The following is a 115,343-nucleotide window of genomic DNA, read 5'->3' as shown; positions in this document are numbered from 1 at the left end:
AAACACCCATTTTCCATCTGGAGAAAGTGAAGCAGAAGCAAGATTTTCCCACGATTCTTCTAACTGCGACCAAGAACATGTTTTTGTAGAAAAGTCACGAATAAAATAGTTAAAGCGTTCATCGCCTTGAGTGTCGACACCGTACAGCATTCGCAAACCGTCGGTGCTCAAATCCATTCCACCGACTCTAAAGAACTTGCCACCAGAGTGCTCAGATTCAAAGTTTGCATCAAATAAAATCTCTTCACCATCAGTTGTGCCAGGCTTTGCAGAATTGTCGATAGTTGGCGGATTCCAATCGTCACTATTTTCGACTTTCATACGGCATTGCACAGCGTATTGTTTGCCTTTTTCAGTGCGCACGTAATACCAGTAATTATTCATGCGCACAGGAACAGACATGTCTGTTTCTTGAACTCTTGAGCGCAACTCGTCAAATAATGTAGAACGCAAGTTTGCTAAGTGCTTTACACGCTGTTCAGTATAAGCATTTTGACTATTGACGTATTCCATAAGCTTAGGATTATTGCGATCTTTCATCCAAGCATATTCGTCTATATAAGTGTCGCCATGGAATTCACGTGCCGACGGTATGCGTTCTGCCGCTTTTGGCTTTGCAAAATCTTGATTATTCATAGCTACACCTCTTTTAATTTTCATTAAGTATTTTCTTCAGCTCTTATATATTAGTAACGAAATATTTTCTGCAATTCTTTAATATTACAAAATTATTTTGCAATTATTTTATACTATTTCGCAATCGCTTCCTCTATAAACGGAAGCATTACTTTAGCTAAATCTTTGCCTTGAGGAGCTGCAAAAATGGCACGCCTTGCAAAGTACCAGCAGCACCTTCTGCCTCAATTATGCGCATTTGAGCATCATCAAAATCATCAATATCACCAGAAAACTCGTTAGCATTATGTAATTTTTCGATCGCCATAGTAGGAATTTCTTGCGCATCTTCACACGTAGTATCAAGAGCATCCGAAAAAACATACGCACGCTTAGATGCACTTAAAGCAACAGCAAAATCACGAGATAATTTACGACGAAAATCCTCAACAGTAGCGCGCTTACGCAATTGCCTAATACCTACTGCAAGCACACGACCTGGATGCTTACGAATAATATTCGCATACGTTAAAGGATCCTTTTGACCATCATCGCCAATAAGCACAAAACGCATGCCAGGAAAATCATCCATAAGTTGAGTTGCAAATTCTAATTTATGCTGCGGTCCGTTTGGAATAAAAGTTTTAGGACGCGGATCCAAATCACGAAGAAGAAGAGGACCCTCAGGAAACTTTTCGCGATCAATAAAGTGACGAATTGAAGCCTCAACATTCCACGGAGAAGTAGAAAGATAGAAAAATGGAATATCGTCACGCAAACGCTCTAAAGACTGGAAAAACTCAGACATTCCAGCAACTGGCGAACGATGAGCAGGATTCATAATAAGCAAATTATAAGCAGCGCGAATTGGCGAAGGCGCTTGAGTAACCATAATAGTGTCGTCAACGTCCGAAATAACACCAACAGGAACATTTGCATCAATAGCAAATAAACTCGCTTTTACAGGCTCACGGTCACTAACAGAATACGAAACAACGTGACGACCAGGCTCTAAAGCGCGTTCGGTAATTAAATCTAAATACCCTGCACGGTCAGAAATACAGTACTCTGCACTACCATCGCGTGAACCTTCAGGCTTATCGTATATTTCAGAATCGCCAATTTGAGCTGTTTCTACAGGAATACCGTCAATAGACAAAGCCACGCGCACACGCACAGCAGGAACAACAAGCATCGCATAAATTCCGCGTTTTAGAGCAGAATGATGACCAAGCTTTGGAGCATACACAGTTCTGCAAATCAAGCGAGCATATCTATGCGTTCCATACCCAATATATGGCTCAACACTTGGAAACCAGCTAAAACGACGAGCAACACGACCAGCAAGACGCATCCACATGCCGACAATAGACGTAATGAGCCTGCGACCAAAACGCACAAGCAATGGCTTATTGTCAATACGCTCAGCTTTAGAAGGAGCGTCAAACAATGTTGCCGTCACATGCACAGGAATTGGCGCACTGCTAATCCGTCTAGACGCCACTAATTGCGGAGTAGATTGTGGGCTTTGCACATACTCAAGATTAGAACGCGCAGAAAGCGAAAGTCCTTCGGCGCGTTCATCTTTGTTAAGTGAGTTACCCACAGATTCGCTCATTCGCGTACCGGACCATCCGGAGTCGTGCCAACAATTTGCACAATAGTGCCACGTGGGCAATTTTCAAAAATCCAGCGAGCATCCTGCTCATACATGTTTATGCAACCATGAGAGCCGTGATTTGCAGCATCGCCAGTTGCAATACCCTTATAATTCCAAGAAGCAGTGTGGAAACCTTCTCCACCATGGTAATAGCTAACCCAACGCACTCCAGGAGAGAAGTAAGGAGATCCATCGCCATTCCTACCGCGCATATCTTGTGAAGCATAACGCAAGTAAATAAAGAATGTACCAGAAGCTGAATCATCGGCACCGCGCTTACCTGTGCAAACAGGGAATGTTTTTACAAGTTCATCATTCCTATAAACAGAAGCCGTTTGGGTTGTTTTGTCAACAACAATGCGCATTTCAACAAGCTTCTTTTCAACGGTAAACTTAGTGATTTTTGAAGGAACAGACATCTTGAAATCATTGCCATTGCGCAAAGATTCTACAGCCTTTTTCGCAATACTATCGGAATAGCTAATTTCAACACCATTAGAACCTTTAAGTGTTGTGAAAATAAACTTGCCTTCTTTATTGACTGCATCTTCCTGATTAATCTTTTGCTGATTAAGCTCTTTTGGAAGAACTTGAGACAAATAATAATCTGCTTTATCTGCATCAATTGTGTAAGAAAGCTTACGGCGAGTCGTATCTGCTTTTATACTGATCCAAGACGCAATCGCTTCTTTTGGAACCGTAAAATCTTTACCGTCACCGTTATTAAACGTGATTTTTTTCTCAAGAAGTTTATTTAAATCATCTACAAGTTTCTGCGCTGCATCAAGCTTAATAGGAGCGTCAGTGCGTCGAGATGTAACAGAAACTTTTACTGTTTTACCAGGGTGAGCAATTAACTTTTTTACTGCTTCACGAACAGACATAGTTTCTATAGTGCGACCAGGTATACCATCCTCTACCTTGTAAGATTCAGAATCCTTGTCGAAAACTGCACTATAAGGTACAGCGCGATCCTTCTCACGAATAAACTTATGCAATAAGTACGAATCCAAAGCAGAATCATCACGTACAGCTTTCAAGCTCACGGTTTGATGAACCCAAGGCATAATACGAGTAAATAAATTATCTCGCTTAGCATTCATAATAGCTTTTACAGTTGCGTTCTTATCAATCTTGACACCAAGTTGACTCAAATCTGCATCAACACTATTGCCTTGATCGTCACTAATTACTAATTCGCTATGATCCACAGCATTCTGAACAGTCTTGCTTACAGAATCTTCCTGATAGCCAGTGAGATTGCGCGTAATAGAAGCATCACCAAAATCAACACCTGGAGCAACTCGATTGTTGAAATACAAATGAAGTGCAAAAAATGCTGCAGCTAACAAAATAACAAAAATAAGAAGCGAATACATCAACGCCAATGCGGAACGGTTCGCACGATGTTTCTTTGCTTTCGGCTCTACTACTCTAAATGAATCGGTTGCAGTTGAATCGGCAGGAGTTGCATTTGCATACATGCCATAAGATGTAGCATTATTGCCAAACACATTCTTCTTATTACCGGCAATATCTTCAACGATATCGTCAACAATGTCTCCAGAAGTATCTTCTTCATCGGCGACTTCGCCTAAATTATCAGCAAGAGTTCCCTCATAATTAACAGAATTATCAGCCATTTGATCTTCTACATGACTTTGAGGAACCTGCATAAAAGCAACAGTATCGTCACTAGCATCATCAGGCATATTACTAGATGTAATATTGAAGGATTCATCTCCCTCAAAATTTTGCTGTAATTCAGCCATATTCAAAACCTCTGCTCAATAATTGTATGCGACAGACACGCTTGCACAGTTTACCACTAGCGACGCACGAAATTAGTATTAGCGAAACATGAGAGCATAACTGGTTACATAACTAGCTATATAACTAGCTAAATATTTAGTACAGAATTAATGCGAATAATACACGTTAAAAAACGAGCAAAGAACAAGCAAAAGCAGCAAAATGCACAATTAACTAGCAACTAGCCGACACCTAATGAGTAACTAATAAACATCTAATACAAGCAATAAACGATATTTATAAAAACAATAAATACTACACAAATGTGTAAAAAACGTAAATATTCGCAATATGCCGCAAAATTTAGTATTGTAGGAAAAATAATGTGCAAGAATAGGAGGTATGCCAACTATGCCTATTCAAGCGACTATTGCTCTTATGATGATTGTATTCGCGCTTGTACTCGCACCATTCGTCATCATGATTGTTTCGCGCGCTTTAAAACGTCATCATTTGGCAGAAAAACTTGCTCAACGACACGGCGACTCAGTGCATTACGCATTCATACTTAATCCTTCAAAACCACAAGCGGAATCATATCGCGAAAGTATTAAAAATTATTGCAAAGAACGCAATTTAACCTACGAAATTATTGATACACAGTTAGATAAAGATGGGCGCGAATGCGCTTTAGAAGCGCTTTCAAACGGAGCTAACGTAGTAGTAGCGGTCGGCGGAGATGGCACGGTTCGTACTGTTGCGAGCGCAGTAAGCGGTAAAGGTCATGCGATGGGAATTATTCCTATTGGAACCGGCAATCTTTTTGCTAGAAATATGGGAATTCCAGTAAACGACGTGGATGCTGCGCTGCGTGTTGCAACTTCTCACGGCTCTAGGCAGGTTGACGTTGGGCGCGTAACGATTCTCGACAATCCAGAAGAAGATCATGGACACGCATTCTTAATTATTGCAGGCATTGGTTTTGACGCGTTAATGATTGACGACACTGATCCAAACTTAAAAAAGAATATTAGTTGGCTTGCTTATTTTGTCTCTGGTGTAAAGCATTTGTTTATGCCAAAATATCGCGCAACCGTTACCTTACAGCGTTCAAATGGCGACGAAAGTGTGCTAAAAGGATTGACTTTCCGCACACTTATGGCTGGAAATTGCGGTCAAATTCCTATGTTTTCGCTTATGCCAGAAGCAGCGTACGACGATGGCGTGCTTGATTTTGAGATTATTGACACTTCGGGCGGTTTAATTGGTTGGGCTAATTTGTTCCGAGGAGTAATACACCAGACGCTAACAGGGCGCGCGCTACAGCAGGATTCGCTTTCTGCAGGCTCAAGAATTGACCAAACGCAAGGTTTTAGCGCAGAAGTGCAATTAGAAAAATCTGCTCCAGTGCAAGTAGACGGCGACATTTTGGGCTATACGAAACATTTGCGCTTCACTGTTGACAAGCAAGCATTATGCGTAAGAGTGCCAGAAAATAAATAAAATACAAGCGCTGTGGCAAAATAAAAAATTATGGTAGCAAAAAATGCGGGAATGCCCGCCACCCCAGAAGATCTAGTCAACGTCGACGCTTTGGTTGGCGCTTACTATGATGAAGTTCCAAATTCCAACATTCCAGAACAGCGCGTGATTTTCGGTACGTCCGGTCACCGTGGTTCTGCTTTGAAAACTTCGTTTAACGAAGCTCATATTGTGGCAATTACGCAAGCTATTGCTGAATATCGTAAGAAAGCTGGCGTAACTGGTCCTCTTTATATTGGTCGCGATACGCACGCTCTTTCTGAGCCTGCTCAAAAAACCGCTATCGAGGTTTTGGTTGCTAACGGAGTTCACGTTCGCGTGGATTCTCGCGGCGACTTCGTGCCAACTCCTGTTGTTTCTCAGGCTATTTTGACTCATAATCGCGCAGCCGACGGCACTCAGCGTTTTAGCGGCGACGGCTTGGCTGACGGCATTGTCGTCACTCCTTCACACAACCCACCAACTGACGGTGGTTTTAAGTACGATCCTGTAACAGGCGGCCCTGCACCTGCGGAAGTAACTAACGCAATTGCAGCTCGTGCAAACGAATTGCTCGACAATTACAAGTCCGTAAAGCGCATACCTTTCGAGGAAGCAATCAAGTCTGATTTGGTTGAAGGCTTCGATTACCGCGAACACTACGTTAGCGATTTGGCAAACGTTATTGATTTCGATGTGATTCGCTCTAGCGGCGTGCGTTTGGGAATTGACCCACTCGGCGGCGCAAGCGTAAACTACTGGCCACTTATGAACGAAAAGTACGGTTTGAACATCGGCGTTGTGCGTCCAGAAGTTGATCCAACTTGGCGATTCATGACTATTGACCACGATGGCAAGATTCGTATGGATCCAAGCTCCCCTTACGCAATGAAGGGCTTAGTTGATCAGCTTAACGCTGGCGCTTGGGATAAGTACGATTTGGTTGGCGGCACCGATCCAGATGCTGACCGCCACGGTATTGTGTGCCCTAACTGGGGCGTTATGAACCCGAACCATTACATTGCGGTATGCGTGGAGTATTTGTTCGGCGGTGCTCGTCCGGATTGGCCAAAGAATACTGCTATCGGCAAGACGCTTGTGTCTTCTTCCTTGATCGACCGCGTGGCTGCTTCTATTAACGCAAAGCTTGTGGAAGTTCCAGTTGGATTCAAGTGGTTCGTTGACCCACTCTTTAGCGGCGAAGTTGCTTTCGGCGGAGAGGAAAGCTCCGGCATGAGCTTCTTGCGCAAAGATGGTCGCGTGTGGACCACCGATAAGGATGGTTTGATTCCTGATTTACTCGCTGCGGAAATTACTGCAAAGACTGGCAAGAACCCAGCTCAGCTTCACCAGGATCAGGTTGCTCGCTTTGGCGAAAGCTGGTATAAGCGCGTCGATACGCCGACAACTCTTGAGCAAAAGCAGAAGTTCGCAGCTTTGAGCGGCAGCGACGTTGAAGCAACTAAGCTTGCTGGCGAAGATATTACCGCAAAGCTTACGGAAGCTCCTGGAAACGGCGCAAAGATTGGCGGCTTGAAGGTGACGACTAAGAACAACTGGTTCGCTGCTCGCCCATCTGGTACCGAGAATATTTACAAGGTTTACGCAGAATCCTTCGTTTCTCCAGAAGCACTTGACAAGGTGCTTGAGGAAGCTACTGCTGTAGTCGACAAGGCTTTAGCGTAACGTAATAATCTTGCGTAAATAAAGAATCTACTAATTGCGCTGGTTGCAATCTGCAGCCGGCGCATTTTTGAAAGGTTTTGTCATGATTGTTGTTTCAACAGACGGTTCCGCGCTCGGAAACCCAAACGGTTCAATGGGTTGGGCGTGGGCAGATCACATTGACGAGTCTGGTAGCTCTAACGAACACCATCACACAGGCAATGCAGATGCTGGAGGCGCAACTAATGGCACAAATCAAATTGGCGAATTATGCGCAGTTTTGGAAGCTTTACGAGCACATCCTGGAAGTGAGCCGCTCACAATCGAAAGTGATTCACAATACGCTATAAACTGCGCAACTACGTGGATTCACGGATGGAAAAAGAACGGTTGGAAAAACTCTAAAAATGAACCTGTTAAAAATGCCGAGCTGATTCGAGCAATCGACGCGGAAATTACTAAGCGCGAAGGCGCCGTAAAATTCGTGTGGGTTAAGGGTCACGCAGGAAACGAAGGAAACGAAAAAGTTGATACACTAGCGCGCGGATATGCGGAAGATTGCCGAAATGGTTTGAAGGACGGATACTTGCCTTTAGAAGGCTGGAAGTCGCTTCTTGCTTCTGAATATGCAAAAGGTACGAATGTGCCAAGTGATGCGAAAATGCTTTTAGATGGCAAAATTTCCAATGCAGAATATCATCTTGAACGCACAGTTGGCGAAGATATTAATCCTGATTTTTCTGCACAAAATAGTAAAAATGCTAGTGATCTAACTGAATCTGTAAATGAATCAGCACGCAAACAAGCGCAAGAAGCAGCATGTGAAACGAAGCCTGAACAAATGCGTGAAACAAAGCGTGAAACGTTAGAAAATAGCGAAAAAGATGCACTATCAATAGAAAATAAACAAGATATGCACCAGCAAGACGCTATAACTATTGTTCAAGAAGTTCCAAAAACAGAGCAAAATGTTACGCAAACTACATCTAAACCAGTTCAAGGATTAAGTGTTTCTGGCGTGCTGCAGTTTACTCCCCCGCCAAACACAAGCCCAAGCTTTAACGGCGAGGCGCGTTTTATTTCCGGCACAATCAACGTAAGCGGCTACGTAGAGCCCGACGGCACCTTGCATTTATCTCCAACTGCCTTCTACCTTTCATAGCTATTTTTGCAATTCGTTTAGTGTCGCGCTCCAAACGAGGGCGCGACGACCTGCTTTCGCGCAGCATTGCGCGCGCGAAAGCAACTCGGAGCGTGAGCTTGCTCAAGTTGAAAGCACAGTGTGCTTTCAGCGCAAGCTCAGTAGCGAGCGCGTTAACCGCGCGAGCGTCCTTCGTTCAGTGCGAAAAATCTCAAATCTCTACCACACGAATATCCCGTGAATGAATGACGACGCAACTAAGATGCACATAGCCCTAAAAATCTTGGCAAAGGTTAATATGGAAATGTACGAAAATGAGGCACGCATAAAAACACAAAGCCTCTCCCGCAAATAGCGATGGAAGTTCATCGGCGAACTCGGGAATAACAAAAACAAGAAAGCAGGGATAATGGATAAAGCACAACAAGATGCGCTTAAAAAAGCAGCAGGCATTGAAGCCGCAAAGATTGTAAAGAATGGAATGATGGTTGGTCTTGGCACCGGCTCTACAGTGCGCTTCTTGGTTGACGAGCTTGGCCGCAGAGTTAAGGAAGAAGGCTTAAGCTTCACAGGAGTCACCACTTCTCGTCGCACACAAGAGCAAGCAGAAGGCTACGGCATTAAGATTCTCGACATTAACGAAGTGGATCACATTGACGTTACAATCGATGGTTCTGACGAAGTTGACAAGAATTTCAACGGAATTAAAGGCGGCGGCGCAGCTCTTCTTTGGGAAAAGATTGTAGCTATTAATTCCGACCGCATCGTGTGGATTGTTGACGCAAGTAAGGTAGTCGACACGATTGGCAAGTTCCCACTTCCTGTTGAGGTGATTCCGTTTGGCTCCGCGCAGGTGATTCGTAAGTTCGAAAAGCGCGGATATAAGCCAGTTTTGCGTCTTGATGCTGACGGCAAGGAAGTGCGCACCGACGAGAACAACTTCGTGGTTGATTTGCATATGGAGCGCATTGAGCATCCGCAGGAGTTGGCGAAAGATTTGATTGAAACTGTTGGCGTTGTGGAACACGGCTTGTTCTTGAACATGGTTGACACGGTGATTGTCGGCGATCCAAACGGTCCTCGCACGCTTACAAACCCAAATAAGTAGCGAAACTAATCGAAAAGTAGAGTCCGCAAACGCGGGCTCTACTTTTTTGTATATAAAAAGCGCCGGAAAAACCGACGCTTCAAAAAAGTCTTACGTGCCTAAACGTTCAGACACGCATCAACGCATAGTAAGAAAATTACTTGCGCTGGTGACGAGTCTTACGCAGCAGTTTGCGGTGCTTCTTCTTGCTCATCCGCTTGCGGCGCTTCTTGATGACAGAACCCATCTGAAGCCTCCATTCCTATGTAAAGTGTGCAACTTGCCTAATGTTACACCGTTTTAACGACTTTGTGGAGTGATATTACAAAGAACATCATTTTTTACAACATTTACATTGGGAATCTGTGATAAAAACGCTCTACTGCTTGCTTTGCGCCGTTCACTTCAAAAACAGCGGTATCGTTCTGCCACAATGCACTAGCCTGTGATTTATCATTTTCATCATTTCGCAACACATAGCTACCGGAAGTCTTACCAGAAACTTGAATTTTTCCACTTGCGATATCAGAACCCTTAAGTCCATCAACTAACGCTTCATACTGCTTGTTCGCAGAATCGCGATTCGACCATTGAGCAACAGTTACAGACACTTCCCCATCTGGCTGACCAGTTGAGTACTTAACAGAATATTCCTCCAAAGGCGACGATTCAGTCCAAGTTGCACTAGGTATAGCGTCAACACGAGCGAAATCAAGTACGCTATCAGGCATAGCCTTAAGCAATGCCGTAGAAGATGCTGGCAAAGGTTTCGATGGTATAGAAGGCGTTTTAGGCATTACCATATGATTTTTGCTCGCAACATTTTCGTGATTCAATGCCCAACCTGGCCACATAAATGCTGAAATTAGAGCCAAAACCACAATTACTGCAGCTGAAGTCAACACAACTAATAACTTGCTGTGTGATGAATTATTGACACTTGAGGAATTCATATTCAACGCACCCATCTTTGAAGCATTCATACTTGAAGCATTCGATTTCGACATACTTGCATTATGTCACATCGCGATGACGCTTTTAGTACGCAAAAGCGCTTTACAATCAAAAACAAATACAAAATATGATTGTCTAATAAAGCGTATAGCGTCGAGATATGGCTAGTAAATCTACTCTTCACTATTTATGCTCCGAATGCGGTTGGAGTGGCTCAAAATGGTACGGTCGCTGCCCTGAATGTGGCGAATGGGGCACAGTGAACGAGTTTAGAGAAGCGCGAGTTAGCGGATTATCTCGTACAACACGTGCATCACGCGCAACAACAGCATCGCGCGCATGTTCACCAGATAACATAACTACTTCTAATCGCAATATCGCACATTCAACTCTCGATTCAGCAACATCCGCGCAACCAATTAGCGAAATTCAAGCAGACGACGCAATGCGCATCCACACTGGTTTTAGCGAATTCGATCGAGTATTAGGCGGAGGACTTGTGCCAGGCTCCGTAACTCTTATAGCAGGAGAGCCAGGTATCGGAAAATCAACACTACTTCTAAAAACTGCAGCTTACGTATCTAAACAATCAAAAGAAAGCAACACTCCCCCTGTATTGTATATTTCCGGCGAGGAATCAGCAGCACAAGTTAAATTGCGCGCGTCTAGAATTAACGCTGTAAACGATTATTTATTACTTGCAACAACAGGCGATCTTGACACTGTACTAGATCTTATTGAAACACATCACCCTACGCTTGCTATTGTCGATTCTGCACAAACGATTTCCGCACAAGAAGTAGATGGTATTACAGGCGGTTCTACACAAGTTAGAGAAGTTGCGAGCGCACTTATCGACGTTGCTAAAGCTAACAATATTCCGATACTTTTAGTTGGGCACGTTACAAAAGATGGTTCAATAGCAGGGCCGCGTACGCTTGAACATTTAGTAGACACAGTATGTCAATTTGAGGGCGATACACAAACAGCGCTACGCATGCTAAGAGCTGTAAAGAATCGCTTTGGACCTACAGACGAAGTTGGCTGCTTCGATATGAGCGGTGAAGGAATTGAGGAAGTGCCGGATCCTTCCGGACTGTTTTTGTCTTCTACAGAAAACAATAATCAAGGTAAAAATGCGCAAGATGGCACAAACGACGGAACTTGCGTCACTTTTACACTTGAAGGACACAGAAGCCTGCCGATTGAAATACAAGCACTTGTAACACAATCGGCTCTGCCCACTCCTCGCCGTGCAGTTTCTGGTGTTGATTCTAACCGTCTTGCAATGCTTACAGCAGTTTTGTATCGTCACGGACGCGTTAATTTGCTTGCAAAAGATTTGTACGTATCTACTATTGCAGGAGCGTTGGCAAAGGAGCCGTCTTGCGACTTGGCAATCGTAGCAGCTTTAGCTAGCGCTGCTGCCGGGAAAGCAGTAACTCCTAAAACTTGCGCAATTGGCGAGATGAGCTTAACCGGTCAAGTTCGCCCAGTGCCAAGAATAGAGCCGCGATTGCGCGAGGCTGCGCGAATAGGATATAGGCGCGCAATAGTTTGCCATATGCGGAAAAGCGTTAGTATTCCAGGATTAGAAATTATTGAAGTTAGCACAGTGCGAGAAGCGTTAAAAGCACTTGGGCTATGAGCTAAACGCAGCTAGCAAAAATAATCGCAACTAAAAACCACTAAGCGCAAATATCAAAATCAGACTTCAGCTTCAGCATCTGTAATCTCGCGCACTTGCTCAACATTAGCTTTGAGCATATCTTTTAGCGCGTCAACTGAATCAAAAGCCTGTTGCGGACGCAAGAAACTAGCAAACTCAATGCAAACGCGATGCCCGTACAAGTCTTTCCAATCGTCGAACAATCCGTAAGCTTCAACAGTGCGCTCTGCATCTTCTTCGCCATCTTTATTAAATGTTGGCTTAGTTCCAATAGAAATCGCAGCAGGCCAACGCCACGGAGAATGAACGCCTAAATGAAGCTCATCACGACGCAAAACACTCACATCTGGAACAGCATTTTTCGATGGTCTGACATCGTTCTTATTGTCAGCATCTAAATCAACAACCCAACCTGCATACACGCCATCAACTGGCACATAGCCTTCAATTTTTTCGCCAAGATTTACTGTTGGGAATCCAATCTCGCGCCCACGCTCGTCTCCATGAACTACTGTTCCTTCAACGCGATGCGGCTGATCCAAAATTTCACGCGCTTCTTTGACTCGACCAGTAGCCAACATCCAGCGCACATTTGTAGAACTCCAAGCACGCACTTTCTTATTTGGCATGCTCTTACTCCAAGCACGATATTCAGCTTTATTCATGCCCTCAGAAGGATCTTTAGGATCTCCAGGCTCCTGTGGAACTTCACGAACAATAGGATCAGGCACGCGAACGTCATCTGGACCCAAATCCTCTACTTCAATAAGCTCAAAAACTCCAGTTGCTTGAGACAACTCACGAATTGCTTTGATATCACCAGCACGACGAGCACCAAGCGCAGCATCAGAGCCAAGAACTAATGCTCGCATACCAAGCTTTCCAACGAGCTGACCTAAGAAGAAACGGTACGATTTTGCAGCAAAAGCAAGGCTGTAGCGCACAATCACAACATGATCAACATCCAACTGTGACATCACGCGCAAACGTTGACGCACGCTTGTAAGAGCATCCGGATCGTCCGGAAGTTTAGAATTAACGTCGCCAAAATCATCGTATAAATCAGGATTAGCATGCACTACGCTTGGACGCGGATCAAACATAATCACTACTGAAAACGCTCCATGACGATGCGCAAGATCCACAGTACGACGAATAACCTCGCGATGACCTTTGTGCATACCGTCGAATACGCCAATGGTAACAACCGCTTTACGCTCTGCACTTAGCGTTGGCCAATTAATCATGCCGTTGGCATCTGGTCGAATGTCGATGACCTTCATGATATCCTTACTATCCGCGTTCAAGCATTACTCAAGCAAACTACGCAAAATACGCAATTCGTTATTTTAAATACTTATCTAGTTTACCAGTCTTCTCGCTTGCCGGAAATACCACAATTGGTTTGATTTGATTACTTTTTATATTTTTTGTCAATTCAACTACTGCAACAACGTCACATTCCTCAGTATTTGCGTTTGAAACGTACGCTATTGCAGGATAATTTTCGTAATTTATGCCAGATTTAAGCTCAATCCAGCGCCCAAAACGTAAGTCTTTAGCTTGATTCTCATCAATGCTTAAAGTTGGAAGCGAATGCGAAGCTGCATCCATCATATTTAAGCAAATTTTAGGAAGCATATTATTTGCGTCAAAATCGTCACTAGGAACTGCTTTTGAGCGATGCTGCAATACTCCATTGCGATCAGTAAATTCTCGCATTTGCGAGCGAAGTTTAAGAACTCGCGAATCAGTAACCGAAAAATCACCAACGCTAGTGCGACGAAGCTGAGTAAGATGTCCACCAACTCCTAGTAAGCGACCTAAATCACGAGCTAAAGCGCGAATATATGTTCCACTACTGCAAGAAACTTTTGCAGATATATCGCATACGAGTTTCCCACTCACTCCCCTAGTAATTCGAGGATTGCTCACTGAAAAATCACTAACAAATATCTCTCTAGGAGCAATCTCTACTGATTTTCCTTCGCGCGCTAAATCATAAGCGCGTTGACCATTAATTTTAATAGCAGAAAAAGCAGTAGGAGCTTGCATAATTTTGCCTACTAAATTTTCGCTAACAACTTGCTTAATTCGCTCAAAAGACAGTGACTTTTCAAAAGACATGTCTTTATTAGCAACGTGAACCCCCGGACCTATATTTAATGCGTCATTCGGAAGAATTTCACCTTCTGCATCATCAGTAGTAGTTGCTTCTCCTAAGCGGATTACTGCTTCATAGGTTTTATTGTGCCCCAACATGTAATTTAAAAGTCGCGTTGCATTGCCAAAACCTATGATTAGCAATCCTGTTGCCATAGGATCAAGCGTTCCTGCGTGCCCAACTCGCTTTGTATGCAACAAATGACGAGCGCATGCAACAATATCGTGACTTGTAACACCTTGCGGCTTATCTACAAGCAGTAATCCTGAATCTGGTATGCACATAAGTTAAATCTAGCTACTATACGATTCACATTGAGTTTGCTTTGAGATTTAATTGTTGTCAGACGATTCAGACATGTCTTCAAAGTCGCCCTCTTCAAAGTCATCGTCGTCGTCAAAATCGTCGTCGTCATCGAAATCATCGTCAGATTCTTCAACTTCGCGCGGCTTCTTATACGGATCGACATCGCCAGCATACTTAGCATTTTCACGCAACTTAGCTAATTCTTCATCACGATGACGAGCTGCAACAAGAATATCCTCAATTTCGTGCGCTTCAGACGGCACTTCGTCATAAATGAATTGCAATTGAGGAGTCAAACGCAATCCAGCTTTTGCACCGACCAAAGAGCGCAGTCGACCGTGAGCCTGCTGCAAAGCTTGTGCTGCACGCTGACGCTCGCCCTGCTCTTTGCCTTCGTGACCAAGTTGAGTCCAGTAAACCTTTGCAATTTGCAAATCGTTCGTAACACGCACTTCCGTAATAGTCACACTCGCCAAACGCTTATCATGCAAATGCGATTCCATATTGGAAGCGATTACGCGCTGAATTAATGCTGCAATACGTGCAGCTCTAGGATTCGTTCCTGCCATAATTACTTGCGCTCAATCTGCTTCATTTCAAAGGTTTCGATTATATCGCCAAGCTCAATGTCATTAAAGCTGCCGAGATTAATACCAGCTTCGTAACCTTCGCTAACGGATTGCACGTCATCCTTAAACCTACGCAAGCTGGAAATCTCCAAGTCGTTGACTGTAGCAACGCCGTCGCGCAAAATACGGCACTTCGTACCGCGCTTGACTTCGCCATCTTGAACCATAACACCAGCAATATTGCCGAACTTGGAAGAACGGAAGATTTCGCGAATCTCAGAGTGAGAAGTGACAACCTCTTCAAATTCTGGCTTAAGCATACCCTTCAAAGCAGCTTCGATATCTTCGATTGCCTTGTAAATAACCGAGTAGTACTTAACTTCCACGCCTTCGCGTTCAGCCAAATCAGCAACTTGACGGTTTGGACGCACGTTGAAGCCAATAATCACAGCCTTATCGACAGTTGCCAAGTTCACATCATTCTGAGTAATTGCACCAACACCGCGGTGAATAACCTGGATGCCAACTTCCTCAGAGACCTCAATCTTCATCAAGGAATCTTCCAAAGCTTCAACAGAACCAGAAGAATCGCCCTTAATAACGATGTTCAGCATGTCAACTTCAGACTTAGCGAACTGTTCCTTAAGGCTTTCAAGAGACACAACCTTGCGGCGCTTAGCAAGCTGAGCTGCACGCTCTGTAGCTGCGCGCTTTTCAGCAATTTGACGAGCAGAACGATCGTCCGAAGTAACCAAGAACAAGTCGCCAGCGGTTGGAACAGAAGTCAAACCAAGCACCTGAACAGGAGTGGAAGGAGCCGCATCCTGCAAATGCTTGCCGTTCTCGTCGAGCATAGCGCGCACACGACCATAAGAAGTGCCAGCAACGATAGAATCACCGACGTGAAGAGTACCTTGCTGCACAAGAACAGTAGCAACAGCACCACGACCCTTATCGAGTCGAGCTTCGATAGTTGCACCGCGAGCATCCATATTTGGATTTGCTTTAGGATCAAGCTCAGCGTCAGCAGTCAACAACACAGCTTCAAGAAGCTTATCGACGTTCGTGCCCTGCTTTGCAGAAATATCCACGAACATGGTGTCTCCACCGTAATCTTCAGCAACTAAACCGTATTCTGTAAGCTGACCGCGAACCTTATCTGGGTTAGCACCTTCAACATCAATCTTGTTCACAGCCACAACAATTGGCACATGAGCAGCTTGAGCGTGGTTAATAGCTTCAACAGTCTGAGGCATCACGCCGTCGTCTGCTGCAACAACAAGAATTGCAACGTCTGTAAGCTCAGCACCGCGAGCACGCATAGCAGTAAACGCTTCGTGGCCTGGAGTATCGAGGAACGTAATCTTACGAGGCTTTCCTTCAAGATTTACAGTTACTTGATAAGCACCGATGCGCTGAGTAATGCCACCTGCTTCGCGATCGATAACATTCGACTTACGAATGGTATCAAGCAAGCGAGTTTTACCGTGATCGACGTGACCCATAACTGTTACTACAGGCGGACGAGACTGCAAATCGTCATCTTCTTGCAGCTCTTCTTCGTCCAAATCGATGTCAAACTGCTGCAAAAGCTCTTTATCTTCTTCTTCAGCAGAAACAATGCTGATATTCCAGCCGATTTCTTCACCCAAAATTTGGAATGTCGACTCATCCAAAGATTGTGTAGCTGTTGCCATCTCACCCAAGTGGAAGAGAACAGTTACCAAAGCTGCTGGATTTACATCGATCTTTTCTGCCAAATCAGAAAGAGTTGCGCCTTGACGCAAGCGAATCGTAGCGCCGTTACCAGAAGGAATACGCACACCGCCAATCACTGGTGCTTTAAGCTCTTCGTATTCACGACGTTTCGCCAAGCGATTCTTACGAGCCTTAGAAGATTTACCACCTTGACGACCGAATGCACCTGCAGCTCCTGCACGACCGCGACCGCCACCACGCGATGGACCACCATTAGGTGCGCCCGCTGCAGCAGCCTGGAAGCTAGCTCCTTGAGACGCAAAACGAGATTCTGCAGATGGGCGAGAAGATGCAGCAGAGCCTGCACCTGCGCCACCTTGACCGCGACGCTGACCCGACCACTGCGATGAGCGTGCGCCACCTTGACCAGAGCGACCGCCACGTGAGCGACCACCGCGTTCTGCACGTTCACCACGCGAACCTTGAGCTCCAGAGCCACCTTGACCCGGACGACCACCGCGGCCATTTTCAGCGCCAGGACGAGACATCGGATGAGGACGTGGAATATCTCCAGGTGTAGGAGCACGCATACCTTGCTTACGGCTAAACGGATTATTACCAGGACGTGGAGCAGATGCGCCTGCACCTTGTGCATTCTGGTGCGGACGAGGGCGAGGAGGCATCTGTGAACGATCTGAGTGAGATTGACCTTGAGCTTGCTGTCGCGATTCGCCGCGATTATCATTGCGGCGATCATTTTTTCTATTTTCGCCGGCAGACGCATTAGAACGCGAAGTATTGTTTGAACGAGTATGATTTGCACCCGGCTTTGGAGCAAAATGAGAAGCTGTGTTATGCACAGGCTGGTTAGCAGAAGAGCCAGCTACAGAATCACTGTGTGACGAATCTTTAGCTTGAGGTTTAACCTGCGGCTTAGCTTGAGGCTTAGCTTTTGGCGCAGCAGGCTTACTTGCACTAGATGCCTTTTCGGACTTATTTCCGTCAGATGCTAACGCTGTTTGCAAACGACGGACTACTGGAGCCTCAACTGTTGAAGAAGCAGACTTAACAAATTCGCCCATGCTCTTCAAACGCTCCAACACGGTTTTACTGTCTACACCAAATTCTTTGGCCAGTTCATACACGCGCTTTTTAACCACTCAGTGTTCTCCTCTGTCTGTGGCAGCGCTAGTACACGCGACCACTTTACATTATTGCGAGCTTATTATTTATTATCGTGCGATATATCATCGTGCGACCATGATCTTATACCTCGTCTCCCGCCGGACGATGGCGATTGCCTTTCGCCCAGATTCCAGCTTTTAGCATACTCGAAACGTTGGATTGGCTCGAGTGTCGCTAAATGCCACGCGAGAGACTACTTTATTTGCACACCACTAGCAAAATAAACAATCAAGAAGTGCTAAACATTGCGGAAATATCAACCTAAAAAATATTTAGCACTTCTCAATTAACAATCTATTCAGCAGCAGATGCGTTATTATTCAAATCAACTGAAGCAGGCTGAGCATTTTGTGCTTGAGCTGCAGCAACCTTCTTAGCATGCTCTTCCGCAGACTCAATACCAATCTTCCAACCAGTCAACTTTGCAGCCAAACGAGCGTTCTGACCTTCTTTACCAATAGCAAGAGAAAGCTGAGCATCATGAATAAAAGCAACTGCAGTTTGATTCTTTTCACTCACTACTTGCACTTGTGTAGCAGTAGCAGGCGAAAGAGCAGCAGCAACAAACTTTGCTGGATCAGACGACCAATCCACAATATCAATCTTCTCTTGACCCAAGTTTTCCATTACAGCACGCACGCGTGAACCGCCAGGACCAATTAAAGCACCCTTTGGATTCACACCTTCAGTATTAGCTCTAACAGCAATCTTTGTGCGAGCACCGGCTTCGCGCGCAATCGACATAATAGAAACTGCTCCAGAAACAAGTTCCGGCACTTCTCGCTCAAAAAGACGACGAACTAATTCAGGATGTGAACGTGAAACAACAATTTCTGGACCACGCAGACCGCGAGCAACATTTACAACATATACGCGAATACGCTCGCCATGGCGGTAACGTTCACCTGGAACCTGCTCGCGACGCGGCAAAATAGCTTCAACGTCTCCAACAGCAACGTGGATGTTAGTGTTATCTTTTGCGTCTTGTTGAATGATGCCGTTAATAAGCTTGCCTTTTTGACCAGAAAACGCACCAAATACGCGGTCATCTTCAGCTTTACGGAAAATTTGACTAATAACTTGACGAGCCGTCGCAGCAGCTAAACGACCAAAATCACGCGGAGTATCGTCATACTCCTCTCCCAGCGTTGGGGCTGGATACGGGTTATCTTCAGTAGGTTTACCAGGAATTTCATCCCTAGCCCACACAGTGAACGAACCTGCACGTTCGTCCAATTCAACTCGCACATGCTTTGCAGGATGAGCGGTTTTCATATACGCAAGACGCAAGGCCTCGGCGAGCGCCTCGTCCAGCTCCTCGGCATTAATCCCCTGCTGTGCCGCAAGCTGATGCATTCCCGCCAAATCCAATTCCATCGCGCACGTCCTCTCGTTATAACGCATTAATTTATGATTATTAATTGTAACTATTAGAGCACACTTATTTTTTTCTTCTAACAACAGTTAGCTTTAATTGTTACAGACTTAGAACAAATACCAAATTAATAAATCGATATTGGTCACAGTCAGTGGCTATTTTAGTAGATTATGCAGACACTTTATGTTTTGTTAAATGATATGCACAAACAAGTAAAACGCAGTATTGCCAGAGCACTCGTGCTTCTTATATGCGTTTTAATATCTCCACTTCTAACAGCTTGCGGAACATTGCAAAACATTCATGTCGAGCATACAGTTCACACAGCAGCTCCAGAAAATGCATGTGCTAAAGCATACAGGCTTGCGCAAAAAAGGCAGCGCGAAATCAAGAAGAACCAGAATAACACATCCCTTAAGGATTTTGAAACTGCAGCGAAATATTGGAAAACTGTCGCTCAGCAATGCCCAGGAAGATTAAGCGAAAGTATTGTATACAGCACGCAAGCTCAATGGGAAATGCTTTCAAAGAAAAATAGTGACGAAAATTCAAATAATGTAAGCAATAAAAGCGGAAACGAAAGCTCAGAAAATACAAAAACTACAACAGCGCAACAAATGGAGCATGATTCATACGCGAATCTTATAGAAGTAATAAATCATTACAAAAACTTCAAATGGACACATCAGCCCTTGGCTCAAGCTGCAGAAGCTGAAGACAAACTTGCTTTTATTTTACAGACACTAGCAGCGCGAAAAGAGCAAAATATTGCATTGGAATACAGCGATATGGCGTCGACAAATGCTCAAACTCTTATGCGAGCTGCAGGAGAAGGAACAGACTTGCGCAAAAAAGTTTACGATATTCCTCAAGAGACGTTAGAAAGCGGAAAAACACATGATTCAGTAAACGGAAAAGATCTGCCGATTACCGCTATAGCTTACATGGATTGCGCTAGAGAAGAACTAGCTGCTTTTAATCAAATAATAACGATTACGTCAAAAAATAATAATGCATCCGAGAATAACGTTACTGCAAAAAGCGATGATAACGATTCTGTAATGCGCGCCCAACAAACTCTTAAAAATGCAATTGTGCAATTAATCACATCTAGACTGTTAAGAGCTTATGAGCTTGGGTATCCTACTGATGCAAAACTTATTTTGAAGTAAAACTTAAACTTAGTGCTTTTAGCCTATACGGCATTCCCCTTTACACACAAAACAGGACTTGACTTCAAACGCGAGATAAGTTGCGCATGTTTGGAGCAATTTCCAAAACAAAACGCTCCAAACGCGAGAGAAAGTTCGCGCGGATTACGCGCTTGCTGCTGAGCTTGCGCGGAAATACACTAGTCTGCCCTGCTTGCGTCTTTATTGACGCAAGCTCGGCGAATTAAAAAAGCCTAAAGCAATTTACAGCTTTAGGCTTGGTTAATTCGCGGATGAAGCGAGATTCGAACTCGCGGAGGAGTTTACCCTCACACGCTTTCGAGGCGTGCTCCTTAGACCGCTCGGACATTCATCCACTTGCGATTTGTCGCACTGCAAGCGCGCACAAACGCAACTTTTCAATTGTAAACCATGCCGCGAATATAAAATCCATGGTGCGTTGAAACGTTATAACTCAGACGAATCACGGCGAGCGCGAATTTTTTCAGCGCGAGAAGCAAGCTCCTCATCAGGAGGATAAGCTACATATTCCAATGTCAATCCATGAGGATCAATTGGACCCGTCGAGCCTTCACGAAGAGGAACATTAATCTTTTCCTCAAACCAATCAACAGAACGTTTTCCGCAACCAATTTGCACACAAGCTTGCACAAGAGAACGCACCATATTGTGCGCAAAAGCATCAGCGACAATAGTAAATTCAAGCAAACTTTGTTCAATAGGAAGAACAAATCCAGTACTATTCTGCGCATCCTTTGACCCAACTCTGTGCCATCGAGCCTGCTTAACTTTGCGAATAGTAGTTCCGCCAGGATTCGGCTTAGCAAATGAGCCAAAATCATGCAAACCAACCATAAGACGCGCAGCCTGATTCATAGCATCAATATCAAGCTCTGAATCAAAACGCAAAACAAAGCCGCGCATACGAGGATCATATTTAGCTTTGCAATACCCATCAGCAATACGATACACATATGTGCGCTCTAGCGCAGAAAATCTAGCATCAAAGCCATAAGGCGCAACACTAACCTTGTGTATAACAATATCCTGCGCAAGAACGTGCCTCAGCCTATACTCCAACGCACTAACACCATCTAAACCAGTATGCCCTATGCAACGTTGCAATGTTTCATCTGAAATATCTAAATGACACACTTGATGAGATGCGTGAACGCCAGTATCCGTACGACCAGCAACAGTAAGACGCAACGATTCAGTAGGATCATTTTCCGGGACACGCAAAACCATATGCAATGCTGCTTCAATATCACCTTGAACAGTGCGCAAAGTAGGCTGCTTAGCCCAACCATAAAATCCGCCGCCGTCATAAGCCAAATCCAAGCGAAGTCGCATTTAAAAACCTTTCCAAACAGACTTTACACTAGCTTTTCTTATCCGAACCGCCCACAAGCGCAAAAGCGCTCATAACACTACGAATCAGCTCATGAGTCTTTGAATCCATATGCATCGCAACCTTCAATAATTTAGGAACAACTTCCGACCAATGCAAAGACATTTCATCAAAAGTTGGGTAACCCAAATTACTAAAAATCTTATAAACAGCGTCAATCCTGCGCTTGCGCTCTTCAAACGGCAAATTCATCATCCACTCGTTCGCTGCCTTAGAAACTGCCAGCGCGCGCGGCGTTACGCAATCGCAGTAATCAAAATCGCCATTCTTAACTTGCCAATACATGCCAAAATGTTGCATTAAGCCAATAGAATCGGCAGTCGTGACTTTATACGGCACCCCAGTATCCATAATCAGTCCAATAAAAGCAGACTGCGGAACTACTTTTTCAATACGACTTGAAACATTCGCAAAAACGCTTGTATCCACTACATCAGACGCAAAACCAGGGCCGTCCATAGAATAAATTTTTGATACAAGGTCACCTAGTTTTTGACTTGTAGCATCTAAGCGCATAGCCGCATAAGCAGCCATGTTCCCACCTTTTGAATGACCGACAACAATAATATTTGAATTATTATTTTGCAAGTCTACGGAAGATTTTGAAAAGCGGGCAAAAAGTTTGTTCGCAAAAAGTTTATTAAAGAAGTTTTTATTAGAATAACGTTTGCTATATCTTTGCGCTACAGAAGTCAAATATTCAGCAGCAGATTCTTGAGCTGGCACTGGGCAGCGGAAAGCCATGTTGAAATCTTCTTTCCACCCAACAAGCGTATTATCAGTGCCACGATACGCAACAACAAGAGTATGAGGATTATCAATCCCCTCGCAATTGCTAAGATCAAAAGTAACTCCAGCAAACTGCTGTTCTAATGATTCGTCAATATTTGATTCATCAAACCTCTCAAGATACTCCCCTACGCGAATTCCCCTATACCTAGGGCTGGAAGCGACAGCAAGAAGCAGCTTCCTACGGAATTTATCTACTTTAGGAGCCCCAGAAGCAAACATTGACGAATAGTCTTCTATTCTAAGCAATTCGTTAATAGATACAGTCGAAATATTCTTTGGATTATCGCAATATTTTGGCACGGAAGTTGGCATATTTATATAAGATAGCTCGCACAAAATCAGCGCATCCACGGCATTAAACTTGCGCTGAGCGAAGGTAGAGAAATCGTTGCGCAACAAATCAATAATATTCGGCATAACTTAATAATAATACAAATAAAAAACGAGCCGAGGAACTAACCTCGACTCGTCTTAGCAATTCTTTAAGAAGCGATTAAACGCTTGCTTTAAGATTCACTTTACCGATGCGTAAAGCTGGAATATAAACTACTCGGCAGCTTCTTCTTTAGCTGCAACCTTAGTAGCTGCTTCAGCTTCCTTCACAACAGCCTTCTTTGGGCTTACTGGCTCAGTCACGAGCTCAATAATTGCCTGAGGAGCGGTATCACCACGACGTGGAGCAATCTTCACGATGCGGGTGTAACCACCTTCACGCTGCTTCATCTGCTCAGCAATCTGAGTGAAAAGCACGTGAACCACGGACTTGTTGCGAATTACACGCAACACACGACGACGCGAATGTAAATCGCCACGCTTAGCGAATGAAATCAAACGCTCAGCAAGCGGACGAAGACGCTTTGCCTTTGGCAACGTCGTTACGATACGACCGTGCTGGAAGAGGCTGGTCGCCATATTGGCCAGCATCAGGCGCTCATGAGCCGGGCTAGAAGCCAGACGAGGGCCTTGTTTCGGTGTAGGCATTATTACTCCTTATTGTCGCATCGCTCAGGTGGGCATCAACCCGAACATCCGAACGTTACGACGCTTGCAGGCGGAACTTACTCGTCTTCAGGCGAGAAGAAAGTGCCACCTTCGAGATTATTGGCGTCGAAGCCAATCGGTGAAGCCTTCAAAGACAGACCCATTGCCTGCAACTTCTCTTTAACTTCATCGATGGATTTCATGCCGAAATTACGAATATCGAGCAAATCCTGCTCAGTGTGAACTACCAGTTCGCCGACTGTATGAATACCCTCACGCTTCAAGCAATTATAGCTACGCTGAGTAAAATTCATATCTTCAATCGGTATAGCCAACTGAGAATCAGCTTCATCATGAGTTGGCGCTGGACCAACTTCAACACCTTCAGCATCAACGTTAAGCTCACGGCAAAGGCCGAAAAGCTCAACTAAAGTCGAGCCTGCAGATGCAACTGCATCACGCGGTGTAATAGCTGGCTTGGTTTCCACATCCAGGATGAGCTTATCGAAGTCCGTGCGCTGTTCCACGCGGGTAGCTTCGACCTTATAGCTCACCTTCAAAACTGGTGAGTAGATCGAATCCACAGGAATGCGGCCGATTTCGCTGTTCTCCTGCTTGTTCATCTGAGCTGGCACGTAGCCGCGACCGCGTTCAACAGTAAACTCAATTTCAAGTTCACCATCTTCTGCGAGTGTAGCAATATGCAAGTCAGGGTTAGCAATAGTAACACCGGCTGGAGGAGTAATATCTCCAGCAGTGGCTTCACCTTTACCATTCTTGCGCAAATACATCACTACAGGCTCGTCGTACTCACTCGTGAGCACGATGCCCTTGATGTTCAGCAGAATTTCAGTGACATCTTCTTCAACACCTGGCAGAGTCGTAAACTCATGCAGAGCTCCAGAGATGCGAACCGAAGTAACGGCAGCACCTGGAATAGAGCTTAACAAGGTACGACGCAGCGAATTGCCGAGAGTGTAGCCAAAACCTGGTTCCAGCGGCTCAATAGTAAAGCGAGAACGCTGGGGATTCAGTGATTCCTCGGTAAGTGTCGGACGCTGTGCGATAAGCACTTTGGTATCCTTTCAGCTTCTGGTCGGTGGTGCACTCGCCGCCCATAAGCGGGTTGGATGGATGGATTCGTAAGAGTGCTCAGACGCGGCGACGCTTTGGTGGGCGTACGCCGTTATGCGCTTGCGGGGTAACGTCGGTAATAGAACCAACTTCGAGACCCGCGGACTGGAGGGAACGGATAGCGGTTTCACGACCGGAACCTGGACCCTTAACAAACACGTCGACCTTCTTGAGGCCATGCTCCATTGCCTTGCGTGCGGCAGACTCAGCAGCCATACCTGCAGCGTAAGGAGTCGACTTACGGGAACCCTTAAAGCCGACATCACCGCCGGAAGCCCAAGAAAGGACTGCACCGGATGGATCGGTAATGGAGATAATCGTGTTATTGAATGTTGATTTAATATGCGCCTGCCCAACCGGCACCGACTTGCGGTCCCGGCGACGCGGCTTGCGCGAGGCTTGCTTTGCAGCTGCCATTGACCCTCGTTTCCTAATGACGAATGAGTTGGTATGTCTAGACGATGGAAATATATCCGTGGCCTAGAGCCGACCACCGACTACTATCGGGTGGCCTTCTTCTTCCCGGCGACAGTACGCTTCGGACCCTTGCGAGTACGAGCATTAGTCTTGGTACGCTGACCACGCACAGGAAGACCCTTGCGATGACGCTGGCCTTGATAGCAGTTGATCTGAATCTTACGACGGATGTCAGCGTCGATCTCACGACGCAAATCGCCTTCAATCTTGTAATTGGCCTCAAGATAATCACGCAAGGTGATCAGCTGTTCATCCGTAAGATCCTTGACGCGAGTGTCCGGATTAACACCGGTCGCGGCAAGCGTTTCCTTAGCGCGAGTACGACCAACACCAAAAATGTAGGTGAGGGCAATCTCAATGCGCTTCTCATTGGGAATATCTACTCCGGCAAGACGTGCCATTGTAATTCCTTTACTGTTACGCAGGTCGTGCACCAAGTCTTCCGCATTAATATAAATTAAATGCGGCCTGGGCCTGCGCACCCAGGGTTCAGCTTCTGCTGTGACTTAGCGCCTTATTCTTTGTATTCCGCGATGGAAATCTGCTCAGCCCTGACGCTGCTTATGACGTGGGTTAATGCAGATCACCATGACGCGGCCGTGACGGCGGATCACGCGACAGTTTTCGCAGATCCTCTTCACGCTAGGGCTGACCTTCATGGTTTTCCTTTGCTTGTACCTTACTTATAACGGTACGTAATACGCCCACGATTCAGATCGTAAGGGCTCATCTCTAGCACTACACGATCTTGAGGAAGAATGCGAATATAATTTTTACGCATCTTACCAGAGATCGTAGCTAAAACAATGTGCTCATTCTCAAGCTGAACGCGAAACATCGCATTTGGTAGTGCTTCTACTACCGTGCCTTCGACTTCAATCACACCGTCTTTTGCCATGAGCCTCGTTCCGTTCCTTGGGCATACTACTTTGCGCATCCGAAGACACGCCAATCTTCTATAATACAGTAAATGCGTCCCATTCAACACTCGGCGTGTCGAATAGAACGCATCTTACTTTTTAAATTTAAAAACGCACTACTTAATTAAGTGATTCAACAATGCGATTATTGATTTCCTTAATATCTCCAACGCCATCTACTTCAACCAACTGACCGCGGCTATCATAAATATCAAGCAATGGAGCTGTTTCTTTCTCATACGTTTCCAAACGCTTAGCAATTACTTCTGGAGTATCGTCAGAACGGCCTTGCTCCACTGCACGCTTTTGCATGCGTTCGAGCAAAACATCGCGCTCAGCCTCGAGAGCCACAACGTGATCAAGAGGAGTGCCAAGCTCTTCCAACATACGATCTAAAGCTTGAACCTGAGAAGCGTTGCGAGGATAACCGTCGAGAATCCAACCACTCTTTGCATCATCTTGAGCAAGACGATCCTTAACAATGTTGTTAGTCAGCTCATCTGGAACCAACTCGCCCTTGTCAAGATATCCCTGAACCTGTTTTCCAAGCTCAGTATGATTCTTAAGGTTATAGCGGAAAATATCACCAGTAGAAATCGCTGGAATGCCATAATGTTCACTTAACAAAGCGGCCTGAGTGCCTTTTCCAACGCCCTGTGGACCCATAATTAGTAATCGCATATTCATCTCCTTGGCTCGCTAACTGTAGTTACTTAGATACTTGCTTTTGCTCATCATGCTTGAACAAGAAACCAGCATACTGGAATTGTTCAGTCTGAGCCTTTGCTTGACGCAACGTATCCAAACCAACGCCAGCAATAATCAAAATTGTTGTACCACCGAATGGCAATTTTGTATTCAAATGCAAAGCCATAATCAAAACGGTAGGAATCAATGCAACAAAGAGCAAATAAATAGCACCGACAGTATTCAACCTGTTCATAACATAGCTAAGATAATGACTTGTAGCACTACCAGCGCGAATACCTGGTATGAAGCCACCATACTCTTTCATGTTATCTGCAGTCTCATCAGGATTAAAAGTAATCTCTGTGTAGAAGAAGCAGAAGAACACAATCATTACTGTGTAAAACGCAATATACCAAGCAGAAGTGGAATTAGCCAAATTAGCTTCAATCCAATTCACCCAAGCCTTGCTCTTATCTCCAAACTGGGCAATAAGAGTAGGAACAGCAAGAATTGACGAAGCAAAGATTGGTGGGATAACACCACTCATATTCACCTTTAATGGCAAATAAGTCGAAGAGCCACCATACATTTTTCGGCCAATCATGCGGCGCGTATACTGCACAGGAATACGACGTTGAGCAAGCTCAACAAAGTCAACAAATATGAGGATAACAATCAAAACGCCACCAACAATAGCGAACTTATTCCAATCGCCATTAGAACCGTTGGTGCCCCAACCAATTTCCCAAAGCTTTGGCAAGAAGCCAGAGCAAATAGACATAAAGATTAAGACAGACATGCCTTGACCGATACCCTTATCGGTGATGAGTTCTGCCATCCACATAATAAGACCAGTACCGCCAGTCATGATCAAAACCATGACAATAAGGCTCCACATGCTTCCGTCTGGAATAATATTATTTCCGCACTGATAATTAAACAAAGCACCCGTACGTGCTGTTACCAAAATCGTAGTAGATTGCAAAATTGCCAATCCAATAGTTAGATAACGCGTGTACTGCGTAAGCTTTGTTTCTCCAGACTGACCTTCCTTATGAAGAGCTTCAAAGCGAGGAATAACCACGCGCAAAAGCTGAATCACAATGGAAGCAGTGATGTAAGGCATAACACCCAAAGCAAAAATAGAAAGCTGCAACAGCGAGCCACCTGAGAACAAGTTAACTAACCCAATAAAGTTCTCGCTCGATGAAGCTAATTTAACAGTGCAAGCATGCACAACTTTATAGTCCACACCCGGAATCGGAATAAATGAACCAATACGATAAATAATTATCATAGCGAAGACGAAGAGGATCTTGTTCCTCAACTCCTTCGTCCTGAAGGCCTGGATTAACGTTTTCACCTGGGTCTTCCTCCCTTTTTTCGCGCACTCCTAGGCGCAACAGTGCAAAAAACAAACTCTGAGGCAATAGTTTAACCCACGGTACCTACTGAAATAGGTTATTGGTGAGTTTTGGTGATAAAAATAGTCCCTCTAGACAATGCTAGAGGGACTATCACAGATTTATAACTGCATCAAGCTTTAAGTAGCCTTTAACTACTCTTCGCTGATGGAGCCGCCGGCAGCCTCAACCTTTGCCTTAGCAGAAGCAGAAGCTTTCATACCCTTAAGAGTCAAGGCAACAGTCAATTCACCATCACCAAGAACCTTTACAGGATAGCCATCACGTACAGCGCCCTTAGTAATAAGGTCAGCTACAGTAACCTCGCCACCCTTTGGGAAAAGTTCAGCAAGATCTGCAACGTTGACGACTTGGAATTCCTTCTTGAAAGGACTCTTGAAGCCACGCAACTTAGGCAAGCGCATGTACAGTGGGAGCTGGCCACCTTCGAAGCCAGGACGAACCTGATAACGCTTCTTTGTGCCCTTATCACCACGACCTGAGGTCTTACCCTTAGAGCCTTCACCACGACCTACACGGATGCGATCCTTCTTAGCTCCTGGAGCTGGACGCAACGTGTGCATATGCAGCATTGGTTCTTCGTTAGCCATAATCAGTCGACCTCCTCGACGCTCACCAAGTGGCGAACGGCCATAACCAAGCCACGATTGACGGGGGTGTCCTCGCGAACTACGCTGTGACCAATCTTATGAAGGCCGAGCGTATGAACATTCGCGCGCTGGCGCTCAGTTGTATGAACTAAACCATGCACCAGAGTGATCTTCAAATTTGACATCACTCACCATCCTTTGCTTCAGATGCCTTGGCGGCCTGAACTTCTTCGCGAGCCTTGCGAGCTTCGGCAATGCCGGCAGCACGCTCACGGAGCAAAGCATCAGGAGCGACTTCCTCAAGAGAAAGACCACGACGAGCAGAAATCTCTTCTGGCTCTTCGAGCTTCTTCAAAGCGTCCACAGTAGCACGCACTACGTTTACAGCAGTTGCAGAGCCCATGGACTTGGTGAGGATGTCCGTAATGCCGGCGCATTCCATAACAGCGCGCACAGCACCACCAGCAATTACACCAGTACCTGGAGCAGCTGGACGGAGCAACACAGTACCAGCAGCATCGTGACCGAGCACTGGATGAGTGACGGTACCACGAATGCGTGGAACAGTGAACATATGCTTCTTAGCGTCAAGCTGACCCTTAGCAATAGCAGCTGGAACTTCGCGAGACTTGCCGTAACCAACACCAACAGTGCCCTTACCGTCGCCAACAACAACAAGTGCTGCAAAGCTAAAGGTACGACCACCCTTGTGGGTCTTGGAAACACGGTTAATAGTAACCACGCGATCCAGAAGCTCTTCGCCACGGTTTTCTTCACGACGATTACGACGTTCGCCGCGCTTACCCTCGCCCTTGTTACGGCGAGAACGACGATCATCGTTACGCTCCTCAGCGGATGCCTGAGTGTTCTGAGTTTCTTCAGCCACTTGGGTTTCCTTTTCGTTGTCGCTCACAGTGCCAGACCTCCCTGACGGGCGCCTTCAGCCACTGCTGCGACGCGACCATGATATTTGTTACCGCCACGGTCGAAGACTACAGCGGTGATACCCGCTTCCTTCGCCTTAGCCGCTACTAATTCGCCAACCTTGGTTGCAGCTTCAGTCTTCGTGCCAGTGAAACCAGCGAAGTCAGCAGTCAAAGTGGAAGCGCTTACCAAAGTAATTCCCTTGGTATCATCCACAATCTGAGCAACCATATGACGGTTAGAACGGGAAACAACTAAACGAGGACGTTCAGATGTGCCGGCAATGTGCTTACGAAGACGGGCGTGACGACGCAAACGTGCGACTTTGGTACCCTTACCGAAAATCTTAACGCTCATATCACTTACCAGCCTTTCCAGCCTTGCGCAGGATACGTTCATCGGTGTACTTAATACCCTTACCCTTGTAAGGTTCTGGAGCACGAAGCTTACGAATGTTAGCAGCAACCTGACCAACAGTCTGCTTATCGGTGCCCTTTACGATTACCTGGTTAGGATTTGGCAACTCGAACTCAATACCTGCCGGTGGTTGAACGGTAATAGTGTGAGAATAACCGAGCGAGAACTCAATGCCCTTGCCCTTCATCACTGCACGATAACCGGTACCGACAATATCCAAAGTCTTGGTGTAGCCGTCATGCACACCCTTCACCATAGAAGCAACAATTGCGCGAGCCAAACCATGCTTTGCACGAGTTGGGCGCAAATCGTCAACTGGAGTCAGAACAATCTGATTGTCAGCGACTGCTGCGGTGATTCCCTCTGGAATTTCATAAGAATCAGAACCCTTAGCGCCTTTGACGCTGAAGGACTGACCTTCAATCTTTACTTCCACGCCTGCAGGAATGTCGACGGGGAGCTTACCAATATGCGATGCCATCTTCAGCTCTCCTTTCTCACCATACGTAGGCGACGATTTCGCCGCCAATGCCTCGATCGAGGCATTCCTTCTGAGTCAACAATCCCGAGCTGGTCGAGATAATAGCAATACCGAGGCCACCAAGAGGCATTGGCAAAGCATCAGACTTTGCGTAACGACGCAAGCCTGGCTTAGAAATGCGCTTGATGCCTTGGATAGAACGCTGGCCATTGGAGCCATACTTCAACGTAATTTCCAACGTCTGTCCAACCTTAGCTTCCTTAGCAGCGAAGTCCTTAATATAGCCTTCGTGCTTCAGAATCTCGGCGATATTCGCCTTGAATTTGGAGTACGGCATTTCCACGGTATCGTGCTTTGCCGCGCTCGCATTACGCAGACGTGTCAACATGTCTGCGATTGGATCTGTCATTGTCATGTGGGCTAACGCCCTTTCTCGCCGTGGTTTCCACCGCCTCTATATGAGAACTTTGTCTTCAAGCAGTGGACCTTCAGCGTCGATATTTACCAACTGGACTTCGTAACACCCGGCAACTCACCGCGATGAGCCTTCTCACGAAGGCAGATGCGGCACAGACCGAACTTGCGATACACGGAGTGAGGACGACCACAAACCTGGCAACGCGTATAAGCGCGTACCTTGAACTTCGGCTTGGCGGCCGCCTTGTTTTTCAGAGCGGTTTTTGCCATTTCAGTTCTCCTTGAATGGGAAACCGAGGTGCTTAAGCAAAGACTTGGCCTCCACATCGTCCTTGGTGGTAGTCACCACGGTGATGTCCATACCACGCTGATGATCAATCGAGTCAGGATCGATCTCATGGAACATAGACTGTTCCGTAAGACCAAAGTTGTAATTACCCTGACCGTCAAACTGGTTGCCATTGATACCACGGAAATCGCGGATACGAGGCAAAGCCAGAGTGAGCAAACGATCCAAGAATTCCCACATACGATCGCCACGAAGAGTTACGTAAGCACCGATAGCCTGACCTTCGCGCAAATGGAACTGAGCGACAGACTTCTTTGCCTTAGTTACCTTTGGCTTCTGGCCGGCAATCAAAGTGAGATCCTTAATCGCACCTTCGATGAGCTTAGAATCACGAGCTGCAGCGCCGACGCCCATAGAGACGACAACCTTCTGCACGCGAGCCACCTGCATAGGATTAGTGTGGCCGAATTCTTTCTCCAAGGCTGGTACGATTTCATCCTTGTATTGTTGCTTTAAGCGCGGAGTTGCCGGCAACTCAACTGTAGTATCGGTCATGCCAGCTCCTTTCCGGACTTCTTGGCGACACGCACGCGCACGGTCTTAACCTTGCCGTCACGAGCCTCTTGCTTAACAATCACGCCAACGCGTGTAGGCTGCTTGGTCTCTGGATCAATAACCATCACATTAGAGCGATGGATTGGAGCCTCAACCGAAACAATGCCCGCCTGCTGACCCTGCTGGGTGGCGCGAACGTGCTTCTTAACGACCTGAACGCCTTCTACGATCAAACGGTCATCGGCTAGTACACGAACTACTTTGCCTTCCTTACCGCGATCCTTGCCGCGAATGACCTTCACCTGGTCGCCGGACTTAATCTTGGCTACCATATCAGATCACCTCCGGAGCAAGGGACACAATCTTCATGAAGCGCTGATCGCGCAATTCACGACCGACTGGTCCGAAGATACGAGTGCCTTTTGGTTCACGACCGGAGCCGAGAATTACGGCGGCGTTCTCATCGAACTTAATATAGGAACCATCGACACGGCGATGTTCCTTGACAGTACGGACGACGACAGCCTTAACTACGTCGCCTTTCTTGACCGACCCGCCAGGGATCGCGTCCTTGACGGAGGCGACGATGATGTCGCCGATGCCGGCATAGCGTCGCTTCGATCCACCGAGCACGCGGATGGCAAGTAACTCCTTAGCACCCGTGTTGTCGGCGACATGAAGCCGCGTTTCCTGCTGAATCATTGATTCTCCTTAGCCGAGCTGGTTCTCCCCACTCACCTGTGTCTACCACAGTAGCAGACACAGGTGAAGCGCGGAGCCTTGCCGAACTTGTTTACTTGGCGCGCTCGATAATCGAGTCGAGACGCCAACGCTTGGTCTTGCTCAGTGGCCGAGTTTCCATAATACTCACGAGGTCGCCAATATGTGCCTCATTGTGTTCATCATGGGCTTTGACCTTGCGGGTGGAGCGAACGACTTTACCGTAAAGCGGGTGTGTCGAACGCTGCTCCAGCTCAACGGCGATTGTCTTGTCCATGGCCTCGGACACGACGTAGCCGCGACGAACCTTGCGGAAGTTGCGCTCTTGGTTCTCAGCCATGCTTACTTCTCCTTGACCTCAGTGGCGCCAGGCTCTTGGCTGATGCCGAGTTCACGCTCACGCAGGATAGTATACATCCTGGCAATGTCGTGCTTGACCGCCTTGAGGCGAGCGCTGTTTTCGAGTTGACCAGTTGCTGCCTGGAAGCGCAAGTTAAATAGCTCTTCCTTAGACTTCTTCAAGAAGCCTTCGATCTCAGCATTTGTCTTCTCGTTCAAATTCTTGATGGTGTAGTCTGCAGTTCCGACTGGCATCAGATGTCACCGCCTTCACGCGCAATAACACGGCATTTCATTGGGAGCTTATCGATAGCGCGGCGCAAGGCCTCGCGAGCGATGTCCTCAGAAACACCACCGATCTCGAACATTACGCGTCCTGGGTGGATGTTGGCAATCCAGAATTCTGGAGCACCCTTACCGGAACCCATTCGCGCACCAAGCGGGTGCTTGGTTAATGGACGATCTGGGAAGATCGTAATCCACACACGACCGCCACGCTTAATGTAGCGAGTCATTGCGATACGAGCTGCCTCGATCTGTCGGTTAGTGATGTAAGCCGGAGCCAGCGCCTGAATACCAAAATCGCCGAAAGCGATCTCGGTGCCACCCTTAGACATGCCGCTACGGGTAGGACGGTGCTGCTTACGATATTTAGTCCTCTTTGGGATAAGCATCTGCTCACTCCTTCGTTTCCGTTGCGGCAGGAGCTTCAGCAGCTGCAGCTTCAGCTGGCTTTTCAGCCTGTGCTTCAGCAGCCTTCTGCTGGTTAGCAGGACGTGCGCCACGACGTGGACGACGATCGCCACCACGACGACCTTCACGCTTACCCTGCTGAGCCTGCTGCTCTTCGAACTCACGCTCGGTCATATCACCCTTGTAGATCCAGACCTTTACGCCGATACGGCCGTATGTGGTCTTAGCTTCAAAGAAGCCGTAATCAATCAAGGCACGAAGAGTCTGCAGTGGAACGCGACCCTCGCGATAGAACTCAGAGCGGCTCATTTCGGCGCCACCAAGGCGACCGGAGAGCTTGATACGGATACCCTTGGCACCTGCACGCATTGCATCTTGCTGTGCCTTACGCATAGCACGACGGAATGTAACACGGTTTGTCAACTGCTCCGCAATTCCCTGAGCAACCAACTGAGCGTCAAGTGCAGCATTCTTCACTTCGAAGATGTTGAGCTGTACTTGCTTGCCTGTGAGCTTCTCGAGCTTTGCGCGAACGCGCTCAGCTTCAGCGCCACGACGACCGATGATAATACCCGGACGAGCAGTGTGAATATCTACACGAACGCGATCACGAGTGCGCTCGATAACGATACGAGATACGCCAGCACGCTCGAGGTCATGGCTCATTTCCTTGCGAATCTTGTCATCCTCAAGGACGAAGTCACGATAACGCTCGCCAGCTTTGTTGGAGTCAGAGAACCACTTAGAGCGATGATTCTCGGTGATGCCCAGGCGATAGCCGAAAGGATTGATCTTCTGACCCATCTTTAGCGGGCTCCTTCCTTAAGCGAGACGATAACAGTGATATGGCTTGTGCGCTTGTTAATGCGCGCAGCGCGACCCTGTGCACGAGCACGGAAACGCTTAAGCGTTACACCCTCGTCCACATAGGTTTCCTTGATGACCAAGTCCTGCTCACGGAATGGTTCACCGGCTTTTTCAGCCTTAACGCGAGCGTTAGCGATCGCGCTTTCAAGAACCTTGCGCACCGGCAATGATGCGTCCTGAGGAGCAAACTTCAAAATGGTAATAGCTTCGCTTGCACGCTTGCCTCGGATGAGGTCGACCATGCGGCGAGCCTTGCGCGGCGTCACGCGAACGTGACGAGCGATTGCTTTAGCTTCCATGTGTCCTAACTCTCCTTTAGCGGCGTGCCTTTTTGTCGTCCTTCACGTGACCCTTAAAGGTCTTGGTCGGGGCGAACTCACCGAGCTTATGACCAACCATGGCTTCGGTAACGAATACCGGCACATGCTTGCGGCCATCATGTACGGCAAAGGTGTGTCCAATGAAATCAGGAGTGATCATCGAACGACGCGACCAAGTCTTAATGACATTGTGCGTACCCTTGTCGTTTTGCTCGTCGACTTTCTTCTGCAAGTGGGCGTCGACGAAAGGGCCCTTCTTGATGCTACGAGTCATCTATTCGACACTCCCTTACTTGCGGTTCTTACCATTCGGGCGACGACGAACAATCATCTTGTTCGAAGCCTTCTTTGGACGACGTGTACGAACCTCGCCCTTGCCCCATGGAGAAACTGGTGGCTTACCACCACGGGTGCGACCACCATGTGGATGGTCCACAGGGTTCATGGATTCGCCTCGGGTGATTGGTCTACGACCAAGCCAACGTGCGCGACCTGCCTTACCAAGCTCGATATTGGCGTGATCGGAGTTACCTACTTCGCCAACAGTAGCGCGGCAACGAGCGTCCACGTTACGAATTTCGCCAGACGGCATACGCAACTGCGCATAAGCACCATCCTTAGCGACGAGCTGAACAGCGGCACCAGCGGAACGAGCAATCTTCGCACCACCAAGTGGACGAAGTTCAATTGCGTGAACCACGGTACCGGTTGGGATATTCTTCAGAGGCAGGTTGTTGCCTGGCTTAATATCAGCCTGAGCGCCGGTCTCAATAACATCACCCTGGGCAACGCCTTCAGGAGCGATAATGTAACGCTTCTCACCGTCTGCGTAATGCAACAAAGCGATGCGAGCGGAACGATTAGGGTCATACTCAATATGAGCGACCTTTGCTGGCACGCCATCCTTGTCCCAACGCTTGAAGTCGATGAGACGATACTGACGCTTGTGACCGCCGCCGCGATGGCGAGAAGTCATGCGGCCGTAAGAGTTACGACCACCAGTCTTGCTGAGTTTGCGTACCAGCGACTTTTCAGGCGTAGAACGCGTGATCTCGGCAAAATCCGAAACCGAAGCGTTACGACGGCCTGCAGTCGTCGGCTTATAAACGCGGATAGCCATAATATAGTATTCCTTTACTTTTCTCGGCTAGCCTTCAGTTACCAAAGATGTCAATCGTTTGACCTTCAGCCACGGTGACAATAGCACGCTTCTGGTTCACACGACGGCCGAAACCGGTGCGAGAGCGCTTCAACTTGCCAGCGCGGTTCAAAGTGTTAACGTTTGTCACCTTGACCTTGAAGATTTCTTCGATAGCCTGCTTGATCTGAACCTTGTTAGCATCTGGAGCCACTACGAAAGTGTACTGACCACGATCAGAAGCTGCGTAACTTTTTTCAGAAACAACTGGCTTAAGAATTACGTCATGTGCTGGGTTATGGACTGCGACCATTTAAATCAGGCCTCCTTAACGACAGGCTCGGTCTTAGCAGCAACGAAGGCTTCGAAGCCTTCCTTGGAGAAGACGACGTACTGAGCTGTAACAACATCGTAAGTGTTGAGCTGATCAGCGAAGATCACGTGAACAGTTGGAATGTTGCGTACAGACATCCACTCATTGATGTTCTCACGAGAAAGAACAACAGTAGTGAATTGGTTATTGGTCACAGGAGTAAGTGCTGCAACAGCTGTCTTGGTGGATGGAACATCCTTAATACCAAAGTCAACTACAGCAATACGTCCAGCATTTGCACGATCCGAAAGAACGTAGCGAAGAGCAGCTGCCTTCATCTTCTTCGGGGTGCGCTGATCGTACTTACGAGGAACTGGACCGTGAACAACGCCACCATGTACCCACTGAGGAGCACGAATGGAACCCTGGCGAGCACGACCGGTGCCCTTCTGCTTCCATGGCTTCTTACCGCCGCCGGAAACATTAGCACGATTCTTCACAGCATGGGTGCCCTGACGAGCAGCAGCAAGCTGAGCGATTACGACCTGATGAACCAGTGGACCGTGAGCTAAAACGTCTTCGTTGGAGATGCCGAAAATTTCAGCAGGAGCTTCAACGGTTCCGCTTGCATTGCCCTTAGTATCAGTGACGTTCAGAGTTACGTTTGCCATAATTATCAGGCTCCCTTCACTGCCGAACGGACGAGAACGATTGCGCCCTTAGGACCTGGAACAGCGCCCTTAATAGCGAGAATGCCGTTCTCGACATCCGAAGAAACGATTGTGAGGTTAAGCGCGGTGGAAGTCACATGACCCATGCGACCAGCCATACGCTTGCCCTTCAAAATGCGGCTTGGAGTTGCGCAAGCGCCCACAGAACCTGGGCGACGTTCGTTCTTGTGCGAGCCGTGAGTACGGCGATAGGACTTGAAGCCCCAACGCTTGATAGTGCCAGCAAAGCCCTTACCCTTGGTAGTGCCAGTGACATCTACTTCAGAACCCTCAGCGAACAATTCAGCAGTCAATTCCTGACCTGGCTGATAATCTGCTGCGTTCTCGGTGCGCACCTCAGCGAGGTGACGACGAGGAGTTACACCAGCCTTTGCAAAATGACCAGCCAATGGCTTAGTCACCTTGGTAGGATCAATCTGGCCATAACCGAGCTGTACTGCGCAATAACCGTCAGACTCTACAGTCTTTACAGCGGTAACTACGTTAGTAGCAACTTCAACCAGAGTTACGGGGACGAAGAAGCCGTTTTCATCCCAAACCTGCGACATACCCAGCTTGCGGCCGAGCAATGCAGTGCGATTCTTATTCTGCGACATTACTTTCTCCCCCTTCCTACAGCTTGATCTCGATGTTTACATCCGCAGGCAGGTCAATGTGCATCAAAGAATCCACAGCCTTTGGCGTTGGATCTACGATGTCAATGAGGCGCTTATGAGTGCGCATCTCGAAATGCTCGCGAGAATCCTTGTATTTATGAGGAGAACGGATAACAACAAACACGTTCTTCTCGGTCGGCAGAGGAACCGGACCCACTACTGTGGCGCCCGCGTTCGTCACCGTCTCGACGATTTTCTTCGCCGATTGGTCGATGACCTCATGGTCATAGGACTTAAGCCTGATGCGGATTTTCTGTCCCGCCATTGCCGTCCGCCCTTTCTAGCGATTCGTTTACTGTTTACCAACCTGAATTCAAGGGCACCGGCGAGAATAAACCCCTAGGGTAATTCCACATCAGTGCGCGGCATCAAAAACCTATTCATACAAAAAGATTTCGATTCAAAGTTTTTGCTTCCGCGCTCGCTTTTTTTAATTACAATATGCGAGCCTTAAAACAGGCAACTAAGTAATTAAACCATCAACCTTCGATTATTAAAAACCGGGCGTGTCGGCTATTTTCCAACAAAAAATGGCAGAAACTACAATTAGTTGAGCTTCTGCCATTATTAACTAAATACGCAAATAATTACGCCGCTTCACGCTCCAAACGCATACGATGGCCTTCTTCTTGAGAAACACCATAATATGCAGCAATAGCAATATCCTTCATATCCTCAATTTGCGGAATACGAGGATTTGCAGGCGCACACTGATCTTCGTAAGCACGCATGCCAATATTGTCAAGTATCGACCAGTAGTACGCTTCGTCTACGCCACAAGCCTTAAACGAAGCGTCCATTCCAAGCTTTTCATTTCGATACTCTTCAACAGCACGAGCAAGATTTTCAACGCCTTCTTCAGGGGTTTTACCAGGATCTACACCGAGATTCTTAGCGATCTCCTGATATCTCTCAAGAGCAATATAGCGGTTGTACTTTGGCCAGCTAGTTGGCTCTTGCGGAATTTGACCGTTATAGCGAATAACGTAAGGCAGCAAAATTGCGTTTGTATGACCGTGTACAACGTGGCACAAAGCACCAATAGTATGAGCCATAGCGTGGCACATTCCTAAGAATGCAGAACCAAACGCCATTCCAGCCATAGTAGCTGCATTATGCATTTTTTCTTGCGCTTCAACCTTGCGCTGAGAATCTTCGCAATTCACAGAATCGTTGAGATTTTCCCAAATAAGTTTCGAAGCATGCAAAGCCATAGCATCCGTAAAATCATTTGCGTAAACAGAAACATAAGCTTCCATAGCATGAGTTAAGGCATCAAAACCAGAATCACATGCCAATCGACGCGGCTGCGTACGAGCCAAAACAGGATCGACTATTGCGACCGTTGGAGTCAAAGCGTAGTCCGTAATAGGATACTTGTATCCAGTCTTGTGATCTGTAATAACAGCGTAAGGCGTAACTTCAGAACCAGTTCCGGAAGAAGTTGGTATGCAAACAAGCTTAGCTTTGCTGCCAAGAGGCGGAATCTTAAATGCGCGCTTACGAATATCGAAGAACTTTTCTCGCAAATCAGCGAAAGAAATCTCCGGATGCTCATACATAAGCCACATAATCTTAGAAGCATCCATTGGCGAACCACCACCAACAGCAATAATTGTGTCTGGCTGGAATTCGTCACGCATCATTGCAGCCCCTCGCTCAACTGTTTCAACGCTTGGCTCAGGCTCAACGTAATCAATAATACGGAAGCTAACGCGATTATCTCGAGCACGAAGCTGATCAACAATCTTATCGACTACGCCAAGTTGCTCCATAACCTTATCGCACACAATAACTGCGCGCTCAACGCCGTACATATCCCTCAAATAACGAATAGCATTCGGCTCAAAATAAGTTTTAGCCGGAATCTTGAACCATTGCATATTATTATTCCTTCGTGCAATACGCTTAATATTAAGAAGATTTATAGCTTGTACGTTGCCGGAAACGGAATTTCCACCATAAGATCCGCATCCAAGAGTAAGTGAAGGAGCAATCGCGTTGTAAATGTCTCCAACACCACCAAGAGATCCAGGAGAATTCCAAACAATTCTGCAAGCATGCATGCGGACACCATATTCGCGCACAAGATCTTGATTATTTGTGTGAATTACAGCAGTGTGACCAGCTCCATGTACAAGCATCTGCTCGCACATCTTGAAGCCTTGTTCCTTATTTTCTGCACGAAGCATTGCGTGTACAGGAGCTAGCTTTTCCATAGTAAGCGGCTCCATTTCGCCAACTTCTTTGCACTCTGCAACCAAAATCACAGCATCTTCTGGAATTTCAAATCCAGCTTCGTGTGCAATATATTGCGGAGACTTACCAGGAACAACGGAATTAAGTTTTGGTGTATTTCCAGAATATGCAGTGCATCCAAACATATATTGTTCAAGCTTAGCTTTTTCGTCAGCATTAACAAAATATGCTTTCCTGCGCTTCAATTCGCGAAGTAATGGCTCATACACATCCTTATGCGCAATAATTGCTTGCTCTGTTGCACAAATCATTCCGTAATCAAAATGCTTTGAAAGAATCAAATCGTTTGCAGCGCGCACAATATCAACGTCACTATCGACATATGCAGGAGCATTTCCTGCACCCACACCAAGAGCAGGTTTTCCTGAAGAATACGCTGCCTTAACCATTCCAGGACCGCCTGTTGCAAGAATAGTTGCGATCTTTGGATGTTTCATCAATGCACCGGTAGCTTCAATTGAAGGATGCTCAATCCACTGAATGCAATCTTTTGGCGCACCAGCAGCCACAGCAGCATCGCGAACAATTCGAGCTGCTTCAGAAGAGCACTTTTGCGCAAAAGGATGGAATCCAAAAATAATTGGACAACGAGTCTTAAGTGCAATAAGCGACTTAAAAATAGCTGTAGAAGTTGGGTTAGTAACTGGAGTTACGCCTGCAACAATACCAACCGGTTCAGCTATTTCGTCAATTCCGAGAACATCGTCCTCGCGAATAATACCAACTGTTTTTTGACCTGCTAGATAATGCGTAATATGTTCGCATGCAAAGATATTTTTTGTAGCTTTGTCTTCTACTAAGCCACGGCCTGTTTCATCGACAGCCATCTTTGCAAGAACCAAATGTTTATTCAACGCTGCCACTGAAGCTTTAGCAACAATATGATCGATTTGCTGCTGATTAAGCTTCTCAAACTCATTCAAAGCGACAGTTGCTTTTTCAACAAGTTGATCAACTTCATTTTGAGCAGCTAACGCAACGTCATCAGCACTAGCAGTTTTGCCAGTCTCGGCTTGGTGTTGTGCCTCAACCATGAGTATCCTCCTCGATAGTTCCACCAGCGGTACCAATAGACTTATGAGCAGACTAATTTAGTATTCACCGCTAAATATGTGATACAAGTCACAATTTAGCCTCTTTGCTGTACTTTCGCATCTTTGGAGCGAGTTGCGCTATTTATGAGCGAGCTTTATCCTCTATTGTTCGTTATTTGTTCTTATTTGTAATAATTTATGTTCGATTAATAGATAAATTTTTCTAGAATGTCAATTTTAACGGCTAGTTGCACACTATTTATAACATTTACTCAACAAATTTAATTTAATTTAATAAATAATAAAAAATACAAAAAATGGCTCCCAGCAAAACCAGGAGCCATTTGCAAATATAAATTCGCGAAACTTAACGCTTCGAGAACTGAGGTGCACGACGTGCCTTGTGCAAACCAGCCTTCTTGCGTTCCACAACGCGAGCGTCGCGGGTCAAGAAGCCAGCCTTCTTCAAAGCAACACGGTTTGCATCGCGATCGATAGCATTCAATGCACGAGCAACACCCAAACGAATAGCACCAGCTTGACCAGTGGTACCACCACCGTCAACGAGGACTACAACATCAAACTTGCCTTCAAGCTTGAGCAACACGATTGGTGAATTCACTTCGCGCTGCAACAAACGAGATGGGAAGTACTCCTCCAAAGTGCGACCATTGATAGTCCACTTGCCGGAGCCAGGAACCAAGCGCACGCGAGCAACAGCTTCCTTACGACGACCAGTGCCATAGCCTGGCTCGATGGCGGAAGTACCAGTGCCTGCACCAGCATTGGTTTCAGTGGTGTAGCTAGTCAGTTCTTCTTCGTTCTCAAGAACCGCGGAGTTGTTATTTTCTGCCATATCTATTCTCCTTGATCTCACTTAGCCTGCTGAGAGACCTGAGCGATCTCGAAGACCTGTGGCTTCTGCGAAGTGTGCGGATGCTCAGCGCCGGTGAACACACGAAGACGGTCAAGCTGCACCTTAGCAAGACGATTCTTTGGAAGCATGCCCTTAACGGCAGTCATGATAATACGCTTTGGATTCCTCTCCAAAAGCTCTGCATAGCTATCACGACGAAGGCCGCCTGGACGACCAGAGTGGGAATACAGTTCCTTGCTCAACTTATTGCCAGTCAAAGCAATCTTTTCAGCGTTAATAATAATAACGTGATTGCCAGAATCAGCATGAGGAGCAAACGTTGGCTTATTCTTACCACGCAGCAAGATTGCTACCTGAGAGGCCAAACGACCAAGTACCACGTCAGTGGCATCGATGATGTACCAGTCATGAGTTAAATCTGCTGGTTTCGGTGTGAAAGTCTTCACAATCGTACCTTTTCTCTATTGTGTTTCGAGCGTATATTTTCTTGGTTTATAGAAAATATTTTACTCATAATCCGTGGGCTCCCTGAAAGTCCTCGATGGCGAGTGGGAAAAGCGCTTTGAAGGACCCCTTAGGGAAACACAACAATCTGCAAGTATATCGCCAAGTGGCGACTACTTGCAAATGTATATTTTATATAAGGCTGCGACGAATTACAAAACGAATTACAAAACGAATCGCAAAACGAATCGCAAAACGAATCGCAAAACGTCACGCGTTCATAATTGCTGAAAGCGACCGCACTCTAGGCAAATCAAACATATTGTCCAAAGACACAGGATTGCCTTCACCATCAGCTAACGGAATACGCCAATTTGGATACTCGTCATTCGTTCCAGGCTGATTTTGCGTACGATACTCTCCAACTGCATCAACCAAAGAAGCAGCAAGCAAACGCGAAGGAGCATCCTTCAAAGCGCGATACAATGCCTCAATAATCTCCTGAGTATGAGCATCCTCATCTTCAAGCAACTGAGCATCCAAATAACCACCTTTGACCAACATTCGCATCATAGCGCGATGCTCTGCCTCAGCGCCAGCGCGGAATTCTTCAACAGAACCAGTAAGCAAGTGCAAACGCTCACGAATATTAACCTGTTCATAGCGCAAATAGCCGGCAGCAGGAGGCAAATCATGCGTATTTACAGATGCAAGCGTCATTTCGCGCCACTTGTCTGGAGTGCGGAATTCGCCGTCACGCTCTTCGAACCATTCAACCGTGCAACCAAGCACAGCCTTCTTGCGCAACACTTCCAAAGCATTTGCAGGCAAAACACCCAAATCTTCGCCAACAACTACACCGTGAGCGCGAGCGGCTTCAATTGCCAAAATGCCAAGCATAATATCAGCATCGTAGTAAACATAAGCACCGCCACTTGGAGCTGAACCTTCTGGAATCCACCATAAGCGGAAAAGTCCAAGAATATGGTCGATGCGAACAGCGCCTGCTGAAGCAAACATTCCATGAACCATATCTCGGTATGTTTTAAAACCAGTACGCTCAAGCTCAAATGGATGCAAAGGTGGCTGAGACCAATCTTGACCTTGCTGATTGAAGTAATCAGGCGGAGCACCAACAGTAGCTCCGTTAGCAAATCGCTCTGGATTCCACCAAACTTCAGATCCTGCAGGATGCACGCCAACAGCCATATCAGACATAATGCCGATTTTCATACCAGCGTTACGAGCAGCAACTTGAGCATCATGCAATTGCGTAAAAGCAACCCACTCAAGCCAACGATAAAACTCAAGAGTATCTGGGAAACGATTAGCTAATTCGCGAACTTGATCAGAATCCTTAGTAAGAGTCCTCTCCCAGCAATCGTCACCCTTTGGAGCACCCCACTTGTCATAGCACAAGCACCAAGTAGCATAAGATTCAAGCCTGTCACCCATCTCCTGCTTAAACTCATTAAAAACGCGAGCGCGAGTTTCAGACATACCAGCCTTGAAAATCAGCCACAATGCACGCATTTTTACACGCCACATGGAATCACGGTCTATTATTTGCGCGTCATTGTTAAGCGGCTCAACCTGTCCATGAAGCTTTTCAATTTCTTTGCGAGTTTTATCGTTTAACGTTTCGTACTCAGGAATACTTTCTGGGCGAATATACGTTACATTTACCATTCCTCGAGCAACCGGCAGGTATGGAGATGGAGTAAGCGGAGTTATAGGCTCACCTGCATGCATTGGGTTTATTAGCACAAAGTCAGCACCAGTTTTTTGCTTAGCTTCAGTAAGAAGAGTCGCCAAATCAGCAAAATCACCAACGCCCCAAGACTTTGAAGAACGGATTGAGTAAAGTTGTGCCATCCATCCCCAAAGCTGTTCTCCATTTGGTTCCAAGGAATTAAGCGTATCAATGCTTTCTGGAGCACTAATAAGTGTTGCCTCTTCTTGACGCTCACCAACCGTCACACGCAATGTGTGATAACCCATTGGCACATCTTCAGGAATTTTTATAAGAGATGTTGCAACAAATTTTCCATTTACAGGGTATGCAACATCATTTTCGTTAGGAACAATAGTTAAATCGCCTTTATATTGTTCACCATTTTCCAATGTCAATGTTGCAACTGGGTATTCTAATATTCCCGTATTAACTGTAACTTCATCACATTTGCCAACAGTGTGCAAAATAGTTGGCGCAATAATGCGTCCATGTCGATACGCTAAAACGTCGTTTGTAGATTTTTCTATTGCCTCATTGGTCGAAGCGTCCACGCCTAATGCGCCTAAAACCGAAACTAATACGTTATCTTGAATCTCGTGTTTTTGATTATCTGAACCAATAAAACTCACGCCAACGCCCATTAATTCAGCAAGACGGTGTAATGGCTTCATTGCTACTTCTTCATCTGTTGTATTATCCATACGCTCCATTATTCGCGTTAGCAACGACTGCGCGCCGCTGATGATACATCTTCAGATTTATCGTTACATAATTCTTGCAGCACATTTTGTGGAACACCAGGATTTAACGCAACAGCTCTTCGTACCATGGAAGCTAATACAGTTGGAGCGTTTTCTTCTGCACTAACACCAAGGGAGGCCAAATATTTCAATGTTTCAGCACTTATGCCATCCGATTGCGCACCCTCTAAACGCATTTTCCAAGAAGCTTTTGGATTGCATAATGCAGCATTTCGAACTGCATTACATGAATCTTTAGTAAGTCTTCCAACTAACCAATTTTTAGCATTTTTATTTTCAGCAACAGCCAAACGCACTTTATCAGCAGAATCTTCAGAAAGTTTCACTAATATGTTTGGAAAAGGCATTTCTGTAGCTAAATAAATACGGTCTTCTTCTGGAGTATTGATATTACCTGCAACTGCTTCAAGCAAGGAAGTGGCTCTAGAAAATGCCGCTTGATCTGATCGATCCGGTAATTCTCTCCTAGCAAATTCATGAAGCTCAGCTGAATCTTCGCTATGTCGTAAATGCTCATATACAGCAGTTAAAGGTTCATAAGATGAATCGTCAGTAGTGTTTGTTTTTTCATTAGTCTTTTCCATGAAATCACCTTTAACGCTTAGTATCTATCAGCTTATTACTTAGAGTACCATCTGCTTCCGGCACAACGCTTCCAGAAAAAGCATTCTGAACCATATCAAGAAATTCTTGTGATTTTAAAGTTGGAATAGCAATATTAAGAGAAATTTCAGCACCATAAATTTCGTTGTCAATTATGCCTTCCATTTGCCTTACAATATGCTGCAACATTCGCAATTGTTGATATTGCAACTTGCAAGTAAAACGAGTGCACGTAATAATATCAACTATTTGCGCAGATTCTACTGCCATACTTGCTGCACGCGCATAAGCTCTGGTTAGACCACCAGCTCCAAGCAAAATACCGCCAAAATATCGCGTTACTGTTACTACACAATCTGTTAAATTTGACGATCTAAGTACATCTAATATTGGTTTTCCTGCTGTCCCAGTTGGCTCACCATCGTCACTCATGCGCTCACGCAATTGAGCTTTCGATGAGCCACAAATTGCAGCATAAGCAACATGACGAGCTTTAGGATTCTTAAAACGCACTGATTGCATAAATTCCACAGCATCGTCAAGATTGTCAATATGACAAATACATCCAATAAACTCTGATTTTTTCTCTACGAAAGAAGCCTCGAAAGGCTGCGATTGCAATTGACGAACAGTGTGCAGAATATTATGCGAATTAATCACTAGATACTACCAATACTACGCTTTTTCGTAACGCAATAACCTGTCAATGATACCAGAAATATCTTCCATTGCTGCATCGGCACCTCCTTCGGTACCAATTTTTACAGATTCATGTATTTCTTTATTGACATGTTCCCTTGCCACTATCACTGCTAAAGAATGTAAAGCAGCAGTTGCAGCGGAAAGCTGCATAAGAACATCTTGACACTTCGCATCGTTTTCAATCATAGTATTGACTGCTGCAAGCTGACCTTGTACTCGATGCATGCGTACTATCAGTTTTTCTTTATCAATATCATAACTTTTCATCGTTACTCCGATTTATCAATTACATAACCACACAAAGGTTATAACATCATATACAAATTAATACAATAAATCGTTGTATCTATATTATGCATCATCGTATTATTTATTGCAAAATGACGCGTTAATCTACTTCAAAAAGATCTCAATAGACTAACGCGTCAAATATTCTATATCAAAACATATTATTGCACTAATCTACGCCTCATTGGAGGAATTTCGCTATGCCGTGCCCCAGTAGACATTCTCCCATGTTTAGGAACTATAGCTGAAAAACGACCTAACGATAAACCTGAAGCAAAGGTTAACATAATAACAGCAAGAAGTATCACAGTTACCGAAGAAGCGCCAGTAACAGCAAGCGATGTTGGAATTGTATTACTTTGATTAGCATAATTCTTACTAGCATTTTCGTTGCTATTCGTACCGACATGTTGATTGGAAGTATGATCGTTCCCATCATTTTTTGAATCAGTTAAATCATCACTGTTAACCGTTTCATCACTACCAGTTTTACTATGATTTTCTTCTACTTTTTCTTTGCTTTCTTTACCATTCTCCTTATTTTCATTACTATTTTTTTCATCAGTTTCATTACTCAAAGTTTCTTCATTTTTCTCATCATTTGCATCATGCTCATCATTTCCATCATTCTTATCATTCTTAGAACGATCCTCGCCGCCGGAAACTTGCACAGTCTCTCCTTCTACACCCAATACATGAGTTGCTAAAGGATTACCCTGAGCATCGTAAACTTCAGCTTTCCAATAAATAGTTCCTTCATGATCTAATGTAATATCTGCAGAACTTACAGAAATAGAAGACTTCTTACTTTCTTCAGCCTGCTTATCTGTAATATTTACGCGAGATTGAGGCATTTTTTTCTCAATTTCAACAGATATTGCAGTTTCCTTAGTTTCTTTAGTTTCTTTAGCTTCCTTAGTTTCCTTAGTTTCAGAATTACTGTTTTTTGTACCGCTATTTTTAGTTTCACTATTCTTAGCGTCGCCATTCTTAGCATCGTTACATTTAGCTCCGTCACAATCGCTCTTATTTTCCTTACCATCTTCATACTCGTATGCACTAAACACTACGTAACTGCCTTTTGGCAACGTGCCAGTAATACGAGCATTATCGTGGAACTTTTCACCAGCCTTAACCTTTTCATCGCTTACTCTAGTTGTAACAGATACAGGAGTAGTTAAAACATTCGGTTCAACTAAGGCACGACTCCACAATCCGTTATACGCAGATTTATGAGCTAAAGCGCGCGAAGAACCAGGAAAATCATAAACAAACACATACCATCCTGACTCACTATTTTTGTTAGCGCGAATATGCACATTATCTTTCAAAACTTTCGGATCCGAAGAAGATTTATTGACTCCAGCAATAGGGCGCATTGTAATGCTTCCATTACCAACCTTATAAACTCCATTTACTGCTGGAACCTCCCAATTACCAATTAAATGATGATGCGCATCTTCTTTTGGCTCTTGCTCGGCTGCTTCACCTTTAGATCCCGGCATATATTTTTCATTATCTTTTTTAGTGCTTTTTTCACTGCCTTCTCCAGCCCACCAAACGCGAATGTGTGCCTTCTTGTCGGCATTAAAACCATATGTTTCATTACCTTTAAACGATCCATATGTTTCCGGAAGACCTCTTACAGTGATTTCACTAACAATTTCTGTGCCAATACCAACAATTTTCTGCTTTGTAACAACATCAGAACTTATAGTTGCTTGGTATACAGAAGTAGAATCTGCAGAACCAAATACTTTCACAACTTCATCATCTAATTTATCTGCATCTTCTTTTTTCTGCGCATCACGAGAAATAATCCAAACCCATGTGCCAAAAAGACCAGCTTCATTATCAGCGACTTTGTAATCTTCAGCTTCCTTCAAATCTGATGCACTAATATCGCCATTTGCGCGTTTAGCCTTAGCATTCACACTTTCGTTAGCTTTAGAAAAGTCAGCTTTTGCTGCAGCAACCTGTCGCAAATCTGGCAAAGCTCTAATACGTTTCAGGTATTGAACTGCAGATTCGCCATTGTTACGTTGCCTAATTTGCAAAATATCTTTAGCAGATCCAACGAAATAATATCCTTGGGCACGCAAAGTAACTCCATTTAACCAACTATCTTTTGCCAACACTCCACTGGTTACCGTGCTATCAACCTTCTCGCCCACATGCAGCTCATGTTTTGCAACTTTTGAAGTAAGAGTCGGCTGGAAACTGTCTTTTACTCCGAAAGCAAGTTTTTCACTATATTCAGCATCGTTTATGGAACGTATCTCGTCTTGATATTCAGGTGAATAATATCTTTCAGCTTTAGGAGCTAAAAATCCAATTTTAACGATGGCAGTACCATTCCTCTTAGAACTCCAAGGAATATTCACTACTTCATCTTTTGACTTTAATTCAACAGATTGTTTACCATCATTAAACTCAACTAAAGCATCTTCAGATTCAAGCCTAATAGGAACATCTTTAAGAGCATAGCCCTTGATATTTTTCACCCTTACATGCACAACTCCAGCATGCTTTCCTGAAGTATACTCTTGATTAACGTCTAAGTTCATAGGAGTATTATTTTCGGCTTCTTCCCACAATTTCTTAGATGTTTTTTTCAAATCCTCAGTAGAGATTTTTTCAAAACCATTATCTACAGCTCTTTTCCACTCATCTTTTTTAAGATCAAAATGATCGTGCATTGCGAAAGCTATAGATGTTTGAGTAAGCAAATCGTCATTATTACTAGAAGTTTTTATCATTTCTGCAGCAATGCGATAATCTTTGTCGAGTTCTTGCTTCCAATCACCTGATGAGCGACCAAAATCTACACTTGATTCAATACAATAAGATATATGTTTCTTGCCCCAATAACTTGGTGTAGGACCAAGCTTTGTGCGAAGAGTATGATCTTTAAGCCATTCTATTTTGTCTGAAACCTTATAAAATACACCAGGTTCATCATAATAACCTAAAGCTGACTGCGTGCAGAATATAGCAGGAATTACAAAAATAGAAGCAAAAAATGCTGACAGACTACGAATAGTTTTACGTTTCATACTAGCGCGCATATTGTTATCGCTACGAGCACTATTATGCTTCCCTCCATACTTTTTCATAAAAATCTCCTTTAGCCCAACCCTTTAAATATTATTTTGAACACTTTTAATAAGCATTCATGAGTCAACTATGAGCTTAAAGAAAGTATGAGTAAATATTTTTTTACTATTGTGGTTAAAAGCTTGAGTAAAATTACGGAGCTATTCACAAATCCACAATTTCTTCTTTTGATATATTATTTTTTATTTCTAAAGTGTAAAATAAGCGTATTTTAATTGCATACTGCACGTTTTCTATACGTAATTGATAAAACAAAAACAAAAACTCCGGACCGCGAAAAGCAATCCGGAGTAACCCGCGGAGTCAGAGAGATTCGAACTCTCGAGCCGCTTACACGACTAACACCTTAGCAGGGTGCCCCTATCGGCCACTCAGGCATGACTCCACTTGTTTACTGTACATAACAGCAACAGATTGACACTATAGCACCTCTTAAGGACTGTAAACAAGCTTGGCGACACACTTTAAGATAACATTAATATAACAATATCCAGTGCTACACAGGATTATGATCTCCAGAAAACGTTACGACTACAGCAAACATAACAAGAATTATTCCTGCAATATCAGTCAATGTTGGAATTTCACCAAATCCCATTCCAATAATAACCGCGATCGCAGGATACAACGCTTGCATAACAGAGTATTTTGCAGAAGTAACACGTTTCAATAAAACCTGATCAAGCAAAGTTGGGAAGAAAGAAGCGCATATTGCAATAACCAACATTAACGCAAGTAAAGCAAAAGAACCACCAGGGCGAGCAGCCCAAGTAGCTTCTGGTTTAGGCGAAATAACATGCTGCACTGCAGGAACAGCAAGAACAACAGACTGCAGCAGCCAACCAATAAGAGCTGCAACACTTACACGATCAATAGCGTGTGAACTTTTTGCCAACATGCGACCTGAAACAATATATAGACCCCACATTGAACCGCCAACAAGAATGGCGAATAACCCAATTAGAAAATGTGGGCTTACTGAACTATGTATAGAAGCACTAGCTAACAGCATAATGCCACAAACAGCAATCACAATTCCCACACGCTCTCGCCATTCATGACCTGTAATAACAGCTACAAGCAAGGGGCCTATGAATTCTATGGTTACCGCAACGCCAACAGCCATGCAACTAATAGCAACATAGAACATAGTGTTCATAGCAACTAACGACACGCCAACAGCTGCAACAATCCCCCATTCTCGTAGCGTTTTTGGTAAAAGACTACGTTTGCTGCGAGAAAATGGTCTTCTCCAAGCCAAAAGCAACAATGTCATAAATCCTACTCGATACCACACTGCATACAGAGGATCCAATTGGCTAAAAGCTACTTTTGCAACAGAAGTTGCTGTATACACCATTGAAGCCTCAATGACGATAATAAGCAGCACAGGCATGCGATGTAAAAGATTGACGACAAATTGCTTCATAGCAACAACCCTACATGAATATTGATCCGACATACGCTTTTCTACAAAAACATTAGTTTAATCCACAAATTTTTTCCATAAAATCGAACGTTTGTTCTATTATAAACTTATGAGTACAGCACCGAGAGTACAAGCAGCGAAACGTGATTGGGGGCACGACACCTCAGGTTGTAACATACTTCACGTCGACATGGATGCATTTTATGCTTCTTTAGAAGTTGCAAGACATCCGGAGCTTAAAGGAAAGCCGCTTATTATTGGCACAGGCAATCGTGCTGTTGTTTCTGCAGCAAGCTACGAAGCGCGCGCTTACGGCGTTAATTCCGCTATGCCCGTTGTTAAAGCTAGAAATCTTTGTCCACAAGGAGTTTTCTTGCCAGTTGACATTCCTTATTATTCAAGCGTTTCCAAAAGTATTTTTGAAAATATTTTTTTGCATATTACTAATCAAGTTGAAAAAGTTTCTGTTGACGAATGCTATATGAATGTTAAATCGGCTTTATTACAGTGGAAATCGCCTGTAAATATTGGAACTTGGGTACGAAAAGAAGTATTTGAAAAGTATCATATCACATGTTCAGTTGGTATTGCTAACAATAAACTTATTGCAAAAATGGCTTCCACTAATGCAAAACCTAATGGAATGCTTCTTATTCCGCAAAAATGCAATGAAGATTTTGTATCAATAATGCCATTGCGCGCAATACCAGGAATTGGCTCATCTTTAATACATAAGCTTGAGGATTGGGGCTTATCTACTGTTACGTCGCTTAAAAATGTTGACGAAGCAACGCTTACTCGCATAACAGGTTCGCAAATCTTAGCAAGAATGATATATCAATCAGTTAGGGGCATAGACGAGCGCACTGTGACTGCACATACCCCTGAAAAATCCATTGGAAGTGAGCGAACTCTTGATACAGATACCACGGACGAGAATGCTGTTAAACAATTACTACAGCAATGCTGCAGCGAAGTAACTCAACAGTTGCGAAACAGAAAACTTATGGCACGCACTATAACGTTAAAACTACGCTTTGGCGACTTGCATTATGTTACTAGATCTTCTACTTTGCAAAACGCAACTGATTCAACACACGAGTTTTACGAGCATGTCGTTGTTTTGCTTTCTAAAGCTAATCCAACTGTGCATAATTACATTCTTGGAGGCAATAATACAAAGCTTTTAAGCCCAGTTCGTTTAGCTGGTGTTACAGCGAATAATCTTGTGCCAACAAATAAGGTTTCACTTCAGCCTTCTCTAAACGATATTCTGGAGGAAAATACTCGCGAATCTAAAAATCCTACACAAAACAGCATGTCCGCAATGAATAAAAATACTAGATTGCGTCACGCAGAACACGCTTTAGATGCCGTTCGCAAAAAATACGGCAACAACGCAGCTCATATTGGATTATGAACTCGCGCCACATTAAACAATACTTTTTCAAATGATTAATTACTTGCTTTATCTGAACGCGGAGGCAAGGCTGCAACGCGAGCTTCATCCCATCCGGAAGCTCCAGCATCTGTAGCTCCTCCCAAATCTCCGAGCTTGTCGAAATAATCAACCGCAGCATCGCGATACCACTCCCAGCCTTCTGGCAAATCATCTTCATAAAAAATAGCTTCTACTGGGCAAGCCGGTTCGCAAGCTCCACAATCCACACACTCGTTCGGGTTAATATAAAGCGTTCGATCGCCTTCATAAATGCAGTCTACAGGGCATTCATCTACACACGCTTTATCTTTTACATCAACGCAAGGCTCTGCGATTACATATGGCATAACGCCCTCCTTTCTGCTTTTATGCAACTTTTCTATTATAGAACATTTTTGAAAAGTCTATGACACAAAAAGTCGGCATGCGAATATAATCGTATGCCGACTTCTTGCTAAATAAATAATTTATTAATTTTGATTATTTTGCGAGGCCGCAGCAGACGCCTCAGCTTGAACTTCTGCACGAGCCTGCTCCTCTGTTTCTCCTTCAGCTACCTTCGCTGCAGCAGCGGCATCTTGAGCAAACAAAGTTTCAACCGGAACACCGAGCTGCTTAGCTTTACGCAACTGCCTGCCAAGCAAAGAATTGCGGTAAGAGTAACCGAAGTACACCGCAAAACCAATTGCTAGCCACACTGCAAAACGAATCCACGTAAGCACAGACAAGTTAAGCATGAGCCAGAATGTAGAAAGTGCTGCAAACAGCGGAAGCCATGGATTGCCAGGAACGCTAAATGAACGGTGCAAATCTGGTCTGCGCATACGCATAATCGGCACGCCAGCAGAAACAAGCAGGAATGCAGAAAGCGTACCAATGTTCACCATATCGGAAAGAATACCAATATCGAGAGTGGAAGCAACGACTGCCACAACAATACCAGCAACGATCTGAAGTCTTGCAGGAATACCACGCTTGCTCACTTTAGAGAAGCTGCGTGGGAGCAGACCATCACGGCTAACAGCGAAGATAATGCGCGTAAGACCAAGCAAAAGCACCATCACAACGGTTGTCAAACCAATAACAATACCGAGGGAAATAATCTTTGCAGCCCAAGTAGCGCCCACAAGTTCGAAGCTTGTAGAAAGCGAAGGAGCGGCTTGCTTTGCCAAATCCTTATAGGAAACCATACCAGTTGTTACAACTGCGACGAGGATGTAAAGAACAGTAACAATAAACAATCCAAGACCAATGCCTCGTGGAATGTTCTTGTGCGGATCCTTAGTTTCTTCTGCTGTGGTTGCCACAACGTCAAAACCAATAAACGCGAAGAACACGAGGGCCGCGCCGGAAAGAATACCTGGAACGCCATAAACAGCTGGCTGCATGCCTGTTACCCACTGCCACAGAGGCTGTGCCATAACCCCAGAGACTTCTATTCCCTTTACACTTGCAGCGTCGGTTGCAGGTGGCACAAATGGCGTAAAGTTGGAAGCTTTAATGTAGAAGAAGCCCACAACAACCACGAACAGAACGATACCAATCTTCAAGATTGTTAAAGCGCCGTCGAAGCGTGCAGAAAGCTTAGTTCCAAGGACAAGCATAGTTGTAAAGAATGCAACGATTATAATTGGAGCAACATCAATAGTGAAACCACCTACGTTAAAACTGGTGGTCATATTCAAACCGAAAAGCTTCATTAAATCGTTAAGATAAACGCCCCAATACTTTGCAATTACTGAGCCAGCCATCAGCATTTCTAGGATCATATCCCAGCCAATAATCCAAGCAATAAGCTCACCAACTGTAGTATATGTAAACGTATAAGCAGATCCAGCAACTGGGATCATTGAAGCAAATTCTGCGTAGCACATTGCAGCAGAACCGCATACAATGCCTGCAATAATAAAGCTAATAATTACAGCAGGACCAGCATGGAATGCTGCAGCCTGAGCGCCGACAGAGAAAATACCGGCACCAACAGCGACAGCAACACCCATAACTGCCAAATCCCAAGCATTTAATGTACGTTTAAGATGGCGTTCACCATCCATAGTCTCAGCGATAGTCTGTTCAACAGACTTTTTTCTCCATATTTGCATAATAAACGCACTTTCGTTGAGGTATAGGTATAAAGGTATGCCGCAATCAGAAGCGAATTAATAAATTTGCGAAACAGTTGCGACTTCACCTATATAAAATTTCTACTTAATTTTCTTTATTTATTCCTGTAAATGTAATTAAATAAAAAATTTATATAGATAATGTAGGTAAATATTACACAAAACATTGCTTACACGGTAGTTTTACCGTGTGTTCCTTTATTATTTGTGAAAATTTAAACAATAAACTTATATATTACTGCATAAAACATATTATATTCGTAAAATTTTCAGTTTATAGAAATATTTATTACAACAGGTTCAGGAATAAGCGTTACACCAAACTTACTTTGCACACCACGGATAATAGTTTTTGCCAAATTTGCAATGTCGTCACAAGAAGCATTATTACGATTGGTAAGCGCCAAAGTATGCAATGAAGAAAGACCTGCAGGCGAAGGTTTCCCATTTTCTATAAGCCTAAAACCCTTATGGAATCCAGCATGGTCAATAAGCCAAGCTGCAGAAGTTTTTATACCATGCGATCCATCTTGCATAATTGCATCAAATTTAGGAGCATCTTCTGGCAAAGTATCGGCTTCACTAGTACTAAGTATTGGATTCATAAAGAAACTACCGCAACTATGACGATCACTGTAAATATTATCGCCCTCTAAAAATTCACCAGTAACATAGTCTTCACTTTGCAATCGCAAAGCAAATTCAACACCTTCAGCACACTTTGTACCACGCATCCACAGCTTATCGTAACGAGAAGCATCCTCAAGCATGCCTTTAGAAGCACGAACGCGCAAAACTTCACGACGTATTGCTGCTGTTTGCATGCGCTCGCCTAATTCTACGTGCAAAGCATTAGCTAATTGCGAATGAGAAACAACGCCGGTTGAATTATGTTTCAAACAAAAAGTAACAGACAGTACAACGTAACGAGGAGTAGGAAAATACGAGTCCGCAGGGACTCCTACTGAAGAGTACATGCTTTTTTTAAGCAATGAAGTGCGATACCCAAAATTTAAAGCATCCTTTTGCAACTCCATAGTTGATTTTGTTTCGCGATCCCAAACTTCTACGGAAGTAACACTTTGAGATACTTCTTGACCATAAGCGCCAATATTTTGTACAACAGAAGCCCCAACAGTGCCAGGTATGCCAGAAAGACCTTCTACACCCTCTAAGCCAAGAGAAATCGTATGTGAAACAAAATCATCCCAATTACAACCAGCTTCAGCGTTAATATGCACTAAATGAGCACCACTTTGCAAATCAATGCCATCTTCTGAAGGTGCTGCTTCATCAAGCACATGAATATCGCGTCTAGCATCTCGCACAACAACGCCGTTGAAATCCTCATCGCTAACAAGCATATTAGAGCCGCCACCGATAACACATAAAGGCAGACCAGCCTCATCAGCATCTTCTACCGCTTCAATAACAGCAACGCGACTTTTGGGCTCTATAAAACGCACAATTTTGCCACCTACGCCAACAGTTGTTATATCTGCAAACGATGGATTATTTACTAAAGATGCTTGCATACTCATGGTTTAAATATTAACAGCAATAAATAACAAAAACCCCGCATCAAGCGGGGTAATAAGCATAAAATCTGCGCAACCAGCAACAAGCTTAAACAAGCCAAAACCGTGAGCGCAGTAAGCTGAAAATTCAGCGAGTCTCGCGATGAAGCGTATGCTTGCCGCAGCGTGGGCAGAACTTGTTCAACTCAAGACGATCAGGCGTATTGCGACGATTCTTCGTCGTGATGTAATTACGCTCTTTGCACTCCGTGCATGCCATCGTAATGCCCGGACGGATGTCGGCGCTCTTGCTTGCCATTTCGTTCACCTCTACAATTCATTATTGGCCAGCCAGTCTCCTACTGGCCGTTGTAGCGAGGAAGAGACTCGAACTCTTGACCTTACGATTATGAGTCGTACGCTCTAGCCAGCTGAGCTACCCCGCCAGAGAGCCTCGAGTGAGAATCGGACTCACGACCTCTTCCTTACCAAGGAAGTGCTCTACCACTGAGCTATCGAGGCGTGGCGGGTAGTGGATTCGAACCACTGAAGCACGAAGCGGCTGATTTACAGTCAGCTCCCTTTGACCACTTGGGAAACCCGCCAGCAGTCTCCGTAAGAAGTGAACTTCAAACGGCAACTTTGTTATTTTGCCACGAAATCGCGACTAATGCAAGATTAAGACACGCCGAAAGCAAAACTTTTATGCAAAAAAGCTAGTTATTTAGCGAAAAACCCTCTTTTTTTAAATTTTCGCAAACTGTCAAAACTCTGTCATTAGCCTCGCGCTCGCCGATACTAATGCGAATACCTTCACCAGCAAAAGCGCGAACAGACAATCCTGCAGCAATAAAATGTTCTGTTACTTTCTCAGTATCTGCCCCAAATGGCATCCAGAAGAAGTTTGCGTACGCATCCTCAATATTCCAGCCTTGCTCGCGTAAAGCTTCAACAATGCGCTCGCGCTCAGCAACAAGAGATGCAACACGAGTACTCATCTCCTTGCTTGCGTCATCTTCCAAAGAAGCCAAAGCTGCGACCTGCGCTATTTGAGACACTCCAAATGGCACAGCAACTTTACGCATACCCTCTACGACTTCAGCCGGAGCAATACCATAACCAATGCGCAAACCTGCCAATCCATAAGCCTTGGAGAACGTTTGAGCAACAACTACATTTGGATACTCATGGTACAGCTTTATGCCATTTGCAGTGCCTTTTGCTGTGTTAAACTGCACATAAGCTTCGTCAATAAGTACAAGAACGTCGCTTGGCACAGCATCTAACACCTTGCGAGCTTCCTTCTCGCTAAGTGAAGCAGAAGTTGGATTATTAGGATTATTCAAAATAATCAAACGCGTGCGATCGTTAATAGCTGCAATCATAGCGTCAACATCGTGAGAACCATCGGCACGATTAGGAATCTGAACGCTTGTAGCACCAGCTCCCGTTACAATAATCGGGTAAGCTTCAAAGCTTCTCCAAGGATATATGACCTCATCTCCCGGACCTGCAACCAAGTCAACAAGCTGCGTAATAACTTCCGTAGAGCCGCAACCAAGCACTACTTCGTCTGCAGTCACACCAAAACGCTTAGCAAGTTCTTCAACAACTTCTGTGCCGCGCATATTAGGATAACGGTTTATTACATTAAGCGCGCGATTTGAGATTGCTTCTTTTACGCTTTGCAAAGGCTCATAAGGATTTTCGTTACTAGAAATCTTATACGCACGAATGCCGTCCAATTTAGGAGCTGGCTTACCCTGCTTGTAGCTAGGAATTGTATCTACAATATTGCGGTGTTTGTATGTCATACTTCTCCATCATACTCTACACATACCTTAACTGTGCAATAGCGAAAATCCGACTAAAATTGCGCAAGCATGTAAAGAAACTGCCGCTTTATCGCCTTAATCCGACCAAAACTTTACAGTCATGTAAACTTTCTGCCGCTTCCAAGCCAAAATCCGACCAAAACCTTACAACCGCGTAAAGTTTCTGCCGACTATCCAAATATTTCACGGCACATTCTTACGTACCGCAATAAAAAACGCTGGGAATAACGTTTCCGTCATTTCCAGCGTAAGTTTTATTGTTTCAACCAGCTAAATACTAGCCAAGAATCGCAAGCACATCACGAGAAGACACGATTAAGTAGTCCTCACCTTCGTAATGCACTTCAGTTCCACCGTACTTGGAATAAAGAACCTTGTCTCCAACCTTAACATCCATAGGAATGCGCTCGCCCTTATCGTCACGACGACCAGGACCTACGGCAAGAACTTCACCCTGCTGTGGCTTTTCCTTGGCATTATCTGGAATATACAAGCCAGAAGCAGTCTGAGTTTCCGCTTGAGCTTGCTTAACAATAATCTTATCCTCCAACGGTGTGAGCTTAATCGACACTGTTGCCACCCCTTTCATAAGAGATATTAATTTCGTACGCAAGAAACAATCCGACGAGGCTGACGATCACGTCCGCAACCGCACTTACGCTCTGTGCCTCATAATAGCGCGAATTTAGCACTCTAACAACTCGAGTGCTAATCTTTTAAGAAAATTTTTAGAAAACTCTTAAATCAGGCATTGCGACGAGCAAGAACATCATGCAAATTTGCCACACCAAGTGAGTCTTCAGAACTTTCTGGAGCATCCACTTCGCTTACTTTTTCTTTTTCGTGGAACTGAGAAGAGTTTGCAGCAACAAAATTAGTAGCGGCAGCAGCACTATCAGCGTTAGCAACTGGTACAGCTTTAACTACTTGCTTAGTTGATTTAATTTCCAAACTTTCTGGAGTACGAGATGCCAAATTAGCATTACTTGAATCAGACTTAGTTTGTGAATCAAGCGAGAACGAAATTAAATCTTGATTAGACTGATAGTTTTGCCCCGAAGCCACAGAAGCGTTAGAAGAATCGTATGCGTCTTTATTTTCCGCTTCAACGATATTAGATTCTTTAGATTCAGATTCTTCTTTATACGAACGCTCACGCAACGCTGCATTGCGCTCTTGCTCCGCACGATGTAACGCAACACGAATTTCGCTCTGCTCCATAACCGAAGTTTCAGTATTGTCACGAGATGCGCCATTTCGAACAGGCACTACAGTCTGAGATACAGAATACTCAGCACTGTCGTTTTGGGAAATCGCATCACTACTGTTGATTTCTCCATTAAAATCAGAATCAGATGCAGAAGAATAATCTTTCAACTGACGTATAACAGCACTATTGCGGCGTTCACATAATTCATCCTCAGCTTTGCGTTTCGAAGCAGCGCGCATTGTTGCAATACGCGCCTCCCAAGCACGAGCATGCTTAGAAGCACGAGCTCCAAAATAAAGCACTACTGCCAACATAGCTCCAGGAATAAGAGCAAAAACTGGAGAAAATATACCAGAGCATCCTGCTAAGAATACGACAAAAGTCAAGACAGCAAGCGCAACTACCAACACACAACGACGGCGTATCGCAGCACGCCTAGCAGCGCGAATGCGCGCAATATATTCAGGAGTTAATGTTCGTTTTTGTTGTGTCGGTTGCATACAAGCCCCTTTTGCCAACATACTAGTACCGTCGCAAATACGCGTAGTACTCCACTCACCTACAAGATGAAGTGTTGGTGAAAACCTATCCTCGCGATGTTCAAGCATAGACTTCATGCCGTTAACCGTGCGTTTAGGCAACCACCCGAACCATAAGGCTACGAGGATGACTAATACGAGTACCGCACTCACCGATTCATAACCCATAACTATTAATATAAGGAAGTCATAGGATGTGTAGCAACATAAACATTTCGGCGTGTCGCCAAAATGTGGGATTATTGCGCGCGCCATCACACAATATGCTGTGCCGCAATCATTCACTAAGCAAATTTAACACCTATAATAACTGTCATAGTATGTACTAGGATATGTGAAGGAACAGTAAGTTTCTACTTACGTGCTCGTGTAACTTCGGAGGGACTTTTGCCTACTTATCATTATCGTTGCAAGCAATGCGGATACGATTTTTCAGAACATCAATCATTTTCAGATGACCCTATTACCATTTGCCCTCAGTGCGGGAAAGATGCAGTGCACAAAGTGTACTCCGCTCCTCCAATCAACTTTAAAGGCAAAGGCTTTTATCGAACCGATAAATGATTTTGTAAAATTATAAATATTAATTATTGTTTAAATATTGCGCGCTAATAGGTTTTATCCACAGTGCGCAATTTTTCTTGCTCTTGCATTTTTTATATTTCAAAATGCAAGTATGAGCATAAATTTTTCTTTATTTAAATCTCAAAATAACGCAAAAAATAGTGCGTTATTGCAGCGAAGGCAACGCGCTTTCGTGCGGAAAATCATTATTGTGCTATGTGCTGGAATGATGGCTTTACTCGTTGTGTCAACTATTATTGATTCACAAGAGACTCAAGTCATAGCAGTAGCTAAACACAATATTCAGCAAGGTTCACGCGTTAGCGTAAACGATATTGCATACGTTCGAGTGCCTAAGCATAAAGTATTTAATCAAGCGCTATCCAATAATATAAGCGCGAATGCTTCTATTGTTGCAACATGTGAAATACGTAAAGGCATGCCAATTTTGCAAACACTATTAAGTAAAATTCCGCGCATTCCAAAAGGATTCACTTCTATTACCATTCATTTAGCTAGTGCAGATCACACACTGCTTCCTGGCGAAAAAATCGATTTAGCTTTTAGCAAGCCTGTGCAAGATGAAGAAATTTCTAACTCTCAAAATGCAGAAAGCCGAAACAGCGAAAAATCTAAAAGTAGCACTGCAGAAAATAACGATAAAAACAAAAACCACGATATTGAAGAAAACAATATTGCAGAAATTGACGAACGCTATGTTAGCGTAGTTCATAATGTTATGGTGATGCAAATAAGTCAAAACACTCAAGCTTCACAAAATCAGCAGAATACTACCACTCTTGCTATGCCTGCTGCAGATGCGTTGCGATTATTACAAGCTCAGTCTGCAAACCCCTCTTTGGCAATTATTGCCATGAAATTGTCACAATGAGATTGCCGTCATGGAATACGTACACGATTAGTAGAAATCAGCGGTAATTATTAGCAATTAGCGATAATAGCCAGTCAGCAACAAGCAGCAACAAGAATAAATCATTCTGCTACTTCTCGCGTATTTCAAGCTCAACTAATATGCTCGGAAAACACCGCCCAGTGAGGCGGCAATTCGCTTAAAATGCGATTATCGTCGTCTTGATTGCGCTGTTGCAAAGTAAGCTCGTCAGAAGGCTCGAGTTTAACGCCATCTGCATCAAAAAGCTCTGAGCCTTCACGAACAACCCTAACCGACCTGCGGGGAGATCTTCTATTGGGATCGTATTTACTCATTCGTTGTCACCATACAATTCCCCGAGACGAGAAACAACACGATCAACCTCTTTTTCAGGATTGACAAAAGCTCCAACACTCCACACTGTCATAACTGACCAGCCCAAGGATTCCAAATCCTGAATAATCATGCGATGACGTTCACGAGTTGATTGCACGCTCATAAATTGCGCATCATCCGTAAGCACAGCAACAGCAAATGGCTTATCCGCAAGTCCAACTACTAGAGGAATTCTAACGCCATTATCGAAGCCATAGTTGACTGCAACTTTTAATCCACGCGAGCGAATACGCTCAGCTAAATCAGTAAATAGCACATTCCTTTGCGCAGCTTCTGCAGCAATTTGCGCTTCAACATCGTTAGCATCTTCTGGACGAAGCGGCTTATCACTTAACTTCTCAGCCCATTGCAAAAGACTCTTCAAAAGCTTTGGACCATCTTGGTGCAAACGCTCATCTTCCATATCTTTAGATGTAAACGCACTAACAATATCTAGATGACGACGAGCTAGAGCCAAAGCGTCAAGAAGCATACTGCTTCCACCTTCTTCTTCAAGCAATCCAAACTGCTGAAGAAGTCTGCCATGAGATGTTTTTGCATAGCAAAGCGACATAATTACATCTGTTGCTATTGCTCCAGAAGCTTCATTAACGCCCAAAAGTCTCACATGTCGCAAGAATCTAGCCATGTTTTCGTCTTTAATAGACAAAGACTTCAACTCAGCTCCCAAACGACTGCGGAACACGTTTGTCAACGTAACTACAACAAGCACATAGCTTGAAGGAACAACCGTAAACGTATTCGCACGCTGACGAATAAGCTCAACTACTTCATCAATTTCACGCTGGCTGCTTTCAATAAGCCCAGAAGACATTACTGGAACTCCAGTTGCTTCAATTTGATGCAAACGAACTTTACCTTGCAAACGCTCAACAGGAACGTCATGACGCAACTTTCCGTAACCATGTTCTTCCAAGAATCGCGCTAAACGAAGCGAGCGCCTTGTTGCTCTAGAAACTACTGTTACAGATGGGAGTAATGAAATAAGCGAACGCAAGCTTTCAGAACTTATTGTTTGCTTATGTGCTAAAACTACTACTTGATGAGCACGAGACAAAATAGATAGCAACTCAATATTTGATATATGAGATGCCGAATCAATTATTACAGTATCTGCAATAGGTCTCAATGGAGTCATCATAGTAAGAGTAGATGGCATAGCTACAAGTATTGGTTTCGCAGCCAAAACAAGTTCCGCATAATTGCGCAATAATTTATTAAAAGTAATTCCAGAACGGTTTCCGGCAAGCATAGTATGTAACTGATTAGCTTCTTGCGTATGCGAGAACAACAAATCACACAAATGCCTCATAGCTTCTTGCTGAACCATTGGACCGATTGAACGCACATGTTCTGTATCAACTTGCACGAATCGATCAGAAGCATCTTGCATTGCTGAGCCATCTTGGTGAGAAATAATTGCAGAAGAATTAACGATATCTTCAAAAACAGTAGTCCACCAAGCTAATTGCAACTCACCGTCAATTGCATTACCTGTAACGTTGCGACGACGCAAATCGCTGACTAAATCAGATAAGCCCGCTTTGCTGAACTCGCGTTCCAAATTGCAACGACCAGGGAGAGTATCTAGAGATGCTCTGTCGTCATGTAAATCTTGCAAACGAGCTTCGAGCTGCGCAAATTCAATATTTTCAAGATCTGCGCCCTTAAGAGTTGTTGCTAACACTGCATCAAGAGCAACTAAATGCCTTGCTAATAACTCTTGAGTATTTACAATATCATCCAATTTTGGCGGCAAAACAGGCCATCCGCCGTGAGGCACGAAAGTACGCCACTGAGCTGCTTGCTGCGCAACAATCTTTAATGCTTCATGCAAATCATCGACTTTAGCTCCAACTCTTAGCAAGCTGCGCGCTTCACGAACATGATGTCTACGTTCCCAGAAGCCCATAATTGTGCCTTCGGCTTTACGCTGAGCTTTCGGCTTACTCGCTTCAATCATTGCATCTAAATCGCGCTCAAAAATTTCAGGCTGGAATACGTCAAGTACACGTCGCAAATTTTTGAGAACTGTAACTTGACGACTCCACTCACGAGCTGTTGTTGGCACAGGGAAACCACAGCTTTGCACAGTGCTTTTAACTTGTTCTCGAGTTGCTGGAAGAAGCTTAAGAAGCACGTCTACAACACGCTGATATACAGATATAGCTTCATTTTCGTCAAATATCGACGCGCCAAACCAAGGAGTATCTTCAGGATTTATCCTAAACTCTCCAAGTTCATCGGCTTGGTGGAATTTCTTCGACCACTCCTCAATATGACCGGTCATAGCGTGCGCTGCGGCAACATCTAAACGCACATGCGTAGACGGATGGGTTGGGAACATTGCAATTGCTGCAAGATTCTGGATTGTTTGATATGCAGATACTCCCCAAGTTTCGTTGATACCATGAAGATCACCTAAATAACGAGTAAGGCGAGAACGCACTCCAACCAACTCATCTGCAACCTGCTCAAATCGTGAAGTCGCAATACTATGTCTAGCGCCAACTGCTGCAATCAACTGCGCATCGACATGCTTAGCAATATGACCATCCGCAACGTCTAATGCTAATGAGGAAATTTCATGCGTATTCAACGTGTAACGGAAACGCCTCTGCTGTTCAACAACATTAGGCACATACAACACAGAACGTCCTGCAATCACAGAACGAGAAGCAATCGCAGCAGCAATCGCAGCTGAATCCGATCCCGAATCAATATCCACGAACAGAGATTTTCCAGAAGCAACAAGCTCCGCTGCATAACGCACAACGTTATCTACTTCACCAACTTCGCATTCGCTATGAGGATCTGCGTCGAAAGGACTATATTCTGGCTTATTTGCAGACTGAAGCTTATGAATAGCTCGATCATCGCCAGCCATAGCGTCAATCATTGCATTCCCAACATTGCCAGATTGCAAAGCGTTAATAATTTGTTCACTTTCTGCTACGAAACGCGAACCAGCATCTGTGAAGCAGCCAAGTATAATATCGCGCTCAATATCAAAATCTGGAAAAGCTGAGCGAGCTTGCTTACAAATAGCATCAAACACTACAGAAGTTTCTGGCGTTCCACTTTCATATTGAGATCCGTCGAATAAAACATCTTCCCTAAGTTGAACACCACGCTCACTTAAACGCGACACAAGCGAATTGTTCAGCCCAACACTTCCAGAGAAATAAATAGTGGCGGAGGTTTCATCTTGATTAGTGTCACGAACAACTTTCACAGGATACGTAAGAACAGGCACATGGTTGCCATTCCACGATGCAACACCGACTATTAAAGAAAGCTCGGAAACACCACTTTCGTGCGCTTTTGCGTCTCTATCTTCAAAAACTCGATCTAGCCTTCGCCCAGCAGCTCGCAACATTCCAGCGTCCCGGAATAAAGATTTTAATGTTACTTTTCCGCTTGCAAAAAGTTGCGCAATTCCGGAAGGATGAGCATGCGTCAACTCTAATTGAGCAGCAAGTTGCGTTATATCTTCTAGTGGAGAAGGAGATAGCTGAGCCTGATATTGCTGCTTCCACTCAACTATATGTTGTAAAGCGTTAGTACGAGCGCTGTTCGTATTATTAGAGCCAGATTTTTCTAAAGAACCATCCTCTGACGTAGTATTTTCAACTACTGCATCAGTAAAAACTTGCTCTGACGAATCCTGCTCCACGTTGTTTGTATCACTCATATTCCCACCCTACTTGCTTACTGTTCAATAGCTTTGCGATATGCACTATAACCGCTGTTTCTAGCTAGTGCAGCATCTACTTCAGAATTACCTTGAGCTGCGAGCCACGCGTACAAGTCATCGTATAACCCAGTGTTTGCAGCCAAGAACGGAAGCAACTGCGAATATTGCGCCATCTCAAATTGCTTTGAAAAATCACTACTTTCTTCAGCTTCTTTTGACGTGAATCCGCCGGCTTCCACTACATTTTCTTGAGAGTCAAATTCGCCTTTTGATACTTTTTCAAATACGGAGCCTGGCTCAAATGCAGGTGTGTACTCCGCATCAGAATTGTTAATATCGAGATTATTAGAGTCGAGACTTGTAGTACCGAGATTTGTAGAGCCAAAACTGTTAATATCGAGATTATTAGAACCTGTATTTGCACTATTAAAAGCTGAAGTATTGACAATATTTTCAGCAAAAGTTTCAGTTGAATTTAATGGAGATACTGGAAATTCTTGAGAACTTTCGTTTTGCAATACATTTGTTTCCGAATTAACTGGCGTAACCGAAGAAACCTGAGCAACCGAATCAGCTTGATCAACTGCAGAAACTGAATCAACTGCAGAAACCACAGAATCTTGTTGAGAAGGTTCTTCTTTAGTCGCACTTTCTTGCTGAATTGCTTGCGCATCTGCAAATAAATTACGCGGCTCTACAGGAGCCTCCTGCTGCTCTCGCATAACAGGCAAAGTTACATCATGATTGATTGGAGCAACATCTGTTTGCGAATCATCATTGAGCTGAGTTTGATTTTGCATGCCTTGTTTCCAAGACAACCCAGGATGCGAAACTGATTGAGCATGGAAAACACCTGTTGGCTCACCAGCGCGCAAATCAAGAATTTGGTCTACCGATAAATCTGAAGCTGCAGGCTCATCATGCGATTCATCTGTAGCATAAGAGAACAGATTACGCACTGCGTTATCTTTTTCAACTTCAGCAGATTCTTCTTCTACACGCACAAAATCAACAGGAACATCACCGAATTGCATGCGCATTAAGTTATCTGGAAGTTGAAAATCAACATCAGGCTCTAGACGCAGCAAATCACCATTTTCGCTGACTAAATACGTACCGTTGGTCGAATGCAAATCTCGTATTGTTGCCACGCCTCGCATGTCTACAATTAGCAGCGCATGCCTCTTTGACATAGAACGTTTGTTATCTACTATGTCGACGCGCGCGAAACCATCTTCACGCAACGGGCGTATAGGCTTTCGACCAATCTCTACAGACTGACCTGCACCCACACGTGCCTGCTCGACACCACCAACTGTAATCATCCAGCGCTGCACGGTTTGTCGCTCACTCACGTGATCTGCTCCCTTCAAAAAACATACTACTTACTATTGTGTCATGCTTTGTGTATATTGCGCTAGTATTTGTTGATTTTAAGCATAAAAATAACAAAAGGCTCGGAAGAAACTCCCGAGCCTCGAAACTTGCGATATTACCAACCGTCCCTAGCGGAAAGCAACAACGCAAAGCGCTCAGCATTAATCGGTTAACGAAGCCTGAATCAATAGTAAAAAAGGAAATTTGGCAAACCATATCAACAAGCAAACGCAAACCAAGTAATTGCTGTATAAAACTAAAAGATCTACACAGCGTGCCAAGCACAAAATTTTTATAAAAGCACTTAGTCTAGCGCACCTTTTAGCACACTAGACTAAGTAATTCACAGTAAAACCGACTCAACGATCAACCGATAAGCTAAAGCCCAAATGATTCATCGCTGAATCAGCTTTTAGCTTAGTGACGGATCTTGCGAAGAGCAGCACCCATGCCAGCAAGCACAGAAGCAGCAACAGCAGCCATAGCTACAGCAGCACCAGTCTTAGCTAAACCAGCAGCAGCGGCACCATTAGCACCAGCGGCAGCACCGTTAGCATTGTTGTTCTGCTGAGCAGAAGCCTTGGTATCCTTACCCTTCTGACCCTGCTTAGCAGCAGCCTGAACTTCCTTACCAAACTTACCGCTCATAGCAGAAGCATAAGCATGCTTCAAACCAGGAACAGCTGGGAATGTTGGAGCCAAAGGATCAGAAGTCACAACTGGTGGCAACAAAGATGGGTTCACACCGGCAGCAACAGCCTCATTGTAAACAGCCTTGTAAAGAGCCAAAGCCTCATTATAAGCCTTTACAGCAGCCTTGGCAGCAGCCAAAGCAGCATTATAGTCGGCAGTAGCCTTGTCAAGAGCATTCATTGCACGGACAAGATGAGCCTTAGCGCGGTCCACAGCATCACGCAAACGAGTCTCGGTAGCAGAATCATTCACGCCAGAAGCCAAGAATGCATTGAGCTTTCCATTAGCAGCACTGAACGCATCCATGCGAGCATTGTACTCAGCAATAGCAGCAACCAAAGCCTTATAAGCATCATTGAACTTATTCTTAGCAACAGCAAGCAAATCATCCTTGTTGTCCAAGTTCATCTTAGCAAGACGAACCTTGTTAATAAGAGCCCTCTTAATCTGATCCTCAGTTGGATCTGGGTTAGAGCAGTTATTAACGTTGTCCAAAGCCTTGAGATACTGGGCATGAGCATCATTAGCAGCAGCGAGCTTAGCATCGTAGGTTGCCTTGTCTCCAACATACTTGTTCTTCTGATTTACATATGCCTGAGCAGCTGCAGCATCTTCTGGCTTGGTGCCATTAGGAAGAGGAGTCACCATCTTAAGCTTGCCATCATTGCCATCAGCCACATACAAAGCCTTAACTTCAGCCTTAGATGGCTCTTGTGGCTCTTGTGGAACAGCTGGAACTTCAGCCTTTGCATCATCCCAAGCCTTCTTAGCTAAAGCAGCGATAGACTCATTCTTGCTCTTAAGATTCCAATCTGCCTTATTCGCTGGGCAATCTGGAACGTTAACATCAGCCATTGCTGGTGCAGCAAAAGCGAAACCGGAGAGGAGGGTGGCGCCAGCAGCGAATGCGGCGATAGCCTTCTTATTCAACATAATATTTTTCCTTTCTTCTTCTCCTTCGTGCTAGGTACACGAAGAAAAATTTGCTGTGTAACTCCAACCGGAGCCACACACGCCCGTCAAACTAGGACTGACCGGCGTTTGCTATTAACATACCCCCCCCCCGTTCGAAAAAGTCAAGAGCCAACACACAACTCATTAACAAAAAACATTCATATTTTTATAAAAATATTTCAGTCAAACTATTTTCAAGAATAAAAAATACAGTATTATGCGTTATTTTTCGTAAAAATGTCAATTTCAAGGTTTTTAAAGATTTTTCTCAGAAAACTCTCAGGAAACTCTTGAATACTCCCCCAACCAGCCGCAAAACCGTTGCAATATAGCCACTCTTGTGCGACACGCCAACAACCCACTTTTACATGACGCGCGCGGCAGTTCCTCTACGTTCATACAAAAACAATACCGCTTCTTGGCCTATAACCCAGCAAATAAAAAAATCGGGCGACGCATAAATGCATCGCCCGCAAAACTTTCGTTTTCAAATCGTATCTAATAAATTACTATGATGGCTGTACATTATATACAATCTCTTTACAAAAAGTATACATCTGTTGCACTGATGTAGATGACTTATACAAGTCCCTATTACTAATCATCCTACCGTCAAACAATTCTTTGATTTCCTGTAAACAATGATTCTTCAAATCCTCACTTTTTATAACATCATCCACCGCAATAAGCAGCGAAATAAAATCTTGCACACAGTTATTTTTTAATCGGTTTTGAATAGTCCTTTTTCTTACATCAGGCAATAATTTAACAAGTCTAGAAGCTAAATAACTATTGTAAAAACCATCTTTATTTGTTAAATCATGAATAACACAATTGCTATGAGCGGCAGCATTTCGTATATTCCTTATGCTATCCAACAATGTACAATTAAATTCATTATATTCATACTTTGAACAGTAATACTTATAAAAATTAACAAATTCTCCAAATGGAATCACTTCCAGAAAAACATATATAGGATACTTGGGGTGAGTATATTTACCCAATATAGTCTTTACATACGCAGTAGAACGTCTGTTATTAAGCTCTGTTATAATGCGTGGATACTTTGCGATATATTCACTTACTATACTGAATTCATCAATATTTTTTTCTTGTATATTTTTTAATATATTAACTTTTAAAGAATGTTCCACGCTAAGACTTGCACTAATAATCCAACGTCGTAAATACATATCAATAGTAGATAAATCTTTTAGAGCCATAAAATCAAGACCCACATATTTACCATTATGCTTATGAAAATTGGTTTTATAGGCAGTGACCTTAACATAATAATTATGCTCATTCAAAAATGAAATAGCATCCTTAATTGTACATTTTTGAAAAGTAACACCCTTACCTTTTAGCTTATCTATAAGTTGCTCTGTCTGTAACATGAAACACCACCTATCCATAAGCAAAATAATCTAAATAACTAAGAAAACTATTTATTTTCCTTTAATGATTCAAGTATAAGAAAGAATAGGAAAAGCAAAAAGAGTAAGTGCCTAAGTAGATAGGTAGGTAAGCAGGTAAGTAAATAAGTACGTAAATACAAAGAAAAGGGCTCGGAGAATAAGTACCAAATAAAAGCACTAAACCCAAGCCCTTAATAAACTGGCCTATCTCCCTAAAAATAAACCAGCCTTACACTCAACAGTCCCACTCACAAACCATACCACAATCCCACTGTCAAGAAAGAGATCTGGCAAAACAGTAAAATTATGAAACAGCCTACAAGCAACTCGCCGCAAAACACTGAACAGTATTTACGGCACGTTGAGTGAAAGATTTAACAAGTGAGCGCACCATACTTACATACAGCACGCTCACAAATCATTAAACAATCAACACACTTAATGTGCTAACAGCTTAGTGACGAATCTTGCGAAGAGCAGCACCCATGCCAGCAAGCACGGAAGCAGCAACAGCAGCCAAAGCTACAGCAGCACCGGTCTTAGCCAATGGAGCAGCAGCAACTGGGGTCTTAGCAGCAGCCTTCTTATCAGCCTTCTTATCAGACTTCTTAACATCAGCCTTCTTGCCACCAAGATTGTTCAAGAACTTAGCAAAGCGTTCCTTACTTTCCTTGTAAGCCTTCTCAGCTTTAGCAAGCTCATCCTTGGCTTCCTTCTCATTCTTAGTAGCAGCAGAAATACTATCTAAGAATGGAACATTAGTGTAGTAAGCCTTACGCAAAGCAGCAGCAGCTTCATGTTCACCTTCAGCGTCAAGATAATCAGCCTGAGCCAACATATCAGCCCACTTAGCCTTCAAAGCATTCAAAGCAGCAGTAGCTTCATTAGCCTTGGACCTAGCTGCTGAAACCTCTGCAGCACCACGACCATTCAAGGTGCCCAAAGAACCATTTACAATGTCTCCCTTTTCGGAACCGTTAAGGAAGTTGTCAAAAGCCTTGGACTTATCGAGATTATCTAAAACTGCCTTATTTTCCTTAGCTTTGTTCTCTTCAACTTTTTTAGCCAACTCAGCTGCATCAGCCTTTTCCTGCTTCTTAGCATTCTCAATGGCTGTTTGAGGTAAATTCGCACTATCAGCCATTGCTGGTGCAGCAAAAGCGAAACCGGAGAGGAGGGTGGCGCCAGCAGCGAATGCGGCGATAGCCTTCTTATTCAACATAATATTTTTCCTTTCTTCTTCTCCTTCGTGCTAGGTACACGAAGAAAAATTTGCTGTGTAACTCCAACCGGAGCCACACACGCCCGTCAAACTAGGACTGACCGGCGTTTGCTATTAACATACCCCCCCCCGTTCGAAAAAGTCAAGAGCCAACACACAACTCATTAATAAAAAACATTCATATTTTTATGAAAATATTTCAGTCAAACTATTTTTAAAAGTAAAAAATACAGCATTACGCATTATTTTTCGTAAAAATGTCAATTTCAAGGTTTTTAAAGATTTTTCTCAGAAAACTCTCAGGAAACTCTTGAATACTCCCCCAACCAGCCGCAAAACCGTTGCAAAACCGCCATTCCCTCGCGACACGCCAACAACCCACTTCTCGCGTATCGCACGCGGCAAAAACTTTACAGCGGTGTAAAGGAAAAGTCGTTTACGCGCCTTAATCCGGCAAAAACTTTACAGCGGTGTAAATAAAAGGTCGTTTGCGTGCGAAATAGCGGCAAAAACTTTACGCGCGAGTAAAGAAAAGGTTGGGACGCAACAAAAAAGGCGGCAGGAATAATCCTACCGCCTAATTTTCACTATGCACACACGCATAAAACTGCGTTACGCGCAAAGCAACAAAAAGTTAGAACTACTTAAGTTCAACGGAAGCGCCGGCCTCTTCGAGGGCAGCCTTAGCCTTCTCAGCATCTTCCTTCTTGGCCTTCTCGAGAACAGCCTTTGGAGCGCCGTCCACGAGAGCCTTAGCTTCAGCCAAGCCGAGGCTGGTCAAAGCACGCACAGCCTTGATGACTGCAATCTTCTTATCGCCAGCAGCGGTGAGAACGACGTCAAACTCGTCCTTCTCTTCCTCAGCAGCACCAGCAGCAGCTGGAGCAGCAGCAACAGCGGCTACAGGAGCAGCAGCTTCGACATCAAACTTATCTTCGAATGCCTTGACGAACTCAGAGAGCTCAACGAGGGTCATTTCACCGAAAGCTTCAAGAAGCTCTTCGTTAGTGAGCTTAGCCATAATTGGCTTCCTTTCTTACTTGGCCGGGCATACCTTATGCCTTACGACCATAACATTTTTATATTTGGTTGGTCTCATGCAGCAAGCTGCAAGGGAATCAAGCGGCCTTTTCCTGCTTCTCGCGCAAAGCGTCGATTGTACGAACTGCCTTGGTTGGCAATGCGTTGAACAGGCAAGCGGCCTTGGACATGGTGCCCTTGAGCGCGCCGGCCATTTCGGAAAGCAACTGTGGGCGCGACTTCAAGTCGGCGAGCTGCTTTGCACCTTCGGCATCGTAAACGGTTCCATCTGCGAAACCGCCCTTAATGACGAGGGCTTTATTCTCTTTGGCAAAATCACGCAAGGTCTTAGCAGCCTCAATGAAATCACCCTTAACGAAGGTGACTGCAGTTGGGCCGGCGAGAAGCTCGTCGAGACCTTCAATGCCCGCTTCCTTAGCAGCAATACGAGCAAGCGTGTTCTTAGCCACAGAGTAGGAAGTATCGCGGCCTAGCTTTTCGCGCAGAGTAGAAATCTGCGGAACGGTAAGCCCGCGGTACTCGGTGAGGTAGATAGCGTCTGCATTACGGAAAAGTTCCGTAAGCTCGGCAACTACCGCTTCCTTTTCGGGCCTCTTCATGGCGTTCCTTCCTAAATTGGCCGTAGGTGAAAGAAACGCATCAAGCTTAATTAAACAGGGCAATAAAAAAAGCCCTGCGCACTGGCAGAGCAACATAAGAAGCACTAAAACGCGCTAAATTTTCGACTCATAACGAGATCCGCTATAAATCCTCGCTCAACCTGTGCTGGCATGACACATCAATTTCAGGAATCTCGCGATCCCACCAACGGTCTGTGGTTTACGTTGGGTAACTTTAATACGCTGTTAGGACAATGTCAAGAGAAATATTATAGAAATAAAAAAGAGGGCATGTAATTTACATACCCTCTAATTTTTTAATTTTTACTTTTATATTTTTTGTTTCACAAGTTCACTACTTGTAAAATGCACCCTTACATTAAATGCACATTTACAGCACAGCATTAGCAACAAAATCAAGTAAGAACAGCAAAGAAACAATCCAAAGCATTGGATGAACTTCTTTAGCACGCTTCTTGCAAGTCATCACCAAGCAGTACATGATAAAGCCAGCGGCAATACCATAAGAAATGTTGTAAGAGAATGCCATGAACACTGCAGCGAAGAATGCAGGAATTGCCTCAGAAATATCATCCCAAGCAATTTCCTTCAAAGAGCTTGCCATCATGCAACCAACAACCACAAGCACGCCGGCAGTTGCAGCAGCAGGAACAGCGGAAACTACAGGAGCAAGCACTATAGAAAGCGCGAAGCAAATAGACACAACTACGGAAGTCAAACCGGTACGACCACCAGCACCAATACCTGCAGCAGACTCTACATAAGTAGTGGTGTTAGAAGTACCGAAAATTGCACCAACAGAAGTTGCGATGGAATCAGCAAACAAAGCGCGATCCATCTTGGAGCTAAAGCCGGAGCCATTTTCAAGAGCCTTTTCGTCAGCCTCAGAGAAGATACCTGTACGACGACCAGTGCCAATGAAGGTACCCAAGGTGTCAAAAGTATCAGACATTGAGAATGCAAAAATCGTTATCAAAACAAGCGGAACACGCGAAGGGTCTGCAAACAGCGTTGAGAAGCCTTTGTCGCTAAATATTGCGCAGAAAGTAGTTGGCAAATTATTAAAAGCTTCTGAAACTGAAACAGAATTGCTCATAGTTGTAAGTCCCATTGGAATACCGATTAATGCAGTAACAACAATGGAAATAAGCAAAGATCCACGAACATTCAACACAGTAAGCACGATTGCCAAAAGCAATCCAATGAGGAACAACCACAATACTGGGTTCTTTAAAACAGCAAGACCTGGAATTGCAGGAGCTGCACCAAAATGAGACGCAACTTTTGCAGCTTTGTCATCCTTTGGAGTGAACTTAATCAAATCAACGTTCACCATGCCAACATAAGCCACAAATAAACCAATGCCACCGCCGATTGCGTGTTGTAACGAAGTCGGGATGGCACGAATAATCATTTTACGAATTTTAGTAACGGTAATAATAATGTTAATTAAACCGCATAAGAACACCATGCACATTGCATGCTGCCAACTAAAGCCTAAGCCTTTTACGACTGTGAACGTAAAGAATGCATTTAAGCCCATACCAGCAGCCTGAGCATAAGGCACGTTAGCAAATAAGCCCATAACAAGCGTACCAATAATAGCAGCAATAATTGTTGCTAAGAACACGCCACCCCATGGCATACCAGTTTCTTTTAATACATTTGGATTTACGATGATAATGTACGACATTGCGAAGAATGTAGTGAGACCTGCAGTGATCTCCGTTGATACATTCGTGCCGTTTTCTTTGAGATGGAAGAACTTTTCCATAAACTCTCTGTTCCTTGGTTTACAAGCGCAAAAGACCAGAAAAGCGCGGCGAAAGCACTTGAGCAATCGCGTACGCAATTACATTTGGGCATTCACGCAGAGGTTACTGCGACTCGTCGAATGAACGAAGGCATCACAAAATCTCACATAAAATTATGAAAATTGCGAAACCTTTGAACAACCGAACAGCTCTGACCTTACGCGCACGTGCTGACCAAGGAAATACACCGAAATCAAAAAGTATATAACAACTCAGCCAAAACGACCGGAAATATAACGCTCAGCTTCAGCATTGCGAGGATTGTTGAACATAGTAGTTGTGTCTGCAAAGTATTCCAGATGACCAGGCTTACCTACAGCCTTCAAATTAAAGAATGCCGTGTAGTCCGCAACACGTGCAGCCTGTTGCATATTATGCGTCACGATCACAATCGTGTAATCGTTTTTAAGCTCATTAATCAAATCTTCTACAGCCAACGTAGAAATAGGGTCAAGAGCTGAGCAAGGCTCGTCCATAAGTAAAACTTGCGGATGCACAGCCACAGCCCTAGCAATGCAAAGTCGCTGCTGTTGACCGCCAGAAAGACCAATACCCGGTTTATCTAAGCGATCCTTAACTTCATTCCACAAGTTCGCGCCTCGCAAAGCCCACTCAACTAAATCGTCAGCATCCTGCTTAGAAATCTTGCGATTATTCAAACGAACTCCAGCAAGCACGTTTTCGCGAATAGACATAGTTGGGAAAGGATTTGGGCGCTGGAAAACCATGCCAACATCGCGGCGGACAGCCACAGGATCCACATCTTTGCCATATAAATCGCGGCCTTCAAGAAGCACCTGTCCTTCTACTCGCGCGCCCGGAGTGATTTCGTGCATGCGGTCTAAAGTGCGCAAAACTGTTGATTTTCCGCATCCGGAAGGTCCGATAAAAGCCGTCACTTTATTTGGCTCAATATTAATATTCACATCTTCTACAGCAAGAAAATCACCATAGTAAATATTAAGATGCTTCACATCAATTCGTTGACCCATTTTATGCTCACTTTCTAAAAATTTAATTCGCTTTGCTTTAACTCGCTTTATTTAAGATTTACTTTGCTTTATTTTGCTTTATTTCGTCTTTACAGAAAACACTCGAGCTACAACTCGCCCCAAAATATTTAGCAACAACACCAACACAATAAGCGTTAAAGCTGCAGCCCACGAGCGCTCCATTGGAATTGACGTTACGCAAGAAGCCGGCGCATTAGCTGGGCAATTCGCAGAAAGTTTGGAATATTCTTGGTAAACGTACACCGGCAAAGTCGTCATTTGCCCATCAAATAAATTGAGATTCGTGGAAGCAATAAAGCCTGAAGCCATAAGAAGTGGCGCAGTTTCACCAATAACGCGCGCAACCGCAAGAATACAGCCAGACACAATTCCCGGAAGAGCAGTGCGCAAAACGATTTTTGTAATTGTGCGCTGCTGAGTAACTCCCAAAGCAAGAGACGCCTCGCGCAAATCGTTAGGCACGATTTTTAGCATTTCTTGAGAAGACTTCACAACTGTTGGAATCATAAGAAGCGAAAGAGCCACAGATCCTTCAAAACCATTGATTGTGCCAGGACCTGCAAGAAGAGCAAACATCGAAAACGCAAACAAGCCAGCAACAATAGACGGGATACCGCTCATAACGTCAACAAGCAGATTAATTATGCGCGAAATTTTGTTTCCGCGAGCATACTCAACCAAATAAACAGCGCACATTAAACCAATCGGAATTGAAATAACCATAGCTCCTAGCGTTATTTCAAGAGTTCCAATAATCGCGTGCAAAATTCCGCCGTAACCGCCAGTTCCAGTAGCATTTCCGCCCACAACGTAAGTCATGTTATGAGTGAGAAAATCAAAATTTAAACGCTTAATACCATTGATAATGGTTGTTAAAAGCAAAGAAATAAGCGGAATAAGTGCCACAACAAAAGATAAGAAAATCAGCACGCGCATAAGCATGTCTTTACGTTTGCGCGCAGCTATGTGTGAGCGAGTTGGGCGGAATTTGTTGAAGTCAATAACCGGAGCTGCGGAATTTTCTGCGGAATTCTCAACAGAACTTTCGACAGACTTTTCGGCAAAAGTATTCTCGCTAAGCACTTCAATATTATTAATTTGATTCCCCATTTATGCGCCCGCCTTTCCTGTGATTTTGCGAGCAATAAAGTTGACTGCAAAAGAAATAACGAACAAAACTAAGCCGGTTGCAATAAGCGCACTTACGCCAAGTCCGTTTGCTTCCGGATACTGCGCTGCAATATTTGCTGCGATAGTTTGATTTTGAGAAGCCTTGAAAATATTGATACCAAAAGTAAATCCAGGAGACAAAATCATCAAAACTGCCATCGTTTCGCCTAAAGCACGACCCAGCCCAAGCATAGAAGCCGACACAATACCAGACTTTGCAAACGGCAGAACCGCTAATCTAATCATCTCCCACTTTGTAGCGCCAAGCGCAAGCGCACCTTCTTGCTGCAAACGCGGAGCCTGCTGGAAAATATCGCGAGCCATAGAAGTAATAATCGGCAAAATCATCACAGCCAAAACTAATGCAACTGTAGCAGCAGAACGAGAAGGATTAGCCGCCGGACCAGAAAATAACGGAATCCAGCCAAAAAGTTTAGAAACCCAATCCCAGAAAGGATACATAGCTGGAACCAAAACCAATCCGCCCCACAAACCATAGATTACGGATGGAATTGCCGCAAGCAAATCAATTACTCCACTGAAAAGCGGAACAATTTTTTTAGGTGCATAATAAGAAATAAATAGAGCAATACCAATTGCCACAAAAAATGCGAACAGCAGCGCGAGCGCAGACATAAGCACTGTGCCAAAAATAAGCGGAGACACATAGCTTATAAAATCATGTGCCTTACCACCAGTAAAATCAGCAAACACATGACTTACTTGATCGTGATTTCCACTTATTAAAGGCAAAGCACAAAACAGCAGAAATACTGCAACTGCCGTAAGAACAAGCAAAATTAGCATGCCGCAGCCTGCAGCCACGCCTTTAAAAAGACGGTCTGCAAGATGAGTGCCAACATAATTTTTTCTATTGCTCTCAGAAATTTGAGCAGTTTCGTTTGCACTATTCGCGACTGCTTTCGCATTTTTCGTAGAACTCAATCATTCTCCTTTATAACCGATACGTTCATAATACCAGTTTGTAAAGTTTTTATTTTCCTGTTTTAACAGACTTAATCGATGCGTTAATTTTGCTTACCAAATTTTGTGGAAGTGGAGCTGTTCCAGCAGCAGAAGAAGCAGCATTCTGCCCTTCCGCGCTAGTTACGTAGCTCAGCCAAGACTTCACAAATCGAGCAGTTCCTGCATCTTTATAAACCGGGCAAGCAATATCGTAAGAAACTAACACAATTGGATAAGCGCCCTTAGATTGCGTATTGTGATTAATTTTCATAACAACGCGATTAGGATATTTTGCAGAAGCGTCTGCGTCAATTTCAGAATCAGCTAAAGTTTTAGAAGCAGCTTCCGGAGAAATCTCATTGTAAGTATCCCCCACTTTCACTGCAACAGTGCCGAGCTTACCGACCTGTGAAAAATCAGCGTAACCAATCGCACCATTCGCCATGCGAATAGTAGATACAACGCCCGAAGTTCCCTTTGCACCTTGACCGACGCTATTTGGCCAGTTTTCGCTAAGATCGTGCGACCAATCGTCTGGAGCCGCATCCTTCACATAGCTTAAGAAATTCTGCGTTGTGCCAGACTTATCGGAGCGGTGAACAACAGTAATCGGGGTGTCTGGAAGCTTTAGCTTAGGATTCTGCTTCTTGATATCGTCATCATTCCAGCGCGTAATTTTTCCGTCGAAAATTTTAGCAATCGTCGAAGCGTCCAAATTAATATGCTTGCCAGCATCAGAAACACCTTTAAGGTTGAAAATAATCGCAATTGGTGAAACATACACAGGCACGTCGAAAGCCGTAGTTCCATGAGCACAAACCGACTTAGACTTTTCAACTTCGTCGTTACTCAACGCTTTGTCTGAACCAGCCCAAGCAGTGGCACCAGTCATAAAAGTGGTAACGCCAGCACCAGAACCAGTAGGATTGTAAGCAATTTTTGCACCCGGATTTTTAGATTGGAATCCTGCAATCCACGCTTCCATTGCAACCTGCTGGGAAGAAGCACCCGAGCCTTGGAAATTGCCGGAAATTTTTGTATTCTGCGCTCCGGTTGCGTTGTTGCTGCCCGCTGGACTATTGTCGCCGCAAGCAGCGCAAGTTGCGCACAAGCCGAAAGTGAGCGCCGCAGCAGCAATACTACGGAACTTAAGTGCGCTTTTATTCATATTAAATTTATTCATATTTGACTTATTCATATCGTTACGCATATTCTTCTTTCCTTTCGCGAAGAATTGCCTTGCGCCCCACCACATTTTCGCGTTCCTATAGCCGTATTGCGAATTGGGCGCATTTTCTTAATTAATCCCTATCTTTTTTTATTAACGCAACCATCGTAAACAGGTGGGTAAAACCTCACCGGCAAAAATAAAGTGGGTATCAAAAACGGCGGTATTTGGCGTTATATTTGACGCGACCTAAGCAAAATGAAGGTCGGCGACTACATCGGCGTGTCGAAATGTCACAAATTGCGAATTATATTTACAGTAATTTTTGCAGCAGTGTCCGCGTATTCGGAAATATCGAAAGCGCGGAAAGTTTCGTATTCAGTGTCTGCATTATCACTCATTGCGCGCACAATAAGCGCAGGAACGTCATTACGAGCAGCAACATGCAAGACAGCAGCACCTTCCATTTCAACTGCATCTGCTTTAGTAGCTGCAATTACTTCCGCAACTTTTTCTTGCGAATCAACAAAATATCCGCCGGACGCAATCGTTCCAGCAATATGCGTGATTTTCATATCAGTTAATACATTGCTAGCTACTTTAAGCAAGTAATCATCCGAATGAAATTCGCTTGCAAACGGCTTCCACTGACCGATTAGACGCATATCAGTATCGAGATATTTTACAGTCTTTCCAAGAACAACATCGTTCGTATGCAAATTTTTATTAAGATTTCCTGCAATTCCAGAAAAAATTACAGCTTGAGGATTGTATGTGTCAATAAGATACTGCACAGTTGCAGCAGCATTTACTAAGCCCATTCCGCCAACCGTAGCTGCAACTTCGATTTTACTGCCATTCGCCGAGTCAAGAGTGCCGCAAGATACATCAAGACTTGCAGACTTATCGTGAGTCACGTTTTCAAGCGCGCTAGCAATATGCGCAACTTCTTCCTCTAAAGCGCCGACAACAGCGACTTTCGTAATTTTCTCAGTACTAGGCATTAGCAGAATCATCCTTTTTTACTTCGCTACTTACGCATTTATCGTTATTCTTAACCAAAAACACGCATACTAAAGTCATAATAACAAAAGTCAAAGTCGCAATCTTCAGCAATGCTCCGCACGTAAAATCAAACCAAGGATTCACAACAGGAACATTGAAAAACGCAATAATTTGATCCTGCAAAGCAAGAAAAGCAAAAAATCCAGCTATAAGAAGCACACAAACTAAAGTACCAACAATGCGACGCCATCCGCTAGCAAAAACAATTAAAGCAATTCCAGTTACAAACGGCATAAAAACGCTAAACCACAAAGCAGAAAACGTAACAAGCGTATACCCAGCGCTATGCGTGCCACGATACCATGCGAAAGCCAACAAAAGCACACCGTTGTAAATCAAAGCTAACAATATATAACGCACCACCGGTAATGCTTTACACATAAAACCTTTATTCGCTTTATTAGCTTTATTCAAGTCTTTGTTATACATTTCAACACACTCCCTTGTACGCAAAATATAATGCAAAAATAGGCGGCAAATACAGTAAGGAATATAAGCCAAGTAGAAATTAATTGAGATTATCTTACTACAATCTCTAATCTCTAAGCTCTACGGCGAGTTGTTACAGATTTAGCTAAAATTCTTAGCAAATTGGCAGTATCTTCCCAAGAAATGCAACGATCCGTAATAGACTTGCCGTATTCAAGCTCGCTAAGAGGAGCAGGATCTTGATTGCCGCCCTGCAAGAAGCTCTCCATCATAACGCCCTTAATACCCTGCTCGCCATCAGCCAAACGATCTGCAATCTCACGCACAACCTCAATCTGGCGACGCTCATCCTTGCCAGAATTACCATGCGAACAATCCACAACCACGCCGTTAGAAGCCATACAACCAGTGCCCAAGCGCAAACGAATCGAAGCAACAGCAGAAACAACCGACGCAGCATCATAATTAGGACCCTTACTAGAACCACGCAAAACCACATGGCAATCAGGGTTGCCAAGAGTCTGCACAGCACAAGCGCGACCAAGATGATCAATACCAAAGAACGTATGATGCTGGCTCGCAGCTAAGCAGCCATTTACAGCCGCAGAAACGGAACCATCCGTAGCATTCTTAAAACCAACCGGCATAGAAAGACCACTAGCAAGCTGACGATGAATCTGAGACTCAGTATTACGCGCACCAATCGCCCCCCAGCTCACAGCATCCGCAATAAACTGAGGGCTAGTCGGCTCCAAAAATTCAGTAGCAGCAGCCAAACCAGCATCCAACACACCAAGCAAAGTCTTACGCGCAAGCAACAAACCCTTATGAATATCATGCGTTCCGTCAATATCTGGGTCGTTAATCAAACCCTTCCAGCCAAGAGCTGTGCGCGGCTTTTCAAAATACACGCGCATAACAATAAGAAGCTCATCTTCAAGCTCCGAACGCAACTTAGCTAAACGACTCGCATAATCAAGAGCAGCCTTAGGATCATGCACAGAACACGGGCCCACAATAACAAGAAGGCGATCGTCGTCGCCATTCAAACAGCCACGAATCTCATCACGCGACTGCGCAACAATATCCTGCGCATACGGCGACAATGGCAACTCGCCAAGCACCTGAGCAGGAGTCGGCAGCGGCTCCAGCTCAAGCACGCGGCGGTTGATAATGCGATCCACACCAACCTGGTCTTCCCAGCGCTGGAACTTCGCAGAGTTAAGAGGGTTGCGCCCCTCCTCAACTTCCTTCTTTACCGCGCGAGAAGTACGCTGCTCAGCTGCAGAAGACATTTGTCACCATCCTATAAAACAAAACGCGCACCGCCGCGCTTGCGCAAAGAGTTAACCTAACTGTGGGGTCGGTGTACGCATCTTGAAATAAAGATGCGTACACCGCCGAGCTTGCGTTGAAAGCACAACCACATTTGATGTGGTCGGTGCTTGCATCTTGAATAAAGATGCAAGCACCGCCGCGCTCACTATTGCGAAAAGCACAGTGTGCTTTTTGCAATAGTGAGCGCGGCGCTTTGGCTTAGCTTAAGCGCCCAATGCGCTTAAGCTAAGCCAAAGCGCCCATTGGGTCCCACGCCGGCAAAACAATTGCTGGTTCTTCTAGGGCTTTGCGATATTCTTCCGGAAGCAGATTCTTCGGCACTGCAACTTCGTACACATACTCAGTAAACCAGTCGTCACTCATCGTAAAGTAACCCTTATCTGCAATATCAGTGCCCCAAGAGTTCTCAACGCGCCAGCGGCGAGTAGTAGTGCCATCGTCAGCAACATCCACACCAGCAAAAGCCATAGCGTGATTCATGGCAGAATCAGCAAAACGCACACGCGCTTCCTTATCCAAATCAAAATCAACGCCATAAACGCGACCATACTCGAACAAATCAGTAGCCCAAGCGCCATTCTCGCGATCCATCATAGGATGGCAGTCGGCACCAAACCACACTGGAATGCCCTTCTCAACCAAAATCTTACGCACGCAATCCTTCATAAACTGGTTTGGCACGTTCAAATACTCGGTTGCGTCTCCGCCAGCAACATTACCCAAATGCTCAATAGCAATCTTCTTGCCCTTAGGATGTTCAGCGCGAGGATCGTCAACCAAGCACACATAATCCTCAAGACCAGCATTCACGTACTTTTTCCAGAACTCAACTGGCGTAATCTCACCATCGCGATGGAACTTGCCGTCGCTATCAGTCCACTCCCAATCGAAGCTCTTAGGTGGCTCACCCAAGTGAATTGTCAAAATCCTATGACCTGCAGCAGTAGCATCCGCAATAATCTCATCAATTTCAGTGGCATTCGCATACATATGAGCAACCGCAGTATGCAAAAGCGCACGCAACTGCGTATTCATAGCACCAGTATTCTTAGAAGAAGCAGTTTCTGGGAACAAATCCTTAGGAACAGCACCATACTTCTTGTAAACGTTCATAGCCATGGTCCACTGGCCGCCATCGCCCATAACGTCATGCAACAAATGCTGAATCAAACGAGAATCTGAAGGCTCACCTGCACGCACCAAAGCAGCAACATCCTTCAAGAAGTAGTTAATTCGCTCAAGCTTGTCGTAGTACATTGCGTAGTTTTGAGAAAACTCAAATTCCTTCAATCCAAGGGATTTCTTCGCAATGAAACGAGCCACGTTCAACGAGCTAAACAGCCAGCAACGGCCAGAACGATCCTGATGTGTTGCATCTCCGTTATCAACAATGGTAGAAAAACGACGCTGCAATAAGCGCGCACGATCATAATTACGCGCGACTTTATCAATACCAGCAGCAGTCACACCATTCATAGCTAAACGGTTTAAAGGATTTGCGTCAAAATCCTCACGCAAACCTTGTAATTTTTCATCAGTTAGAGCAGTGATTTCAGTCACAATGCTACCTTTCCTGTTAATTATCAATATTTATTTCAAATATTTATTCAAATACCAGCACATTCTAACGTACGATACTTAAGCCAATCTACAAATTTTACAATATTTTCTTTATTGATTATCTGTGTCTTGGTTTTCTTGAGACTCGTTAGCTTCACTAGCTTCTTCAGATTCAGCCAACGCAGCTTGAACATCTCGCTGAGCCTGCTTCGCATCCGCAGAAGATTGAGCATTCGCCGAATCCTCATTATCGTCAGAAGCTTGCGCAACTTGTTGGTTTTGTTGAGCATCTCCAAAATCAAATCCAGAGAAAGCATTCGCAAACAGCGAGCGCAATTCCGTAACTCGCTGCGTAATAGTTGCCTCACGATGCTGCAATTGGGTTAATCGAGTCGTCATGCCATCAAGCTCTTGCTGTGCTGCAGCTCTACGCTCTTCAACCTGAGCAGTCGCCTCCTGCATAGCTTTGCGCACAATATCAGCAGCCTGACTATCCGCAGCCTGATGCGTTTGCGCTGCATATTCGTCAGCTTCTTGATGAACAGTTTTTGCGCGAGCAACCAAAGCATCTGCTTCTTCCTGAGCTGCACTTTCTTTCTCTTTCAAGCCAGAAAGCAAGGCATTGACTTTCTTTGTAGCTTCCTCCTGTTGAGCAGCAATATCTGCGCGAATCTGCTCAACTTCTGCACTAACTTGGCTTAACGTACGCGTACGTTCAACTTGAGCATCATCTGCAATTTCTTGAGCTTTAGCGGCAGCAGCATCCGTAATTTCGCCAGCTTTGCGCTGTGCGTCAGCCATCATCTTCGAAGCGTGTTCGCGCATATCAGCAAGCTTTTTATTTGCTTCAGCGAGAGCAGATTCAATCTGATCGTTTGTTTCAGCCTTAGCACGCGCAATCTCTTCGTTTGCAGCCGCACGCTGCTCAGCAATTTTTTGAGCAGCTTCCGACTTAAGTTGCGAAATACTGCTTTCTTGTTGCGCGCGCTCTGAAGCCATACGCTTTGTATGTTCTTCTTGAGCGTTTTGTAAAGCTAATTCTGCAGCGTCTTTTTGAGCTTGCACATCTTTAGCAGTAGTATCGCGCAAACGTGCAGAATCTTCTTGCACAGCTTGCATAAGTTGTGTCGACTTTTGCGTGGCATTGGAAAGCATTGTGTCTGCTTTAGTTTGTGCTTCTTGCATTAAATGTGCAGCATCCAGCTTTGCATTGTTCAGCAAAGTTCCGGCTTGTGCTTGTGCATTCTTTTTAATTGATGCAGCATCTTGCTTAGCGCGCTCAAGCAATTGAGAACTAGTTTGTTCTGCAGATGCCAGCAATTGTTGCGCATTTGCACCTAAAGACGCAAAAGTATTTCCGCTTTTGGCACGTTTTACATTATTTTTTTCTTCTTGCAATTGCGCTTGTAATTGCAAAATTGATTCATCACTTGAACGCACTTGTTCACGCAGACGAGAAATAGTACGCTCATAGTTTGCAAATGCTTCATTTACCTTGTCTTTATCGTACCCACGCAACGCGGTTGGGAATAAATCAGCCACCATAATATTCCTTTCACAAGCCCCCACACAGCTGCACAAAACGCTGTGCTACACCATCAGAATCAACGCTATCACTTACAAGCAAAAAACACTCGTGTGTTGCGCACGTTTTTGCTAAGCTCACACAACTGCACTTACTACCTAGCTCAAATACAGTACTGTTTATATAGCATATGTGATTATTTGTCGCGAATTACTAAAGCAAGAAGTCTACCTTCATGCGATTTTCCAGCTAAACTAGCACGTCGATGAGAATACCAGAGTGGATTTTCCAAAGTACACATTGGGTTTTGCAAATTTTGCAAACGTTCTGGCAAAGATTCACCTTCCCCATCTACTTCGCAAATCGTACGCAATTCCTCATCTTCAGATAAATATTGCGTTGCAGCTGTAACTCGCGGCAAAGCGTCAACAATATTCGCAACTCCTGCGAGTGCTAAATCAATGCGAGCAGCTTCAGCAATATCAATACCGATTCCACCGAAACGAGTTTTTGTTACAGTTTGCGGGTAACGTTTTTCAAAATCGCGCGCAATACTCTCACCAACTTCGTAGCAATCTCCACAAATACATGGACCGAGCACTGCTGTTATACGAGAACGCTCAGCTCCCTTTTCGCACATTGCTTCGATAACAGCATCAAGCACTCCAGCCATCAATCCTTTTCGCCCACAATGCGCTGCAGCGATTACTCCAGCTTCGTCGTCCGCAAGTAAAACTGGCAAACAATCTGCAGCAAACATTCCTAATGCAAGCGAGCACGCAGTTGAAACTTGCGCATCTGCTTCAATTCTCAATTGCGAATCCGCAAAACCTGTTGCATCAAAGCCGTAAGAAGTATTCCATGAATCTACTACACTATCTGCGTCAAATACTTCTCTGCTATGAACTTGAGCAACAAGCGACAAGTCAGCTTGCAAAGCTTTTTGTAAAGCTGCGCGATTGCTTGCTACAGCCTCCTCACTATCTCCTGCGCGTCCGCCTAAATTAAGTGAAGCAAATGAGCCTTCAGAAATTCCACCCAATCTAGTAGTAAAAACTGCATGAGTGTGAGTTCCTAAAGCCACCGGAATAGTCACAGGAATTGGCGTACCGTCCTCATCTTCGTGAGGCAACGGCATACCAGTTACGCTTGTTTCTTGCATTTTATTGTTTTCTTTCAGCCTAAATAAGCCAATTCTTCATTGCTTAATTGCAAATCGGAAGCTTTCAAACTATCTAAAATTGTAGCTGGTCTGTGAGCTCCAGGAATTACGAATATGTGATCGCCTTTAGCTAGTTCCCAAGCCAAAACTACTTGCTGATAGCTTACGCCATGATTTTCTGCAACTTTGCGGAATGGATCGAAAAGATGCTCGTCATAAGGATGACGGAATCCACCAAGAGGACTCCAGCAAACAAAAGCAATTCCAAGCTTTTCACAATATTGCAACGTATCTTCATTCTCTAAATGAACTGGAGAATATTGATTTTGCACTGCTACTAGCTTTTCTCCTAAAATATTGCGTGCAATATCGATTTGCTCTACAGAAGCGTTAGAAATACCGATTTCTCGAGCCACACCTTCGTCAAGCAACTGTTGCATTGCTTCAATAGACTCATTGTATGGAACTTCCGGATCTGGCCTGTGGAAGTAAAGCAAGTCAATAGTGTCAACGCCTAAAGCCATTGCAGACTCTTTAGCGTGACGAATCAAATGCTCTGGCTTACCATCCTTACCCCACGTTGGTCGTCCGTCAGTAAAGTTACGGAAGTGACCGACTTTTGTTGCAACTAAAATAGAAGATTTGTCGCCTTTCCAGCTTTCTAAAGTCTCACGAACAAGCTTTTCACCAGTTTGTTCCTCGCCGCCAGAGCAGTAATATGCCCAAGCTGTGTCAATATGCGTACAACCTGCATCAAGAGCTGCGTGAATTGTCTTAATTCCCATATCGTGACCAAGATTATTTTCTATTGTCAATGGCATTTCGCCAAAACCAATAGCGGTTGTATCAAACGAACCTAATGCGCGATGCATGACCATATTTCACCCCTATTTTGTAAGTTTTATATTTTCCGTAAGTATTTATTATTGCATTACGCTACTTTACGCAGTCACAATATTTTACTACTTTTTATATTTTATTTTATTGCACAGATTACATAAAACATTTAAATAGCTATCTAAAAGAAATGCCTCCAAACGCAAACGCAGCTTGAAGGCATTTCTACGAATATTTATTTTTTACTTAGTATCTAGCAATAATTTTGCTTTAATACTATTTGCGCGATTAATCTTCCTCAAATGGATCAAAATCGCGACGCACGCGGCGACGAGGACGCTCTGCGCGCTCTTCACGAGCCGAACGATACTCGTCATAGTGATCGTCATCAGCTGCATAACGCGGCTTTCGATCAGATACGCGACGATTTTCTGAATCTCGACGATTTGAACGATCTTCACGGTCGTCACGGTCTGCACGCTCTTCACGATCGTCGCGATTTTCGTAACGATCGTCACGATCATCGCGCACGCGGCGACGAGGACGCTCATCAAAATCGTTATCACTGTAACGGTCATCACGATCTGCACGACGGTCGTCGCGACGAGTGCTGCGGTCATCATAACGGTTATCGCGATCCGCGTATCGGTCATTTCGATCCATGCGATCTCGATCGTCACGATCATCGCGCATGCGGCGACGAGGACGCTCTGCACGATCCGCACGATCATGATTATCGCGATCGTCACGGCGAGAACGACGGTAATCGCCACGAGAATCACGAGAATCGCGATCGTCGCGAGAACCGCGGGAACGATTTTCACGCACCGCTGGAGCAGAAGATTCTTGATCTTCAAAACCTGGAATAGCCAAAGAAATCTTGCCACGCTCATCTACGCTTTGTACGATAACTTCAACATTATCGCCTTCCTTCAGCACATCTTCAACAGTGTCAATGCGCTCACCATTTGCTAAATTGCGAATCTGTGAAATGTGAAGCAAACCGTCAGTTCCAGGAGTCAAATTCACAAAAGCTCCAAAACTTGTGGTCTTAACAACCTTGCCTGTAAAAGTTTCACCAGCTTTTGGCACGCGAGGATTTGCAATAGAATCGATGATTCCCTTAGCTTTCTCAGCAGCTTCGCCGCCTTCAGAAGAAATGTAAACAGTACCGTCATCTTCAATAGCGATTTCAGCACCAGTTTCTTCCTGAATTTGGTTAATCATCTTGCCCTTAGGTCCGATTACTTCACCAATCTTGTCTACAGGAATTGTGGTTGTAATAATGCGTGGAGCAAATGGGCTCATCTCAGCTGGGCAATCAATGCACTCGTTAATAACTTCAAGAATCGTTGTACGAGCTTCATGTGCCTGCTGCAAAGCGGCAGCCAAAATATCAGCTGGAATACCGTCAAGCTTCGTATCGAGCTGCAAAGCAGTGATGAATTCGGAAGTACCAGCAACCTTGAAGTCCATATCACCAAATGCATCTTCTGCACCAAGAATATCAGTCAAAGTCTTAAAGATATGCTTTCCATCAACATCGCCAGAAACTAAGCCCATAGCAATACCAGCAACTGGAGCTTTCAAAGGCACGCCAGCAGCAAGCAAAGAAAGCGTAGAAGCGCAAACGGAACCCATAGAAGTAGAACCGTTAGAACCAATAGCTTCAGACACCTGACGAATAGCGTATGGGAACTCTTCGCGTCCAGGCAATACTGGAACCAAAGCCTTCTCAGCTAAAGCACCGTGACCAATTTCACGACGCTTTGGAGAACCAACGCGACCAGTTTCACCAGTGGAGTATGGAGGCATTTCGTAGTTGTGCATATAACGCTTAGTCTGTGGACCAGAAAGCGCATCAACCTGCTGCTCCATCTTAAGCATATTCAAAGTAGTCACACCCAAAATCTGGGTTTCACCACGCTGGAAGAGTGCAGAACCGTGTACGCGAGGCACAACATCAACTTCTGCAGAAAGCGTACGAATATCGCGCAAACCACGACCATCAATACGATAATCTTCAGTCAAAATACGACGGCGAACAATTTGACGCTGCAATTCTTTAAACGCATTGCCGAGTTCCTTTTCCTTTTCGGCTTCGTCCATATCAGTGAATTCTTCAGCGATTGCAGCACGCACGCCTTCTTTAATTTCAGCGATACGATCTTGACGAGGAAGCTTTTCAGCAATAGAAAGAGCTTCATTTAAATCAGCATGAGCAATCTCGTCAATACGAGCATAAAGTTCGTCAGTATATTCTGGGAAGAGTTGGAATTCCTTAGTTTCCTTAGCTGCAATACGCTTCAACTCATTTTGAGCATCGCAAATAACCTTAATAAATGGCTTTGCAGCTTCCAAACCTCCGGCTACAACTTGCTCATCTGGCTTGGTTTGACCATCATTGTAAATCAAATTCCAAGCATTCTTACCAGCACCAGCTTCAATCATTGCAATAGCAACATCGCCATTTTCAATCACACGACCAGCCACAACAATTTCAAATACTGCACGCTCGCGCTCACTCCAACGTGGGAAAGCAACCCACTGACCATCAATCAAAGCCAAACGAACGCCGGAAACTGGACCCTCAAATGGCAAGCCAGAAATCATAGTAGATGCAGACGCCGCATTCAAAGCAATAACATCGTAAGCATCATCTGGATTAATTGCCAAAATTGTTTCAACAACTTGCACTTCGTTACGTAAAGTGTGTGGGAACAATGGACGCAACGGGCGATCAATAATACGGCATGCTAACGTTGCTTCGTTAGAAGGACGACCTTCACGGCGGAAGAACGAACCTGGAATCTTTCCAGCAGCATACATTTTTTCTTCCACATCAACAGTCAATGGGAAGAAGTCGTAATTTTCCTTCGGGCTAGATCCTGCAGTCGTCGTCGACAAAATCATGGAATCGTCATCCAAATATGCGGCAACAGCACCATCTGCTTGCTGAGCAAGTCGACCAGTTTCAAAGCGTAGCGTACGCTTACCAAATGAACCATTATCAATAACGGCTTCTACAGCCTTAATTTCGGGACCCTCCACGGGTTCCTCCTTTTCTTAACTTACCTAATCAACCAACATGCGTAATAACATTGACGACTTCGCATTATTACCTATATGCGAATATTTGCACTCTTTGCAACACTTGCGTTACGTCAATATTTCGTAGTGTTTTTTGTTTCGGTTACTTCAATCATCCGTATTAAGTTATGCTTCAATTTTCAATTATGTATTGAATTATTTGTTAATTCTTTTTAGTTATAAATTACTTTTTAGTTATAAATTTTAAATATTGCCCACTACACTTTCCCCAAATATTGCGCATGAGTGAACAATTTATGCATTTAACAATTAAGCAAAACGTATAAATAATACAAAAGCCCGAGCTTAAGCCCGGGCAATAAGACTATCGACGCAAGCCGAGTCGTTCAATCAAAGAACGATAACGGTTGATATCAACACGCTTCAAGTAATCGAGAAGACGACGACGATCACCAACCATAAGCAACAAACCACGACGAGAATGATGATCGTGCTTGTGCTCCTTCAAGTGCTCAGTAAGGTCAGCAATGCGCTTGCTAAGCAAAGCGACCTGCACTTCTGGGGAACCCGTGTCACCCTCGTGCGTCGCGTATTCGTTGATAATGTTCTTCTTATCTTCAGCCGTTAATGCCACGGCGTCCTCCTTAATATCACTGCGCGGTGCCACAACCTTCTGCTGTAGCGCTCTCAATCCGCGGGCGTTACACGCCAAATATTTATTGTACAACCACTTGCAAACAACTCATTTTCGCAAAATCTAAATATTACATTGCTGTCAAAAAACCACCAAAAATAACCGCTAATATTGCCAAAACCTCAATCGCATAAAACATTATGAACGACGCCCAACTACGCGTAAGAACATTCAAAGCCGAGGTTTTAGGAACAATGACAAGCAAACCAACAAAAATGACAGCAAATACAGCTACTCCAATACCTGCAGAAATAATGCCAAGATTTGCCGCATTCGCTAAACCTGAAGCGTGACCATAAACCACATACGTCGAATACCAAAAGCTCATGTTTAGCATGCATAATCCGGCAATAAGTTGTTCTAAAGCCAGAAAAACAGCAAACATTATCCGCCAAATCCAACGATGAGTGTCAATTAACGCCATAGCAAGACTTGTAAAAGCAGACACTGTGATTACCCACGAAATAAAAACAACACCTTGCGAAGATAATCCAGAGCAATGCGAAATAACCCACGAAGTATGACGAGCTGCCATAGTGCGACCAATCCAATACGGAATAACAATAGCAACAAGCAGAACGCCAAAATAAATCCACCAATTCTTTGGATTAGAATGCTTACGAGAAAAATCAGCAATCGATAAGTCTGTTTCCGGCAAACCAATGTTTAAATATTCGTCAGGAATTTTGCTTTTCGAATCATCATTCTTTTTCGGAACTTCATTGGCATTGATTACGCGAGCAGAACGTTTTCTAGGCCTTAGCGGAGCAAAACTTTGTGGATGTTCACCATCATGCTCATCATTTAACTTCATGCGTTACTTCTCCTGCCAATCTTTAATCGCCAAGCAATTTCTCAAGTTTTAACCATGCAACATTACATTACTAATTATTATTGTATGTTATAACGCAATTAACTGATAGCGTGTGCACAAAAAGTGTCAACCGTTTATGGCGACTGCTAGGCTCAAAATAACAGTTGTTTCGCTTGATTTTTAATTAACAAGCGTCACTAAATACGCAAAATTTATGACAGGACATTATGGGATTTATTCATTTTATTGTTAACCTGCTCAAGGATCCACGCTCAGCTATTGCAAGTTGGATTGCAATGGGCACAGCTCCAGCATTAGGCCTTATTTTTCTCATTGTTTTTATTGAAACAGGCGTAGTATTCTTCCCATTCCTCCCAGGAGATTCACTTCTTTTTGCAGCAGGCTTTTTTGCAGCTCCTGACGCTCAAACAGGTCATAGCGCGCTTCCACTTCCACTATTACTTGCCGTAGTGTGGCTAGCCCCAATTATTGGCGATCAGTGCAATTACTTTATTGGTCATTTCTTCGGACGAAAGATTGTAGAATCTGGGAAAGTAAAAGCGCTCACTCCAGAACGAGTTGCAAAAACCGAAAAAATGATTGATAAATGGGGTCCGCTGGCAGTATTCTTGGGTAGATTCTTCCCATTCATACGCACTTTTATGCCGTTTATTTCCGGAATTTCTGGAATGCGTTGGATACGCTTCACACCATTTTCTGTACTAGGCGGTCTCATTTGGTCGTCGCTTTTCACATTTCTTGGATATTTCTTCGGCAAGATTGATTTCGTACAGAAGAATTTTGAATTAGTAATTGTTGCAATTTTGCTTATTTCGCTTGTGCCAACTTTTATTGGTTTATACAAAGCACACAAAGCAAAGAAAACAGCAAAACTTAATAAAGAAAACAAATAAACTAGTATTTTAACTTACGACACTCAAGCACGCTGCACTACAAGAAATGTTGTTTTTATACAAGCTTTGTAGTACAGTGTGCAGAGTTGTCGTAAGATGATTTGTCTTAGACATTGGGGCTATAGCTCAGTTGGTAGAGCGCTTCGTTCGCATCGAAGAGGTCGTGGTTTCGATTACCATTAGCTCCACTAAGCCCACTGCATTCATTCCACCGCAGTGGGCTTTTTATTTTCTTGCACAATGCCTATCAAATCTATCGAAACTATCAAAACCATTAAAACTATTAAAACAGCTTACTTACGTTAATTTTCTTTTTAAAAATAATGCTAATTCCTAATACAGCACGAAGAATTGCTATAATTCCAGCACAAATATAAGCCACAATTCCTATATAATTTACCGAGTTTCGTTTAAAGGAATCAGCATTTTCAAAAGATTTTTCCGATTTTTTCACTTGCGAACGAGCTATCCAATCATCGTTATCGGAGCTATTGTCGGAGCCATCATCTGAACCATCATCAGAACTATCAGTGTCTTTACTCTCGCTATTTTTAGATTTTTTATCTGCTTCAGATTTTTTTACAAGCTTATTTGCAATAGAAACAATTTTTACATTTTTATATTGCAAAATTGTTATATTTCCCGCATAATCTGCAGCTTTTACTAATACGTCATGAGTAAAACCGTCTGGTTTTAGTTTTGTAGATAAAACTGATTTATTCACATCTTTACCGTTCCAAATGCGATTTGTTTTACCATCAACATCGATTGTTACATATTGCAATGCTATGTTATCTTTTGCACTAATACGTAAAGTTTTTCCTTCTTTATTAGTGCGATAAGTAGAATTATTTTGCATATCAAACACTGTTGCGATTGGAGCAAGATTATCTACTGTAAATTGCACGGAAGCTGGTGCAAATTGCAACATTCCTTCTTTTTTGCTAACTGCACTTTCGCTACAAGAATGATTTCCTACTTTGTCTACTGACATAACACGTACACGATAATGAGCATTATCGGCAAAATTCCGTTTGAAAATAGTGTAAGTCAATCGTTGCCAGCCATGATCTATGCGACTGTTTACAGAAAAATCCTGTTTTGACAAAATCTTCTCTACACCGTCTCGCATAACACTAATTTTTGCAGGACTTGCCAATCCGCTAGGATTGAGTTCTTCAATATGAATATCTTTAGCATTTTGCAATTGTTTACGATTCATTGCTTTAGTGGAACTATCTATACTAAATGATGAACCGCTTCTATTTATAGAAAATTGCAACTTACCAGAAATAACATGATCTACTAAATCTTTAGCACTCCACTGAAGTTGATACACGTCATCGTCTTGAGTTCCATTATAAAAACCTGCGTATTGCACACTTACGCTTTGCGAATCAGCTTTTTTAGGCACAAAAGAATGCAATTCCTTAGCATATCGCATTCTTCTCAGCGAATACGTTACGCTTTCAGGTTTTAACCAACGATCTTTTATAACTAATGTTGGAACTACAGCATGAGAATATGCTCCGCCTTGTTGCACTCCAGTAATAGAAACAGTTGGCGCAAGCGTATCAATAATGAATTTATTACTGATAGAAGAACTCACATTACCTGATAGATCTTCAACACAATAGCGAACATTCCAAGAAGCATCCCCCGAAAAAGAAACATCAGCATACCACATATTTGTATGCACGCCATCGTTTTTAAAGCTTTTAGCTGTAAGTACCATAACCTGTTTACCATCAGCAAAAACTTTCGCAATAGGATAAGAATCATGAAGCAAATACGAGAAAACGAACGAATCATCCTGTATTAATATTCTTGAAGCTCGATTATTACGAAAATATTTGCCTTCATACGATGCGTTGTTATCATAGCTAACACTCAAGCGAGGAGCAATTTTATCAATAACAATATATCGTGAACGCTTGCTATAAGAGTTATCTTTTGTTAAATCTGAGGCATTCAGAACTGAATCAGGAATGCTTAATATTGGCTTACGAGAGCACAATTTGTTGCCAGAAAGTCTATTTTCATTAGAAATATAGTTAGTTTGCTTTGAAACATGAGGATTAGAGTCAACTCCTCCCCATATGCGTTTAGGATGCATTGTTACAGCAGCAAGTCTTATAGAGATATCTTGCAAATCATATATTCCTTCTTTTTGCAATTCAACTCTTACTATTCCTAATACTCGAGGTCGGATCTTATAACGAATATTAACTAGCGACGACACCGCCTCAATCTTAGCTAAATCAGCTTTGGCACTCACTATTTGATATCTTCCAACGCTAACAGTAGCTTTATGCGCGTTCCTAATTTCCGAAGCGTCCAATCCATCAAAAGTTATAAGTAGCGAAGCAGAACGTTTAGTAAACATGTACTCGCCTTGAGTGCGAACAGTTTTCTGTTTTGTCATAACAGAAACATTTGCTATATGCAATCCTTTGGCTGCGTTATAGCTGTTTTTCGCATACGCAATAGAATTAAGTGGCAATAATGCAGCAACTATAGCAACACTAATAAATGCAATAATCCCAATATAGACACCAATGCGAGCGCAACCGCATTTAAGTCGCTTGAAAAAACACATATCCCCCAAATTTCTTTGTTTACACATTTATTCCCCCTTTTTTATTATTTCTTTTATTTCTTTTGCAAAAAAGCTAGATTAATTTCGTCTTGAACTTTTTTGACACTGTCGATTGCGTTTTTCTTTCTACTTACAGCTTCATCATTTGACACATGCGCTTGTTTAAGAAGATATTCTGCCTTGTCGCACATTTGCTGAATTTCTTGTTTACTGGATCCACTTTCTAGGAACATTGGCAACCACGAATGAATTGATTGCAAAACTAGTTCTCCAGTATCCACGAATAAGACGTCTCCGTGATCTTTCTCAACAATTTGCATTAACTGCTGTAATTGATTCACATAATTTTTATATCTTTCTACGCTTGCACAATCTTTAGAAACATCAACAAGTTGCGCATAAGCGTCAGAAATAGCGATGTACGCGCTTAACATTTTTTGATTTGAAACAGTATGCGATATGTCATCAGAATTAGTTTCTACAGTTTGCGAAGACGTTTCATTCGCATCCTTCTCATATTTTTGAGCCTCTTGGAACCATACTTTTGCTACTCGCATACGAGATAATCGTTCTGTTTGCGAAACTTTTCCAGAAAATCCTGCAAAATAGTACCAATACGCTTTGCCTATTTCTATAGAAATATTCGACCAATCTTTATTTACAGGACGCAAGTTTTGCTCGTATTTATTAATCAAACCAACAAAACATTGCTCTTCGTTGACACTCCATTGCTGATCTGCAAGTTGAATTTGCAATAAAATTTGGAGAGGTTTAAATGACATTTTGCTTATATATTTCTTATTGCGCATGCTATTTTGCACTTGCATTGCATGAGAAATATATCGACACGCAATATCCGAATTGCTTTCACGCTCAGCTAATTGCATGTAAGAATCGTAACTTTTATTATTTTTGCGTATTGCTTCAATTCTTTTACTACTTGGCTCACCATTAAAAGATTGCTTATTTCGATTTACAAAAGCATTCCCCACAAATAAACCTAAGCAGTTGAATAAAATTACTATAAAAACTAGCACTACAACAATTAATGCCGTAATTGCATAGCGCTTTTTTCTAGGCTTAGAACTATTTTTGCATTGTTTGCGTCGCAATACATTCGTAGAAGTGTCGCATTGTTGTGAATGTTTTTCTGTATGCTCACACGCTTCCAGTGCAGAAAACATTTCGTCGCAATCTTTATATCTATGAGATGGTTTAGTAGCTGTAGCTATTGCGAGCACAGACACTAATTGTTCTACTACTTCACGATTCTCATGAGGCAATAGTACAGCAGATTGCACGTCTGTTTTAGACACTTCAGTTGGCAATAATGCGTAACGCAATGTCATTCCAATCGAATACACATCGCTTGAAGTAGTTGCTGCAGAGTTTTCATTCAAAATTTCAGGAGCAGTAAAAATATTAGTAGCAAATCGAGCGTCGCACTGGTCTATTGTGCGTAAATCAAGCACTCCCCCGTTTGCATATAATTGCGTTGCAGCACCAAAATCAATCAAACGGACTGTGCCATCTTCTGAAATCATAACCTGAGAAGGCTTAAGATCACCGTATATAATTGGCGGATAATGCGAATGTAAATAAGAAAGTATTGAGCAAAGTTGCATACCTAGATCAAGAACAGTTTCAACATTTTGCAATCCAGATTCTTCTACAATAGATTTTAAAGAACGTCCCTTTACATAATCGCGAACAGCATAAGCTCTACCATTTTCTTCAAAAAAATCAACAATTCGCGGAATAGCTGGATGATCGCATTCCTTTAAAACATTCGCTTCAGCGCGTAAGGATTGAATAATATGCTGTTGATACTCTTCGTCTCCTTGCAGAAGCGTTTCTTTAACAGCCCATTGCTTGTGCAAAACGGTGTCAACAGCAAGAAAGACTGTTGAAGTGCCACCACGCCCCAGCTCACCAAGCAGCTGATAGCGTCCGCCTACACAAACCATCGTTACGCCTCCGCAATATTGAAAACTACAACTACTCATCAAATATTTCAGTTAATTTTTTGAGTAATTGAATTACAGTTGCGACTACTGTACCGATAAATTTATGCGTAAAAAAGCTTTTTATAGCATTGTGGATAAAAGCTTATAAACCTACAAAACTCACGTTTTGTAGAAGAAGTAGAAGAATATATCAGTCGATATTAGCGCCCAAAGCTAAAAGTTTGCCTCTAAAATCTGCATATCCTCGATCAATTAGCGAAATTCCGCGCACATTCGACGGACCTTGAGCAGTAAGAGCTGCAATCAAATGGCTAAAGCCTCCGCGCAAATCAGGTACGTCAATATCTTGACCTGTCAACGGAGTAGGTCCGAAAATAACTGCAGAATGCTTGTAATTGCGCTGCTGGAACCTGCAAGGAAGCGAACCTAAGCATTCACGATAAAGCTGAATCATAGCTCCCATTTGCACAAGTGGCTTCGTGAAGCCAAAACGATTTTCATAAACAGTTTCATGCACAATACTCAAGCCCTTCGCTTGAGTAAGCGCAACAACAAGAGGCTGCTGCCAATCAGTCATAAAACCAGGATGTACATCGGTTTCAATAGCAACAGGATGCAAATCCCCACCCGGATGCCAAAAACGAATTCCTTTATCTGTAACATCAAACTGTCCGCCAACTTTACGGAACACGTTTAAGAAAGTCATCATTTCTGGCTGAGTTGCGCCCTTAATAAACACATCTCCGTGTGTTGCAAGAGCAGCAGAAGCCCAAGAAGCTGCTTCAATGCGATCAGTTAATGACGTATGAGTGTATCCTTGAAGCTCTTTTACTCCTTCAATACGGAAAGTACGGTCAACGTCTACAGAAATAATCGCACCCATCTTTTGCAAAACGGCTACCAAATCCATGATTTCTGGCTCAATTGCAGCTCCGGAAAGCTCTGTACGACCTTCTGCAAGAACCGCTGCAAGCAAAGTCTGCTCGGTTGCACCGACAGAAGGATAAGGCAAATGAATTTTAGTGCCATGTAAGCCATTAGGTGCAGTAATATGTATACCATCCTCATGATCTTTATCTACATTTGCACCAAGTTTACGCAACGTCTCAAGATGAAAATCAATTGGACGACCACCAATATTGCATCCTCCAAGCGCAGGAATAAACGCTTCTCCAAGACGATGAAGAAGAGGACCAGAAAAAAGAATTGGAATACGAGACGAACCAGAAAGAGTGTCGACGTCAGCTACATCTGCGAGCTGCACTTTTGTGGCATCAATTGTCACAATGCCTTCAGGCCCATTAACCTCAACGTCAACACCATGCAAACGCAACAGATCAGAAACTACATGAACATCGCGAATTTCAGGAACGTTTTTTAGAACAGACTTACCTGGTGCCAACAAAGCTGCAACCATAGCTTTGCTAACAAAGTTTTTTGCGCCACGCACTTTAATAGTGCCATTAAGCGGCTTACCACCTTCTACATGCAACACATCTGCAGCGTCAATGCCACTATTGTTGTTCTGTTCAGCCGTATTGTGTGCGGACACATTTACCTCTTTCGTTCGCGCTAAAACACTATTCACTATAATACCGGCATATTTGCCAACGCGCTCATGCAATCTATTAAAACTGATTAAATTAGCGCGTAGATCGTTGACGCCATCGACGAATCAATCTAGTAAGCAGTGATGGTTTACGCAATAAATCTACTTCTGGCAATTCATGCTCAGACTCAGCTGTAAGAGCATAAGTATAGGCTTTTTTGGAAGAAGGTTTGCCAACAAGATTCCCAAATTCAAGCATTTGCGTACGCGGTTCAAACGGATGACGAATATCAAATTCGAGCAAGCGCACGCCTCTTTTAGCAGGTTCAGGACCGTAAGATCCAAAACCACATGTAGGAGTAGCAACAAATAGCATATTACTCTCGGGATCTTTAGCTGCGAAAGAATTGCGGTGATCGTGACCGGCAATTAGCGCAAAAGCTCCGGCATCAAGCAAAGCAGCATATTCGCCACTATCGACGTCAGGGCAGCTAATTCCTTCACCTAAATACCCATCTGGCAGAACATGTTTTTCGTCAAGAGCATAATAGCGGCCAGCAAAAGTACGATACCCCTCGATAGCATGTTCGCGCGCAGCAAGTTCTTGCGGAACTTCGCGAAGAACACGATAATATTGCGGCAATGGAAAATGCTGAAAAACGCAAATATGCTCAGGCAAATAAGAAGAAAGACCAGAAATAAACTCGATAGTTTTTTTAGAAGGGCTACCATAGCCGCCTGATTTAGCATAATCTCCAGAATCAACTAAAACTATTGAAAAAACAACCTTTTCATGCTTTTCATCCATAACAGGCAAGGCAAAAGTACCAGGCTCGCATGTAAAAATAATCTGCTTTGGCAACACACATTTTGTCGATTGCATAGCACTTGCAGAAGATGTACTAGAAGCACTACGATTCATGCAACATGGAAAATCTTGATATATCTTATCAAGCTCTTCATTATTTAGACCGCACTGGAAATCATGATTACCATAAGTAACAACCCATGGAATACTGCGATCTTCTAGTGGCTTCATTAACTTAGCAACGAATTCGTGCACTTTATCAACCAATTGCTTCTTATCAGAAGACGAAATATTGGAAGATTCCTGCCAGCGTCTACGCTGAAAAGTTTTTGCAAATACTTTTTCATAACCTGCAATCTGGTTTCCGCTAAAAACTACAAGATCTGGTCGCACAGCATCGCAAGCAGAAGCAATAAGTCGAATGGTGTCTTGTGAAATACGTAACCCATCTTGAACATCTGCACACTGAAGCACTCGGAATTTACCAGAAAGATGGAACTGCAAACGTCCTAAACGCGCCGAAACAGATAAAGGAAGTGCCGCAGATGCATTAGCTTCGGATTGTGCAGAATCAGTCATACTTTAAGCATACGGCAGATATGCCGCGACTCACTCAATTTTGTTCGCAAGTTTACATAAATTATTTACATTCAAAAATACTAAATTAAGCAAATACTGATAAGAAATAACCCAAAAGCGATAAAAACGTGCAATTTCAGTAAAATAGTTACAAATTCACAGACAATTCACAGGTAATCGCATTACTGCACTCAGCATAAGGTGGTTATTATATATACATCAAAAGGAAATAAACTACAAGCAAGTAGTTGAATTTGACTTTAATAACTTAAACCTCTCTTCTTCTCTTCTTTCTCTAACCCCGGTCACGCACCGGGGTTTTTGATTTTAAGGCTGCATAAGAAGCGTGCGGCAAGCGTAGTAAACGGGATAAGCGTGTACAAGCGCGGTAAACGGCAAAAACTGAGCACGCATGTAAAGAAACTGTCGTTTCATCACCTTAATCCGACCAAAACTTTACAGCCGCGTAAAGAAAAGGTCGCGCGCTGAGGCAAATCGCAGGAATACAGATAGATAACAAAAAAGCCCTCGTTCTACGAGAGCTATTCGCTGGGGTACCTGGACTCGAACCAAGAATGGATGAACCAGAATCACCTGTGTTGCCAATTACACCATACCCCAATTGGCAGGCTTCGCGGCTCTTGGGACCGTTCCGTCTTCGTACCCCCGACCGGATTTGAACCGGTGTTGGCGCCGTGAGAGGGCGTAGTCCTAGACCGCTAGACGACGGGGGCTTTCATTTATCAGCTACGCCTCTTGACGCAACAAATAGCGACTTTACAACATAACAGCTCAATACGCAACCGCGGCGTGTCGAAAATATATTAAACGAAACATAAAACAAATAAAAAAGCGGGAACGTAGCAATAGTGCCACGTTCCCACCTTGTTCAAATTTTATTTGAGCTTATAAATTATTGGTGATTTACAAATGCTCACGCAATCCAGCTAAACGCGCCAAAGTCACGTCTTTGCCCACGATTTCCATGGACTCAAACAGTGGCGGAGAAACGCGACGGCCAGAAAGTGCAACTCGCACAGGACCAAATGCCAAGCGCGGCTTGTAACCAGCTTCCTCAACAAGCTTCTTATTCAAAAGCTCATGCAAGGAATCAGTATGCCAATCAGCGGCATCAACACCCTTCAAAGCAGCGAGCGCAGCGTCAAGAACCTCGCCTGCAGATTCCTTCAACTGTTTACGAGCGTCGTCATCTGGAGCAATGTAGCCATCTTCGCTTAACAGGCTTCCAACCATTCCAGCGACTTCACCAAGCAAACGCACGCGAGGCTGTACAAGAGGAGCTGCAGCTGTGAGTACTTCACGCTCGCGGTCAGTTAACGCATCCCAATTATCTGCGCTAACTACGCCATCCTTATGCAAGTAAGGCACAGAACGATTCAAGAAATCTTGCGGATCGAGCATACGAATATGCTCAGCGTTGATGGAAATCGCCTTGTCTAAGTCAAAGTGTGCAGGATTTGCCTTAACGTCTCGCACATCGAACTTTTCAATCATTTCGTCCATAGTGAACACGTCACGATCAGGAGCGATCGACCAGCCAAGCAAAGCCAAGTAGTTCAGTAAGCCTTCTGGAATAAATCCGTTATCTCTATGCAAGAACAAGTTGGACTCAGGGTCTCTCTTGGAAAGCTTCTTCTTACCTTCGCCCATAACGTAAGGCATATGGCCGTAAAGTGGAGTTTCCTTAGCAATGCCCATCTCCATAAGGTAACGGTAAAGCACAATCTGACGAGGCGTGGAGCTAAGAATATCTTCACCGCGCAAAACAACGTTCACATCCATTAACGCATCGTCAACAGGGTTTGTAAGCGTATAAAGTGGATCGCCATTCGGGCGCACAATCACATAATCTGGAACAGATCCAGCTTTAAAGGTGATTTCGCCACGAATTAAATCGTTAAAAGTAATGTCTTCATTTGGCATCTTCAAGCGAAGTGCAGGTTTGCGGCCTTCGTCGCGGAAAGCTTGCTTCTGTTCTTCCGTAAGATTGCGATCGTAGCCATCGTAACCAAATTCAGCAGGACGACCAGCAGCAATATTACGCTCCTTAATTTCTTCAGGAGTAGAGAAGGATTCATAAGCGTATCCTGCTCCAAAAAGCTTTTGTGCTACGTCTTTATAAATTTCCATGCGCTGGGACTGGCGATACGGTCCGTTATCTCCGCCAACATCAATGCCCTCGTCCCAATCAATATTGAGCCAACGAAGAGCCTCAATAATCTGCTGGTAGCTTTCCTCACTATCGCGCTCATTATCGGTATCTTCAATACGGAACAGCAATTTGCCGTGAGTATGGCGAGCCTCCGCCCAGTTAAATAGCGCGGTACGAACCATACCTACGTGAGGTGTACCGGTTGGCGAAGGGCAAAAACGCACGCGAACATTCTTTGGAAGTTCAGGCTTTGCGGATTTTGTTGCATTATTAGCAACTTCTTGAGTTTCCTCGATATCAGTCATAGGTTCCATTGTGCCGCGCGTTACGGACGTGCAGCATTCGCATCAAACATAAGTCAACCTAAAAACTAATCAAGCGCCTGCGTAGATTCTTTATTACCCTCAACGTGCGCAAACTTCGCAGCAAGAGCCTCGCGGGACTTTCTATCATCCTCTTCTTTTGCGAGCTTCTTCGCAACTTCAGGATCCCACAGCACGTCTTCACGATGCTTTTCCCACTCTGAAATAAGCAGCGGCGAAATAAAATTGACCAACGCACTTATATCACAATTACACTTATCACTAGAATTGCGCACACAAACAACAATCTCACGCCATTGAGCATCCTTGAACATCATTCGCGGCAAACCAGCACACTCACATATTTCGTTAATATATAAGAAGATTGGTAAAGTTTCGCAAATCTCGTTAGTTTTTTTAATTAGATTTGTTAGTAAGCTTAAAACTACAATAATTTTTTGCGTTTCCAATGATTTATTTTCATAACAAGAAACCATTTGTTTCGCATAATTAATTGCAAAGTCGATATTGTTAATACTCCAATTACCTTCAACATTTAACGTATCGGCTGCTGCATTTATTGCATTAGAATCTTCGGCAGAATGAGATGCAATCTTACTAAAAATAGAATTTATATTATTACTATTTTCTAGTATTTCTTCTTCTGCTTCATCATAGTTAGGCTCATAGCATGAATCCATATTGTCGTAAGCATCGGCGGCAGCAAGTAGCGCGTCTACTATTTCTTGCGGACGTCCAGGAATTTCATCCGCGCCTTCATACACAAATTCAGCATCCGGAACGGTAACGTCAAGATTCGTGAGTATTCGTGCTATTGCTCGCATTGAGCGCACCTCAAGATTTTCCGCATATTTTGCGTCGTTATCTAAGTGTCGCGCTTCCGTCAATGGCCATAATTCTGTTAGTTTTGCGGCAGATTGCGCTGCATCATTCAGCATTAGCATACTTTTTTCATTATTTTTAATATCTTCAGAATCTTTGACAGAATCAACAGAATTAACCATTTCAATGCTCCTTCGCATTATATGTTACTTACTTCACTCGCCCAGCAGGATCAACATACGTAATTGAAAGCACACGCAAAGTCTCACAATCGTAAGTAATAGAAGTAATCGAAGCTAAAGCCGTGTGACGAAGAAGCATATTATGTTCAGCGTGACCGGTTTCCAGTAGGTGTCTATAAGACCAGATTGGCGACTCATGAGTAACTGCAACGATTTGCTCACCAGGATGCTTACGAACCTGCTCGCGCGCAAAATCACCAACGCGAGTAGCAATACTGCGGTAGCTTTCTCCCCAACTTGGCTTCCACAAATTCGCAACAAGCTTCCAATTGTCGTTTTTCCACAGCGCGCCTTCACCGTAGCCTATGCGTTTTCCGCGGAAATTATTTCCAGCTTCAATTAAGCGTTTATCTAAAACAATGTCGCTTTCTTGAGATTGCGCAAAAGATTGCGCAGAATCTTCATCACAGTGCGCTTTTACATAGGCAGAATCTGCAATATTGCGCAAAGCATTTTCGATTTCACGCGCTGTTTCACGAGTCCGCTCAAGAGGAGACGAATAAATTGCAGTAATTCCGCGCATTTGCGGAACAGTGGCAATATATTTTGCTGTAGCTTGCGCCATCCTCACTCCGCGAGCCGAAAGATGAAATCCAGGAAGACGCTCATACAACACGTGATTTGGATTATCAACTTCTCCATGACGCACAAAATGAATTGTCGTAGCTGGCATTGCGTTCTACTTTCTGTTTAAAAGATTAAACCAATTACTTGCGGTTTTTTGTATGATTAAGCGACCACATTCCCAAGCGGTGAGCAAAACTCGTATCTTCTTGCGCAACATACCCAGGCTGTTGAGATTTAGTATCATCGAGCAGCCACTTTCGTATAACAAAATTCCACACAGCAACAACAACAGTAGCTACAAGTTTTCCTATATTTGTGCGCAAAACGTATACTGCAGATCCGCGTAAAGTTTCAGCCATTCCTAACGTACTAGCCCAAATAATCAAATCATTTATAAGCAAACCTATGACTGCGGAAATAACAAAAATCAGAAGCTCCATCCACTTTGCCATATCTTCACGATGTTTAAAGACGTATTTCATACTGGCAATATAGTTGAAGATAAGTGAGATTACGAAAGAAATCGTACCCGCAACCACATTATTTAAGTGCGCAAGCATTAATAAATTGAGTAGCGCAACGTCAATAATAAGGGCAATAATGCCCACAATTCCAAACTTTACAACCTGTTCAATAAGCTTTTTCATAATATCCATTAAACACGCGGCTGCTAACAAATAACATATAATTGTTACGTAATAAAGCTTACTAAATTTAGCAAAGGAGCGATTATGCCAGTTATTCATACTCATATTTCTGTAAGCACAACACCTGCCCAGCGTGACGCATTAAAAACTGCTTATGGCAAAGCAATTAGCGCAGTTCCAGGAAAAAGCGAGCATTGGCTCATGTGCCCATTCGAGGACAATATGCCGATTTATTTTGCAGGAGACGATTCCAAGCCTGCAGCTTACGTTGAGGTGAACGTGTTTGGTTCCAGCGTGCCAGGGTCTGCTTGGGAAAAGTTAACTGAGCAGATTATGGCAGCTTTAGAGCGAGAGCTTGGGATTCCACAGGATCGCACTTATATTCGTTACACTGCAACTACTGACTGGGGTTGGAACGGCGGCAACTTCTAGTCAAAACTGCAAAATATATTAAGCCAATTACTTCTTAAGAGGAGCTGCCCCAACCGATTCACGCACGATGAGGGCAGTTCCTAGTTTTTTATGCGAAACAGGCAAAGCTTCTTCATCAAAGCGTATTTGATCAATCAAACTTTCTGCAGCCAAACGTCCTTTTGAAGTAATTGGCTGATGAACCGTAGTTAATCGTGGCGTACAAATTGTAGACAAAGGCAAATCATCATAACCAGTAATGGAAAGGTCCTCAGGCACACGTAGCCCTTGTTGTTGAGCTGCTCCAAGCACGCCTAGCGCAATAATGTCGCTAAACGACACAATCGCAGTAGGTCTGTATTCGAGATTAGTATCATTCCACATTTTATTGAAAACATCAGTGCCACCCTGATATGTGCAGGGCGTTTCTATAACGGTAATTTCTTTATCTTCCGGCGATAAGTTATGCTTTTTAAGCGCGCGCACAACACTTGCCATGCGCCTACCAACTATTCCTTGCCACCCAGGATAATCAGTATGCGATTTCGTTTCAATTGCCGCAATACCAATATTTCTATGACCTAAATCAATAAGTCGATCTACTAAATCTTCAAAATCATGCTCATCGTCAACTTCTACAGTCGGAACGTTAATAGGTTGAGCAGGATCCACAATCACTACAGGAACATGCTTATTCAAAATTTCAACAACTTCTGCACGTTCAGCTTCCAAGCCGCAAATTATAAAACCACTTACTGCAGCTGTAGGAATAGCTTTTAACATTGAACCTCTTAGCGGAGGAACAAGCATCAAAGTGTAGCCTTCCGACTGGCAAACCTGCCCAATGCCCTGAATCAAAAGTGAATAATAGGGATTTTGCAAAATCGTATCAATACCTTGCGGCAGCAACAAGCCCAAAGCATTCGAAGAATTCGTACGCAATGCTCTAGCTGTTGCACTTCGCACATATCCCATTTCTTCAGCAGTTTGCATAATATGTTCAACCGTCGCCTCAGATAGTTTTGACGGATCATTATATGCAAAAGATACTGCAGACTTGGAAACATTAGCTTTTTCTGCAACATCCTTAATAGTCACTCTACGAACATTCATAGCTTCCCCACTGCTTCACCTTCATACATTATGATGGATTTTTCTCCCATACGGTATTGCTTACCTATTATACTTGGCACACCAAATAGCGCACGATCCATACGCACCGGCAAATCATCACAATTGATGTAAGCTCCAGATCCGCGATGCACTAAACATAAGCATGCACGCCCCGAAGGTAAGTTGCGCGTAATACACACAGTATGTTTACCTAAAGCAGCTACATGCTGCCTGCCATATTGGAGAGCAGCATTTTCTCTACGTAGACGCATTAATTTGCAAACTGTTTTACGAACAGATAAATTCCAAGCATTCTCATTCCAAATCATAGGAGCGCGGCAACCCGGATCATTTTCTCCTTCCATACCATTTTCATCGCCGTAATACACCATAGGAGCACCATCAGCAGCGAATAACAGCGCATAAGCTAAATTCTCAGCGTCTTCAGCAGACGTATCCCAAGCATATTCATGAGCTTTTGTACGCGTAAGCAATCGCTCAGTATCGTGACTCCCAAGCAAATTCAACATACAAGAACGATGTTCTTCTGGAATATCGTTATACAAAGCATTCATACCATCTGCAAAATCATAAGCATCCAACGTTTCATCAGCGCAAAAACCTAGGACTAAATCACGAACTGTATAATTCATGGTTCCATCCATAAGTTCCGGAGTAAGCCATTGAGAAGGGTTACGCCATTCTTCAGCTACTAAGTATTTATCATCCCCAAAAGATTTCACTACTTTATGGAAACCCTTCCAAAATGTTTTATTGACGAAATATGGAACATCTAAACGCCAGCCATCAATACCACGATTTAACCAATATTTAGCAACGTTATAGTGATGTCTACGCACTTCTGGATTATATACATTCCATTTTGGTAAATAGTAACAGCCGGAACATGTTTTATAATTCGGTTCCGGATGAGACACTACAGGAAAGCCCTCTACCGAAAACCAATTAACATATTGCGATTGTTCGCCGTTACGTACAACATCTTGAAACGCCCAGTGGCCTATTCCACAATGATTGAATACACCATCTAAAACTACACGAATCTGCAATTCATGAGCACGCTTAATAAACTCATCAAAATCTGCGTCATTACCAAGACGTGAATCAATTTTGAAATAATCAGTGGCATCATAGCGATGATTCGTATCCGCTTGGAAAATTGGAGTAAGATACAAAGCATTGACACCCATATCCGCAAGATATGACAGATGCTCACTGATCCCTTGCAAATCACCACCGAAAAAATTGTCCCTAGTTGGAGATTTATCCCATGATTCTACAGGATTAGGGTTAATAGAGGCATTTGCATTTGCGAAACGCTCCGGAAAAATCTGATAAAATACACTTGATTTTACCCATTCAGGTTGCATGACTTGTTCCTAACAAATAGTAAATTTTACAAATTGTAAACGTCTTAGCACTTCTTCAATCTTTAAGACCTGTAGAAGCGATTCCTCGTTCAAGAGCTTTTTGGAAGAAGAAGAAAATAATAATTGATGGCAAAGTTGACGTCAAAGTTCCAGCCATTAAATAGTTCCATGACGTACCATAACGTCCAACAAAACCACTCAAGCCGATTTGAATAGTACGCATTTCTTCTGCATTTGTAACCAACAGAGGCCACAGAAAATCATTCCATGCAAATAGGAATGAGAATACACCAAGAGTTGCAAGAGCTGGCTTAGAAAGCGGCAGAATAACTTTAATAAAAATACCAAGGCTTGAACATCCGTCAATTCTTGCAGCCTCATCTAGCTCACGCGGGATAGTAGTAAAATGTTGGCGTAGCAAAATAATGCCAAATACATCAGCCAAACGCGGAACTGTTAAAGCTGCCATAGTATCAATCCAACGTAACTGAGCGATAATACCGTACATAGGTATAACTGTTACGAAAGCAGGAACCATGAAAGCAGAAAGTAGCAGCACGAATAATATTTTCTTTCCAGGAAACTCTAATCGCGCAAAAGCAAAAGCTGCCATAGCATCAAACGCAAGGTGACCAACTACAATAATTGCCGACATGATCAAGCTATTAATATAATAGTTTGCAAACGGAGCGCTTTGCCACGCATGCAGATAATTTTCCCAATGCCATGATGTTGGAATCACTGACTGAACGGCATACGTTTCGGCTTTTGTTTGCAACGACGTTGTAAACATCCACATAAATGGGATAAGTACCGAAGCTGCACCGATAATGAGTACAATATGCCGAGCAAGATGCAACGAACGCAATCTCGTAAAAACCTTACTTATTTTCTGCATTACTTACCTTCCATTGCACAAGAGTTACGATAAGAACTAACACCAGCGACGCTATAGCAATTGCCGTACCATAACCGAAATTGCCTAACCTAAATGCTTGACGATACATAAACATTCCTAGTACGTCAGTGCCACCTCGAGGACCGCCTTCAGTAAACACATAAATTAAATCAAATGATTGGAAACTACTAATCAGTGCTTGCACAACCACAAAGAATGTCATTGGTCTAAGCAGAGGAACTGTAATATAACGCAGCTGTTGCCAGCTCGTAGCACCATCAAGACTTGCAGCTTCATAAGTCGACTTAGAAAGAGATTGCAAAGCAGTCAAATATAGAATGATATTAAAACCTAAGTTCTTCCAAACTGTAAGGAGTGTAGTAGCAAGTAATGCTAGCCACTTGTTGTGGAGCCAGTCGGGTCCTGCAATACCTAGGGATGAGAGTACAGAATTTACAAGACCCGATGGATCCAACATATATTTCCACACAATTGCTACAGCCACCGAGGAGGTAACGACAGGAAGGAAATATATAGTGCGATACAATCCGCGAGCGCGAATTGGCGCATCTAGTAATACCGCAAAAAGCAACCCCGAAACAACCGATAGCACAGCTACACCAAATGCATAGATAACAGTCACGGTTAAACTATTCCAAAATTCTGGATCTTGAGATAGTTTCACATAATTCTTCAATCCAATAAAATCTGGATTTACAGAAAACCCGTTCCAATTCGTTAAGCTCGTATAAGCTGCAGAAATAATTGGATAAAAAGTGAAGATGACGAGAATCACTAATCCAGGAAGCAACAATCCCCATGCTGTGAGAATTTGCTCCCATTTACCTACAGTTTTACGACTATCACGAATCAGCTTACCATTACTAGCTTTTGCTTCTGCATTAGCAGCTGACTTGTTCTTTTTCAACTGTACTATCGGGTTACGCATGATTACTTACCTTGCGATATTACTTCGTTGACTGCTTTTTCTGCATTCTTTAATGCAGTTCCAACATTTACTTCGCCAGAAAATGCTTTTTCCATTTCCTTTGCGAATGCCAACGAAATCTGTGGATATAGTTTGGTGTTTGGACGAGTATGAGCAGTTGCCATTTGTTCAATATATGGAAGTAGGCGAGGCTCTTTCTTTTCAACCCATGAACGATACTCTGCATTGTTAGCAGCACTCTTTGTCGCAGGCAGGAAACCAGTAGATTCACACCAATCAAGCACTTGCTTGTCTTGCAAGAACCAAGTCACAAATTCAGCAGCAGCTTTTACTTTTGCATCATCATTGTTAAACAACATGGCTTGTTCTCCGCCAAGATTAGTAGATGGTTTACCACCTTCAGGAGTTGGTAAAGGAGCTGCAGCAAAATCAAATGGAGGATCCGCTGCCCAAATACCTACCATCCAAGAACCTTCCTGAGCAGAACCACCTTTACCTTTTTCAAACTTGCCCCATCCAGCATATGGGCTCACTCCACTTTTAATAAGATCCATCCAGAAATTGGCAGCTTTCTTACCTGCAGGAGTGTTAAAAGCAGCAGCAGAGTTATCTTTCTTTAAGAATTCACCCCCAGCTTGCCAAAGATTGACTTGGAAGTTCCAGGTAAGAGCCTCACCGCTGTCTCCTGCTTCGGTTGGCAAATCGTATCCTGGAAGACCAGTCTTATCTTTGATTTGCTTTGCCATTTGCTTTAATTCAGCCCAAGTTTTTGGCGGCTTATCTGGATCTAAACCAGCCTTCTTAAATATTGTGCGATTGTACATATAAGCAAGATTATTGGCTGACATTGGAACGGATACTAAGCGACCATCAATTGACCCAAAATTCTTTAATGCTGGGTTAATATTGTCAATTACTTCAGGCTTGAGAAGCTTTTTTAAGTCTGCAGATTTGCCAATTTGCGCCATTTGAGGCATCCAAATCAAATCGCCTATAGCCATGTCTGGCAAAGTATTTGACGTAGCAGATGCGCGTAATTTTGTTAAGAAATCAGCATTAGGAACATTTGTAGTTTTAATCTCAATGTTCTTATGAGAAGCATTAAATGCTTTAACTTTTTTATCGAAGGCATCTGCATTAGCGCCATCCCAATAATGCCAAACAGAAACGGTTGTTTTACCTTGAGCATTACTCGTGGAGCTTGTGCTGCCACCACATGCGGTAAGCGAAAGCGCAGCAACGAGCATCACAGAGATTGCTCCAAACTTTTTTAGTTTCAACATCGTTGTTCTTCCTTAGAAATATTTAGAGAAACTTAAAGGTTCTTGGGCATACCGCCCAATGCACCATTTGATATATAGCAACGCCAGACTTCTGCCGCAAACAGTGTCGTTTACTCCTTTCACTCATGAACAACCATTTTGCTAATGCCTCAGCGCCGAGCACTAGACGTGTGCCTTTTCGTATCTTGCTTTACTGGCTAAGCGAGAATTACTTTTAGATTGCACATTATTTTGTTCGTTATTGAAATATACTAAATCGTTCCAATAAATAAGTCAAGCGTGCGTTTTATATAAAATTCGCCATACTTTGCTACGAAAAATTACGCAACAAAATATGGCGGTTTATTTAGCTTATACGGTTATTTCATGATTTTCTAATTTTGCTCGCAAAACTGAGAATCAATGGAAGCATATGAATCATTTTCGCTAGCAACACTGCCTTCAAGATCTGGACCAGCAGCTAGACGAGCCACCTCTTCCATGTCCTTGTTTTCAAATAAAACCATGCGGACATAGCCAACAACAAATCCAACAACAGCAGGGCAAACCCAAGCCATGCCAAATTCTGAGAACGGCAACCAGTTTTGAGCAACCACCAACATATCGTTCATATGCAATGCGTTGCGCAAAGCTGTTGGCAAACTATTCAAAAAGTCAAATACAGCTGCAACACCAGTAAAACCAAGTGTCCAAGCGTACACGACTTTGGAATTTCCAAAAAGTCGACCGCACAAAGCCAAAAGAATCAATACGATTGACAGTGGATACAAGAACATCAATACTGGAACTGCATATTCGATGATTGTGCTCAAACCAAAGTTTGCAAGACCAAACGAAACAAGCGTAATCAACACAGACCAAACGCGATAGCTAGGGCCCTTAGGGAATAACTTAGAGAAGGTTTCCGAGCAGCTTACAATTAAACCAACTGCCGTCTTTAAGCATGCAAGAGTAACAGTTGCAGCAAGAACAAGCAAACCAACGTTTCCAAGATGGTAGCGTGCAACTTGCGCCAAAGTTACGCCACCGTTTTCAGCAGGCTTAAACAGTGCACGGCTACGCACACCGACAACAACAATTGCGACGTAAATCAACGCCATAAGCAAGCAGCTAAAGAATCCAGATCGCACAGTATTCACTGCCACATCTTTAGGGTCTTTTACGCCAAAGGATCGAATAGTACTAACAACTATAATGCCAAAAGCCAAGCTAGCTAAAGCATCCATTGTATTGTAGCCATCTAAGAATCCTGTAAAGAATGATTCATTAACATACTTCCCTATAGGAGCAGCATCCGCAGAAGCGCCGCTTACAGGAGAAAACAGTGCAGTAAATACCAGAATACCTAAGAAAACCAGGAATATCGGCGTAAGAACTTTACCAACCCATGTAAGTATTCCGCTAGGCTTCATAGCAAAGAAGAATGCTAACGCGAAGAAAACCACAGAGAACAAGAACAAATATAACTGCCCATTGCCATCTTGAGGAACAACGCGCTCTAAACCAACAGTGTACGAAGTTGTTGCGCAGCGAGGAATTGCAAAGAATGGTCCGATTGTTAAATACAGCACACAAGTAAAGAACATGCCGTATTTTTTGCTCGGCTTACTAGAAAGTTCAAAAAGACCGTTTGCGCGACTCATTGCAAGAGCCGTAACACCAAGCAATGGCAAACCAACGCCGGTAATAATAAAGCCTAATGCTGCAGGAGCGGAATTGTTTCCTGCATTAGCTCCAAGGAACACAGGGAAAATCAGGTTTCCTGCGCCAAAGAACATACCAAACAACATGACCGCCACGTACGCGGACTCAATAATGGTCAAGTTCCTTTTTTTCGGGGCACTATCTGTGCTGACACTTTGTGTTGTGACGCTCATGCTTACACCTCCCATAAGGATAAATTTGTATTTATATACTATTCAGCTAAATCTCTTACTTTGTAATTTTGTGGATTTAAAGCGAAAATAATATTAGAGGGTATATTAATAAATTGCATGTACTTAATCGATAGAAACTTATAATTCGTGCGTGTCTCTAATAAAAAATAAAAAGGACGCTGGCAAACTACCAACGTCCTATGTAATCAAAAATGCTCTATAGCTTTGCTCTAAATCTTATATAAAATAAGCAAAATCACATCTTTTCCGGAGCAGAAACTCCAAGCAAATCAAGACCAGTTGCAATAACTGTGCGCACAGCAGCGTTAAGCTTTAAGCGAGCTGCAGCACGAGCTGGCTCTGGGCACTTTGCAATGCGCTGAGATTCACGATCGGCTTCTGGCAAACGATTTTCAGGGTCGGTTAACTCCATTGGCACAACGCGCTCAAGGTTGTACCACTTGTGATAGCTTGCAGCCAAATCCTCAAGATAATGCGCAACTCTGTGTGGAGCGCGCAAATCGCCAGCTTGAGCCAAAGCAGCAGGCCATTGAGCCAAAGCAGCCAACACTTCGCCGTCAGCCTCGGTATTAAGCAAGCTTAAATCAGCACCATCTTGCGTAATTCCAGCGTCCGCAGCATTGCGAGCCACATTGCAGCTGCGTGCGTGCGCGTATTGCACGTAATACACAGGATTATCGTTGCTGTGAGAAGCAAGCAAATCCAAATCAATATCAACACTTGTATTGTAATCTGTGCGAGCAAGCGAGTAGCGCGAAGCATCAACACCAATTGCATCAACTAAATCGTCAATCGTAATAACGTTTCCTGCGCGCTTGCTCATGCGTACAGGCTTGCCATCTTTCATAACGTTTACAAGCTGACCAATAAGAATCTGCATGTTTTCGCCTGGCTTGTCTCCAAAAGCCGCGCACATTGCCATCATTCTGCCAATATAGCCGTGATGATCCGCACCAAGCATGTAAATCGCTACGTCCGCAGGATTCTGTTCGCGATGGCGCTTGTTGCGATAGTACGCAATATCTGCAGCAAAGTAAGCGTAATTGCCGTCAGACTTAATAATTACGCGATCTTTGTCGTCGCCATGCTTAGTGGATTCAAACCAAGTTGCGCCATCTTTTTCAAAAATGTCTCCGCGAGAACGCAAATCTGCAATAGCACGCTCAACTTCGCCATCCTCGTACAGGCTGTTTTCGTGGAACCACACGTCGAAATCAACACGAAAATCGCGCATGGACTTACGGATTTCGGCAAACATCATTGGCACTGCGCGCTTGCGGAACTCTTCGCGCTGCTCGGAATCGCCTTCGCCAAGAGGCAAACCTTCCTCGTCTTTTCCAAGATCAATTCTTGGCAAAGAAAGAACATCAACGCCGTCTGCTTGCGCTTCTTTTATAACAGCGTCTGCGATTTCGTTAATATACGCGCCTTTGTAACCATCTGCAGGCGTTTCTTCACCATGAGCTGCAGCAACTAAAGACTTTGCAAAACGGTTAATTTGCTCGCCATGATCGTTGAAGTAGTACTCGCGCACAACTTTTGCGCCGTTCGCTTCCAAGACTCGAGCCATAGAATCACCAACTGCAGCCCAGCGAGTTCCACCAATGTGGATTGGACCAGTTGGGTTTGCGGAAACAAACTCAAGATTCAAAGTTTTGCCACTCAAATGCGTATTTTTGCCAAAATCCGCGCCCTGCTTTAATACTTCGTCTACGACTGCCGCTGCAGAAGCAGAATCAAGCGTTATGTTAATAAAGCCAGGACCTGCAACTTCTACAGACGCAATACCTTCCGCTTCTTGCAAACTCTCAGCAAAAAGCTCGGCTAAATCACTAGGCTTCATACCAGCTTTTTTAGCAAGCTGCATAGCAACGTTCGTAGCCCAATCGCCGTGTGCGCGATCCTTTGGTCGCATAACTGCAAGTTTTTCGGCAGCAGGAATCAAATCTTCTGTTAGACTGCCAGCTTTACCGCTTGCTACTAAATCTTTAGCAATTTTTTCAATTAATTCACTTAAGCTTTCTGGATTCATGGTTTACAGTCTAGCGTTACCGCGCGATGCTTCGCGATTACAATACGCAAAAAGCGCTGGAGTCGAAGATCGACTTCCAGCGCTTTTGTTTTGCGATTAATTATTTTCGATTACTTGCAACTACTTACAGCTACTTCTTTTTTGCAGGAGCTTCGCCGAGTTCGCTTTGAGCAACAGAAACGTTTACGTTAGCTGCATCAGATTCCGCGGAATCAGATTCAGAATCAGAAGAATCTCCAGCAACTGCTGCCTTAACAGCGTTAAGATTTACTTCTCCAGTAACGCGTCCAGCTTCAGCAACGTCATCCAAAGTCTCCTCGACAGCCTTGTAAGCATTTTCTGCTACGTTCAAAGTCACTTGCAAAATAGGAGTCTTCATAGAAACTTTTGCTTCAGACTTAATCTTGCGCAAAGTAGCCAAAGCTTCACCCGCGTAAGCCAAAGTATCTGCAGAAACACCGTTTGCAGCAGCCTCATACGCCTTAGCGCATGGCCAGCTAGCGCGATGCACAGAGCCTTCGCCGTCATGCATCCAGCTCCACACTTCTTCAGTAGCGTAAGGCAAGTAAGGAGCAAGCAAGCGAGCCAAAGCATCGAGCGCAAGGCCAAGAGTTGTGCGAGCAGACTTTACAGCAGCTTCGCTTGGAGTGCGTCCAGTCGATTCTGCAGTACCGTAAGCGCGATTCTTTGCAAGCTCAATATAGTCGTCGCAGAACTCCCAGAAGAATGTTTCGATTGCTTCCAAAGCCTTGGAATGCTCGTAAGATTCAAGCGCATCAGTAGCTGTACGAATAACGGATGCAAGCTTTGCCATAACAGAGCGATCCAAAACTTCAGTAACATCAGCAAAATTCCAGTCCGCGCTAGCAGGCTCAAGAACCTGATGCTCCTCATCTTCTCGGCCAATCGCGAGCGCAAACTTAGTAGCATTCAAAAGCTTAATAGCTAAGCGTCGGCCAATCTTCA

107 protein-coding genes and 8 tRNA genes (2 of these 115 running past the window's edge) are annotated in these 115,343 nt (G+C 43.8%); 12 read left to right on the top strand and 103 right to left on the bottom strand.

Annotation, left to right across the window (positions count from 1 at the left end; all coding sequences use genetic code 11):
* From HXT50_RS05670 to HXT50_RS05660, 3 genes are all read right to left on the bottom strand, one after another.
* Positions 1 to 660 carry the beginning of a S9 family peptidase gene (locus HXT50_RS05670; protein ID WP_421777106.1) on the bottom strand. Its footprint begins 1,845 nt before the window's first position, so 660 of the gene's 2,505 nt are visible here — the first part of the coding sequence; the start codon lies at positions 658 to 660; its stop codon lies beyond the left edge, outside the window.
* A gap of 133 nt (positions 661 to 793) precedes the next feature.
* Complete coding sequence (locus HXT50_RS05665) at positions 794 to 2,233, bottom strand: phosphatase domain-containing protein (protein WP_421777105.1); 1,440 nt, start codon at positions 2,231 to 2,233, stop codon at positions 794 to 796.
* Positions 2,230 to 4,047: a L,D-transpeptidase gene (locus HXT50_RS05660; RefSeq protein ID WP_112928497.1), complete on the bottom strand. Its 1,818-nt coding sequence runs from the start codon at positions 4,045 to 4,047 to the stop codon at positions 2,230 to 2,232. The genes HXT50_RS05665 and HXT50_RS05660 overlap by 4 nt, the downstream gene beginning before the upstream one ends.
* A gap of 382 nt (positions 4,048 to 4,429) precedes the next feature.
* On the opposite strand from HXT50_RS05660, the gene HXT50_RS05655 reads away from it, so the two are divergent.
* From HXT50_RS05655 to rpiA, 4 genes are all read left to right on the top strand, one after another.
* Positions 4,430 to 5,530: a diacylglycerol/lipid kinase family protein gene (locus tag HXT50_RS05655; RefSeq protein ID WP_004105433.1), complete on the top strand. Its 1,101-nt coding sequence runs from the start codon at positions 4,430 to 4,432 to the stop codon at positions 5,528 to 5,530.
* 30 nt (positions 5,531 to 5,560) lie between these two features.
* Positions 5,561 to 7,234 carry a phosphoglucomutase (alpha-D-glucose-1,6-bisphosphate-dependent) gene (gene pgm / locus HXT50_RS05650; protein WP_004105434.1) on the top strand — a complete coding sequence of 558 codons (1,674 nt, stop codon included), beginning with the start codon at positions 5,561 to 5,563 and terminating at the stop codon, positions 7,232 to 7,234.
* Positions 7,235 to 7,268: 34 nt separating this feature from the next.
* On the top strand, positions 7,269 to 8,375 hold the full coding sequence (locus HXT50_RS05645; protein WP_174191491.1) for a ribonuclease H family protein: 1,107 nt from the start codon (positions 7,269 to 7,271) through the stop codon (positions 8,373 to 8,375).
* 388 nt (positions 8,376 to 8,763) lie between these two features.
* The gene (gene rpiA / locus HXT50_RS05640; protein WP_004105437.1) at positions 8,764 to 9,462 is read left to right on the top strand and encodes a ribose-5-phosphate isomerase RpiA; all 699 of its coding nucleotides are present in this window, start codon (positions 8,764 to 8,766) and stop codon (positions 9,460 to 9,462) included.
* A gap of 136 nt (positions 9,463 to 9,598) precedes the next feature.
* On the opposite strand, the gene HXT50_RS05635 is transcribed toward rpiA, so the two are convergent.
* Together HXT50_RS05635 and HXT50_RS05630 are read right to left on the bottom strand one after the other, a co-directional pair.
* Positions 9,599 to 9,688, bottom strand: a complete 90-nt coding sequence (locus HXT50_RS05635; protein WP_004268639.1) for a 30S ribosomal protein bS22 — start codon at positions 9,686 to 9,688, stop codon at positions 9,599 to 9,601.
* A 103-nt stretch (positions 9,689 to 9,791) separates the two neighbouring features.
* Positions 9,792 to 10,448 carry a hypothetical protein gene (locus tag HXT50_RS05630; protein WP_004109607.1) on the bottom strand — a complete coding sequence of 219 codons (657 nt, stop codon included), beginning with the start codon at positions 10,446 to 10,448 and terminating at the stop codon, positions 9,792 to 9,794.
* 107 nt (positions 10,449 to 10,555) lie between these two features.
* On the opposite strand from HXT50_RS05630, the gene radA reads away from it, so the two are divergent.
* On the top strand, positions 10,556 to 12,043 hold the full coding sequence (radA, locus tag HXT50_RS05625; RefSeq protein WP_004574079.1) for a DNA repair protein RadA: 1,488 nt from the start codon (positions 10,556 to 10,558) through the stop codon (positions 12,041 to 12,043).
* Between the two features lie 59 nt (positions 12,044 to 12,102).
* Here the strand turns inward: radA and ribF are convergent, their stop codons facing one another.
* The 5 genes from ribF to nusA all read right to left on the bottom strand — a co-directional run bounded on the left by ribF (position 12,103) and on the right by nusA (position 19,363).
* The gene (gene ribF, locus HXT50_RS05620; RefSeq protein WP_004105442.1) at positions 12,103 to 13,347 is read right to left on the bottom strand and encodes a bifunctional riboflavin kinase/FMN adenylyltransferase; all 1,245 of its coding nucleotides are present in this window, start codon (positions 13,345 to 13,347) and stop codon (positions 12,103 to 12,105) included.
* A gap of 61 nt (positions 13,348 to 13,408) precedes the next feature.
* Positions 13,409 to 14,512, bottom strand: a complete 1,104-nt coding sequence (gene truB, locus HXT50_RS05615; RefSeq protein WP_004105445.1) for a tRNA pseudouridine(55) synthase TruB — start codon at positions 14,510 to 14,512, stop codon at positions 13,409 to 13,411.
* A gap of 48 nt (positions 14,513 to 14,560) precedes the next feature.
* Positions 14,561 to 15,103: a 30S ribosome-binding factor RbfA gene (gene rbfA / locus HXT50_RS05610; RefSeq protein ID WP_004105446.1), complete on the bottom strand. Its 543-nt coding sequence runs from the start codon at positions 15,101 to 15,103 to the stop codon at positions 14,561 to 14,563.
* A gap of 2 nt (positions 15,104 to 15,105) precedes the next feature.
* A complete protein-coding gene (infB, locus tag HXT50_RS05605) occupies positions 15,106 to 17,961 on the bottom strand; it encodes a translation initiation factor IF-2 (RefSeq protein ID WP_004574081.1) in 2,856 nt (951 codons plus the stop codon).
* 319 nt (positions 17,962 to 18,280) lie between these two features.
* Positions 18,281 to 19,363: a transcription termination factor NusA gene (gene nusA / locus HXT50_RS05600; protein WP_004105450.1), complete on the bottom strand. Its 1,083-nt coding sequence runs from the start codon at positions 19,361 to 19,363 to the stop codon at positions 18,281 to 18,283.
* Positions 19,364 to 19,534: 171 nt separating this feature from the next.
* On the opposite strand from nusA, the gene HXT50_RS05595 reads away from it, so the two are divergent.
* A complete protein-coding gene (locus HXT50_RS05595; protein WP_004105452.1) occupies positions 19,535 to 20,536 on the top strand; it encodes a hypothetical protein in 1,002 nt (333 codons plus the stop codon).
* Between the two features lie 269 nt (positions 20,537 to 20,805).
* On the opposite strand, the gene HXT50_RS05590 is transcribed toward HXT50_RS05595, so the two are convergent.
* The 42 genes from HXT50_RS05590 to HXT50_RS05385 form a co-directional block, all read right to left on the bottom strand.
* Positions 20,806 to 20,891, bottom strand: a tRNA-Ser gene (locus HXT50_RS05590).
* A 92-nt stretch (positions 20,892 to 20,983) separates the two neighbouring features.
* Positions 20,984 to 21,889, bottom strand: a complete 906-nt coding sequence (gene truA / locus HXT50_RS05585) for a tRNA pseudouridine(38-40) synthase TruA (protein WP_004105454.1) — start codon at positions 21,887 to 21,889, stop codon at positions 20,984 to 20,986.
* Positions 21,890 to 21,917: 28 nt separating this feature from the next.
* Positions 21,918 to 23,156 carry an Mbeg1-like protein gene (locus HXT50_RS05580; protein ID WP_004105456.1) on the bottom strand — a complete coding sequence of 413 codons (1,239 nt, stop codon included), beginning with the start codon at positions 23,154 to 23,156 and terminating at the stop codon, positions 21,918 to 21,920.
* Between the two features lie 129 nt (positions 23,157 to 23,285).
* A complete protein-coding gene (gene rplQ, locus HXT50_RS05575) occupies positions 23,286 to 23,720 on the bottom strand; it encodes a 50S ribosomal protein L17 (RefSeq protein WP_004129014.1) in 435 nt (144 codons plus the stop codon).
* A gap of 77 nt (positions 23,721 to 23,797) precedes the next feature.
* On the bottom strand, positions 23,798 to 24,793 hold the full coding sequence (locus HXT50_RS05570) for a DNA-directed RNA polymerase subunit alpha (protein WP_004574084.1): 996 nt from the start codon (positions 24,791 to 24,793) through the stop codon (positions 23,798 to 23,800).
* A 79-nt stretch (positions 24,794 to 24,872) separates the two neighbouring features.
* Positions 24,873 to 25,271: a 30S ribosomal protein S11 gene (gene rpsK / locus HXT50_RS05565; protein WP_004105468.1), complete on the bottom strand. Its 399-nt coding sequence runs from the start codon at positions 25,269 to 25,271 to the stop codon at positions 24,873 to 24,875.
* An 83-nt stretch (positions 25,272 to 25,354) separates the two neighbouring features.
* On the bottom strand, positions 25,355 to 25,732 hold the full coding sequence (gene rpsM / locus HXT50_RS05560) for a 30S ribosomal protein S13 (RefSeq protein WP_004105472.1): 378 nt from the start codon (positions 25,730 to 25,732) through the stop codon (positions 25,355 to 25,357).
* A 144-nt stretch (positions 25,733 to 25,876) separates the two neighbouring features.
* Positions 25,877 to 25,990 carry a 50S ribosomal protein L36 gene (rpmJ, locus tag HXT50_RS05555; RefSeq protein ID WP_003842636.1) on the bottom strand — a complete coding sequence of 38 codons (114 nt, stop codon included), beginning with the start codon at positions 25,988 to 25,990 and terminating at the stop codon, positions 25,877 to 25,879.
* Between the two features lie 20 nt (positions 25,991 to 26,010).
* Complete coding sequence (infA, locus tag HXT50_RS05550) at positions 26,011 to 26,229, bottom strand: translation initiation factor IF-1 (protein ID WP_004105485.1); 219 nt, start codon at positions 26,227 to 26,229, stop codon at positions 26,011 to 26,013.
* Between the two features lie 142 nt (positions 26,230 to 26,371).
* Complete coding sequence (locus HXT50_RS05545; protein WP_004574085.1) at positions 26,372 to 26,932, bottom strand: adenylate kinase; 561 nt, start codon at positions 26,930 to 26,932, stop codon at positions 26,372 to 26,374.
* 28 nt (positions 26,933 to 26,960) lie between these two features.
* Entirely contained in the window at positions 26,961 to 28,304 is a 1,344-nt protein-coding gene (secY, locus tag HXT50_RS05540) for a preprotein translocase subunit SecY (RefSeq protein ID WP_004574086.1), read from the bottom strand.
* Positions 28,305 to 28,499: 195 nt separating this feature from the next.
* The gene (rplO, locus tag HXT50_RS05535; RefSeq protein ID WP_004105490.1) at positions 28,500 to 28,955 is read right to left on the bottom strand and encodes a 50S ribosomal protein L15; all 456 of its coding nucleotides are present in this window, start codon (positions 28,953 to 28,955) and stop codon (positions 28,500 to 28,502) included.
* Positions 28,956 to 28,957: 2 nt separating this feature from the next.
* Entirely contained in the window at positions 28,958 to 29,140 is a 183-nt protein-coding gene (gene rpmD / locus HXT50_RS05530) for a 50S ribosomal protein L30 (RefSeq protein WP_004105491.1), read from the bottom strand.
* Positions 29,140 to 29,868: a 30S ribosomal protein S5 gene (gene rpsE / locus HXT50_RS05525; protein WP_410295115.1), complete on the bottom strand. Its 729-nt coding sequence runs from the start codon at positions 29,866 to 29,868 to the stop codon at positions 29,140 to 29,142. The genes rpmD and rpsE overlap by 1 nt, the downstream gene beginning before the upstream one ends.
* Complete coding sequence (gene rplR / locus HXT50_RS05520; RefSeq protein WP_004109670.1) at positions 29,865 to 30,236, bottom strand: 50S ribosomal protein L18; 372 nt, start codon at positions 30,234 to 30,236, stop codon at positions 29,865 to 29,867. Before rplR ends, rpsE begins: the two co-directional genes overlap by 4 nt.
* A 1-nt stretch (position 30,237) precedes the next feature.
* Positions 30,238 to 30,777, bottom strand: a complete 540-nt coding sequence (gene rplF, locus HXT50_RS05515) for a 50S ribosomal protein L6 (protein WP_004105494.1) — start codon at positions 30,775 to 30,777, stop codon at positions 30,238 to 30,240.
* A gap of 16 nt (positions 30,778 to 30,793) precedes the next feature.
* The gene (gene rpsH / locus HXT50_RS05510) at positions 30,794 to 31,192 is read right to left on the bottom strand and encodes a 30S ribosomal protein S8 (RefSeq protein WP_004105495.1); all 399 of its coding nucleotides are present in this window, start codon (positions 31,190 to 31,192) and stop codon (positions 30,794 to 30,796) included.
* Between the two features lie 86 nt (positions 31,193 to 31,278).
* Positions 31,279 to 31,464, bottom strand: a complete 186-nt coding sequence (locus HXT50_RS05505; protein ID WP_003808046.1) for a type Z 30S ribosomal protein S14 — start codon at positions 31,462 to 31,464, stop codon at positions 31,279 to 31,281.
* Between the two features lies 1 nt (position 31,465).
* Positions 31,466 to 32,038: a 50S ribosomal protein L5 gene (gene rplE / locus HXT50_RS05500; protein ID WP_004109679.1), complete on the bottom strand. Its 573-nt coding sequence runs from the start codon at positions 32,036 to 32,038 to the stop codon at positions 31,466 to 31,468.
* Entirely contained in the window at positions 32,035 to 32,370 is a 336-nt protein-coding gene (gene rplX, locus HXT50_RS05495; RefSeq protein WP_004105501.1) for a 50S ribosomal protein L24, read from the bottom strand. The genes rplE and rplX overlap by 4 nt, the downstream gene beginning before the upstream one ends.
* Position 32,371: 1 nt before the next feature.
* On the bottom strand, positions 32,372 to 32,740 hold the full coding sequence (gene rplN / locus HXT50_RS05490; protein ID WP_004574089.1) for a 50S ribosomal protein L14: 369 nt from the start codon (positions 32,738 to 32,740) through the stop codon (positions 32,372 to 32,374).
* 91 nt (positions 32,741 to 32,831) lie between these two features.
* Positions 32,832 to 33,098, bottom strand: coding sequence for a 30S ribosomal protein S17 (rpsQ, locus tag HXT50_RS05485; protein WP_004114365.1), 267 nt, complete (start codon positions 33,096 to 33,098; stop codon positions 32,832 to 32,834).
* Between the two features lie 2 nt (positions 33,099 to 33,100).
* Positions 33,101 to 33,352, bottom strand: a complete 252-nt coding sequence (gene rpmC / locus HXT50_RS05480) for a 50S ribosomal protein L29 (protein ID WP_004105502.1) — start codon at positions 33,350 to 33,352, stop codon at positions 33,101 to 33,103.
* Positions 33,352 to 33,771: a 50S ribosomal protein L16 gene (gene rplP / locus HXT50_RS05475; RefSeq protein WP_004109684.1), complete on the bottom strand. Its 420-nt coding sequence runs from the start codon at positions 33,769 to 33,771 to the stop codon at positions 33,352 to 33,354. The genes rpmC and rplP overlap by 1 nt, the downstream gene beginning before the upstream one ends.
* A 4-nt stretch (positions 33,772 to 33,775) precedes the next feature.
* Positions 33,776 to 34,594, bottom strand: a complete 819-nt coding sequence (gene rpsC, locus HXT50_RS05470) for a 30S ribosomal protein S3 (protein WP_004574090.1) — start codon at positions 34,592 to 34,594, stop codon at positions 33,776 to 33,778.
* 2 nt (positions 34,595 to 34,596) lie between these two features.
* The gene (rplV, locus tag HXT50_RS05465) at positions 34,597 to 34,956 is read right to left on the bottom strand and encodes a 50S ribosomal protein L22 (RefSeq protein WP_004105510.1); all 360 of its coding nucleotides are present in this window, start codon (positions 34,954 to 34,956) and stop codon (positions 34,597 to 34,599) included.
* Positions 34,957 to 34,972: 16 nt separating this feature from the next.
* Positions 34,973 to 35,251, bottom strand: a complete 279-nt coding sequence (gene rpsS / locus HXT50_RS05460; RefSeq protein WP_004114357.1) for a 30S ribosomal protein S19 — start codon at positions 35,249 to 35,251, stop codon at positions 34,973 to 34,975.
* 15 nt (positions 35,252 to 35,266) lie between these two features.
* Positions 35,267 to 36,097 (bottom strand): 50S ribosomal protein L2, encoded by an 831-nt coding sequence (gene rplB, locus HXT50_RS05455; protein ID WP_004574091.1) that lies wholly within the window; start codon positions 36,095 to 36,097, stop codon positions 35,267 to 35,269.
* A 34-nt stretch (positions 36,098 to 36,131) separates the two neighbouring features.
* The gene (gene rplW / locus HXT50_RS05450; RefSeq protein ID WP_004105515.1) at positions 36,132 to 36,428 is read right to left on the bottom strand and encodes a 50S ribosomal protein L23; all 297 of its coding nucleotides are present in this window, start codon (positions 36,426 to 36,428) and stop codon (positions 36,132 to 36,134) included.
* Between the two features lie 5 nt (positions 36,429 to 36,433).
* The gene (rplD, locus tag HXT50_RS05445; protein ID WP_004105517.1) at positions 36,434 to 37,099 is read right to left on the bottom strand and encodes a 50S ribosomal protein L4; all 666 of its coding nucleotides are present in this window, start codon (positions 37,097 to 37,099) and stop codon (positions 36,434 to 36,436) included.
* A 5-nt stretch (positions 37,100 to 37,104) separates the two neighbouring features.
* A complete protein-coding gene (gene rplC, locus HXT50_RS05440; RefSeq protein ID WP_004105519.1) occupies positions 37,105 to 37,755 on the bottom strand; it encodes a 50S ribosomal protein L3 in 651 nt (216 codons plus the stop codon).
* Between the two features lie 16 nt (positions 37,756 to 37,771).
* Positions 37,772 to 38,080 (bottom strand): 30S ribosomal protein S10, encoded by a 309-nt coding sequence (gene rpsJ / locus HXT50_RS05435; RefSeq protein ID WP_003808013.1) that lies wholly within the window; start codon positions 38,078 to 38,080, stop codon positions 37,772 to 37,774.
* Between the two features lie 322 nt (positions 38,081 to 38,402).
* Positions 38,403 to 41,108: a bifunctional acetaldehyde-CoA/alcohol dehydrogenase gene (gene adhE, locus HXT50_RS05430; protein ID WP_421777104.1), complete on the bottom strand. Its 2,706-nt coding sequence runs from the start codon at positions 41,106 to 41,108 to the stop codon at positions 38,403 to 38,405.
* Between the two features lie 367 nt (positions 41,109 to 41,475).
* Entirely contained in the window at positions 41,476 to 41,964 is a 489-nt protein-coding gene (gene rpsI, locus HXT50_RS05425) for a 30S ribosomal protein S9 (protein WP_004105525.1), read from the bottom strand.
* 17 nt (positions 41,965 to 41,981) lie between these two features.
* Positions 41,982 to 42,431, bottom strand: a complete 450-nt coding sequence (gene rplM, locus HXT50_RS05420; protein WP_004574093.1) for a 50S ribosomal protein L13 — start codon at positions 42,429 to 42,431, stop codon at positions 41,982 to 41,984.
* A gap of 268 nt (positions 42,432 to 42,699) precedes the next feature.
* Positions 42,700 to 44,874 (bottom strand): 4-alpha-glucanotransferase, encoded by a 2,175-nt coding sequence (gene malQ / locus HXT50_RS05415; RefSeq protein WP_100209130.1) that lies wholly within the window; start codon positions 44,872 to 44,874, stop codon positions 42,700 to 42,702.
* A gap of 8 nt (positions 44,875 to 44,882) precedes the next feature.
* Entirely contained in the window at positions 44,883 to 45,509 is a 627-nt protein-coding gene (locus tag HXT50_RS05410; protein ID WP_004105530.1) for a hypothetical protein, read from the bottom strand.
* Between the two features lie 10 nt (positions 45,510 to 45,519).
* A complete protein-coding gene (locus HXT50_RS05405; RefSeq protein WP_421777103.1) occupies positions 45,520 to 46,188 on the bottom strand; it encodes a YigZ family protein in 669 nt (222 codons plus the stop codon).
* Positions 46,189 to 46,203: 15 nt separating this feature from the next.
* On the bottom strand, positions 46,204 to 46,497 hold the full coding sequence (locus HXT50_RS05400) for a metal-sensitive transcriptional regulator (protein ID WP_004574096.1): 294 nt from the start codon (positions 46,495 to 46,497) through the stop codon (positions 46,204 to 46,206).
* Positions 46,498 to 46,679: 182 nt separating this feature from the next.
* On the bottom strand, positions 46,680 to 49,634 hold the full coding sequence (locus HXT50_RS05395) for a peptidase (RefSeq protein WP_421777102.1): 2,955 nt from the start codon (positions 49,632 to 49,634) through the stop codon (positions 46,680 to 46,682).
* A 299-nt stretch (positions 49,635 to 49,933) separates the two neighbouring features.
* A tRNA-Ser gene (locus tag HXT50_RS05390) sits at positions 49,934 to 50,020 on the bottom strand.
* Between the two features lie 111 nt (positions 50,021 to 50,131).
* The gene (locus HXT50_RS05385) at positions 50,132 to 51,064 is read right to left on the bottom strand and encodes an EamA family transporter (protein WP_004105538.1); all 933 of its coding nucleotides are present in this window, start codon (positions 51,062 to 51,064) and stop codon (positions 50,132 to 50,134) included.
* Positions 51,065 to 51,173: 109 nt separating this feature from the next.
* On the opposite strand from HXT50_RS05385, the gene dinB reads away from it, so the two are divergent.
* Complete coding sequence (dinB, locus tag HXT50_RS05380; protein WP_064340705.1) at positions 51,174 to 52,484, top strand: DNA polymerase IV; 1,311 nt, start codon at positions 51,174 to 51,176, stop codon at positions 52,482 to 52,484.
* A gap of 35 nt (positions 52,485 to 52,519) precedes the next feature.
* Here the strand turns inward: dinB and fdxA are convergent, their stop codons facing one another.
* The 10 genes from fdxA to HXT50_RS05330 all read right to left on the bottom strand — a co-directional run bounded on the left by fdxA (position 52,520) and on the right by HXT50_RS05330 (position 59,807).
* Entirely contained in the window at positions 52,520 to 52,852 is a 333-nt protein-coding gene (fdxA, locus tag HXT50_RS05375; RefSeq protein WP_004105541.1) for a ferredoxin, read from the bottom strand.
* Positions 52,853 to 52,975: 123 nt separating this feature from the next.
* Complete coding sequence (locus HXT50_RS05370; protein WP_064340729.1) at positions 52,976 to 54,607, bottom strand: APC family permease; 1,632 nt, start codon at positions 54,605 to 54,607, stop codon at positions 52,976 to 52,978.
* A 290-nt stretch (positions 54,608 to 54,897) separates the two neighbouring features.
* Positions 54,898 to 56,169: an FAD-binding protein gene (locus tag HXT50_RS05365; RefSeq protein ID WP_421777101.1), complete on the bottom strand. Its 1,272-nt coding sequence runs from the start codon at positions 56,167 to 56,169 to the stop codon at positions 54,898 to 54,900.
* Positions 56,170 to 56,293: 124 nt separating this feature from the next.
* Positions 56,294 to 56,464, bottom strand: coding sequence for a 50S ribosomal protein L33 (gene rpmG / locus HXT50_RS05360; protein ID WP_004105548.1), 171 nt, complete (start codon positions 56,462 to 56,464; stop codon positions 56,294 to 56,296).
* Between the two features lie 53 nt (positions 56,465 to 56,517).
* A tRNA-Met gene (locus HXT50_RS05355) sits at positions 56,518 to 56,591 on the bottom strand.
* A gap of 4 nt (positions 56,592 to 56,595) precedes the next feature.
* Positions 56,596 to 56,667 (bottom strand) — tRNA-Thr (locus tag HXT50_RS05350).
* A gap of 1 nt (position 56,668) precedes the next feature.
* Positions 56,669 to 56,750: transfer RNA gene (locus HXT50_RS05345), tRNA-Tyr, on the bottom strand.
* A gap of 111 nt (positions 56,751 to 56,861) precedes the next feature.
* Positions 56,862 to 57,959: a histidinol-phosphate transaminase gene (gene hisC / locus HXT50_RS05340; RefSeq protein WP_101885879.1), complete on the bottom strand. Its 1,098-nt coding sequence runs from the start codon at positions 57,957 to 57,959 to the stop codon at positions 56,862 to 56,864.
* A 298-nt stretch (positions 57,960 to 58,257) separates the two neighbouring features.
* Positions 58,258 to 58,551, bottom strand: a complete 294-nt coding sequence (gene groES / locus HXT50_RS05335) for a co-chaperone GroES (protein ID WP_004114319.1) — start codon at positions 58,549 to 58,551, stop codon at positions 58,258 to 58,260.
* A gap of 173 nt (positions 58,552 to 58,724) precedes the next feature.
* Positions 58,725 to 59,807 (bottom strand): hypothetical protein, encoded by a 1,083-nt coding sequence (locus HXT50_RS05330; RefSeq protein WP_032835317.1) that lies wholly within the window; start codon positions 59,805 to 59,807, stop codon positions 58,725 to 58,727.
* A gap of 309 nt (positions 59,808 to 60,116) precedes the next feature.
* Between HXT50_RS05330 and HXT50_RS05325 the strand changes: the two genes are divergently transcribed.
* Entirely contained in the window at positions 60,117 to 60,293 is a 177-nt protein-coding gene (locus tag HXT50_RS05325) for an FmdB family zinc ribbon protein (protein WP_004574103.1), read from the top strand.
* Between the two features lie 112 nt (positions 60,294 to 60,405).
* A complete protein-coding gene (locus HXT50_RS05320) occupies positions 60,406 to 61,185 on the top strand; it encodes an SAF domain-containing protein (RefSeq protein ID WP_004574104.1) in 780 nt (259 codons plus the stop codon).
* Positions 61,186 to 61,316: 131 nt separating this feature from the next.
* On the opposite strand, the gene HXT50_RS05315 is transcribed toward HXT50_RS05320, so the two are convergent.
* The 23 genes from HXT50_RS05315 to HXT50_RS05205 form a co-directional block, all read right to left on the bottom strand.
* Positions 61,317 to 61,520, bottom strand: coding sequence for a hypothetical protein (locus HXT50_RS05315; protein WP_004574105.1), 204 nt, complete (start codon positions 61,518 to 61,520; stop codon positions 61,317 to 61,319).
* Complete coding sequence (locus HXT50_RS05310) at positions 61,517 to 65,275, bottom strand: hypothetical protein (RefSeq protein ID WP_064340653.1); 3,759 nt, start codon at positions 65,273 to 65,275, stop codon at positions 61,517 to 61,519. The genes HXT50_RS05315 and HXT50_RS05310 overlap by 4 nt, the downstream gene beginning before the upstream one ends.
* Before the next feature lie 17 nt (positions 65,276 to 65,292).
* Entirely contained in the window at positions 65,293 to 66,633 is a 1,341-nt protein-coding gene (locus tag HXT50_RS05305) for an FHA domain-containing protein (protein WP_004574107.1), read from the bottom strand.
* Positions 66,634 to 67,072: 439 nt separating this feature from the next.
* Complete coding sequence (locus tag HXT50_RS05300) at positions 67,073 to 68,281, bottom strand: hypothetical protein (protein WP_421777100.1); 1,209 nt, start codon at positions 68,279 to 68,281, stop codon at positions 67,073 to 67,075.
* A 530-nt stretch (positions 68,282 to 68,811) separates the two neighbouring features.
* Complete coding sequence (locus HXT50_RS05295; RefSeq protein WP_234025939.1) at positions 68,812 to 69,702, bottom strand: Abi family protein; 891 nt, start codon at positions 69,700 to 69,702, stop codon at positions 68,812 to 68,814.
* A gap of 475 nt (positions 69,703 to 70,177) precedes the next feature.
* Positions 70,178 to 70,945, bottom strand: a complete 768-nt coding sequence (locus HXT50_RS05290; RefSeq protein WP_116442587.1) for a hypothetical protein — start codon at positions 70,943 to 70,945, stop codon at positions 70,178 to 70,180.
* Between the two features lie 640 nt (positions 70,946 to 71,585).
* Positions 71,586 to 71,966 (bottom strand): 50S ribosomal protein L7/L12, encoded by a 381-nt coding sequence (gene rplL, locus HXT50_RS05285; RefSeq protein ID WP_004105575.1) that lies wholly within the window; start codon positions 71,964 to 71,966, stop codon positions 71,586 to 71,588.
* A 97-nt stretch (positions 71,967 to 72,063) separates the two neighbouring features.
* A complete protein-coding gene (gene rplJ, locus HXT50_RS05280) occupies positions 72,064 to 72,585 on the bottom strand; it encodes a 50S ribosomal protein L10 (protein WP_004105577.1) in 522 nt (173 codons plus the stop codon).
* A 391-nt stretch (positions 72,586 to 72,976) separates the two neighbouring features.
* Positions 72,977 to 74,380 (bottom strand): NCS2 family permease, encoded by a 1,404-nt coding sequence (locus HXT50_RS05275; protein WP_004105579.1) that lies wholly within the window; start codon positions 74,378 to 74,380, stop codon positions 72,977 to 72,979.
* A gap of 252 nt (positions 74,381 to 74,632) precedes the next feature.
* Complete coding sequence (gene pstB / locus HXT50_RS05270) at positions 74,633 to 75,412, bottom strand: phosphate ABC transporter ATP-binding protein PstB (protein ID WP_421777099.1); 780 nt, start codon at positions 75,410 to 75,412, stop codon at positions 74,633 to 74,635.
* Positions 75,413 to 75,490: 78 nt separating this feature from the next.
* Positions 75,491 to 76,543 carry a phosphate ABC transporter permease PstA gene (pstA, locus tag HXT50_RS05265; RefSeq protein WP_421777098.1) on the bottom strand — a complete coding sequence of 351 codons (1,053 nt, stop codon included), beginning with the start codon at positions 76,541 to 76,543 and terminating at the stop codon, positions 75,491 to 75,493.
* Positions 76,544 to 77,491, bottom strand: a complete 948-nt coding sequence (pstC, locus tag HXT50_RS05260; RefSeq protein WP_032835357.1) for a phosphate ABC transporter permease subunit PstC — start codon at positions 77,489 to 77,491, stop codon at positions 76,544 to 76,546.
* 106 nt (positions 77,492 to 77,597) lie between these two features.
* Positions 77,598 to 78,824 (bottom strand): phosphate ABC transporter substrate-binding protein PstS, encoded by a 1,227-nt coding sequence (gene pstS / locus HXT50_RS05255; protein WP_421777097.1) that lies wholly within the window; start codon positions 78,822 to 78,824, stop codon positions 77,598 to 77,600.
* 206 nt (positions 78,825 to 79,030) lie between these two features.
* Entirely contained in the window at positions 79,031 to 79,741 is a 711-nt protein-coding gene (gene mtnN, locus HXT50_RS05250) for a 5'-methylthioadenosine/S-adenosylhomocysteine nucleosidase (RefSeq protein ID WP_004105593.1), read from the bottom strand.
* Positions 79,734 to 80,231, bottom strand: coding sequence for a hypothetical protein (locus tag HXT50_RS05245; RefSeq protein WP_101885872.1), 498 nt, complete (start codon positions 80,229 to 80,231; stop codon positions 79,734 to 79,736). Before HXT50_RS05245 ends, mtnN begins: the two co-directional genes overlap by 8 nt.
* 113 nt (positions 80,232 to 80,344) lie before the next feature.
* Positions 80,345 to 81,526 carry a 3-deoxy-7-phosphoheptulonate synthase gene (locus tag HXT50_RS05240; RefSeq protein ID WP_116971197.1) on the bottom strand — a complete coding sequence of 394 codons (1,182 nt, stop codon included), beginning with the start codon at positions 81,524 to 81,526 and terminating at the stop codon, positions 80,345 to 80,347.
* Positions 81,527 to 81,794: 268 nt separating this feature from the next.
* Positions 81,795 to 83,129, bottom strand: coding sequence for a C1 family peptidase (locus HXT50_RS05235; RefSeq protein ID WP_004105599.1), 1,335 nt, complete (start codon positions 83,127 to 83,129; stop codon positions 81,795 to 81,797).
* A gap of 111 nt (positions 83,130 to 83,240) precedes the next feature.
* Positions 83,241 to 84,674: a cell division protein gene (locus HXT50_RS05230; protein ID WP_421777096.1), complete on the bottom strand. Its 1,434-nt coding sequence runs from the start codon at positions 84,672 to 84,674 to the stop codon at positions 83,241 to 83,243.
* Between the two features lie 176 nt (positions 84,675 to 84,850).
* Positions 84,851 to 85,816 carry a polyphenol oxidase family protein gene (locus HXT50_RS05225; protein ID WP_004105603.1) on the bottom strand — a complete coding sequence of 322 codons (966 nt, stop codon included), beginning with the start codon at positions 85,814 to 85,816 and terminating at the stop codon, positions 84,851 to 84,853.
* 14 nt (positions 85,817 to 85,830) lie between these two features.
* Complete coding sequence (locus tag HXT50_RS05220) at positions 85,831 to 86,694, bottom strand: aldo/keto reductase (RefSeq protein WP_421777095.1); 864 nt, start codon at positions 86,692 to 86,694, stop codon at positions 85,831 to 85,833.
* A gap of 247 nt (positions 86,695 to 86,941) precedes the next feature.
* The gene (locus tag HXT50_RS05215) at positions 86,942 to 89,704 is read right to left on the bottom strand and encodes a polyribonucleotide nucleotidyltransferase (RefSeq protein WP_004105607.1); all 2,763 of its coding nucleotides are present in this window, start codon (positions 89,702 to 89,704) and stop codon (positions 86,942 to 86,944) included.
* A gap of 364 nt (positions 89,705 to 90,068) precedes the next feature.
* Positions 90,069 to 90,338 (bottom strand): 30S ribosomal protein S15, encoded by a 270-nt coding sequence (gene rpsO, locus HXT50_RS05210; protein ID WP_004109774.1) that lies wholly within the window; start codon positions 90,336 to 90,338, stop codon positions 90,069 to 90,071.
* A 130-nt stretch (positions 90,339 to 90,468) separates the two neighbouring features.
* Positions 90,469 to 91,212: a teichoic acid transporter gene (locus HXT50_RS05205; protein ID WP_112928870.1), complete on the bottom strand. Its 744-nt coding sequence runs from the start codon at positions 91,210 to 91,212 to the stop codon at positions 90,469 to 90,471.
* A gap of 227 nt (positions 91,213 to 91,439) precedes the next feature.
* Here HXT50_RS05205 and HXT50_RS05200 point away from each other — a divergent pair, with 227 nt between their 5' ends.
* Both HXT50_RS05200 and HXT50_RS05195 read left to right on the top strand, forming a co-directional pair.
* Positions 91,440 to 92,126, top strand: coding sequence for a DedA family protein (locus HXT50_RS05200; protein WP_004105614.1), 687 nt, complete (start codon positions 91,440 to 91,442; stop codon positions 92,124 to 92,126).
* Between the two features lie 115 nt (positions 92,127 to 92,241).
* Positions 92,242 to 92,314 (top strand) — tRNA-Ala (locus HXT50_RS05195).
* A 95-nt stretch (positions 92,315 to 92,409) separates the two neighbouring features.
* On the opposite strand, the gene HXT50_RS05190 is transcribed toward HXT50_RS05195, so the two are convergent.
* From HXT50_RS05190 to HXT50_RS05145, 10 genes are all read right to left on the bottom strand, one after another.
* Positions 92,410 to 94,752: a hypothetical protein gene (locus HXT50_RS05190; protein ID WP_421777094.1), complete on the bottom strand. Its 2,343-nt coding sequence runs from the start codon at positions 94,750 to 94,752 to the stop codon at positions 92,410 to 92,412.
* A 26-nt stretch (positions 94,753 to 94,778) separates the two neighbouring features.
* Positions 94,779 to 96,692, bottom strand: a complete 1,914-nt coding sequence (locus HXT50_RS05185) for a serine/threonine protein kinase (protein WP_116442584.1) — start codon at positions 96,690 to 96,692, stop codon at positions 94,779 to 94,781.
* A 190-nt stretch (positions 96,693 to 96,882) separates the two neighbouring features.
* Positions 96,883 to 98,244, bottom strand: coding sequence for a UDP-N-acetylglucosamine 1-carboxyvinyltransferase (murA, locus tag HXT50_RS05180; protein ID WP_004109784.1), 1,362 nt, complete (start codon positions 98,242 to 98,244; stop codon positions 96,883 to 96,885).
* Between the two features lie 91 nt (positions 98,245 to 98,335).
* Entirely contained in the window at positions 98,336 to 99,628 is a 1,293-nt protein-coding gene (locus HXT50_RS05175) for a metallophosphoesterase (protein WP_004105623.1), read from the bottom strand.
* Between the two features lie 549 nt (positions 99,629 to 100,177).
* Positions 100,178 to 100,249, bottom strand: a tRNA-Gln gene (locus HXT50_RS05170).
* 40 nt (positions 100,250 to 100,289) lie between these two features.
* Positions 100,290 to 100,362 (bottom strand) — tRNA-Glu (locus HXT50_RS05165).
* A 190-nt stretch (positions 100,363 to 100,552) separates the two neighbouring features.
* Positions 100,553 to 102,115 carry a glutamate--tRNA ligase gene (gltX, locus tag HXT50_RS05160; RefSeq protein ID WP_421777093.1) on the bottom strand — a complete coding sequence of 521 codons (1,563 nt, stop codon included), beginning with the start codon at positions 102,113 to 102,115 and terminating at the stop codon, positions 100,553 to 100,555.
* 56 nt (positions 102,116 to 102,171) lie between these two features.
* Positions 102,172 to 103,128: a hypothetical protein gene (locus tag HXT50_RS05155; protein WP_421777092.1), complete on the bottom strand. Its 957-nt coding sequence runs from the start codon at positions 103,126 to 103,128 to the stop codon at positions 102,172 to 102,174.
* A 28-nt stretch (positions 103,129 to 103,156) separates the two neighbouring features.
* Entirely contained in the window at positions 103,157 to 103,861 is a 705-nt protein-coding gene (locus HXT50_RS05150) for a histidine phosphatase family protein (RefSeq protein WP_421777091.1), read from the bottom strand.
* Positions 103,862 to 103,895: 34 nt separating this feature from the next.
* Complete coding sequence (locus HXT50_RS05145; RefSeq protein ID WP_032835361.1) at positions 103,896 to 104,402, bottom strand: GtrA family protein; 507 nt, start codon at positions 104,400 to 104,402, stop codon at positions 103,896 to 103,898.
* 84 nt (positions 104,403 to 104,486) lie between these two features.
* Between HXT50_RS05145 and HXT50_RS05140 the strand changes: the two genes are divergently transcribed.
* On the top strand, positions 104,487 to 104,834 hold the full coding sequence (locus HXT50_RS05140) for a phenylpyruvate tautomerase MIF-related protein (protein WP_101885865.1): 348 nt from the start codon (positions 104,487 to 104,489) through the stop codon (positions 104,832 to 104,834).
* 27 nt (positions 104,835 to 104,861) lie between these two features.
* Here HXT50_RS05140 and HXT50_RS05135 read toward each other — a convergent pair whose 3' ends face one another.
* The 8 genes from HXT50_RS05135 to valS form a co-directional block, all read right to left on the bottom strand.
* The gene (locus HXT50_RS05135; RefSeq protein ID WP_032842347.1) at positions 104,862 to 105,926 is read right to left on the bottom strand and encodes a LacI family DNA-binding transcriptional regulator; all 1,065 of its coding nucleotides are present in this window, start codon (positions 105,924 to 105,926) and stop codon (positions 104,862 to 104,864) included.
* Positions 105,923 to 107,317, bottom strand: coding sequence for a glycoside hydrolase family 13 protein (locus tag HXT50_RS05130; protein WP_421777090.1), 1,395 nt, complete (start codon positions 107,315 to 107,317; stop codon positions 105,923 to 105,925). The genes HXT50_RS05135 and HXT50_RS05130 overlap by 4 nt, the downstream gene beginning before the upstream one ends.
* Positions 107,318 to 107,372: 55 nt before the next feature.
* A complete protein-coding gene (locus tag HXT50_RS05125; protein WP_050397215.1) occupies positions 107,373 to 108,215 on the bottom strand; it encodes a carbohydrate ABC transporter permease in 843 nt (280 codons plus the stop codon).
* Complete coding sequence (locus HXT50_RS05120; RefSeq protein WP_004105644.1) at positions 108,199 to 109,164, bottom strand: carbohydrate ABC transporter permease; 966 nt, start codon at positions 109,162 to 109,164, stop codon at positions 108,199 to 108,201. Before HXT50_RS05120 ends, HXT50_RS05125 begins: the two co-directional genes overlap by 17 nt.
* Before the next feature lie 2 nt (positions 109,165 to 109,166).
* A complete protein-coding gene (locus HXT50_RS05115; RefSeq protein ID WP_421777089.1) occupies positions 109,167 to 110,447 on the bottom strand; it encodes an ABC transporter substrate-binding protein in 1,281 nt (426 codons plus the stop codon).
* A 374-nt stretch (positions 110,448 to 110,821) separates the two neighbouring features.
* Positions 110,822 to 112,324, bottom strand: a complete 1,503-nt coding sequence (brnQ, locus tag HXT50_RS05110) for a branched-chain amino acid transport system II carrier protein (protein ID WP_080550923.1) — start codon at positions 112,322 to 112,324, stop codon at positions 110,822 to 110,824.
* 256 nt (positions 112,325 to 112,580) lie between these two features.
* Positions 112,581 to 114,377: an arginine--tRNA ligase gene (gene argS, locus HXT50_RS05105; RefSeq protein WP_421777088.1), complete on the bottom strand. Its 1,797-nt coding sequence runs from the start codon at positions 114,375 to 114,377 to the stop codon at positions 112,581 to 112,583.
* Between the two features lie 130 nt (positions 114,378 to 114,507).
* On the bottom strand, positions 114,508 to 115,343 hold the end of the coding sequence (gene valS, locus HXT50_RS05100; RefSeq protein ID WP_004105649.1) for a valine--tRNA ligase. 1,930 nt of this gene lie beyond the right edge of the window; only the last 836 of its 2,766 coding nucleotides appear in the window; its start codon lies beyond the right edge, outside the window; its stop codon occupies positions 114,508 to 114,510.

The sequence above is a fragment of the Gardnerella sp. KA00243 genome, from assembly GCF_049244105.1.
Classification (GTDB): Bacteria; Actinomycetota; Actinomycetes; order Actinomycetales; family Bifidobacteriaceae; genus Bifidobacterium; species Bifidobacterium leopoldii.
This window is presented reverse-complemented; position numbering and strand designations above follow the sequence as displayed.

What these genes read in the sequence shown, in the direction of transcription:
- HXT50_RS05595 (WP_004105452.1), top strand. Translation starts at nt 19,535, where the DNA reads ATGCAGACACTTTATGTTTTGTTAAATGATATGCACAAACAAGTAAAA.
- truB (WP_004105445.1), bottom strand. Translation starts at nt 14,512, where the DNA reads ATGTGCATACCAGATTCAGGATTACTGCTTGTAGATAAGCCGCAAGGT.
- HXT50_RS05120 (WP_004105644.1), bottom strand. Translation starts at nt 109,164, where the DNA reads ATGCGTAACCCGATAGTACAGTTGAAAAAGAACAAGTCAGCTGCTAAT.
- HXT50_RS05635 (WP_004268639.1), bottom strand. Translation starts at nt 9,688, where the DNA reads ATGGGTTCTGTCATCAAGAAGCGCCGCAAGCGGATGAGCAAGAAGAAG.
- rplF (WP_004105494.1), bottom strand. Translation starts at nt 30,777, where the DNA reads ATGGCATCGCATATTGGTAAGCTCCCCGTCGACATTCCTGCAGGCGTG.
- malQ (WP_100209130.1), bottom strand. Translation starts at nt 44,874, where the DNA reads ATGGAGCGTATGGATAATACAACAGATGAAGAAGTAGCAATGAAGCCA.
- HXT50_RS05655 (WP_004105433.1), top strand. Translation starts at nt 4,430, where the DNA reads ATGCCAACTATGCCTATTCAAGCGACTATTGCTCTTATGATGATTGTA.
- HXT50_RS05580 (WP_004105456.1), bottom strand. Translation starts at nt 23,156, where the DNA reads ATGCCGAATATTATTGATTTGTTGCGCAACGATTTCTCTACCTTCGCT.
- HXT50_RS05300 (WP_421777100.1), bottom strand. Translation starts at nt 68,281, where the DNA reads ATGTTGAATAAGAAGGCTATCGCCGCATTCGCTGCTGGCGCCACCCTC.
- HXT50_RS05290 (WP_116442587.1), bottom strand. Translation starts at nt 70,945, where the DNA reads ATGTTGAATAAGAAGGCTATCGCCGCATTCGCTGCTGGCGCCACCCTC.
- rpiA (WP_004105437.1), top strand. Translation starts at nt 8,764, where the DNA reads ATGGATAAAGCACAACAAGATGCGCTTAAAAAAGCAGCAGGCATTGAA.
- HXT50_RS05275 (WP_004105579.1), bottom strand. Translation starts at nt 74,380, where the DNA reads ATGGAAAAGTTCTTCCATCTCAAAGAAAACGGCACGAATGTATCAACG.
- HXT50_RS05310 (WP_064340653.1), bottom strand. Translation starts at nt 65,275, where the DNA reads ATGAGTGATACAAACAACGTGGAGCAGGATTCGTCAGAGCAAGTTTTT.
- rpmD (WP_004105491.1), bottom strand. Translation starts at nt 29,140, where the DNA reads ATGTCAAATTTGAAGATCACTCTGGTGCATGGTTTAGTTCATACAACT.
- rplO (WP_004105490.1), bottom strand. Translation starts at nt 28,955, where the DNA reads ATGGCTAACGAAGAACCAATGCTGCATATGCACACGTTGCGTCCAGCT.
- rplQ (WP_004129014.1), bottom strand. Translation starts at nt 23,720, where the DNA reads ATGCCTACACCGAAACAAGGCCCTCGTCTGGCTTCTAGCCCGGCTCAT.
- HXT50_RS05190 (WP_421777094.1), bottom strand. Translation starts at nt 94,752, where the DNA reads ATGTGTAAACAAAGAAATTTGGGGGATATGTGTTTTTTCAAGCGACTT.
- rplX (WP_004105501.1), bottom strand. Translation starts at nt 32,370, where the DNA reads ATGGTAGCCAAGATTAAGTCCGGCGACCAGGTGAAGGTCATTCGCGGC.
- HXT50_RS05230 (WP_421777096.1), bottom strand. Translation starts at nt 84,674, where the DNA reads ATGGTGGCTGATTTATTCCCAACCGCGTTGCGTGGGTACGATAAAGAC.
- HXT50_RS05410 (WP_004105530.1), bottom strand. Translation starts at nt 45,509, where the DNA reads ATGGAAAAGACTAATGAAAAAACAAACACTACTGACGATTCATCTTAT.
- rpsM (WP_004105472.1), bottom strand. Translation starts at nt 25,732, where the DNA reads ATGGCACGTCTTGCCGGAGTAGATATTCCCAATGAGAAGCGCATTGAG.
- HXT50_RS05315 (WP_004574105.1), bottom strand. Translation starts at nt 61,520, where the DNA reads ATGAGTAAATACGATCCCAATAGAAGATCTCCCCGCAGGTCGGTTAGG.
- HXT50_RS05505 (WP_003808046.1), bottom strand. Translation starts at nt 31,464, where the DNA reads ATGGCAAAAACCGCTCTGAAAAACAAGGCGGCCGCCAAGCCGAAGTTC.
- rpmG (WP_004105548.1), bottom strand. Translation starts at nt 56,464, where the DNA reads ATGGCAAGCAAGAGCGCCGACATCCGTCCGGGCATTACGATGGCATGC.
- HXT50_RS05660 (WP_112928497.1), bottom strand. Translation starts at nt 4,047, where the DNA reads ATGGCTGAATTACAGCAAAATTTTGAGGGAGATGAATCCTTCAATATT.
- rplL (WP_004105575.1), bottom strand. Translation starts at nt 71,966, where the DNA reads ATGGCTAAGCTCACTAACGAAGAGCTTCTTGAAGCTTTCGGTGAAATG.
- rpsQ (WP_004114365.1), bottom strand. Translation starts at nt 33,098, where the DNA reads ATGGCTGAGAACCAAGAGCGCAACTTCCGCAAGGTTCGTCGCGGCTAC.
- adhE (WP_421777104.1), bottom strand. Translation starts at nt 41,108, where the DNA reads ATGGTTGAGGCACAACACCAAGCCGAGACTGGCAAAACTGCTAGTGCT.
- HXT50_RS05295 (WP_234025939.1), bottom strand. Translation starts at nt 69,702, where the DNA reads ATGTTACAGACAGAGCAACTTATAGATAAGCTAAAAGGTAAGGGTGTT.
- rplD (WP_004105517.1), bottom strand. Translation starts at nt 37,099, where the DNA reads ATGGCAAACGTAACTCTGAACGTCACTGATACTAAGGGCAATGCAAGC.
- rplN (WP_004574089.1), bottom strand. Translation starts at nt 32,740, where the DNA reads ATGATTCAGCAGGAAACGCGGCTTCATGTCGCCGACAACACGGGTGCT.
- rplW (WP_004105515.1), bottom strand. Translation starts at nt 36,428, where the DNA reads ATGGTCGCAGTCCATAACCCAGCACATGACGTAATTCTTAAGCCAGTT.
- rpsC (WP_004574090.1), bottom strand. Translation starts at nt 34,594, where the DNA reads ATGGGTCAGAAGATCAATCCTTTCGGCTATCGCCTGGGCATCACCGAG.
- rpsH (WP_004105495.1), bottom strand. Translation starts at nt 31,192, where the DNA reads ATGACAATGACAGATCCAATCGCAGACATGTTGACACGTCTGCGTAAT.
- HXT50_RS05185 (WP_116442584.1), bottom strand. Translation starts at nt 96,692, where the DNA reads ATGGTTTGTGTAGGCGGACGCTATCAGCTGCTTGGTGAGCTGGGGCGT.
- hisC (WP_101885879.1), bottom strand. Translation starts at nt 57,959, where the DNA reads ATGACATACAAACACCGCAATATTGTAGATACAATTCCTAGCTACAAG.
- argS (WP_421777088.1), bottom strand. Translation starts at nt 114,377, where the DNA reads ATGAATCCAGAAAGCTTAAGTGAATTAATTGAAAAAATTGCTAAAGAT.
- HXT50_RS05385 (WP_004105538.1), bottom strand. Translation starts at nt 51,064, where the DNA reads ATGAAGCAATTTGTCGTCAATCTTTTACATCGCATGCCTGTGCTGCTT.
- HXT50_RS05175 (WP_004105623.1), bottom strand. Translation starts at nt 99,628, where the DNA reads ATGACTGATTCTGCACAATCCGAAGCTAATGCATCTGCGGCACTTCCT.
- rplJ (WP_004105577.1), bottom strand. Translation starts at nt 72,585, where the DNA reads ATGAAGAGGCCCGAAAAGGAAGCGGTAGTTGCCGAGCTTACGGAACTT.
- fdxA (WP_004105541.1), bottom strand. Translation starts at nt 52,852, where the DNA reads ATGCCATATGTAATCGCAGAGCCTTGCGTTGATGTAAAAGATAAAGCG.
- HXT50_RS05155 (WP_421777092.1), bottom strand. Translation starts at nt 103,128, where the DNA reads ATGGTTAATTCTGTTGATTCTGTCAAAGATTCTGAAGATATTAAAAAT.
- HXT50_RS05400 (WP_004574096.1), bottom strand. Translation starts at nt 46,497, where the DNA reads ATGAAAAGTTATGATATTGATAAAGAAAAACTGATAGTACGCATGCAT.
- HXT50_RS05245 (WP_101885872.1), bottom strand. Translation starts at nt 80,231, where the DNA reads ATGTATAACAAAGACTTGAATAAAGCTAATAAAGCGAATAAAGGTTTT.
- rpsK (WP_004105468.1), bottom strand. Translation starts at nt 25,271, where the DNA reads ATGGCAGCTGCAAAGCAAGCCTCGCGCAAGCCGCGTCGCCGGGACCGC.
- rplV (WP_004105510.1), bottom strand. Translation starts at nt 34,956, where the DNA reads ATGGAAGCTAAAGCAATCGCTCGTCACGTTCGCGTGACGCCGCGCAAG.
- radA (WP_004574079.1), top strand. Translation starts at nt 10,556, where the DNA reads ATGGCTAGTAAATCTACTCTTCACTATTTATGCTCCGAATGCGGTTGG.
- rplP (WP_004109684.1), bottom strand. Translation starts at nt 33,771, where the DNA reads ATGCTTATCCCAAAGAGGACTAAATATCGTAAGCAGCACCGTCCTACC.
- rpmJ (WP_003842636.1), bottom strand. Translation starts at nt 25,990, where the DNA reads ATGAAGGTCAGCCCTAGCGTGAAGAGGATCTGCGAAAACTGTCGCGTG.
- rpmC (WP_004105502.1), bottom strand. Translation starts at nt 33,352, where the DNA reads ATGCCAGTCGGAACTGCAGACTACACCATCAAGAATTTGAACGAGAAG.
- truA (WP_004105454.1), bottom strand. Translation starts at nt 21,889, where the DNA reads ATGCGACTTCGCTTGGATTTGGCTTATGACGGCGGCGGATTTTATGGT.
- pstS (WP_421777097.1), bottom strand. Translation starts at nt 78,824, where the DNA reads ATGTGGTGGGGCGCAAGGCAATTCTTCGCGAAAGGAAAGAAGAATATG.
- HXT50_RS05220 (WP_421777095.1), bottom strand. Translation starts at nt 86,694, where the DNA reads ATGGTCATGCATCGCGCATTAGGTTCGTTTGATACAACCGCTATTGGT.
- HXT50_RS05395 (WP_421777102.1), bottom strand. Translation starts at nt 49,634, where the DNA reads ATGAAAAAGTATGGAGGGAAGCATAATAGTGCTCGTAGCGATAACAAT.
- HXT50_RS05320 (WP_004574104.1), top strand. Translation starts at nt 60,406, where the DNA reads ATGAGCATAAATTTTTCTTTATTTAAATCTCAAAATAACGCAAAAAAT.
- HXT50_RS05365 (WP_421777101.1), bottom strand. Translation starts at nt 56,169, where the DNA reads ATGAGTATGCAAGCATCTTTAGTAAATAATCCATCGTTTGCAGATATA.
- rbfA (WP_004105446.1), bottom strand. Translation starts at nt 15,103, where the DNA reads ATGGCAGGAACGAATCCTAGAGCTGCACGTATTGCAGCATTAATTCAG.
- HXT50_RS05370 (WP_064340729.1), bottom strand. Translation starts at nt 54,607, where the DNA reads ATGCAAATATGGAGAAAAAAGTCTGTTGAACAGACTATCGCTGAGACT.
- HXT50_RS05130 (WP_421777090.1), bottom strand. Translation starts at nt 107,317, where the DNA reads ATGCAACCTGAATGGGTAAAATCAAGTGTATTTTATCAGATTTTTCCG.
- rpsJ (WP_003808013.1), bottom strand. Translation starts at nt 38,080, where the DNA reads ATGGCGGGACAGAAAATCCGCATCAGGCTTAAGTCCTATGACCATGAG.
- HXT50_RS05115 (WP_421777089.1), bottom strand. Translation starts at nt 110,447, where the DNA reads ATGTTGAAACTAAAAAAGTTTGGAGCAATCTCTGTGATGCTCGTTGCT.
- pstB (WP_421777099.1), bottom strand. Translation starts at nt 75,412, where the DNA reads ATGGGTCAACGAATTGATGTGAAGCATCTTAATATTTACTATGGTGAT.
- HXT50_RS05545 (WP_004574085.1), bottom strand. Translation starts at nt 26,932, where the DNA reads ATGCGATTACTAATTATGGGTCCACAGGGCGTTGGAAAAGGCACTCAG.
- infA (WP_004105485.1), bottom strand. Translation starts at nt 26,229, where the DNA reads ATGGCAAAAGACGGTGTGATTGAAGTCGAAGGCACGGTAGTAGAAGCA.
- ribF (WP_004105442.1), bottom strand. Translation starts at nt 13,347, where the DNA reads ATGAAGGTCATCGACATTCGACCAGATGCCAACGGCATGATTAATTGG.
- dinB (WP_064340705.1), top strand. Translation starts at nt 51,174, where the DNA reads ATGAGTACAGCACCGAGAGTACAAGCAGCGAAACGTGATTGGGGGCAC.
- HXT50_RS05125 (WP_050397215.1), bottom strand. Translation starts at nt 108,215, where the DNA reads ATGCAGAAAATAAGTAAGGTTTTTACGAGATTGCGTTCGTTGCATCTT.
- HXT50_RS05150 (WP_421777091.1), bottom strand. Translation starts at nt 103,861, where the DNA reads ATGCCAGCTACGACAATTCATTTTGTGCGTCATGGAGAAGTTGATAAT.
- HXT50_RS05200 (WP_004105614.1), top strand. Translation starts at nt 91,440, where the DNA reads ATGGGATTTATTCATTTTATTGTTAACCTGCTCAAGGATCCACGCTCA.
- HXT50_RS05630 (WP_004109607.1), bottom strand. Translation starts at nt 10,448, where the DNA reads ATGTCGAAATCGAATGCTTCAAGTATGAATGCTTCAAAGATGGGTGCG.
- rpsS (WP_004114357.1), bottom strand. Translation starts at nt 35,251, where the DNA reads ATGACTCGTAGCATCAAGAAGGGCCCTTTCGTCGACGCCCACTTGCAG.
- pstA (WP_421777098.1), bottom strand. Translation starts at nt 76,543, where the DNA reads ATGGGGAATCAAATTAATAATATTGAAGTGCTTAGCGAGAATACTTTT.
- rplB (WP_004574091.1), bottom strand. Translation starts at nt 36,097, where the DNA reads ATGGCTATCCGCGTTTATAAGCCGACGACTGCAGGCCGTCGTAACGCT.
- rplC (WP_004105519.1), bottom strand. Translation starts at nt 37,755, where the DNA reads ATGTCGCAGAATAAGAATCGCACTGCATTGCTCGGCCGCAAGCTGGGT.
- HXT50_RS05330 (WP_032835317.1), bottom strand. Translation starts at nt 59,807, where the DNA reads ATGAAGTCTATGCTTGAACATCGCGAGGATAGGTTTTCACCAACACTT.
- pgm (WP_004105434.1), top strand. Translation starts at nt 5,561, where the DNA reads ATGGTAGCAAAAAATGCGGGAATGCCCGCCACCCCAGAAGATCTAGTC.
- HXT50_RS05205 (WP_112928870.1), bottom strand. Translation starts at nt 91,212, where the DNA reads ATGAAGTTAAATGATGAGCATGATGGTGAACATCCACAAAGTTTTGCT.
- rpsI (WP_004105525.1), bottom strand. Translation starts at nt 41,964, where the DNA reads ATGGCAGAAAATAACAACTCCGCGGTTCTTGAGAACGAAGAAGAACTG.
- gltX (WP_421777093.1), bottom strand. Translation starts at nt 102,115, where the DNA reads ATGGAACCTATGACTGATATCGAGGAAACTCAAGAAGTTGCTAATAAT.
- nusA (WP_004105450.1), bottom strand. Translation starts at nt 19,363, where the DNA reads ATGGAATTGGATTTGGCGGGAATGCATCAGCTTGCGGCACAGCAGGGG.
- mtnN (WP_004105593.1), bottom strand. Translation starts at nt 79,741, where the DNA reads ATGCCTAGTACTGAGAAAATTACGAAAGTCGCTGTTGTCGGCGCTTTA.
- rplE (WP_004109679.1), bottom strand. Translation starts at nt 32,038, where the DNA reads ATGACCGATACTACAGTTGAGTTGCCGGCAACTCCGCGCTTAAAGCAA.
- HXT50_RS05240 (WP_116971197.1), bottom strand. Translation starts at nt 81,526, where the DNA reads ATGTCTTCTGCAGCTGAGCAGCGTACTTCTCGCGCGGTAAAGAAGGAA.
- brnQ (WP_080550923.1), bottom strand. Translation starts at nt 112,324, where the DNA reads ATGAGCGTCACAACACAAAGTGTCAGCACAGATAGTGCCCCGAAAAAA.
- rplR (WP_004109670.1), bottom strand. Translation starts at nt 30,236, where the DNA reads ATGAGCGTTAAGATTTTCGGTAAGGGTACCAAAGTCGCACGTTTGCGT.
- HXT50_RS05665 (WP_421777105.1), bottom strand. Translation starts at nt 2,233, where the DNA reads ATGAGCGAATCTGTGGGTAACTCACTTAACAAAGATGAACGCGCCGAA.
- HXT50_RS05145 (WP_032835361.1), bottom strand. Translation starts at nt 104,402, where the DNA reads ATGAAAAAGCTTATTGAACAGGTTGTAAAGTTTGGAATTGTGGGCATT.
- HXT50_RS05135 (WP_032842347.1), bottom strand. Translation starts at nt 105,926, where the DNA reads ATGAATGTTCGTAGAGTGACTATTAAGGATGTTGCAGAAAAAGCTAAT.
- HXT50_RS05140 (WP_101885865.1), top strand. Translation starts at nt 104,487, where the DNA reads ATGCCAGTTATTCATACTCATATTTCTGTAAGCACAACACCTGCCCAG.
- HXT50_RS05225 (WP_004105603.1), bottom strand. Translation starts at nt 85,816, where the DNA reads ATGCAAGAAACAAGCGTAACTGGTATGCCGTTGCCTCACGAAGATGAG.